The organism is Streptomyces sp. Rer75 (assembly GCF_013414305.1).
Classification (GTDB): domain Bacteria; phylum Actinomycetota; class Actinomycetes; order Streptomycetales; family Streptomycetaceae; genus Streptomyces; species Streptomyces himastatinicus.
Map to the genome: position 1 here is coordinate 6583591 of NZ_CP058693.1, position 115343 is coordinate 6698933.

Below are 115343 nucleotides of genomic sequence, written 5' to 3' on the forward strand. Positions count from 1 at the left end.
AGTTGGTCCCAGGACACGTCCTCGGCCGCGGGGTCGCCGATCAGCTCCAGGGCGGTGGGGAAGCCCTCCAGCTGGCCGACGTCGAGGCCCTCGTCGCTCGGGTGGCCCGGATGGTCACAGGGCGCCTGGGCCCCGTCCGTCGCGACGGCGCGCAGCGCGGTGGCGGTCCGGTCCGCCACCTCGGGGGCCGAGTGATGCATCACGTGCCCGTACATCAGCACCAGACCGAGGGCCGGAAACGCCACGTCGGCGGAGCCGGAGCCCGTCCCGTGCGTGCCCCGGGCCTCTTCCAGCCGGTCCACGCACGCGGTCACCACCGCGTCGATCTCTTCGTCCTCGCCCAGGTAGTAGCCCTGGTAGATGCACTCGTAGTCGTCGATCAGGTCCTGCACCTCATTCATGATCGCTGCGACGCGTTGTCGGTGGGGTGTGGTTCCCTCGGTGGACGAGTGCGAGCCGACCCGCCGGAGAGGATCTGCCCATGTCTCCCCCGACCCCCGTGACCGCCCGCCACGCCGCCGCCTTCCGACGTCTCCACGACGGCCGCACCGGCTTCCTGATGCCGAACGCGTGGGACGCCGGGAGCGCGATCGTGCTGGCCGAGGTGGGGTTCGAGGCGCTCGCGACGACCAGCGCCGGGATCGCCTTCTCGCTGGGCAGGCCCGACCACACCATCCCGGAGGGCGGCAAGGCGGTCTCCCGGGCCGAGATGTTCGACCGCGTCCGCCAGATCACGGCCGCCGTGGACCTGCCCGTCAACGGCGATCTGGAGGACGGGTACGGGGCGGAGCCGGAGACGGTCGCCGAGACCGTCCGGCTGGCCGTCGGCGCGGGCCTCGCGGGCGGGAACGTCGAGGACTTCGCGGACGGCGCCCTGTACGACGAGGAGCTGGCCGTCGCCCGGATCGCCGCCGCCCGCGAGGCCGCGGACGCCGACGGCACCGACTTCGTGCTCACCGCCCGCACCGACGGCCTGATGCTGCGCTCCCCGGCCCCGCTCGCCGACGCGATCCGGCGCGCCAACCGGTACCGGGAGGCGGGCGCGGACTGTCTCTACGTGCCGGGCGTCAACGACCTCGCGACCATCACCACCCTGGTGTCCGAGGTCGAAGGACCGCTCAACGTGGTGATGGGCCTCGGCGCCACCAGCCTCACCGCCGACGCCCTCCGCTCCGCCGGGGTCGCCCGCCTCAGCCTCGGCGGCAGCATCGCGCGCGCCGCGCTGGGCTTCGTACGGGACAGCGCCCGGGAGTTGCTGGAGCGGGGGACGCTGACGTTCGCCGAGGGCCAGATCCCGCAGGGCGAGCTGAACGAGCTGTTCACCCGCGACCGCTCGTAGGCGCCTTACACCGGTTGTGCCTGCTTCTGCTCCTCCGCCCACCGCAGGAAGGCGATCTGCCGGGACATGAGGGTGACCAGCTCGTACGCGGTGTGCGAGGCGGCCACGGAGGTGATGTCGGCGTGGTCGTACGCCGGGGCGACCTCCACCAGGTCGGCGGAGACCAGATGGCAGTCGGCCAGCCCGCGCACGATCTCCAGCAGCTCGCGGGAGGTGAGGCCGCCCGCCTCGGGGGTGCCGGTGCCGGGGGCGTGCGAGGGGTCCAGGACGTCGATGTCCACCGAGATGTAGAGCGGCCGCTTGCCGATCCGCTCCTTGAGCTGCTGCACCACCTCGTCGACCCCGCGCCGCATCACATCGGCCGAGGTGACGATCCCGAAGCCCAGCTTGGTGTCCTCGTCCAGGTCCTCCTTGCTGTACAGCGGGCCGCGGGTGCCGACGTGCGAGAGGGCGGAGGTGTCGACGATGCCCTCCTCGACCGCCCGGCGGAACGGCGTTCCGTGGGTGTATTCGGCCCCGAAGTACGTGTCCCAGGTGTCCAGGTGCGCGTCGAAGTGCAGCAGCGCCACCGGACCGTGCTTGCGGGCCACCGCGCGCAGGACCGGTAGCGCGATGGTGTGATCGCCGCCCAGCGTCATCAGCTGGGCGCCGGTACACAGCAGTTCCTCCGCGCCCGCCTCGATGGCCTCGACGGCCGCGTCGAGGTTGTGCGGATTGGCGGTGATGTCACCGGCGTCCGCGACCTGGACGTAGTGGAACGGGTACGCGTCCTGCGCCGGGTTGTAGGGGCGCAGCAGGCGCGATGCCTCCCGGATCGCGTTCCCGCCGAACCGGGCGCCCGGCCGGTACGACACGCCGGAGTCGAACGGCACCCCGACCACGGCGATATCCGTCGTGCCGACTTGATCCAGCCGCGGGACCCGCCCGAACGTGGCGGGTCCCGCGAAGCGCAGGGTGTGATCGGTGTCCTCGGGCGGAATGGGCATGGCCGGACCGCAGGGGATCGCGCTCATGGTGGAAGGGGCCTTTCACGTGGGGGGATCGCAGTGGTTTCCTGCGTCAACCATTGAATCCCTCGAATGGGTGATTGCCCACCTCGACCTCCCCCTATAGGGAACCCCGCCCCTACCCGAACAGCCGGTACGAACCCGACCCTCACGGACGTCTAACGCCCGGCGTAAGGGGAGAAGTTGAGTCGGACCACAATGATCACCATTCCACCACCGACCCGTTACCGATGGCTTGCTAAGTTTTTGATCACCGCCACCGGAATTGCCGAGGTCATGTGGGGATGGCCCGGGCCGGGGGCGGTCGTGTGAAAGAACGGCCAAAGGGTGCTCTCCACGGCGGTGGGGGGCACCCCTTTGTCCGTGGAATCCGGAGGATGATGGTGGGGTGCGGATTCGAACGAGCACCATCGAGGAACTTCCCCATCTCCAGGACATAGAGCGCGCCGCCGGGCGGTGCTTCCGGGACATCGGGATGGACGAGATCGCCGACGACGAGCCGCTGACCCTGGCGGAGCTGGGGCGCTACCAGCGCGCCGGGCGGGCCTGGGTCGCGGTGGACGACGCGGACCGGGCCATGGCCTACGTGATCACCGACCCCGTCGACGGGAACACGCACATCGAGCAGATCTCGGTGCACCCGGACAGCGCCCGCCGCGGAGTGGGCCGGGCGCTCATCGAGCACGTCGCGGCGCGGGCCGCCGCCGACGGCGTACCCGCGCTGACCCTGACCACCTTCGTGGACGTGGCGTGGAACGCCCCCTACTACGCGGCCCGCTGCGGCTTCCGGACCCTGACGGAGGACGAACTGACGCCCGGCCTGTGGCAGATTCGGCGCAGCGAGGCCGGGCACGGGCTGGACCGATGGCCCCGGGTGTGCATGCGCAGGGACACCCTCTGACGGGCCCTGCCGCACGACGCGACGGGCCTCGCCGCCGACCCGACGGGCCCCGCCGACGCGATGGACCCCGCCACCCCGAGGGACTCCGCGCCCCGGGCGGCCACGTCCACCGAGCTGCTCGGCCTGCCCGCCGACGCCCGCGCGCTGCTCCTCAACGCCGACGACTTCGGCATGTACCCGGCCCGTCAACACCGCCGTCATCGAGTCCATCGAGTCCATCGAGCACGGCATCGCGGCGTCGTGCAGCCTGATGGTGCCGTGCCCTGCGGCGCCGCACGCCATGCAACTGCTGCGCGAGCGGCCGCACATCCCGTTCGGGATCCATCTCACCCTCGTCCGCGACCTGCCCCGCCTCCCTGGGGGCCGCTCTCGCCGAAGGTGCGGGTGCCCTCGCTGCTGACGAGGCGGGCGAGCTGTACGACCACGCCGGGATCCCGGAGCTGCTGGCCCGGGCCCGCCCGGCGGAGGTCGAGCACGAGTTCCGCGCCCAGATCGACGCCGTACGGACGCGGGACTCGCCCTCGCCCATCTGGACTGGCACTGTCAGGCCGACCGCGGCCGCGAGGACATCCGCTGCTGCGCGACCTGCCGCCCGGGCTCGGCGAATGGGCCGTGCACCCGGGGCTGGACGACGCGCACGCCCGGGCGGCCGACCCCGGCGGCTGGCAGGTCCGCAGCACCGACCACGCCTTCCTGACCTCACCGCAGGCCCGCGACCTCCTCCGCGAGGAGGGCCTCGCCGTGGTCGACTACCGGGCGCCGCAACGGAGCTGGACGGCCTGATGAGGCCGCCGCCCCGCACTCCTCGTCCACGGCCCGCCGCAGCGCCCGTATCCGCGCCGTCTCACCGCCCCGCCGCCACACCAGGCCCAGCATCGAGTCCGGCAGCCCCGCCACCGGGAGCGGCGTGATGTCGCGGCGCCCGTGGTACGCGGCGGTCGGCGCGCACAGCAGCATCCCGCCCCGGCCCGCCGCGACCGCCGTCAGCCCCTCCTGGAGGGTGCGCACCCGCGGGCCGCGGGGGATCGGGCGGCCGCCGGGGGTGACAGGCGGGGCCATGAACTCCCGCCAGTAGCGCGGCGCGGGGTCGGACGGGGCGACGAGCGGGCAGTCGGCCAGCTCCTCGGCGTCCACCGCGCCCGGCCCCGGCCCTCGCTCGCGCCCCCGCCCTCGCCCCCGCTTCGCGAGCCGGTGCCCGGCGCGGACCACCAGCGTCTGCGGTTGCCGGGAGAAGACCGGGCCGAGGACCAGATCCGGTTCCTCGACCGGCAGACACACGATCGCCGCGTCCACCTCACCGTCCCGCACCGCGCCGAACGGGTCGGCCATCGGGATCTCCACGGTCTCCGGTTCGCAGCCGGGATGCCGCTCCCGGACGGCCGCCAGCGCCGCCATCACCCGCTCGTCGGCGGCCCCTTGGAAGCCGACGCGCAGCACGCCCGTGACACCGCGCGCCGCGCCCCGGGCCCCCTCGACCGCCCCGGACAGCGCGTCGTACGCGGGCCGCAGGTCGGCCAGGAACCGCTCGCCCAGCGGGGTCAGCCGCACCCGTCGGCTGGTGCGGTCCAGCAGCCGCGCGCCGATCCGCCCCTCCAGCGCGCGCAGCAACTGGCTGACCCTGCTCTGCGACACGTACAGCCGCTCCGCCGCGCGGCCGAAGTGCAACTCCTCGCTGAGCGCGAGAAAACACTCCAGTTCGCGGATCTCCAGCCCGGACACCGGCTTCCCTCCACTGATCCACTCCACTGATCCATAAGTCTCGCTCATAGAAGACTGAAGACTTCGGCGTTGTTCCCGGCCGGGGGCGGCGGTTCATTTGAGTCATGTCGAATTCCACGCCCATTACCACGGAACTCACCGCTCCGGCAGGCGCATCCGGGTCAGCCGCGCCCGCGCACTCGCCGCTCAGAGCCTGGCTCGCCGTCGTCGCCGTGGCGTTCGGCACCTTCTCCGTCGTCACCACCGAGATGCTCCCGGTCGGCCTGCTCACCTCCATCGGCTCCGCGTTGCGCGTCTCGCCCGGTACGGCGGGCCTGGCCATGACCGTGCCGGGGCTGGTCGCCGCGGTCGCCGCGCCCCTCCTGACCGTCACCGTCCGCCGCCTCGACCGGCGGCTGGTGCTGTGCGGCCTGATGGGGCTCCTCGCGGCAGCCAACCTGGCCTCCGCCCTCGCCCCCAACTTCGCCGTGCTGCTGCTGTCCCGGGTGCTGGTCGGGGTGTGCATCGGCGGGGTGTGGTCCCTGGCCGCGGGCCTTGCCGTACGGCTGGTCCCGGAGAAGTCCGCAGGTCCCGCCACCTCGTTGATCTTCAGCGGGATCGCCGTCGCCTCCGTCCTGGGCGTACCGGTCGGGACGCTCATCGGCGACCTGGTCCACTGGCGCGCCGCGTTCGCCGGGATGGGCGCGCTGGCGCTGGCGATCGCCGCGGCCCTCGCCGTCACCCTGCCGCCGCTGCCCGCCACCGAGACGATCCGGCTGCGCGAGGTGCCGGGGCTGTTCCGCAACGCCCGGCTGCGGGTCGGGCTGATCACCACGCTGCTACTGGTCACCGGCCACTTCGGCGCATACACATACGTACGCCCGGTGCTGGAGGACGTCTCCGGCGTACGGGCGGGGCTGATCAGCACCCTGCTGCTGGCGTACGGCGTGGCGGGCATCGCCGGGAACTTCCTGGCGGGCGCCACCGCCCACCGCGACCCGCGCCGCACCCTCATGGTCATCTTCACCGTCCTGGCCACCGCGGTCCTGCTCGTCCCGGTCGCGGGCGGCACCCTCGGCGGGGCGGTCACGCTGCTGGTGCTGTGGGGCCTTTCGTACGGCGGGGTCTCGGTGACCTCGCAGACCTGGGTGCTGCACGCGGCGCCGGACACGCGGGAGGCCGCCTCGGCGCTGTTCGTCTGCGTCTTCAACATCGCGATATCGCTGGGCGCGCTGCTCGGCGGCCGGGCGGCGGACGGGATCGCGCTGGTCGGCGTCATGTGGTTCGGGGGAGCGCTCGCCGTCCTGGCGCTCGCGCATGTGGCGATCTTCGGAAGGCGGTAGCCGCGTGCCGTGAGACCCTGAATTCAGGGGGCTCGTCTTCGGGAGTGGTCCGATGGCAGTGAGCATGCACGTGGTCTGGAGCAAGACCGAGCCGGGGCGCGTCATCTACGAGACGCACTCGATCGAAACGATCACCGACGGCAAGGGCGTCCACGCGACGGTCGACAGCCACACCTACGAGATCTCGGTGCGCAGCCGCGCGGAGGCGGAGTCGATCGCGGACGCGGAGGGATACGAGCTGTTCCGCAAGGGCGAGGCGTGGGAGAGCCTGCCCGAGGAATGAGCGGGAGCAGCACCGCCGGGGGCGGGTGTGAGTTGCGCCCACGGCGACCGCGTACTCAGGCCGCCCGTACATGCTCACGATTGCCGATTGCCGATTGCCGATTGCCGATTGCCGATTGCCGATTGCCGATTGCCGATAGCCGATAGCCGTCCAGCCCGGCCCGTACCCACGGGCCGGGCTGGACGGCACATCGACTGAGCCGCGACTCAGCCGTGGCTGAGGAGGAAGTCCACGTCCCGGGCCTCCGGGGCGTCGCCGCCGACCGTGACCGGCCGGGTGGCCGGTGCGTAACCGCTGGCGACCACCGTGTAGTGCTCACCGGTCAGCCCCTCGAAACCGAAGGTCCCGTCCGCGCCCGTGATGAACTGCCCGACGACGTCGCCCGAGGCATCCAGCAGCGCCACGCGGGCGTCCTCCAGCGGCTGTCCGCCCTGGTCACGTACGGTGCCCCGGACCCGGGCCGCGGGCCGCAGCGCCACGTCGACCCGCAGCGGCTCACCGGCGGTCAGCTCGACCTGGGTGGCGTGCGGACGGTGTCCGTCGGCGCTGAGGGTGAGCGTGTACGCGCCGGAGGCCAGCTCCGGAAGCGCGAACTCACCCTTCTCGTCGGCCGTCGCCGAGCCCGCCACCTCGCCGTCCGCGCCGGTCGCGGTGGCGGTGGCCCCGTCCAGCGGCCCGCCGCCCTCGGCCCGTACGGACCCGGTCAGCCCGCCGCCTCCGGCGAGCCGCAGATCGCAGACGACCGGGACGTCCGACACCAGCAGCGTGGCGGCCTGCGGCCGGTGGCCGGGGGCCGAGCCGATGAGGACGACGCTCGCGCTGCCGGGCGCGGCCACGGTGTAGCCGCCGTCGCGCCCGCTGACCGTACGGCCGAGCTGACGGCCGCCGGTGTCGATCAGGGTGACGGCGGCGTCGGCCAGCGGGGCGCCGTCGGAACCGAGGACCCGGCCGTGGATGACGCTGCCGGTGAGGGCGGGGGCGGCGTCCTCCTTCTCGCCCTTCTGGGCCTTCTCGATGACGCGCTCCTCCGGCACGGTCGAGGTCGATGTCGAGGTCGAGGCCGCCGTCGAGGCGCTCCCGGGCGCGGACGAGACACTGCCCGGGACACCGCTCGGGACGCGCCGCTGCCCCGGCAGGCAGAAGGCGATCACCAGCCCGACGACCGAGGCCGCGCACGCCACCATGAACGACATCTGGAAGCCGTCCTTGCTCGGCAGCGCGACCCCGCCGAAATCCGTCGTCTGGCGGGCCAGGATCACCCCCACCACCGCGCTGGAGGTGGACATGCCGATGGACCGCATCAGGGTGTTCAGACCGTTCGCCGCGCCCGTCTCCCGGGCCGGTACGGCGCTGACGATCAGGGTCGGCATGGCCGAGTACGCGATGCCGATGCCGATGCCGAGCGCGGTGGACAGCACCACGATCTGCCAGATGTGGTCGATCATCACCAGGCCCGCGCCGTACGTCGCACCGATCACGATGAGGCCGCTGATCAGCGAGACCTTGGGGCCGCGGGCCGCGTTGATGCGCGCGGACAGCGGCGAGACCAGCATCATCGCCACGCCCATCGGGGCGAAGTACAGCCCCGCCATGACCATCGACTGGCCGAGGCCGTATCCGGTGGCCTCCGGCAGCTGGAGCAGCTGCGGCAGGATCAGCGACATCGCGTAGAACGAGAAGCCGACCATGATCGAGGCGAGGTTGGTCAGCAGCACCTGGCGGCGTGCGGTGGTCCGCAGGTCGACCAGCGGTTCGGTGGTGCGCAGCTCGAAGAGGCCCCACAGGACCAGGACCACCGCGGCCGCGCCGAACAGCCCGAGCGTCGTGCCGCTCGCCCAGCCCCAGTCGCCGCCCTTGGTGATGGGCAGCAGCAGACAGACGAGCCCGGCCGTCAGCCCGATCGTGCCGAGCAGGTCGAAGCGGCTCGGGGTCCGTACGGCGGACTCGGGGACGACGGCCAGCACTAGCGCGACCGATATCGCGCCCAGCCCGGCGGCCCCGTAGAACAGCACGTGCCAGCTGGTGTGCTGCGCGACGAACGCGGCGGCCGGCAGCCCCAGCGCACCGCCGATGCCGAGCGAGGAGCTCATCAGGGCCATCGCCGAGCCCAGCTTCTGTGGCGGCAGCTCGTCCCGCATGATGCTGATGCCCAGCGGAATGGCGCCCATCGCCCCGCCCTGGATGGCCCGGCCGACCACCATCACCACCAGCTCGGAGGTGACGGCGCAGGTCAGCGAGCCGACGACGAGCAGCATCAGCGCGACCACCAGCATCCGGCGCTTGCCGAACATGTCCCCGAGCCGCCCCATGACGGGAGTCGAGACGGCCCCGGCGAGCAGGGTCGCGGTGACCACCCAGGACGCGTTCGAGCTGGTGGTGTGCAGCAGCTGCGGCAGCTCGCTCACGAGCGGGACGACCAGCGTCTGCATCACCGAGACGGCGATGCCGCAGAACGCGAGCACCGCCACGAAACCGCCACCGACCTCGCGCCGCGGGGGCGACGAGCCGGGGGCCGGCGCGGCGCTCAAGGGCTCCTCGACGCGGGCTGGGGCTGACTGGGCCATGCGGATGCGGCCTCCAAGCGGTACAACAGGGATGAGTGGGAGATGTGCATCCTACACATGATGTGTATCGTGCACACTTCTGTTCCATGGAGCGGGGGCGACGAGGAGGAAGCGTGCTGGAGCGGCTGGAACTGCTGGAACGCGAATTGATGCTGGTCGCCAGGTGTCATGTCCTGACACCCCGAGACCGCAAGGCATCTGCTGGTGAACCCTGCGCGCCCGACCGCCTCGACCGCTCCGCCTACCTGCTCCTCTCCCGCCTGGACGCGGAGGGCGCGATGTCGATCGGCCAGCTCGCCGACGCGTTCCAGCTCGACGTCTCGACCGTCAACCGCCAGACCGGCACCCTGCTGCGCGGCGGCCTGGTCGAGCGCATCCCCGACCCCGACGGCGGCCTCGCCCGCAAGCTCCGCGTCACCGCCCTGGGCGCCGAACGCCTCACCGCCGAACGCGACTGCCGCCGCACCAGCCTGGCCCGGCTGCTCGAAGACTGGACCCCGGAGGACCTGTCCCGCTTCGGCGAGGTCCTGACCCGCTTCAACCGCGAGGTCGAAGCCCACGACGGCCGCCCGTGGCCCCGCGAGGAGACAACGGAATCCCCGGCCCAGGGCAAGCGTTGACCTGAACACGGACCCCACCGAGGCGACGAACCGAGGAGGACGACGCGATGTCCACCCACACCCCCCATCCCCACACCGGCTCGGGCGCGGGCCACCGCGTGGAGGTGGTCCGCGGCACGCAGCACGTCAAGGTCACCATCGACGGCCAGGTCGTCGCCGAGACGGACCGCCCGCTGCTGCTCCACGAGACCGGCCTGCCCGTGCGCTACTACCTCCCGCCGGAGGACGTGGACCTCACCCTGTTCGAGCCCACCGACACCCGCACCACCTGCCCCTTCAAGGGCGAGGCGGCGTACTGGACGTACATCGGCCCGGACAGCGGAGCCGAGCTGCGACCCGACGTCGTGTGGACGTACGCACAGCCGATCGACGCGGTACCGGAGATCAAGAACCACCTGTCGTTCTACGACTCGGTAGCCGAGATCACCGTCTCCTGAGCCTCGGGCGGGGAAGACCCCATCACCCCATCAGGGGCCTTCCCCTCCGCCCCCAGCGGGAACGGCTGACGCGTGCACCTCCACGCGTACTCCTGGCTGGGCGAGAAGGAGCTGTTCGACCACGAGATCCTCCGCCGCCTCCCCGACCGCCCCCTGCCCCCGGTGACGCCGGAGGACGAGGAGCACTACCGCACCCAACTGGACGCCTTCCGCCGCTCCGAGCTGCCGCCCATGGAAACGGCGTACTGGCTCCTCAAGACCCCCGCCCTCATCCGCGCCACCTTCCACGAACCCAAGGACGCCGCCACCTGGCTGGGCCAGCAGCTCACCGAACACGCCCCCGGCTTCCTCTCCCGCCAGGAAGCCGACACCGCCCGCCTGTCCCGCTTGGTAGCCACAGCCACCACCCGCCTGACCCAAGGCGGCGACGTCTCCCTCGGCTTCTACGTAGGCCGCACGTCCTTCCTCTCCCTGGCGGTGGTGACGTGCTCCCCGAACCCCTCGGCCCCGGACCTCCGCTGCCCCGAGGCCCCGTGACCCGGCTCTACTGCTTGCCGATCTTGCCCGTCATGTCGGTGGTCTGCCCTGCCGACGGAACCTCCGGGTCGACCTCGGTGCCGAAGTCGGAGAGCTCGATCAGCGTGCGCACCGTCATCTTCCGCGGGACGGCGGTGGTCTTGTCCGCCCGATCCGTCGGCTTGAGGTTCATGGTGACCTGCTGGCGGCGGATGCGGCCCTGGTCGTCCAGCCAGATGTCCATCGGCACGGTGGGACCGACCTGGCGCTTCAACGCGGCGCCGCCGGGGAGCTTGTCGATGTCCACGGTGACCCGGTAGCGGGTGGTCTGTGCGCCATCGACCGTGGCCTTCCCGACCTCTTCGGTGTTCCGGTCGGTGATGCCCTTGCCGAGCGACGCGGACTGCGCGGGGTCGTTGATCTGATTGCTGCTACCGCTGTTCTGCTCGGCGGCCGCCTTCTTCAGATCGATCTTGATCCACGGCTTGTCACCGGGAACCTGCGCGCGCTGCTTAGGGGGAAGCTTCTGGTAGACCACTTGGTCGACGACGCGCTGCTCGACCTTCTGGCCCCCGGCGCTGATGGTCATCGCGCTGTCCCCGTCCTCGAGGTCGATGACGCCCTCGCCGTCCGCGGCAGCCGTCTTGCCCGCGGCCGACGTCTCCGTCCGCAGGGTCATCCGCGCCGTTTCCTCCTCGGCGGTCTTGGCGTACGCGGTACGGACCGCCGCCGTACCCCCTGCCCCGCCATCCGCCGCCGACGAGGTCTTCCCGCCCTTGCCCTCGGAGTCGCTGTCACTCCCGCACGCGGTCAGCACCCCGCACGCGAGGAGCCCCACGGCACCGATCGCGCCCGCCCGTATCCCGCTGGCTAAGTGAGTCATCTCTCCAACTCCTCTCAACGACTGGGGATACCGAGTGCCCCGGAAGCGCCGGACGAGACCGCCGAAGCGCAACCCTCGCCGGACGCGACGCATCCGGCGAGGGAGACGGGGTGGCGGCTCAGGAGAAGTTCACATCGCTGCACAGGAAGTACGTCTGGTCCATGTGCGAGGCCTGCCAGATCGTGTAGACGACGTGGCGGCCGGTGTAGCCGGAGGTGCTGACGTCGATCGAGTAGTTCTGGCTGGGCGCGTACTTACCCGTCGTGGTGACCAGTTGCAGGTCGCTCCACTTCAGCGGCTGGGTGGTGGGGTCGTACCCCTGCCGGGTGACGTAGACCTTGAAGTAGTCGGCGCCGTGGCTGGCCTGGTCGTACAGCTTGACGGTGAAGTTGCGGCTGATGGTGGTGGTCTTCCAGGCGCCCGGGGTGTCCAGGGAGTCGTAGCGGCCGCCTTCGGTGTGGCCGCCGCTGCACAGCTGTCCGTCGGGGACGGCGGCCGGGAAGTTGCCGGCGGAGCCGTTGCGGTAGAGGCCGTTCCAGTTCCACATGGCGTTGGGGTTGGCCTGCCAGGCCTGCCAGCACATGGGGTCTTTCTGGGCCATCTCCGGGTTCAGGTGGTCGCTGCCCCAGCGCAGCCAGCAGCCGTAGTTGCGGGAGGCGGGGTCGATGACGGATCCGTGAGCGCTGGCGGTGCCGGACCAGGGGATCAGGCCGAGCAGTAGCGCGGACAGCAGTCCGAGGGCGCGAGTCGCCCAGCGTAAGGAATTGCCGCGTTCATGACAAATCCCCTCCATCGTCCGTGGGGGAGTGGGAGAGGTATGGGAGCGCTCCCAAACGCCAGCTTGCCCGACGCCGCCCATGCGAAACGTTCCGTTGCCGACGCACTACGCCGGAAGCGACGCCAGTGAGGCCGTCACCACCACCGGCGCCAACCGCCCCGCCCCGCGCAATCCCTCCGCGACCATCTCCAGCAGCCACACCGCGATATCCGGTGACCACTCCCGCGTACGGCAGTTCAACCGCATCACCTCACGCATCCCCTCGGTGTGCAGCACCCGGTCGAGGTCGAGATCCAATCCCGTCAGGTCGCCTTCCGGCGCGGACGCGGAGACATCCACCGCCCCCTGCGCCATCTCCCGCACCGCTTCACTGACGGCTGCCGCATCCCGCTCGCCCATCCCGCCCGCGTCGGGATGGCAGGAGACGGTGACCACCACCTCGTACCGGGCCTCCGGATCCGCCAGGCCGAACCACGGCGCCAACTCGGTCTGGTGGAAAGCCGTATTGCGTTCGGCCGCCTGCAACGGCAGCAGGGCATGCAGACCAGTGAATGTCACGGTGCCCACGCGAGCCAAGGTCTCGGACAACACCAAAGAAATCGGCCGAACAGGAAGACCCGGACGCGGAGGATCCGTAAGAACCCCAGCCTGCAACCAGGCCAGCTGGTGGACTTTCCCATCCTGCGTCCAATCACCGCCGACCTCCTCATGAGCCCAGGCAGTGGGCTCATGGCGAGCGGTGACCTTTCCGTCCTCGTGAAGCCAACTGGTCAGGGATTGCCAGCCGTAGGAACCGGCCCGGTCGATCGCAAAGCCGAGGACGTCTTCCTCGACCGTGCCTTCGTCGTCCTGCTCAACGACCCGGTCAAACCAGGGATTCCGCTGGAGAATCCCATGCAGACCAATCATCACGGTGGGCGGAAACACGGGCACTCCCCGGAAAATGTGCGGCGCTGGAAGAGTGTCCTTCCAGCGCCACTATCAGCTCTTGATCACGTGCCACAGTACAGCGTCTGCGTATCCGTGGTCTTCTTGTTGTTGTCCGGGTAACCGACGATGTCAACGTCGATGATGCTGCGGAAGGAGTGCTTCGCGACCAGGTTGGTGCACTTCCAGGCAGCCGACGCCCGCTTGGCGCTTCCGCCACCGGAATAGACGGTCTTGGACCCCTTGTTCAGCGTCCGCCACCCCGACCCGCCCTTGACCTGGAGCCACACCGTGACCTTGGCCTTGGTCGCGGGCCCGTTCAGAGGCTTCCACCACCCGTGTGCGTTGATGTTGCCCCGTACCGTGTGCGAAAAGTGCACCCGGTCGCCCTTGGTCTCGAACGCTCCGACGCCGGAGCTGGACCCAGGCCTCCTTCTTGCTGTAAGTGCCCCGGTCCTGCGGAGCGTTATTGCTTTTCGGCCTGCGCCGTGCCACCTGCGCCAACGGCCAGCAGCCCGGCCAATGCGGCGGAAGCCGCCCCCGTACGGATACGCACGTAAAGTTCCCCCTGAAATTCGGGCCGTGTTGCCCTGGCGCACAACCCAAACAGGCGCTCGAACTCCGCGCAATCGCTTAATCCCCAGGCTCCGTATGCCAAGCCTCCGCTTTCTTGCCACGCCCAACGCCCCACCCAGGGTGGGTGCGGCCTGTCGTCAATGCACGGGATTCCGTTTGCGCGTTGGTGCCATCCGGCCGACCCGGGGTAGTCGGCGGGGCATGGGTGAAATTCTGGTCGGCACCTGTTCATGGACGGACCGCGCTCTGCTGTCCAGTGGCTGGTACCCGCCGGGACTGCGCGACGCGGCGGGGAGACTGCGGCATTACGCCGCCAAATTCCCGGTGGTGGAGGTCGACGCCACGTACTACAACCTGCCCAGCACCCGTAACAGCGCCCTCTGGGCCGAACGCACGCCGGACCGCTTGCGCTTCGACATCAAGGCATTCTCCCTGCTCACCGGCCACCCAACAGCCCCGAACGCCCTGCCCGCCGATCTGCGACCCGCCCTGTCCGGGCAGCGATACGGGGCTGACCCCGGACTGCTCGACGAGGTGTGGCAGCGCTTCACCGGAGCGCTCGAACCGCTGAAGTGCGCGGGGCGCCTCGGCACCCTGCTCTTCCAGTTCCCACCCTGGTTCGCACCCGGCGACTCCCGGGCGAAAGCGTTCCTCGACCAGTGCGCGCGACGTACGGCAGGGTGGCACGTAACCGTGGAGTTCCGGCATCCCGGCTGGTGGTCGGACGGCGAGCGGGCCGCGACCGAGGCGGCGCTCTCGGACTGGGGCATGTCCGCCGTAGCCGTGGACATGACGCAGGCGCTGCCCGCCTCCATCCCCCCGGTCACCCCGGTCACCTCACCCCGCCTGGCGGTGGCGCGCTTCCACGGGCGCAACAAGGCATGGGCTCCGGCACCAAGGAGGAGCGGTTCCGCCACACCTACACGCCCGAGGAACTGGAGGAATGGGCCCGACGTCTTCGCTGTATGGCCGACCGGGCCGACGAGGTCCACGCCCTGTTCAACAACTGCTGCGCAGACGCGGCCGTCCGCGCCGCGGAGTCGATGCGGCGCGTGCTCGGCGTGCGCACAGGGCCGGGGTGACCCGCATACGCGTCCTCGGCGCCGCGGACGGTCACGGCATGGCGCCGACCTCTGGGATGTCCCTGGGTCCGCCAGAGGTAAGCCAGCATCTACGTAAGAGTCAATCTACGTAAGATCGCCCCTATTAGGGCCGAGCCGACCCTCTTTCACCGCTGCTCGTGGCGGGTGAGTGGTCGTTGCTGGGGGGATTGCCCGAAGTCTCGCACTCCCGGCCGGTACTGGTGCGGTCGGCAGCCCTCAGATCTTCATGATGGTGACGCGTCCGTTGCACAGCGCCGCGAGGTCTTCGGGATCGGAGGTCAGCACCGTGGCGGGCCCGGGGGCGGCGAGGGCGGTGGCGCTGAGCATGGCGTCGATGGCGTACTTGTGTCCGTGCTGGCCAGTCTCGGCCAGGAGCTCGGCGGCGTGGCGGGCGACAGCCTCGGTGACCGGCTCGACGACGATGCGGGAGAGCGTCCACTCCAAGGCCGGACGGTTGATCCGGGGATGGACCACTTCCACGAGGGTGGCGGCGCTAGTGATCACCCGCATGTCGTCGGCGCGGGCCAGGGCGAGCCATCCGGTGACCGCGCGGTCTCGCAATACGGCCTTGGCCAGTCCCTCGCTGTCGAGGACCAGGGTGCCGCCGGGTACGGCAGCGGAGCGCGTCACGCGGCGTTCGCTCCGTCGTGCGTCTGCTGACTACGGGCTTGCTGGAGCTCGTCTCGGAGTGCCTGGACTTCCTCGTCGGCGATGGGCCCGTGTTCGGCCTCGGCGACCGAGATGAGTTCGTTGAGGTTGTCGCGCTCGATCTGACGGGCTACGGCCGCGGCGACGTAGGCGGACAGGCCGGACGGCCCGCTGCGTGCGCGAGCGGCTTCTGCGATGTCCCGTGGCATCGTGATCGAGTACTTCTGGGTGGGCTCGCTCATGCTCCTTATGCTACCGCGCATGCCCCCATGAATCTCGAGAGCGAGCTTGCTGGCCTTGGTGAAGTCGTACGCTTCCGTGAGCGAGTGGCACTCGAGCGGCGCCGCTTGACGATGGGCTGTTGAAGCAGGTCTGCGGCCTGGAGCGCACCCACGACCCGTCCGCGGAACCGGATAGGCGCTGATGCGGGTCCAGACACAAGAACGCCCGCCACTCAGCACCTTGGCTGATGGCGGGGCGTTGTGACACTTACGCAGAAGTGCCCCCGGCAGGATTCGAACCTGCGCACACGGCTCCGGAGGCCGTTGCTCTATCCCCTGAGCTACGGGGGCTTGCCTGTCGCTGCTCTCTCGCGGCGACGGGTAGAACACTACCAGCTCGCTGAGGGTGGTCATGAACGCTTTTGGGGAGAGGCGGCGGGCGGGACCGGAGGGGGTATACCGCATGTGGAGGGCCGGGCGCAGGGGAGTGGGGGGAAGATCCCTCGCACGGGGTGGAAGTGGGCAAAACGCGGACGCGGGGGCGGGGGCGCGCCTACTCTTCAGGGTGTGCCTGGCTTGTCCGGCCGGGTCCTTGTCGTCGACGACAACAAGGTCATCCGGCAGCTGATCAGGGTCAACCTCGAGCTGGAGGGCTTCGAGGTCGTGACCGCGGCCGATGGTGCCGAGTGCCTGGAGATCGTTCACCAGGTGGCACCCGATGTGATCACTCTCGATGTCGTGATGCCCAGACTGGATGGGCTACAGACGGCGTCCAGGTTGCGTGCTGATGCGCGGACCCGGCAGTTGCCGGTCGCGATGATCAGTGCGTGTACGCAGGTGGAGGTGGACCGGGGGCGGGCGCTGGGGGTGGATGCCTTTCTGGCGAAACCCTTCGAGCCCGCCGAGCTGGTGAAGCTCGTGGGGCGGCTGATGAGTCAAGGGGCCGCTGGGGCGGCCGCGCCCGGTGATGCTGAGCCGGCTGTGGGGCCCACCGGCTAGCCGAGGTTTTGGGTTGGTCGGTGGGCCTCCCGACCTCACACCCTCCGTAAGACGGGCGTGCGGCGGTCCGAGGGGCGAAACCGGTTCGCGGAGGCACCCCCCTCCTCCCATACGCTGGTGCCGTGACACCCGCCCAGCTCTCCCGCACTGTGCTGCACACCGTGCGTCGCGCCGTTGAGGCCGACGAGCTGTGCGTCGATGTGCCGGAGCGGGTGAAGGTGCAGACCCCGCCGCGGCCCGGGTGCGGGGATTACGCCACGAATGTTGCGTTGCAGCTTGCTCGGGGGCGTGGGGAGGGAGCTGCCGCGCGGATCGCCGCGGTGTTGCAGCGGAGGCTTATCGGAACGCCGGGCATCGCGGCCGTCGACATCGCCGGGCCCGGGTTCCTCAACATCACCCTGGATGGGCACGCGCATGAGCAGATGCTCGGGGTCGTGCTTGAGCAGGGGGACGGGTATGGGCTTGGGGACGGGCTTGCGGGGGTGCACGCGCGCTTCGCGCCCGCCGACGAGGTGCGGGCCGCGCTGGTGCTGCATGTGGTCATCGGGCTTGTTGAGGGGTGTGGGGGGTCCGTCGACGTAGAAGTCGGCGGGGAGGTCATTTCTGTAAGGGCTGCGGGGGTCCCGGCATCCGAGCTGCTCACCCGGCTTGGGTCCGACGCTGCTCGGTGGGCTCTGTTGCGGGCTGCTGCGCATGATCTGCCCGATCTGGATCCGGCGCACCTGCTGGCTCAGCGGGAGGGGAATCCGCTGTTCAGGGTGCGCTATGCGCATGCACTGGCTCATCGGGCCGTCGATGGGGTGGAGGGTGCCGACGACGGCGCGCTGCTCGGACTGCTCGGTGACTTTCCCCGTACCGTCGAGGCCGCCGCCCGGCACCGTGCGCCCGATCGGCTTGCGCGTCACCTCGTTGCCACTGCTGATGCCTTCCTTCCCGGAACGCGGCGAAAACGCCTGGCCGAGGCCACCCGCGTCGTGCTCGGCAATGGCCTCCGCCTGCTTGGCATCAGTGCTCCGAACCGCATTTGATCAATGAGAGAGACAGCATGAGCCGTTCCGCCCACCCCGCCGGGCCCCGTCACGCCGATGTCCTGACCGAGGGGCATTACGCCGCGCCGCCCGCCGATCTCAATCAGCTCGATGCTCGGGTCTGGTCCCGCACGGTCAGCCGGAACGCCGACGGTGTCGTCACCGTCGGCGGGATCGATGTCGCGACGCTCGCCGAGCGGTTCGGGACGCCCGCCTACTTCCTCGACGAGGACGACTTCCGCGCCCGCTGCCGGGCCTGGCGGGAGGCGTTCGGGGAGGACGCGGATGTGTTCTACGCCGGGAAGGCGTTCCTGTCCCGCGCCGTCGTGCGCTGGCTCCACGAGGAGGGGCTGAACCTCGACGTCTGCTCCGAGGGGGAGCTGGCCACCGCGCTCGCCGCCGGAATGCCTGCCGAGCGGATCGCCTTGCATGGGAACAACAAGAGCGCGAAGGAGATCCACAGGGCTGTGGAAGCGGGTGTCGGGCGCATCGTGCTCGACTCCTTCCAGGAGATCGTGCGCGTCGCGCACATCGCGCAGGGGCTGGGCAGGCGGCAGAAGGTCCAGATCCGGGTCACGGTCGGCGTCGAGGCGCATACGCACGAGTTCATCGCGACCGCCCACGAGGACCAGAAGTTCGGCATTCCGCTCGCGGGCGGGCAGGCGGCCGAGGCGGTGCGGCGGGCGCTGAAGCTCGACGGGCTGGAGCTGATCGGCGTGCACTCGCACATCGGGTCGCAGATCTTCGACACCTCCGGCTTCGAGGTGGCCGCCCACCGCGTCGTGGGGCTGCTCAAGGAGGTCCGGGACGAGCACGGGGTCGAGCTGCCCGAGATCGACCTCGGCGGCGGCCTCGGCATCGCGTACACGCCGGACGACGACCCGAGCGAGCCGCAGGAGATCGCCACGGCGCTGCGGGACATCGTCCACCGGGAGTGTGACGCAGCGGGGCTCTCGGTGCCGCGGCTGTCCGTCGAGCCGGGGCGGGCGATCGTCGGGCCGACGGCATTCACCCTGTACGAGGTGGGTACGGTCAAGGAACTGCCGGGGCTGCGGACGTACGTCAGTGTCGATGGGGGCATGTCCGACAACATCCGTACGGCGCTCTACGATGCGGAGTACTCGGTGGCGCTGGTCTCCCGTTCGTCCACGGCCGAGCCGATGGTGTCCCGGGTGGTCGGCAAGCACTGCGAGTCGGGCGACATCGTCGTACGGGACGCCTTCCTGCCAGCCGACCTGGCGCCCGGCGACCTGATCGCCGTTCCGGCCACCGGCGCGTACTGCCGCTCGATGGCCAGCAACTACAACCATGCGCTGCGTCCGCCGGTCGTCGCCGTGCGGGATGGTGAGGCGCGGGAAATCGTCCGCCGGGAGACGGAGGAGGATCTCCTGCGGCTCGATGTCGGTTAGCGAGGTCGGGCAGCGACGTCGGTCGGCGGAACCGGCTGGCGGGATCGGTCGGCGGATCGGTCACAAGATCGGTTGCCGAGATCGGTCAGCGAGAAAGAAATCTCGGATACTGGACCCGGGGGCAGGAAACCCCGTCCAGTGCATGAGACTGGTGCACCACCTAGATGGATGAGAAGCGAGGTCGGATGATGCGTACGCGTCCGCTGAAAGTGGCGCTGCTGGGCTGTGGAGTCGTCGGCTCAGAGGTGACGCGCATCATGACGACGCACGCGGACGACCTCGCGGCACGCATCGGCGCCCCGGTCGAGGTGGCCGGGATCGCGGTGCGGCGCCCGGGGCGGGTCCGCGAGGGCGTACCGGCCGAGCTGGTGACCACCGACGCCACGGCCCTGGTCAAGCGCGGGGACATCGACGTGGTGGTCGAGGTCATCGGCGGGATCGAGCCCGCCCGCTCGCTGATCACCACCGCCTTCGAGCACGGCGCGAGCGTGGTGTCGGCCAACAAGGCGCTGGTCGCCAAGGACGGCGCGGCGCTGCACGCCGCCGCCCAGGAGCGCGGGGCGGACCTGTACTACGAGGCGGCGGTCGCGGGCGCGATTCCGCTGGTGCGGCCGCTGCGCGAGTCGCTCGCGGGCGACAACATCAACCGCGTCCTCGGCATCGTCAACGGCACGACGAACTTCATCCTCGACCGGATGGACACCAGCGGAGCCGGGTATTCCGAGGCGCTGGACGAGGCCACCGCGCTCGGGTACGCCGAGGCCGACCCGACCGCCGATGTCGAGGGCTTCGACGCTGCCGCCAAGGCCGCGATCCTGGCCGGGATCGCCTTCCACACCCGGGTCACCCTCGACGATGTGCACCGTGAGGGCATCACCGAGGTGACCGCGGCCGACATCGCCTCCGCCAAGCGCATGGGGTGCACCGTCAAGCTGCTCGCGATCTGCGAGCGGGCCGCCGACGGCCGGTCGGTGACCGCGCGGGTGCACCCGGCGATGATTCCGCTGACCCATCCGCTGGCCTCGGTCCGCGAGGCGTACAACGCGGTCTTCGTGGAGGCCGACGCCGCCGGTCAGCTGATGTTCTACGGACCGGGCGCGGGCGGTTCGCCGACCGCCTCCGCCGTCCTCGGGGACCTGGTCGCGGCGTGCCGCAACAAGCTGGCGGGCACCGCCGGGCCGGGCGAGTCCGCGTACAGCCGACTGCCCGTGAGCCCCATGGGGCAGGTGGTCACGCGCTACCACATCAGCCTCGACGTCGCCGACAAACCGGGTGTTCTCGCTCAGGTCGCGACAGTGTTCGCCGAGCACGGCGTGTCGATCGATACGGTCCGGCAGCAGGGGAAGGACGGCGAGGCGTCCCTCGTCGTCGTGACCCACCGCGCGAGCGATGCCGCGCTCTCTGCGACCGTCGAGACACTGCGCCGGCTCGACACCGTCCGTGATGTCGCGAGCATCATGAGGGTCGAGGGCGAATAGCGGGCCGACACTGGCCCATCGGGCCGACACAGGCCCATCGCAGATCGCAGGCCGATCGCAGGCCGACAGAGGCGGAGCAGAGGCCGAGTAGAGGGTGAGCGGAGAAAAAGGGAAATCATGAACGCAATTGCTGACGCCGGGACTCGAATGTCCGGCACCCGCCAGTGGCACGGATGGCGGGGCATCATCGAGGAGTACCGCGACCGCCTCCCGGTCGGCGAGACGAGCCCCGTCGTCACCCTCCGCGAAGGCGGGACGCCCCTCGTTCCCGCGCAGGTGCTCTCCGAGCGCACCGGCTGCGAGGTCCACCTCAAGGTCGAGGGCGCCAACCCCACCGGGTCCTTCAAGGACCGCGGCATGACGATGGCCATCAGCGCGGCCAAGGAGGCCGGGGCGAAGGCCGTCATCTGCGCCTCCACCGGAAACACCTCGGCCTCGGCGGCGGCGTACGCCGTGCGCGCCGGGATGGTCTGCGCGGTGCTGGTCCCGCAGGGCAAGATCGCGCTGGGCAAGATGGGCCAGGCGCTGGTGCACGGCGCGAAGATCCTCCAGGTCGACGGCAACTTCGACGACTGCCTGACGCTCGCGCGCGGCCTGTCCGAGAAGTACCCGGTGGCGCTGGTCAATTCGGTCAATCCGGCCCGTATCGAAGGGCAGAAGACCGCGGCCTTCGAGATCGTCGACATGCTCGGCGACGCGCCCGACATCCACGTCCTGCCGGTCGGGAACGCGGGCAACATCACCGCCTACTGGAAGGGCTACCAGGAGTACGCGGCCGAGGACGGCCCGGCCTCCCGCACCCCCCGGATGTGGGGCTTCCAGGCGTCGGGCTCGGCGCCCTTCGTGCGTGGTGAGCCGGTCAAGGAGCCGGCCACCATCGCCACCGCGATCCGGATCGGCAACCCGGCCTCCTGGTCCCAGGCCGAGCGGGCGCGGGACGAGTCGGGCGGCTTCATCGACGAGGTGACCGACCGTCAGATCCTCGCCGCCTACCGGCTGCTCGCCTCCCAGGAGGGCGTCTTCGTCGAGCCGGCCTCCGCGGCGAGCGTGGCCGGGCTGCTGAAGGCGGCCGAGCAGGGCAAGGTCGACCCGGGCCAGCGCATCGTGTGCACGGTGACCGGCAACGGCCTGAAGGACCCCGACTGGGCGGTCGCGGGCGCCCCGCAGCCGGTCATCGTGCCGGTGGACGCCGACGCGGCGGCCGTACGGCTCGGACTGGCGTAACGCGCGAGGCGGGCCGGGGCGCTGTCGTCGAGCCCCCGGCCCGGCCCGTGGATGCCCACGTCAGAGGGCGTCTGGGGCCACGCGAGGGCGCGTCCGGGGGCCACGCGAGGGCGCGTCCGGGTCCGCGCCAGGGCGCCTCCGGGTCCGCGCCAGAGGGCCTTCGGGGCCACCTCAGGGGGCGTACGCCCGCTTCCTGCCGCATCGCCCGCCGGGCGATCTCAAGATCCACTGGAGTGGTGGACGAGATGCGCAGGAACGATGAGGGCATGGGGAACCCTCCAGTAGAGTGGACCTGGTCGACGACAGGGAGTGCGACACGCATCGTGCGCCTCCCGTGCGCCCTATGTCGCCACAGAACCTTCCTTCGATAGGCTGTACTGAATCCGCCCCGACGCAGAGCATTCACCTCTGCGCGGCGTCGCCGTACTGTCACGGCCCCCGCGGTGTTCCGTACCTCTTCGAGCAATCTCACGTCACACAAGGAGAGTCATCGAGCGATGGCCGGTCCAGCGTTCCGCGCCGCCGCCGTCCGAGTGCGCGTCCCTGCCTCGAGCGCCAATCTCGGTCCCGGCTATGACGCCTTCGGTCTCGCCCTGGGGCTCTACGACGACGTGGTGGTCCGGGTCGCCGACTCCGGTCTGCACGTCGACATCGCGGGCGAGGGCGCCGAGAGCCTGCCGCGCGACGAGAGCCACCTGCTCGTACGGTCCCTCCGTACCGCCTTCGACCTGCTGGGCGGGCAGCCGCGCGGCCTCGAGGTGGTCTGCGCCAACCGCATTCCGCACGGCCGCGGCCTCGGTTCCTCCTCCGCCGCCATCTGCGCCGGGATCACCGCCGCGCGCGCCGTGACGATAGGCGGCGGCGAAAAACTCGACGACGAGGCGCTGGTGGAGCTGGCCACCGAGATCGAGGGCCACCCCGACAACGTCGCCGCCTGTCTGCTCGGCGGCTTCACCCTCGCCTGGACGGACGCGGGAGCCGCCCGGGCGATCAGAATGGACCCTGCCGATTCCATCGTTCCGGTGGTCTTCGTGCCCGGGAAGCCGGTGCTCACGGAGACCGCCCGCGGACTGCTGCCGCGCACCGTCCCGCATGTGGACGCGGCCGTCAACGCGGGGCGGGCGGCCCTGCTCGTGGAGGCCCTGACCAGGCGGCCCGAGCTGCTGCTGGCGGCAACGGAGGACCGGCTCCACCAGGAATACCGCGCTCCGGCGATGCCCGAGAGCGTGAGCCTGGTGCACCGACTGCGTGCGGACGGCGTCCCCGCGGTCGTCTCCGGCGCGGGCCCCACGGTGCTCGCGCTGGTCGAGGACGGTGCGGCCGACAAGGTCGCACGGCTGGCGGGCGAGGGATGGGCGGCCAACCGGCTGGCTCTCGACGCCGGGGGGGCGAGCGTCCTGCCGCTCAGCTGACCCAGCCGCCCGGGGCGTCCCCCGGGCCCCGCAGAACTCGATTGCCGGTTGGAGAGGGGGAATGTTTGTTGGATCCGGTAGTGTTAACCTCAAGTCTGCACTCGAAGCCTCTTGGATGTACTCGGAGGCGCAGTGCGAAGTGTCCCCATCCGGGACCACCCTTCTTCCGGGAGCCTCCCACACTGCCTGAGCAGCCTGCCTGAGCAGTGTCGTGCACGCACCGGAATCGGCGTGGCGGATCCAAGCGAACCACTCTGCCGCGTCGGAACCATGAATGTTCTCTCCGCCGTACCGGCGGACCACCGCCCCGGCCCGGTCCGTAACGGAAGGACCACAGCCGGACAGCACAACCGGTCGCCGAGCCAGACAGGCCGACGCCCGCTCCAGGGAAGGACCCTTCGTGAGCGACACCACCGATCTGATGGGCGTGAACGCCTCCGGCACCTCCGACAGCGGTGTCGGCAATGCCGCCGCGCCCGCTACGGACGCTTCCGCGCCTGCCACCGGTGCTGCCACTGGCGCTGCCCCGCGGCGACGCCGCTCGGGCACCGGCCTTGACGCCATGGTCTTGGCAGAGCTCCAGCAGCTCGCCTCGAGCCTGGGCATCAAGGGCACCGCGCGGATGCGCAAGAGCCAGCTGATCGAGGTCATCAAGGAGAAGCAGGCCGCATCCGGCGGCGGAGCCCAGGGCTCCGAGGCCGCCCCGTCCGCCGCCGAGGGGGTGACCAAGCCGAAGCGCCGTGCGACCTCCAAGGCCCGTACGGGCGAGGACAGCGCGGACGCGGGTAACCAGAACAAGGCTGACAAGGCCGGGAAGGCCGACAAGGCTGACAAGGCCGACCAGGCCGCGGATGCCGAGAAGTCCGGCAAGGCCGCCAAGGGCGGCAAGGCGGACAAGGCCACCGCGCAAGCGCAGATCGACATCCCGGGTCAGTCCGGGGAGCCGGTAGCCGACGAGCAGCCGGCCGGTGAGCGCCGTCGCCGCCGGGCGACCGCGCCCGCCACCGCCACCGCCGAGTCCGGCGGCACGGCCACCGCGGTCGAGACCCGCACAGAGGCCCGCGCCGAGGCCAAGGGCGATGCCAAGGGCGAGGCCGCGGCGGACACCGCCGAGGGCAAGGGCGCCAAGGGCGGCGACCGTCAGGACCGCCAGGAGCGCGGCCAGAAGGGCGACCGTCGCGAGCGCGGCGGCCAGCGCGACCGGGGCCGCGGCGGCAAGGGCGACGACGGCCAGCAGGGCGGCGGCGGCCGTCAGCAGCGCGGCGACGGGCGCGGCCAGGGCCAGCAGCGCTCCGACGACGGGGACGACGACTTCGAGGGCGGGCGCCGCGGGCGCCGCGGCCGCTACCGCGACCGCCGTGGCCGCCGTGGCCGCGACGACTTCGGCAACGAGCCGCAGGTCTCCGAGGACGACGTCCTGATCCCGGTCGCGGGCATCCTCGACATCCTCGACAACTACGCGTTCATCCGGACCTCCGGCTACCTGCCGGGCCCGAACGACGTGTACGTCTCGCTCGCCCAGGTCCGCAAGAACGGTCTGCGCAAGGGCGATCACGTCACCGGTGCGGTCCGTCAGCCGCGCGAGGGCGAGCGCCGCGAGAAGTTCAACGCGCTGGTGCGGCTCGACTCGGTCAACGGCATGGCGCCCGAAACCGGCCGTGGACGGCCCGAGTTCGGGAAGCTGACGCCGCTTTACCCGCAGGACCGGCTGCGTCTGGAGAGCGAGGCCGGCGGCCTGACGACCCGGATCATCGACCTGGTCGCGCCGATCGGCAAGGGCCAGCGCGGTCTGATCGTGGCCCCGCCGAAGACCGGTAAGACCATGATCATGCAGGCGATCGCCAACGCGATCACCCGCAACAGCCCCGAGTGCCATCTGATGGTCGTCCTCGTCGACGAGCGGCCGGAAGAGGTCACCGACATGCAGCGCTCGGTCAAGGGCGAGGTCATCTCCTCGACCTTCGACCGTCCCGCCGAGGACCACACCACTGTCGCCGAGCTGGCGATCGAGCGGGCCAAGCGGCTGGTGGAGCTGGGCCACGACGTGGTCGTGCTGCTGGACTCGATCACGCGTCTGGGCCGTGCGTACAACCTGGCGGCGCCCGCCTCCGGCCGCATCCTGTCCGGTGGTGTCGACTCGACCGCGCTCTACCCGCCGAAGAAGTTCTTCGGTGCCGCGCGGAACATCGAGGACGGCGGCTCGCTGACCATCCTGGCCACCGCGCTGGTCGAGACCGGCTCGCGGATGGACGAGGTGATCTTCGAGGAGTTCAAGGGCACCGGCAACATGGAGCTCAAGCTCGACCGGAAGCTCGCCGACAAGCGCATCTTCCCGGCGGTCGACGTCGACCCGTCGAGCACCCGTAAGGAAGAGATCCTGCTGGCGCCGGAGGAGCTGAACATCGTCTGGAAGCTGCGCCGGGTGCTGCACGCGCTCGACTCGCAGCAGGCGATCGAGCTGCTGCTCGACAAGATGAAGCAGACGAAGTCGAACGCCGAGTTCCTGATGCAGATCGCCAAGACCACGCCGACCCCCGGCAACAACGGCGACTGATCGCGTACGGACCGCAGAGAGGTCCATCACGCTCCGTCATCCGAGACCTCCCCGCACCGCGGGGAGGTCTCGGTTTTTTTGAGAGGTGAACCACACCAAAAGGGACAGTCACGGAACGGTCTCGATGCCCTTATCGCCCGCGAAAGCGCAGGTGAGAGCGGTAAGGCGGACGAAGGGGACGAACGGCGTCCGGCCTGCCCCAGATGAAAACGAGCCGAACTCCGTATGCAACCCTGGCGCTCGGCCTGTCATCTGTCAGGTCGAATCCGCGACGCCACGCCTGACCGTGACGGCAGGGGGTACCCGGGATACGAGGACTGAGGAGCACATGGCTGACGACCAGCACAGCACGCCGGTGACCCCGGGCCGACATCGAGCCCGCGGAAGCGCCGGTGGACGCCGCCGCAAGCGTCCCAGTACCCGCCGCAGGGCCACGCACATCACCGTCTGGTCGGTCGCGTCCGTTCTGATCCTCGGCGGCGCCGGGGCCGGGTACCTCTACTTCAAGCTCAACGGCAACCTCACCGGTGTCGACGTCGACGCCGCGCTGGGCACCGACCGCCCCAAGAACGTCGACAACGGCTCGATGGACATCCTCGTCCTCGGCTCCGACTCGCGGGCCGGGAAGAACGCCAAGTACGGCACGGACGAGGGCACCTCGCGCTCCGACACCGCGATGATCGTCCACGTCTACAAGGGCCGCAAGAAGGCCAGTGTGGTCAGCATTCCGCGTGACACGCTCATCAAACGTCCCTCGTGCGAGAAGGACGGCAAGGAGAGCCCCGCGGTCCAGGAGGCGATGTTCAACAGCGCCTACGAGGCCGGTGGCCCCGCGTGCACCATCAAGACCGTCGAGGACATGAGCGGCATACGCATGGACCACTTCCTGGAGGTCGACTTCTCCGGCTTCCAGCAGCTGATCGACGACCTCGGCGGCGTCGACATCACCACCACCGAGCCGATCCACGACCCGAAGAGCCACCTCGACCTGGAGCCCGGCCCGCACACCCTCAACGGTGAGCAGTCGCTGGGCCTGGTGCGGACCCGGCACGGCGTGGGCGACGGCAGTGACCTCGGCCGGATCAAGCTCCAGCAGGCGTTCGTCAAGGCGCTGCTCGACCAGATCAAGAGCGTCAACCTCTTCGGCAACCCGAAGAAGCTGTACGACCTGGCGAACACCTCCACCAAGGCGCTCACCACCGACTCCGAGCTGGCCTCGGTCAACAAGCTGTCGGGCTTCGCCAAGAGCCTCCAGGGCATCGGCTCGGGCAACATGAACATGACCACGCTGCCCGTCCAGTACGACCCGCAGGACCCGGCCCGGGTGCTGCCCATGGAGTCCAAGACCAAGCTGATCTGGAAGGCGCTGCGGGCGGACAAGCCGATCCCGAAGGCCGCCACCAAGGGGTCCGCCGGCGACGCGAACGACGCCGGCAACGTGGTCAAGTAGGACCGCGCGGAGGATGTCGGACGGGGTCGGGAATATCCCGGCCCCACCCCCGGTTTTGGGTGATGCGGCCAGTGCTGGCAAACTGGATCGTCGGCCCCGGTTCACGACGTGCAAACCCGCCCGTCGACCCGGAGCCCTCCCGAGAAACCAGGAGAATCCCTTGAAGCGCGACATCCACCCGGAGTACGTCGAGACCCAGGTCAGCTGCACCTGTGGCGCGTCCTTCACCACCCGCAGCACCGTGGGCGGCGGCACCATCCGTGCCGACATCTGCTCCGAGTGCCACCCGTTCTACACGGGCAAGCAGAAGATCCTCGACACCGGTGGCCGTGTGGCGCGGTTCGAGGCCCGCTTCGGCAAGAACGCCGGGTCCAAGAAGTAGCGACCCGCACGGCGCCGGTCCTCGGTCGCCCCCGCGCAGGGGCGACCGGACCGGCGTTTTGCGTCAGCCAGCCCGTCCGCCGGGCCGCCGGTCGGGCCCGTCGGCCGTCCTGTCCGGCCCGTATCCCCGCGTCCACGCAGACCCACCCAGGGAGCCCTCATGTTCGAGGCGGTCGAGGATCTGATCGGCGAACACGCCGCCCTCGAAAAGCGGCTCGCCGACCCCGCGGTCCACGCCGACCAGCGCGAGGCGAAGCGGCTCAACAAGCGCTACGCCGAGCTGACCCCGATCATCGACACGTACCGCGACTGGAAGCAGGCCGGGGACGACATCGAGACGGCGCAGGAGCTGGCCCAGGACGACCCGGACTTCGCCGACGAGGTCAAGGAGCTGGAGCTGCGCCGCGCGGAGCTGACCGACCGGCTGCGGCTGCTGCTGGTCCCGCGCGACCCCAGCGACGACAAGGACGTCATCCTCGAGGTCAAGGCGGGCGAGGGCGGCGAGGAGTCCGCGCTGTTCGCCGGCGACCTGCTGCGGATGTATCTGCGGTACGCCGAGCGGATCGGCTGGAAGACCGAGATCATCGACGCCAACGAGTCCGACCTCGGCGGCTACAAGGACGTCCAGGTGGCCGTGAAGGCCAAGGGCACCATCGAGCCCGGCCAGGGTGTGTGGGCCCGGCTGAAGTACGAGGGCGGGGTGCACCGCGTCCAGCGGGTGCCCGCCACCGAGTCCCAGGGCCGCATCCACACCTCCGCGGCCGGTGTGCTCGTCACGCCCGAGGCTGAGGAGGTCGAGGTCGAGATCGGCCCCAACGACCTGCGGATCGACGTCTACCGCTCCTCCGGCCCCGGCGGCCAGTCGGTCAACACCACCGACTCCGCGGTGCGCATCACCCACCTGCCCACCGGCATCGTCGTCTCCTGCCAGAACGAGAAGAGCCAGCTCCAGAACAAGGAGCAGGCGCTGCGCATCCTGCGCTCGCGGCTGCTGGCCGCCGCGCAGGAGGAGGCCGAGCGGGAGGCGTCGGACGCCCGGCGCAGCCAGGTCCGCACCGTCGACCGCTCCGAGCGCATCCGTACGTACAACTTCCCGGAGAACCGCATTTCGGACCACCGGGTCGGTTTCAAGGCGTACAACCTGGATCAGGTGCTCGACGGGGAGCTGGCGCCCGTCATCCAGGCGTGCGTCGACGCCGACGCGGCGGCGAAGCTCGCGGCGGCCCAGTAGGACCTTCCTCTTCGCAACTACGGACCGGCTGGAGGAATTCAGTGAATGTGCTGCTCGCCGAGGTGGCCCAGGCCACCCAGCGGCTGGCCGACGCGGGCGTGCCCTCCCCGCGCTTCGACGCGGAGGAGCTCGCCGCCTTCGTGCACGGCGTCAAGCGGGGGGAGCTGCACGGCGTGCCCGACGCCGACTTCGACGCCCGCTACTGGGAGGCGGTCGCCCGCCGCGAGGCCCGCGAGCCACTCCAGCACATCACCGGCCGCGCCTTCTTCCGCTACCTGGAGCTCCAGGTGGGCCCCGGCGTCTTCGTCCCCCGCCCGGAGACCGAGTCGGTCGTCGGCTGGGCCATAGACGCGGTCCGGGCCATGGACGTCGTCGAACCCCTCATCGTCGACCTGTGCACCGGCTCCGGAGCCATCGCCCTGGCCCTCGCCCAGGAGGTGCCCCGCTCCCGGGTGCACGCCGTGGAGCTGGACGAGGGCGCCCTTCAGTGGGCCCGCAAGAACGTCGAGGGGTCCCGCGTCGTTCTCCAGCGAGGAGACGCGTTGACGGCCCTGCCCGAGCTGGACGGGCAGGTGGACCTCGTCATCAGCAACCCCCCGTACATCCCGCTGACCGAGTGGGAGTACGTGGCGCCGGAGGCGCGCGACCACGACCCCCAGCTCGCGCTCTTCTCCGGTGAGGACGGCCTCGATGTGATCCGCGGCCTGGAGCGCACGGCCCACCGGCTGCTGCGGCCGGGCGGCGTGGTCGTCATCGAGCACGCAGACACCCAGGGCGGCCAGGTGCCGTGGATCTTCACGGAGGAGCGTGGCTGGGCGGACGCCGCCGACCACCCCGACCTGAACAAACGGCCCCGATTCGCCACCGCGCGGAAGGCCATGCCGTGACCGCGGCACCGCACCACACACTGGCCACGTACGAGGAGGACCGTTAAATGGCACGGCGATACGACTGCGGGGACGCGACCGACCGCAAGACCGGCCTGCGCGAGGCCGCGTCCGCCGTCCGCCGCGGCGAACTGGTCGTGCTGCCCACCGACACCGTCTACGGGATCGGTGCGGACGCCTTCAGCGCGGAGGCGGTCGGCGATCTGCTGGAGGCCAAGGGCCGGGGCCGCAACATGCCGACCCCCGTCCTGGTCGGCTCCCCGAACACCCTGCACGGCCTGGTCACCGACTTCTCTGAGCAGGCCTGGGAGCTGGTCGACGCCTTCTGGCCCGGTGCGCTCACCCTCGTCGCCCGGCACCAGCCGTCGCTGACCTGGGACCTGGGCGAGACCCGGGGCACCGTGGCGGTGCGGATGCCGCTGCACCCGGTCGCGATCGAGCTGCTGACCGACTTCGGCCCGATGGCGGTCTCCAGCGCCAACCTCACCGGACACCCGTCCCCGCAGGACTGCGACGCCGCCCAGGACATGCTGGGCGATTCCGTCTCGGTCTACCTCGACGGCGGCCCCACCCCGGCCGCGGTGCCCTCCTCCATCGTCGACGTCACCGGCAAGGTCCCGGTGCTGCTGCGTGCGGGCGCGCTCTCCGCCGAGCAGCTCCGTGAGGTCGTACCCGACCTCGAGGTGGCGAATTGACAGCCCCTGAGACGGGCCGTGGCATAGCGGAACACCGGGCGAAGCACGCCGAGACCTCGTTCCGCATCCTCCACGTCAGCACCGGCAACGTCTGCCGCTCGCCGATCACCGAGCGGCTGACCCGGCATGCCCTCACCCACCGGCTCGGCACCGCCCGCACCAGCGGGCTGATCGTGGAGAGCGCCGGCACCTGGGGCCACGAGGGCGCGCCGATGGAGGCGCACGCCGCCACCGTCCTGACCGACTTCGGCGCCGACCCGGACGGCTTCATCGGCCGGGAGCTGCTGGACGAGCACGTCATCCGCGCCGACCTCGTGCTGACCGCGACCCGGGACCACCGGGCCCAGGTCATCTCGATGGGTCACTCGGCGGGTCTGCGCACCTTCACGCTCAAGGAGTTCACCCGGCTGGTGCGGGCCATAGACCCCGCGACGCTGCCCGATCCGGAGGAGGCGGGCGGCGTGGTCGAGCGCGCCCGCTCCCTGGTCCAGGCGGCGGCCGCGCTGCGCGGCTGGCTGCTGGCGCCGAACGAGGAGGCGGACGAGGTGCACGACCCGTACGGGGCGCCCATCACCTTCTTCCGCTCCATCGGCGACGAGATCAACCAGGCGCTGGACCCGGTCGTCACCGCGCTCACGGGGGTCCCGGCCCCCGCGTAGCCCCTGGTGGCCCCGGCCGCGGCGCGCGCCTGCGCCGGTGCGGGCCTACATTGGGGGTGACGCCCGACGAAGGTGAGCACGCGATGGCCGTCAGCGCGGTTCCCTGGGGGCCCGACTTCGGCGAGCTGGCCCGGCAGGACCCCGAGCTGGCCGGGATCATCATGAGCGAGCTGGAGCGCGTCCGGGGCAGTCTCCAGCTGATCGCCGCGGAGAACCACACCTCGCGGGCCGTGCTGGCGGCCCTGGCCTCGCCGCTGGCCAACAAGTACGCCGAGGGCTACCCCGGGGCCCGCCACCACGGGGGCTGCGAGCTGGTGGACGTCGCCGAGCGGGTGGCCCAGGGCCGGGCGACGGCGCTGTTCGGCACCGAGCACGCCAATGTGCAGCCGCATTCGGGTTCCTCCGCGGTGCTCGCCGCGTACGCCGCGCTGCTGCGGCCCGGCGACACGGTGCTGGCGATGGCGCTGACGCACGGCGGCCACCTCACCCACGGCTCCCCGGCGAACTTCTCCGGCCGCTGGTTCCACTTCGTCGGCTACGGCGTCGACCCGGCCACCGGGCTGCTCGACTACGACCGGCTGCGCGAGCTGGCGCTCGCCCACCGCCCGAAGGCGATCGTGTGCGGCTCGATCTCGTACCCCCGCCATCCGGACTACGCCGCCTTCCGGGCCATCGCCGACGACGTGGGCGCGTATCTCGTCGCCGACGCCGCGCACCCCATCGGCCTGGTGGCCGGGAAGGCGGCGCCGAGCCCGGTGCCGTACGCGGACGTCGTGTGCGCCACCACGCACAAGGTGCTGCGCGGGCCGCGCGGCGGAATGCTGCTGTGCGGTGCGGAGCTGGCCGAGCGGATCGACCGCGCCGTGTTCCCCTTCACCCAGGGCGGCGCCCAGATGCACACCGTGGCGGCCAAGGCGGTGGCGTTCGGCGAGGCCGCCACGCCCGCGTTCGCCGCGTACGCCCGGCAGGTCGTCGCCAACGCGCGCACCCTGGCCGACGGGCTGGCGGCGGCGGGGCTGACGGTGGCCACCGGAGGCACCGACACCCACATGATCACCGTCGATGTGTCCCCGCTGGGGCTCGACGGCCGGGCGGCGAAGGCCCGTTGCGCGGCCGCCGGGATCATCCTGGACACCTGCGCGCTGGCCTCCGCCACCGAACCCGGCGGCTGCGTGAGGGGATTGCGGCTCGGCACCGCGGCGGTGACGACGCAGGGCATGGAGGAGGGGGAGATGGAGCGGATCGGCGCGCTGCTGACGATCGCCCTGCGCGAGGACGAGGAGGCACCCCGAACGCGCGGAGTGCGCGCGGAAGTCAGGGAACTGGCCGCGGCATTTCCTCCGTATCCGCAGCAGCATCCGCAGTAAATAGTTTGGCCTTGCGCCGCCCTGACGTCCGGTAATATTTTGAGGGCATGGCGAATCAAGTCGAATCCTCATCGGAAATTCTGTCGTACGTGCGCGAGGTATCGCTGCGAGAAGACGACATTCTGCGTGACCTCCGTGAACTCACCGGTGAACTGCCCATGGGGCAGGCCATGCAGGTGATGGCCGAAGAGGGGCAGTTCCTGGCCTTCCTGGTCGGCCTGATCGGGGCCCGGAACGTCCTGGAGATCGGGACGTTCACCGGCTACAGCACCCTGTGCATGGCGCGGGCGATCCCGTCGGACGGACGTCTGGTCACCTGCGATATCACCAGCAAATGGCCCGACATCGCCGCCGAGTACTGGACCAAGGCGGACGTTGCGGACCGCATTGACGTCCGTATCGGTGATGCGGGCGAAACGCTTTCCGGGCTTCTCGCCGAGGGCGGGCCGGGCGCATTCGATTTCGTGTTCATCGACGCCGACAAGGCGAACTACCGCCGCTATTACGAATCGGCACTGGAACTGGTGCGGCCCGGCGGACTCATCGCCGTGGACAACACGCTCTTCTTCGGCCGGGTGATCGACCCCTCCGCTCAGGACGCCGACACCGTCGCCATCCGTGAACTGAACGCCGCCCTGCGCGACGACCACCGGGTGGAGCTCTCGCTCCTTCCGGTGGCCGACGGCATCACCCTGCTGCGCAAGCTCTGAGCCCGCGCCTCGTTCAGGCCCTTGCCGCCAGATGGTCCGCGGCGAGGGCCGGAGCGGTGAGCTGAAGGGTGGGGTGCGGATCGCGCCGCTCGGGCACCAGGTGCAGCCGCTCGATGTCCGGCGCGCCCGGCTCGGAGAGACCGGCCGCACACGCACACGGCTCGGCGGTGAAACCGGCGAACCGGTAGGCGATCTCCATCATGCGGTTGCGGTCCGTGCGCCGGAAGTCCGCCACCAGGTGCGCACCGGCCTGGGCCGCCTCGTCGATCAGCCAGTTGAGGATCGCCGCGCCCGCTCCGAACGAGACCACCCGGCAGGACGTGGCGAGCAGCTTGAGGTGCCAGACGTCGGAACCCGTCGCCAGCAGCATCACCCCGACCGCGCCGTGCGGACCGAAGCGGTCCGCCATGGTGGTCACCAGGACCTCATGGCCGGGGTCGGCCAGCAGACCGCGCAGCGTCGCGTCGGAGTAGTGCACCCCCGTCGCGTTCATCTGGCTGGTGCGCAGCGTGAGCTCTTCGACGCGGGAGAGCTGTTCCCCGGTCGCCCGCTCGATGGTCATCTCCAGCTTCAGGGACCGGAGGAAATCCTCGTCCGGACCGCTGAAGGCGGCCTGTTCGGCTTCCCGCTGGAATCCCGCCTGGTACATCTGGCGGCGCCGCCGGGAATCGACGGTGACCGTCTCGGGGCTGAATTCCGGCAGCTCCGCCAGCGTCAACAGCTGATCCGCCGGATAGCACCGGACGTCCGGCAGATGGAAGGTGACCTCGGCCCGCTCGGCGGGCTGGTCGTCGATGAACGCGATGGTGCCGTGCGCGAACTTCAGTCGTTCGGCGATCGTACGCACCGAATTCGACTTCGGCCCCCACCCGATCTGGGGCAGGACGAAGTACTCGGCGATACCGAGCGCTTCGAGCTTGGCCCAGGCGAGGTCGTAGTCGTTCTTACTGGAGACGGACTGAAGAATGCCGCGGGAATCGAGCGTGACGATCAGATCCCGCACCGCGTCCGGCAGCGTCACCTGATCGTCCTCCAGCAGGGTGCCCTGCCAGAGCGTGTTGTCCAGATCCCAGACCAAGCACTTCACCGTGGCCGGTTTTTCAGACACGGATCATTCCCCCTGATTCGTCATTCCGCCGTGGAAACGGCGTGCTGTGCCAGGATCAACTGGCAGATCTCGTTGCTGCCCTCGATGATTTCCATCAGCTTCGCGTCCCGGTACGCACGCGCCACCACATGCCCGTCCCGGGCCCCCGCCGACGCCATCACCTGGACCGCCGCGGCGGCCCCCGTGGCGGCGTGGCCGGCGCTGACGTGTTTCGCGAGCACGGTGGAGATGACCATGTCGGGAGAGCCCGCGTCCCAGCAGTCGCTGGCGTGCTCACAGGCCCGGGACGCGACCTGCTCGGCCACGAACAGCTCGGCCAGATGGCGCCCGACCAGCTGGTGTTCGCTGAGCGGCTTGCCGGACTGCTTCCGGGTGGCCGCATGCCGCCCCGCCGTGTTCCGGCACGCGCGCAGGATGCCCACGCACCCCCAGGCCACCGAGATGCGGCCGTAGGCGAGCGCGGTGGTGACCAGCAGTGGAAGCGGCGCACCCGGGCTGCCGAGCACACTGGAGGCGGGCAGCCGCACCGAGTCGAACCGCAGGTTGGCGTGGCCGGCCGCCCGGCACCCCATCGGGTCGGCGACCCGTTCCACCGTCACCCCGGGCGCCGAGGCGGGGACCACGACGGCGGCCGCGCCACCGTCGCACTGGCCGAAGACGACCAGCAGGTCCGCGTAGTACGCGCCCGTGACCCACACCTTGTGGCCGTCGAGGACGACCGAGTCACCGTCGAGGGTGATCGTGGTGCTCATCGTCGACAGATCGGAACCGGCGTCGGTCTCGCTGAACCCCACCGCCGCCAGCCGGCCGCTGACCAGCTGGGGCAGCAGCTCGGCGGACTGGTCCGGGTTGGCCAGCCGCTGGATGGTCCAGGCCGCCATGCCCTGGGAGGTCATCACGCTGCGCAGCGAACTGCACCGGCTGCCCACGTGCGCGGTCAGCTCTCCGTTGGCACGGCTGCTGAGGCCCCGCCCGCCGTGGGCGGCGGCCACTTCGGCGCACAGCCATCCCTGGGCGCCGAGCGTGCTGAGCAGGTGGCGGGGGATCTGCCCGTCGAGATCCCAGTGTTCGGGCTGGTCGCCGATCAGTGCGTCGATGGCCTTCAGCTCATCGGCGAGCCCGTCGGCGAGCGGGTCGGTACGCCGCTCAGGCACCGCCGACCGCCGACGACGCGTCACGGAGCCGCAGCACCAGTTCGGTCATCTGCTGCACGGTCCGGAAGTTGTCCAGCTTCAGATCCGCGCCGACGATCGCCACCTGGTAGTTCTGCTCCAGGTGCACGACGAGTTCCATGGCGAACATCGAGGACACGAGTCCGGAGGCGAAGAGGTCCTGGGTCGGCGGCACCGCGGTCTTGGTGCGCTCCTCCAGGAAGCTCAGCAGCGCCTGCTCGATGGATTCCGCGGTCACCGGGGCGGTGGTGGTGGGCTGGTCGGACATCAGGACATCGCCTTTCCGTAGGAGTAGAAGCCGCGGCCGGACTTACGGCCGAGGTCGCCGTCGCGCACCTTCGCCAGCAGCAGATCGCAGGGCTTGCACGCCTCGTCACCGGTGCGTTCGTACAGAACGGCCAGGGAATCGGCGAGGTTGTCGAGGCCGATCAGGTCGCCGGTCCGCAGGGGGCCGGTGGGGTGTCCGAGGCACCCTTCCATCAGCTCGTCCACGGCCTCGACCGTGGCGGTGCCCTCGCCGACGATCCGCGCCGCGGCGTTGATCATCGGGTGCAGCAGCCTGCTGGTCACGAAGCCCGGGGCGTCCTGGACCAGGACGGCGCGCCGGTCCATGGCGCCGAGCAGCGCGACGACCGCGTCCACGGCGGCGTCGCCGGTGCGCGGGCCGCGGCTGACCTCGACCATCTTGATCAGGTACGAGGGGTTCATGAAGTGGGTGCCGAGCAGTTCCTCCGGCCGCGTGACCGCGTCGGCCAGCTCGGCGATCGGGATGCCGGAGGTGTTGGAGATCAGAGGGGTGCCGGGCCGGACCACGGCCGAGATCTCGGCCAGCACCTTGGCCTTCGCCTCGGGCGCCTCGGTGATCGCCTCGATGACGGCGGTGGCATCCGCCACATCGGGAAGGGACACGGTGGTGACCAGCTCGCCGGTGGCACGGCCGGCGGGCAGGGCGCCCATCAACTGGGCGTGGCGCAACTGCTGGGTGATCCTGCCCCGCGCGTCGTCGAGTGTCTTCTCATCGACGTCGACCAGGACAACCGGGATGCCGTGGCCGAGCACCAAGGTGGCGATGCCCGAACCCATCACCCCCGCACCCACGATGGCCACCTGATGGCCGATTGGCTCGTTCATCGCTGCCGGACACACTCCTTCGCGCTCACTGGACCGAGTCGTTGTGGCTTGCTGGCTTCAGGAGGGGATGCTCACGCACGCACGCGTGCCGCTGAGCGGCGTGCTCCCGGGCAGGCCCGGGCCGCCCGCGTGCGGGGGTATGGGTTATCGATGAAACGCGGAACGACGCAACGAAGCGTCGGTTACGGCGAATGGTCAAGCGGATCGCCGTAACGCGAAGGCCGCGCAGGCCGCGTAGGCAAGAGATTAATTCAGGGGTAAACAAAGTCCCCTGGAAAGGCCGTGGTCAACGGCTCTGTAGTCGTCCCCGTTGTGAGTCTGGATCTAGCGCACCCCCGTGTGCTCCCCCTTGATCGCTTGGTCAACTTAGCACGCGCTGAGGGGCGTTGGAAGGGCGGTCTTCACCACTCACCAACTGACTGTGAAGTTCGGGCGAAACCGGACCCTCGTCGCCAAAGCGACATGGGGTGGGCGAAGTGGAAGCGAATGCGGCGCGATCAGGACCAGTCCTGCCGATCAGATAGAGCTTGACGTCCGAACGGATCAGCGAGGTAGTGTTGCGATGCCTTGCGGGATGTTTATCGGGGGCGCCGGAGACCACCCCTTTTCGTTGAAGAGGGGACCGGCGGGTGCGATGTCCACTTTTTTGCGCGGAGCGGGGGAATTCTGCGTGTTGCCAAGCATGCCTGGGCTGCCGGATGCCTACATTGCGGTCATTGGAATGTCCTGCCGATTTTCCGGCGTCGACGATCCCGCGGACTTCTGGCAGTTGCTGAGCAAGGGGACCGGTGCGGTTTCCGGTATGCCCGGTCAGCGCATGAACGTTCAACATTCCCGCCAGGGTGAAGCCGGTGGCAGCGAATCGATTGCCCGAGGCTCCTTCCTGGAGCGGGTGGATCAATTCGACCCCGGTCTCTTCGGGATCTCCCCGCGCGAAGCCGCCGCCATGGACCCGCAGCAGCGGCTCATGCTGGAACTGGCCTGGGAGGCGCTGGAGGATTCCGGAATCCCGCCTTCGGGACCGGCATCGGAGGGCCCTTCGGGAGGGCCTTCGGAGCGGTCTTCGGAGTCAAAAGGCGACGTGACGGGCGTATTCGTCGGCGCCATGTGGGACGACTACGCGACGCTCACGCACCGCCGGGGCGCGTCGGCCGTCGGGCAGCACGCCATGACCGGCCTCGCGCGCAGCATCATCGCCAACCGGGTGTCCTACGCCCTGGGGCTCCGAGGCCCCAGCATCACCGTGGACACGGGGCAGTCGTCCTCGTTGGTCGCCGTGCACCAGGCGGTTCAGGCGCTGCGGGCGGGCGAGTGCTCCGTGGCCCTGGCCGGCGGGGTGAACCTCGTGCTGGCCCCGGAAAGTTCGGACCGTTCGGAAAAGTTCGGCGGGCTTTCTCCTGATGGGGAGTGCCGTACTTTCGACGCCCGGGCGAATGGTTATGTCCGGGGTGAGGGCGGCGGGCTCGTCGTCCTCAAGGAGTTGTCGCGGGCGCGTGCGGACGGGGACCGGATCCTCTGCGTCATCCGGGGAAGTGCGGTGAACAACGACGGCGGCGGAGAAGGGCTTGTCGCGCCGCACCGCATCGCGCAGGAAGAGCTTTTGGGGCTCGCCTGTCAGCGGGCGGGAGTGGATCCCGCCGCAGTGCAATACGTTGAACTTCACGGAACCGGAACGCGACTCGGCGATCAGGTCGAAGCCGCCGCGCTCGGCGCCGTCATGGGGAATGGCCGCCCGGCGGACGATCCGCTGCGGGTCGGATCGGTGAAAACCAATCTGGGCCACCTCGAGGGCGCCGCCGGTATCGCCGGGTTAATCAAGACCATTCTCGCGATCAGGAACAGGCGCATCCCGGCGAGCCTGAATTTCCGGACCCCGCGTCCCGACATTCCGCTGGATGCCCTCCGGCTGCGGGTACAGACATCCCTGGAACCCTGGCCGCATGAGGCCGCCCAACTCCTCGCCGGGGTCTCCGCGTTCGGGATGGGCGGGACGAACGCACATGTGGTGCTGGAAGAAGCCCCGGCCGTTGAGCCCGGCGACGCATCGGTTGAGCCGACGGCCCCGCCCGCCGTGGTGCCGTGGGTGGTGTCGGGCCATGGCGAGGCCGCGTTGCGGGAGCAGGCGGCGCGGCTGCTGGAGCGGGTGGAGGGCGACACGGGGCTGTCGCCGCTGGACGTCGGGTGGTCGCTGGCCTCCGGGCGTGCGGAGCTGGAGCGGCGTGCGGTGCTGTCCGCCACCAGCCGCGATGAGCTGCTGCGGGCGCTCGGCGCGCTGGCGCGGGGCGAGACCGCCCCGGGCCTGGTCGAGGGTGCGGCGGGCAACGGCAAGGTGGCGTTCCTGTTCACCGGGCAGGGCAGCCAGCGCCTCGGGATGGGGCGTGAGCTGTACGACGCCCATCCGGTGTTCGCCGACGCCCTGGACGAGGTGTGCGCCCACCTGGATCCACACCTGGAACGACCCCTGAAGGGTGTGCTGTTCGGCGAGGACCCCTCGGTGCTGGACCAGACGCGGTTCACCCAGCCCGCGCTGTTCGCGGTCGAGGTGGCGCTGTTCCGGCTGGTCGAGGCATGGGGACTGCGGCCCGACTTCCTCTCCGGCCACTCCATCGGTGAGCTGACCGCCGCGCATGTCGCGGGTGTGCTCTCCCTCGCGGACGCGGCGACGTTGGTGGCGGCGCGGGGCCGGTTGATGCAGGCACTGCCCACCGGCGGCGCGATGGTGGCGGTGCAGGCCACGGAGGCCGAGGTGGCGCCGTTGCTCACCGACCGGGTGAGCATCGCCGCCCTCAACGGCCCGACCTCGGTGGTCATCGCGGGCGACGAGGACGTGGCTGTCGCCATCGCCGCGTCCTTCGAGGCGCAGGGTCGTAAGACCAAGCGGCTCGCGGTGAGCCACGCGTTCCACTCGCCCCGGATGGACGGGATGCTGGACGCGTTTCGCGAGGTGGCCGAGGGGCTGACGTACGAGGCCCCGCGCATCCCGATCGTCTCCAACCTCACCGGGGACGTCGTCTCCGCCGAGGAGATCACGACCGCCGACTTCTGGGTGCGGCATGTGCGCGAGGCCGTGCGCTTCTCCGACGGCATCAGCGCTCTCCACGCCGCAGGTGTCGGCGTCTTCGTCGAGGTCGGACCGGGCGGTGCGCTCAGCTCGATGGGCGCCGAGACCGTGTCCGACGCGGCGTTCGTACCGGTGCTGCGGGCAGGGCGCCCCGAGGCGCGGGCCTTCGTCGGGGGAGTGGCCCGGGCGTGGGTTCACGGCGCGCCGGTGGACTGGCGGCAGGCGTTCGAGGGGACGGGTGCGTCCCGCGTCGACCTGCCCACGTACGCCTTCCAGCGCCAGCGGTACTGGATCGGTGAGACCGCCCGGCCCGCCGAGGACACGGCGCCGGAGCGCGGCAGCGCCCTGGCCGAGCGGATCGCCGCCGCGGGCGAGGAGGAACGGCACCGGGAGGTGCGGGCGCTGGTGCTCGCGCAGACCGCGCTGGTCCTGGAGTACGCGTCGGCGGACGCGGTGGACGCGGACCGCACGTTCAAGGACCTGGGCTTCGACTCGCTGACCGCGGTGGAGCTGCGCAACCTGCTGAACAGCGCGACCGGCCTCACGTTGCCGTCCTCGCTGCTCTTCGACTACCCCACCCCCACGGCCCTCGTGCGGCACCTGGTGAGCCTGCTGACGGGAGCACCACAGGACGCCGACGCCGTGGCGCCGGAGCCGTTCGCCGTGGCCGGTGACGATCCGATCGCCATCGTGGGCATGGGCTGCCGACTGCCCGGCGGTGTCGGGTCGCCGGAGGAGCTGTGGCGCCTGGTCACCTCGGGCGGCGACGCGATTTCCGACTTCCCGGCCGACCGCGGCTGGGACCTGGAGGCGCTGTACGACGAGGACCCGGAGCGGTCCGGGACGTCGTACGTACGACAGGGCGGCTTCCTGCACGACGCGGCCGAGTTCGACCCGGCGTTCTTCGGGATCTCCCCGCGCGAGGCCCTCGCCATGGACCCGCAGCAGCGGCTGCTGCTGGAGACGGCGTGGGAGGCGTTCGAGCGGGCCGGGATCGACCCGGCCTCGGTGCGGGGCAGCCGGGCCGGGGTCTTCGCGGGGGCGATGTCCCAGGACTACGGCGCCCCGCTGCACCAGGCCGCCGAGGGGCTGGACGGCTACCTGATCACCGGCAAGGCGGCCAGCGTGATCTCCGGCCGACTGGCCTACTTCCTCGGCCTGGAAGGGCCCGCGGTCACCGTCGACACGGCGTGCTCGTCGTCGCTGGTGGCCCTGCACCAGGCGGCGCAGGCGCTGCGGGCGGGCGAGTGCTCGCTCGCCCTGGCCGGTGGTGTGACCGTGATGGCGACACCGGGGATGTTCACCGAGTTCAGCAGGCAGCGCGGGCTCGCGGCGGACGGGCGCTCCAAGGCGTTCGCGGCGGCCGCGGACGGGACCTCCTGGTCCGAGGGCGCGGGCATGCTGCTGCTGGAACGCCTTTCCGACGCCCACCGCAACGGACACACCGTGCTCGCCGTGATCCGCGGCTCGGCGGTGAACCAGGACGGCGCGTCCAACGGTCTGACGGCGCCCAACGGCCCCTCCCAGCAGCGGGTGATCCGCCAGGCGCTGGCGAACGCGCGGCTGACGGCGGCCGAGGTGGACGCCGTGGAGGCGCACGGCACCGGGACGACGCTGGGCGACCCGATCGAGGCACAGGCCCTGATCGCCACGTACGGCCAGGGCCGGGCCGAGGACCAGCCGCTGTGGCTGGGCTCGCTGAAGTCGAACATCGGGCACACCCAGGCCGCCGCCGGTGTGGCCGGTGTCATCAAGATGGTGCTGGCGATGCGGCACGGCGTGCTGCCGGAGTCGCTGCACGTGGACGAGCCGACGCCGCAGGTGGACTGGTCGGCGGGTGGGGTGGAGCTGCTGACCCGGACGCGGGAGTGGCCGGAGGTCGGCCGTCCGCGTCGTGCGGGGGTGTCCTCGTTCGGCATCAGCGGCACCAACGCCCATCTCATCCTGGAGCAGGCCCCGGAGGCCCGGCCCGCTCCTGACCCGGCCACGCCGTCCGCCGCACCGGCACCCGTGGCGGTGCCGTGGGTGCTGTCCGGGCGCGGCCCGGAGGCGCTGCGGGACCAGGCCGCCCGCCTGCTCGACCGGCTGCGGACCGGCACCGACGAGACGGCACCGGCGCCGGCCGACGTGGGCTGGTCGCTGGCCTCCGGCCGGGCGGCGTTCGAGAACCGCGCGGTGGCCGTCGGCGACCGCGGCACGCTGCTCGCCGGACTGGCGGCCCTCGCGCGCGGCGAGGACGCGCCGGGCCTGGTGACAGGGCCCGCCGAGGGCGTGACCCGCGCCGGTGACCGGGTGGTGTTCGTCTTCCCCGGGCAGGGGTCGCAGTGGACCGGCATGGCCGTGGAACTGCTCGACACCTCCCCGGTGTTCGCGGCGCGGATGGCCGAATGCGGCCGGGCGCTGGCCGAGTTCGTGGACTGGGACCTGGAGGGCGTGCTGCGGCAGGCCCCGGGGGCGCCGACGCTGGAGCGCGTCGATGTCGTCCAGCCCGCGCTGTTCGCGGTGATGGTGTCGCTGGCGGCGCTGTGGCGTTCGTACGGGGTAGAGCCGTCCGCCGTCGTCGGACACTCCCAGGGCGAGATCGCGGCGGCGTGCGCGGTGGGCGCCCTGAGCCTGCGCGACGCGGCGCGGGTGGCGGCCCTGCGGTCCCAGGCGATCGCCGACGAACTGGCCGGGCTCGGCGGCATGGTGTCGCTGGCCCTGACCGCCGAGCAGGCCACGGAGCGCATCGCCGACTGGGCCGGAAGGCTGTCCCTGGCCACGGTCAACGGCCCCACCTCGGTCGTGGTGGCCGGTGACGTCGACGCCCTGGACGAGCTGCTGGCCGCCTGCGAGGCCGACGGGGTGCGGGCGCGCCGTATCGCCGTGGACTACGCCTCGCACTCGACCCACGTCGAGGCCATCGAGGAGAAGCTGGCCCGCGTCCTGGCCGGGATCGCGCCCGAGCCGTCGCCGGTGCCGTTCTACTCGACCGTGACCGGCGGGGTGCTGGACACCACCGGGCTGGACAGCGGCTACTGGTACCGCAACCTGCGGCAGACGGTGCGCTTCGAGGAAACCGTCGGGGCCGTGCTGGAGGCCGGGGACGCGGTCTTCGTCGAGGTGTCCGCGCATCCCGTGCTGGCGGCGGCCGTTCAGGAGAGCGCCGAGGCGCGGGGCGCCGAGCAGTCGGCGGTCGTGGGCTCGCTGCGCCGGGACGAGGGCGGTCCGGAGCGGTTCGCCGCCTCGCTCGCCGAAGCCTGGGTGCGCGGTGTCCGGGTGGACTGGACGCGGGCGTTCGAGGGCGCGGGCGCGCGGCGCGTGGACCTGCCGACGTACGCCTTCCAGCGGCAGCGCTACTGGCTGGAGGCCCCGGCCGCCAACCCCGTGGACGCGACGGAGACCACCGCCGACGATGTCGACGCCCGCTTCTGGGAGGCGGTCGAGAGCCAGGACCTGGCGTCCCTCGGCAGCACCCTCGACATCTCGCCCGAGCAGCCGTTCAGCGAGATACTGCCCGCCCTGTCGACGTGGCGGGCGCGGCAGCGCGAACAGTCGCTCCTCGACGGCCTGCGGTACGACATCACGTGGAAGCCGCTCGCCAAGACGCCGCGCCCCGTGCTCGCGGGCACCTGGCTCGTCGCCGTCCCCTCGGCCCTGGCGGCCGACCCGTGGGCGGCGGCCGTGGTCCGCGCGCTGGACGCCTCGGGGGCCCGTACCGCACTCCTCTCGGTGCGGGCCGACGCGAGCGACCGGGCCGCCCTCGCGCGATCGGTGGCCGATGCGATCGGCGACGCCTCGCCGGTGGCGGGGGTGTTGTCCCTGCTGGCGCTGGACTCCCACGCGGGGCACGACGGCGTACCCGCCGGACTGGCCGGGACCGTCGCGCTGTTCCAGGCGCTGGACGACGCCGGTGTCGTCGCACCGCTGTGGTGCGCCACGCGCGGCGCCGTCGCCATCGGCCCCGCCGAGCGGCTGAGCGGCGTCGACCAGGCGCAGGTGTGGGGCTTCGGCCGGGTCGCGGCCCTGGAACACCCCGAGCGCTGGGGCGGCCTGATCGACCTCCCGGACACCATGGACGACGACCGGGCGCGGCAGCGGCTGTGCGCGGTGCTGACCGGGGAGAGCGGCGAGGACCAGGTCGCGATCCGGCCCGCCGGTGTCTTCGTACGCCGCCTGGTGCGCGCTCGTACGGCCCGCACCGTCGACGGGTGGCGGCCGCGCGGCACCGTGCTGATCACCGGCGGTACGGGTGCGCTCGGCGGGCATGTGGCCCGGTGGCTGGCCCGGCACGGCGCCGAACACCTGGTGCTGGCCGGACGCCGGGGGCCGGACGCCCCGGGCGCCGCCGCACTGGAGGCGGAGCTGACCCGGCTGGGCGCCCGGGTGACGGTGGCCGCGTGCGACGTGGCCGAACGGGGCGAGCTGGCCGGGCTGCTGACGGCGCTGGCGGCCCGTACCGACGACGTGCCGCCGCTGACCGCCGTCGTGCACACGGCCGGAGTGCTGGCCGACGGCGTCATCGCGACCCTCGAACCGGAGCAGATCGCGCGGGTGCTGCGGGCCAAGGTGACCGCGGCGCGCCACCTGGACGAGCTGACCGCCGGTCTCGACCTCGACGCGTTCGTGCTCTTCTCCTCCGTGATGGGCGTGTGGGGCAACGGCGGCCAGGCCGCCTACGCCGCCGCCAACGCCTGCCTCGACGCCCTCGCCCGCGACCGCCACGACCGCGGCCTGCCCGCGCTGTCCGTCGCCTGGGGCACCTGGGCCGGTGGCGGCATGGTCGGCGACGACACCGACGCACGGATGCGCCGCCGCGGCCTGACCGCGATGGCGCCCGAGTCGGCGGTCGAGGCGCTGGGCCGTGCGGTGCGGGCGGACGAGCCGTTCCTCGCCGTCGCCGACGTGGAGTGGGCCCGCTTCGTGCCGGAGTTCACCTCGACCCGGGCGAGCCGGTTGTTCGACGAGCTGCCCGAGGCCGCGAGCGCCGTACGGTCCGGTGGCGCGGAGCCCGCCGAAGCGGCGGCCGGGCCGGAACTCGGCCGACGGCTGGCGGGGCTCGCCCCCGCCGAGCAGGAACGCCTGCTGGTCGACCTGGTACGCACCCACGCCGCCGCCGTGCTGGGACACGCCGGAAGCGACGCCATCGCCGTGGGGCGCGCCTTCAAGGAACTCGGCTTCGACTCGATGCGGGTCATGGAGCTGCGCAACCGGCTGAACACGGCCACCGGTCTGCGGCTCGCCACGGGCGCGGTCTTCGACCACCCCACGGTCACCCTCATGGCCCGCCACCTGCGCGCGGAACTCGTGGGCGACACGGACCCGGCACCCTCGACATCTCCGGTGTTCGGCACGGGCCCGGCTCCGGCGGACGACGAGCCGATCGCCATCGTCGCGATGGGCTGCCGACTGCCCGGCGACGTCCACACCCCCGAAGAGCTGTGGCACCTCCTCGACCAGGAACGCGACGTCATCGCGGGGCTGCCGACGAACCGCGGCTGGGACCTGGACAACCTCTACGACCCGAACCCGGGCCGACCGGGCCGGAGTTACGTCCAGGAGGGCGGCTTCCTCTACGACGCCGCCGAGTTCGACCCGGCGTTCTTCGGGATCTCGCCGCGCGAGGCCCTCGCGATGGACCCGCAGCAGCGGCTGCTGCTGGAGACGTCATGGGAGGCGTTCGAGCGGGCCGGGATCGACCCCGTCCAGCTCAAGGGCAGCATGACCGGTGTCTTCGCCGGTATGACCTACCAGGACTACGCCGCCCGTCTGCACGAGGCCCCCGAAGAGTTCGAAGGCTTCCTGCTCACCGGCAAATCGTCCAGTGTCATCTCCGGCCGCATCGCCTATGCGCTGGGCCTTCAGGGACCCGCCATCACCGTGGACACCGCGTGCTCGTCATCCCTGGTGTCGCTGCATCTGGCGGTGCAGTCGCTGCGGGCGGGCGAATGCTCGCTCGCCCTGGCCGGTGGCGTGGCGGTGATGGCCGCGCCCGGCATGTTCATCGAGTTCAGCAGGCAGCGCGGGCTCGCCGCGGACGGACGCTCCAAGGCGTTCTCGGACGCGGCCGACGGCACCTCCTGGTCCGAGGGCGCGGGCATGCTGCTGCTGGAGCGGCTGTCCGACGCGCGGGCCAACGGCCATCCGGTGCTCGCGGTGGTACGCGGCTCCGCCCTCAACCAGGACGGTGCGTCGAACGGTCTGACGGCGCCGAACGGCCTCTCTCAGCAGCGGGTGATCCGCGCGGCGCTCGCCAACGCGGGCGTGTCGGCCGCGGATGTGGACGTGGTCGAGGCGCACGGCACCGGGACGACGCTCGGCGACCCGATCGAGGCGGAAGCGCTGCTGGCCACGTACGGGCAGGAGCGCGCCGAGGGCCGGCCGCTGTGGCTGGGCTCGCTGAAGTCCAACGTCGGGCACACGCAGGCCGCGGCGGGTGTCGCCGGTGTCATCAAGATGGTGCTGGCACTCCGGCACGGTGTGCTGCCGCGGACCCTGCACGTGGGTGAGCCGTCCACGAAGGTGGACTGGTCGTCGGGTGCGGTGGAGCTGCTGACGGAAGCGCGGGAGTGGCCGGAGGCGGAGGGCCGTCCGCGCCGGGCGGGCGTGTCCGCGTTCGGGGTGAGCGGGACGAACGCGCACGTGATCCTTGAGCAGGCGCCCGAGGTGGAGCCGGTGCAGAAGGCCGACGGTGCGCCGGTGGCGGTGCCGTGGGTGGTGTCGGGTCGCGGCGAGGCCGCCCTGCGGGAGCAGGCGGCGCGGTTGCTGGCCCGGGTGGAGCGCGATGGCGGGCTGTCGCCGGTGGATGTGGGCTGGTCGCTGGCGTCCGGGCGTGCGGCGTTCGAGAACCGCGCGGTGGTGAGCGCGGGTTCGCGGGATGACCTGGTGGCCGGGCTGGGTGCGCTGGCGCGGGGCGAAGAGGCTCCCGGGCTGGTGACGGGCACTGCTGCGGGGGCTGGTGGCCGGGTGGTGTTCGTGTTCCCGGGTCAGGGTTCGCAGTGGTCGGGGATGGCGGTGGAGTTGCTGGATGCTTCGCCGGTGTTCGCCGGGCGGATGGCGGAGTGCGCGGCTGAGCTGGCCCGGTTTGTGGACTGGGACCTGTTGGATGTGGTGCGGCAGGCGCCGGGTGCGCCGTCGTTGGAGCGGGTTGATGTGGTGCAGCCGGTGTCGTGGGCGGTGATGGTGTCTTTGGCGGCGCTGTGGCGTTCGTACGGCATCGAGCCCGCGGCCGTGGTGGGGCATTCGCAGGGTGAGATTGCCGCCGCGTGCGTCTCCGGTGCGCTGTCGTTGAAGGACGGTGCGCGAGTGGTGGCGCTGCGGTCGCAGGCCATCGCGGGTGGTTTGGCGGGGCGTGGCGGGATGGCGTCGGTGGCGCTGCCGCTGGCTGAGGTTGAGGCCCGGTTGGAGCGGTGGGCGGGGCGGCTGGAGGTGGCCGCGCTCAACGGTCCGACGTCGGTCGTGGTGGCCGGTGAGCCGGAGGCGCTGGATGAGCTGGCGGTCGAGTGCGAGGCCGCTGAGGTTCGTATCCGTCGTATCGCGGTGGATTACGCCTCGCACACTTCACACGTCGAGCTGATCGAGGACGAGTTGGCCCGGGTGCTGGCCCAGGTCCGTCCGCAGACCAGCGAGGTGCCCTTCTTCTCCACCGTGACGTGTGAGTGGCTGGACACGACGAAGCTGGACGCCGGGTACTGGTACCGGAACCTGCGGCAGACGGTGCGTTTCCGGTCCGCCATCGAGACGCTGACCGAGCAGGACCACGACACGTTCATCGAGGTCAGCTCGCACCCCGTCCTGGCCATGAGCGTGCAGGAAGTGGCCGACGCGGCGGTGGTGGCGGGCACGCTGCGCCGGGACGACGGCGGCCTGGACCGGTTCCTGACCTCCCTCGCCGAGCTGTGGGTCCAGGGCGTGGACGTCGACTGGACGCGGGCCTTCGCGGACACGGGCGCCTCGCGCGTGGATCTGCCGACGTACGCCTTCCAGCGCCGCCGCTACTGGCTGGACACGAGCGTGGGCGGCGAGGCCGTCGTATCGGGCCTCGGGCTGGAATCGGCCGAGCACCCGCTGCTGGGGGCGGCCGTGGAGCTGCCGGACTCGGCGGGCGTGGTCTTCACCGGGCGGCTGTCGTCGCGTACGCATCCGTGGCTGCTGGACCACCAGGTGCGCGGTGTGGTGCTGCTGCCCGGCACGGGGTTCGTGGAGCTGGCGGTCCGGGCCGGTGACCAGGTCGGCTGCGATGTGGTCGAGGAACTGACGCTCCAGACACCGCTGATCATCCCGGAAGCGGATGGCGTGCGGCTGCGGGTGACGGTGCGCGGGCCGGACGACACGGGTCGGCGCGAGATGACCATCCACTCCCAGCCGGAGGACCCCTCGTACGGCGATGGCGCGTGGACGCTGCACGCCACGGGCGTCCTGGCCGTGGCCGAGAGCGCCTCGCCCGCCGTACGGGCCCTGAGCGTGTGGCCGCCGGAGGGCACGGTGGCCGTGGACACGGCCGATCTGTACGAGGACTTCGCCGCCGCGGGCTACGAGTACGGCCCGGTGTTCCAGGGGCTGCGGGCCGCGTGGCGGCGTGGGGACGAGGTGTTCGTCGAGGCGGTGCTGCCCGAGGAGCAGCGCGCCGAGGCCGCCGGGACGGCGCTGCACCCGGCCCTGCTGGACGCGGCACTGCACGGCCTGCGGCTGGGCGACGCGTTCGGGGACCGGTCCGTGGTGCGGCTGCCGTTCGCGTGCCGTGGCGTCACGGTGCGGGCGGCGGGCGCGTCGCGGGTGCGGGTGGCGCTGGCCCCGGCGGGCGGTGACGCGGTGTCGGTGACCATCGCCGATGGCGCGGGGCAGCCCGTGGCGGGCATCGACTCGCTCGTGCTCCGGCCGGTCGACCCGGCGCAGCTCGACGTCGCCGGCCGGGCCGGGCAGGGTGGTGCGCTGTACCGGGTGGCGTGGGAGCCGTCGCGTCAGGCGTCGGCCCGCCCCGAAGGGCGCGGCGCGTGGGCCGTGGTCGGCACCGGCGAATTCAAGCTGGGCGATGCCGTCGGACCGCACGTCGACGTGGTGGCGTACCCCGACCTGGGGGCGCTGGACGCGGCGGTCGAAGCGGGCGCGGCGGGGGCGCCGGATGCGGTGTTCGTTGCCTGCTTCCCGGACGACGGAGACGGCGATGGCGCGGAGACCGCCCGGGTCGCCGAGGGAGTGCGTACGGCCGTCGACGGTGCGCTCGCGACGATGCGGGCGTGGCTCGCCGATGACCGCTTTGCGGCGGCCCGGCTGGTGTTCCTCACCCGGCACGCCGTGGTGGCCCGTCCCGGGGAGCGGCCGGATCTGCTGAACGCGCCGCTGTGGGGCCTGGTCCGGTCGGCCCAGGCGGAGAACCCCGGCCGGTTCGTCCTCGTCGACGTCGACGACATCGAGGCCTCCGGCCCGGCGCTGCCGTACGCCCTGGCCACCGACGAGCCCCAGGTCGCCGTCCGCAACGGCGAACTGCTGCTCCCGCGCCTCTCGCGGACGTCCCCGCCACCGGCGGAACCGGGCGCCGACGAGCGCGGCCACCTCGGCTTCGCCCCCTCGGGGACGGTCCTGGTCACCGGCGCCACCGGAACGCTCGGCGGAATGCTGGCCCGCCATCTCGTCGCCGAGCACGGCGTACGGCGGCTCCTGCTGACCAGCCGCAGCGGAACCAAGGCCAGCGGTGCCGCCGAACTCCAGGCGGAGCTGGGCGCGTTGGGGGCGGAGGTGACCGTCGCCTCCTGCGACGCCGCCGACCGCGAAGCGCTCGCGTGCGTACTCGCCGAGGTGCCCGCCGAACACCCCCTGACGGCCGTCGTGCACGCGGCCGGAGTGCTGGACGACGGCATCGTCACGTCCATCACCCCGGACCAGGCCGAGAGGGTGCTGCGGCCCAAGGTGGACGCCGCGCTCCACCTCCACGAGCTGACGCGGGACCTGGACCTGTCCGCGTTCATCCTCTTCTCCGGCGCGGCGGGCACGTTCGGCACGGCCGGGCAGAGTGTCTACGCGGCGGCCAACGTCTTCCTCGACGCCCTGGCCCACCACCGCCGGGCCCTCGGCCTGCCCGCCCAGTCGCTTGCCTGGGGGCTGTGGGCCGAACGCAGCGGCATGACGGAACAACTGGGCGAGGGCGCCGTGCAGCGGCTGGCCCGTACCGGCATCGCCCCGATGGAATCCGACCGTGGCCTGGCGCTCTTCGACGCGGCCGGGAGCCTCAGCGACGCGGTGCTGCTGCCGATGCGGCTGGACACGGCCGCGCTGCGCCACCGCGCCGCGGACGGCGGTGGCGGCGAGGGCGACGTACCGGCGCTGCTCCGGGGCCTGGTGCGCGCTCCTTCCGTGCGCAGGGCCACCGCGAGCGGTAGCGCTTACGGGGTCGGAGATGGCGCCGAGGCGGCGGCGGGGAACGCGGCGGAGCTGCGGGAACGACTCGTGGGCCTCGACGAGGACGAGCGGCGACGCGCGCTCCTCGACGTCGTACGGACCCATGCGGCCGCGGTGCTGGGCCACGCCACGGCGGCGGAGGTCCAGCCGGGGCAGCCCTTCAAGGACCTGGGCTTCGACTCGCTGACCGCCGTGGAGCTGCGCAACCGGCTGAACGGCGCCACGGGGCTGCGGCTTCCGGCCACCCTGATCTTCGACTACCCGACACCCAGCGCCCTGACGGTGCACCTGATGGCGGAGTTCGGCCCGGCGGACGCACTCGGGCTCCGTCTCGGGCTCAGTGAACTCGATGCGCTGGAAACCGTCCTCACCACGCTGCCCAAGGACGATTCACACCGCGGAATCATCCGGTCCCGATTGCGGGATCTGCTGGCGCAATGTGACGGCGACGGCCTGAGCGATGGACAACACGAGACCTCTGTAGTGGACCAACTGGATTCGGTAAGCGACGACGATCTTTTCAGTTTCATCGACGAACAGCTCTGATATCCCAACGCTGATCTACCGCAACCGATGACAGCATTGCCGTACCCGCTATGGCTGGACGCTGCTCGGCGTGAATTTCTTTGAACGGGGAGAGGAAAACCACGGGGATGGCAAACGAAGACAAGCTTCGTGCCTATCTGAAGCGCGTCACCGGGGATCTGCACCAGGCCCGGCAGCGCTTGCAGCAGCTGGCGGACGGCAGCGCGGAGCCGATCGCGATCACCGCGATGAGCTGCCGGTACCCGGGCGGTGTGGAGTCTCCTGCGGAGCTGTGGAACCTCGTGGCCTCCGGTGCCGACGCGGTCTCCGGATTTCCCACCAACCGTGGCTGGGACCTTGACGACCTGTTCGACTCCGACCCCGATGCCAAGGGCAAGAGCTATGCCCGCGAGGGCGGTTTCCTGCACGACGCCGATCAATTCGACCCGGCGTTCTTCGGCATCTCCCCGCGCGAAGCCATGACCATGGACCCCCAGCAGCGCCTCCTGCTGGAGACCTCCTGGGAAGCGCTCGAACGAGCCGGAATAGAACCGGATTCGCTGCGCGGCAGCCGGACCGGCGTTTTCGCGGGCGTGATGTACGACGACTATGGCGCTGCCCGCATTTACGGCGGCAGCGCGGACGAGTTCGAGGGCTATCTCGTCAACGGCAGCGCAGGCAGCATCGCCTCGGGCCGGGTGGCGTACACCCTGGGGCTTGAGGGCCCCGCGGTGACGGTGGACACCGCGTGCTCGTCGTCGCTGGTGGCGCTGCACCTGGCGGTGCAGGCGCTGCGCGCGGGCGAGTGCTCGATGGCGCTGGCCGGTGGCGTCACCGTCCTCGCCACGCCGAGCCTGTTCGTGGAGTTCAGCCGTCAGCGCGGCCTGTCGCCCGATGGCCGGTGCCGGTCGTTCTCGGATGACGCGAACGGTACGGGCTGGTCCGAGGGCGCGGGCATGCTGCTGCTGGAGCGGCTGTCGGACGCCCAGGCGAACGGCCACCCGGTGCTGGCGGTGGTGCGTGGGTCCGCGGTGAACCAGGACGGCGCGTCCAACGGTCTGACGGCGCCGAACGGCCCGTCGCAGCAGCGCGTGATCCGGGCCGCGCTCGCCAACGCGCGGATGTCGGAAGCCGATGTGGACGCGGTGGAGGCGCACGGTACGGGGACCACGCTGGGCGACCCGATCGAGGCGCAGGCGCTGCTGGCCACGTACGGGCAGGGGCGTGCCGAGGGTCAGCCGCTGTGGCTGGGGTCGCTCAAGTCCAACATCGGGCATGCGCAGGCCGCGGCGGGTGTGGCCGGTGTCATCAAGATGGTGGAAGCCATGCGGCACGGGGTGTTGCCGCAGACGCTGCATGTGGGTGAGCCGTCGTCCAAGGTGGACTGGGACGCGGGTGCGGTGGAGCTGCTGAGCGAGGCGCGGACGTGGCCGGAGGCCGAAGACCGTCCGCGGCGTGCGGGCGTGTCCGCCTTCGGCGCGAGCGGGACCAACGCGCACGTCATCCTGGAGCAGGCCCCGGCCGTGGAGCCGGAGCAGGCGGCCGGTGTGGTGCCGGTGGCGGTGGCGGTGCCGTGGGTGGTGTCGGGCCGTGGGGCCGAGGCGCTGCGGGGGCAGGCGGCGCGGCTGCTGTCCCGGGTGGAGGGCGATGGCGGGCTGTCGCCGGTGGATGTGGGCTGGTCGCTGGCGTCGGGGCGGGCCGCGCTGGAGGACCGTGCGGTGGTCGTCGCTCCCGACCGCGAGGGTCTGATCGCCGGTTTGGGCGGTCTGGTGCGGGGCGAGCCCGTCCCGGGCCTGGTGGCGGGTTCGGTGGCCGAGGGCAGGGTGGCGTTCCTGTTCACGGGCCAGGGCAGTCAGCGGCTGGGCATGGGGCGTGCGCTGTATGACGCCCATCCGGTGTTCGCGGATGCGCTGGACGAGGTGTGCGCGGAGCTGGACCGGCACCTTGAGCGGCCGTTGAAGGGCGTGCTGTTCGGTGAGGACGCCGCCGCGCTGGACCGGACCGGTTTCACCCAGCCTGCGCTGTTCGCGGTGGAGGTGGCGCTGTTCCGGCTGGTGCAGGCGTGGGGTGTGCGGCCCGACTTCCTGTCGGGGCACTCGATCGGTGAGCTGGCCGCCGCGCATGTGGCGGGTGTGTTGTCGCTCGCGGACGCGTGCGCGCTCGTGGCCGCTCGTGGCCGCCTGATGCAGGAGCTTCCGGCCGGTGGCGCGATGGTCGCGGTGCAGGCGTCGGAGGACGAGGTGGCGCCGCTGCTGACCGAGCGCGTCAGCATCGCCGCGGTGAACGGGCCGACCTCCGTGGTCATCGCGGGCGATGAGGACGCGGCGCTGGAGATTGCGGCGGGCTTTGAGGCGCTGGGTCGTAAGACCAAGCGGCTCGCGGTCAGCCATGCGTTCCACTCGCCGCGCATGGACGGCATGTTGGACGCGTTCCGCGAGGTGGCCGAGGGACTGACGTACGAAGCGCCGCGCATTCCGATCGTGTCCAACCTGACGGGCGAACTGGTCTCCGCCGAGGAGATCACCAGCCCCGACTTCTGGGTGCGCCACGTCCGCGAGGCGGTGCGCTTCCTCGATGGTGTGCGCGCCCTGGAGGCGCAGGGCGTCACCACGTACGTCGAGCTGGGCCCCGACGGTGTGCTCACCGCCATGGCGCAGGAGTGCGTGACCGGCGACGACGCCGCGTTCGTGCCGGTGCTGAGGGCGGACCGCGCCGAGGAGCAGGCGTTCCTCGAGGGCGTGGCCCGGGCATGGACCCTCGGCGTGGCCGTGGACTGGCGGCAGGCGTTCGAGGAGACGGGTGCGTCCCGAGTCGACCTGCCCACGTACGCCTTCCAGCGTCAGCGGTACTGGATAGAGGTCACCCCCGGTGCGAAGGGGGACCTGGGCTCGGTCGGCCTGCTGCCGACCGAACACCCCCTCCTTGGTGCGGCCATGGACCTCCCCGACTCCGACGGTGTGGTCTTCACCGGTCGGCTGTCGCTGCGTACGCATCCGTGGCTGGCCGACCACGTGGTGGCCGGTGCGGTGCTGCTGCCCGGGACGGCGTTCGTGGAGCTGGCGGCCCGCGCCGGTGACCAGGTCGGTTGCGATGTGGTGGAGGAACTGACGCTCCAAGCGCCGCTGGTGGTCGCCGAGCAGGGTGGCGTACGGCTGCGGCTGACCGTCGGGGAACCCGACGAGGCGGGCCGACGGGCGTTGAACGTGTACTCGCGCCGGGAGTCGGCGGCACCCGAGGAGACGTGGACGTGCCACGCCACGGGTGTGCTGGCAGCGGGCGGTGCGCAGCCCGCGGCCGACCTCGCGGTGTGGCCCCCGGCCGGAGCCACCGCGGTGGAGACGGCCGGGCTGTACGACGCGCTGGCCGACGCCGGGCAGGGCTACGGGCCGGTGTTCCAGGGCGTACGGGCGGCGTGGCGGCGCGGCGACGAGGTGTTCGCCGAGGTCGCGCTGGACGAGGAGCAGCAGGAGGAGGCGGCACGCTTCGGCGTGCATCCGGCGCTGCTGGACGCGGCGCTGCACGGGCTGCGGCTGGGCGGATTCTTCTCCGACGACCGGGCGCGGCTGCCGTTCGCGTGGCGCGGGGTGACGCTGCACGCGGTGGGCGCTTCGCTGCTCCGGGTGCGCCTGGCCCCGGCCGGTGGAGACGCGGTGTCGGTGACGGTCGCGGACGGCGCGGGACAGCCCGTCGCGACGGTCGCCGCGCTGGTGACGCGGGTGGTCGACCCCGAACAGCTCAAGCTCGCCGCTGCCGCCGCACAGAGCGCACACCGCGATGCGCTGTTCCGCGTCGAGTGGACCACGGTGCGGCAGGAGGCCCCGGACGAGACCGGGGCAACGGGGACGGTCGGGACGTACGAAGACCTGGCCGCCCTGACGGAAGCGGTCGAGGCGGGTGCGACGGTTCCGGACCTCGTGGTGTGCCGCTTCCCCGCCCCGGCCGCCGTTTCAGGCGGGACGGCCGACGCGGCTCGTGGGGCCGTCCGGGACGCCGCGGCCCTGGCGCAGGAGTGGCTGGCGGACGAGCGGTTCGCCGGATCGCGACTGGCGGTGGTGACATCGGGCGCGGTGGCGGCCGGGGCCGAGGAGACGGTCGAGGATCTGGCGGCGGCCGCGGTGTGGGGGCTGCTGCGGTCGGCGCAGTCGGAGAACCCGGGCCGGTTCGTGCTGGTGGACACCGACGGTGAGGACGTGCCCCCGGCCGTCCTGGCGTGGGTGCTCGGCGCCGCGGACGAGCCGCAGCTTGCGGTGCGCGGCGGTGGGGTGTGCGTACCGCGGATGGCGTCGGTCGTGCCGTCCGGGCGGGAGGCGGCTCCGTCCTGGACCGGCCCCGATGGCGACGGAACGGTGCTGGTCACGGGTGCCACGGGGGCGCTGGGCGGTCTGGTGGCCCGGCATCTGGTGGTGGAGCACGGTGTGCGGCGTCTGCTGCTGGTGAGCCGTCGTGGCCCGGATGCCGAGGGCGCGTCGGAGTTGGTGGCGGAGCTGTCGGGGCTGGGTGCGGATGTGTCGGTGGCCGCGTGCGATGTGGCCGACCGGGAGGCCCTCGCCGGGCTGCTGTCGGGGATTCCGGCTGAGCGTCCGTTGACGGCGGTGGTGCATGCGGCGGGTGTGGTGGATGACGGTCTGGTGTCGGCGTTGTCGCCGGAGCGGGTCGATGGGGTGATGCGTCCGAAGGTGGATGCGGCGTGGAATCTGCATGAGTTGACGCGTGAGCTGGGGCTGTCGGCGTTCGTGTTGTTTTCGTCGGCCGCGGGTGTGTTGGGCAGTGCGGGTCAGGGCAACTACGCGGCGGCGAATGTGTTCCTGGATGCGTTGGCGGCGGTGCGGCGGGCTGAGGGGTTGCCTGCGACGTCGTTGGCGTGGGGGATGTGGGAGCAGCGCAGTGGGATGACGGGTGAGCTGGGTCAGGCGGATCTGGCGCGGATTGCTCGTTCGGGTCTTGCGGCGGTGTCGTCGGATGAGGGGCTGGCGTTGTTCGACGCCGGTGTCGCGGCCGATGAGGCGCTGTTGCTGCCGGTGCGGCTGGACATGGCCGCGCTGCGTGCGCTGGGCGACGAGGCACCGACGATGCTCCGCGGCCTGGTGCGGGGACCGATGCGCCGGGCGCGTGCGGGTGAGGGCGATGGGCTGGGCACCGGTCTGGCGCAGCGGCTGGCCGGGCTGTCGCCGAGCGAGCGCACGCGTGCGCTGACGGAGCTGGTACGGGGGCAGGTGGCGACCGTCCTGGGCCATGGTTCGGCGGGGGCGGTGGAGGAGAGCCGGGCGTTCAAGGACCTCGGCTTCGACTCGCTGACCGCCGTGGAGCTGCGTAACCGGCTCAACGGGGCGACGGGGCTGCGGCTGCCCGCCACCCTGGTCTTCGACCACCCCACGCCCGACGCGCTCGCCCGCCACCTGTACGGCGAGCTGTTCGGCGCCGCGGACACGGCTGTGGTGCCCGTGGCTTCGGCGGTCGCGGCCGACGACGACCCGATCGTGATCGTGGGGATGGGCTGCCGCTACCCGGGCGGTGTGCGGTCCCCCGAGGAGCTGTGGGACCTGGTCGCGGGGGGTGTCGACGCGATCTCGGAGTTCCCGGTGGACCGCGGTTGGGACGCCGATGGGCTGTACGACCCGGACCCGGAGCGCCAGGGCAAGACGTACGCCCGGGAGGGCGGCTTCCTGCACGACGCGGCCGAGTTCGACCCGGAGTTCTTCGGTATCTCGCCGCGCGAGGCCCTGGCGATGGACCCGCAGCAGCGGCTGCTGCTGGAGACGTCGTGGGAGGCGTTCGAGCGGGCCGGGATCGACCCCGTACGGCTCAAGGGCAGCATGACCGGTGTCTTCGCCGGGGTCATGTACAACGACTACGGCGCGCGGCTGCCGATTGCTCCCGAGGGCTTCGAGGGGTACCTCGGCAACGGCAGTGCGGGCAGCGTCGCCTCGGGGCGGATCTCGTACACCTTCGGTCTCGAGGGCCCCGCGGTGACGGTGGACACGGCGTGCTCGTCGTCCCTGGTGACCCTGCACCTGGCCGCCCAGGCGCTGCGCAACGGCGAATGCACCCTCGCGCTGGCCGGTGGTGTGGCCGTGATGTCCACGCCGCTGAAGTTCGTGGAGTTCAGCCGTCAGCGGGCCCTGTCGCCCGACGGCCGCTGCAAGTCCTTCTCGGACGACGCGGACGGCACGGGCTGGTCCGAGGGCGCGGGCATGCTGCTGCTGGAGCGGCTGTCCGACGCGCGGGCCAACGGACACCGGGTGCTTGCGGTGGTGCGGGGCTCGGCGGTGAACCAGGACGGTGCGTCCAATGGTCTGACCGCGCCGAATGGTCCGTCGCAGCAGCGGGTGATCCGGGCCGCGCTCGCCAACGCGGGCGTGGCGGCGACGGACGTGGACGCGGTCGAGGCGCACGGTACGGGGACGAAGCTGGGCGACCCGATCGAGGCGCAGGCGCTGATCGCCACGTACGGGCAAGGGCGCGCCGAGGGGCGTCCGTTGTGGCTGGGCTCGCTGAAGTCCAACATCGGGCACACCCAGTCGGCGGCGGGCGTGGCCGGTGTCATCAAGATGGTGCAGGCCATGCGGCACGGTGTGCTGCCGCGGACCCTGCACGTGGACGAGCCGTCGACCAAGGTGGACTGGTCGGCCGGTGCGGTCGAGGTGCTCGCCGACGCCCAGGAGTGGGCGCAGATCGAGGGCCGTCCGCGCCGGGCGGCTGTGTCCTCGTTCGGGGTGAGCGGGACGAACGCGCACGTGATCCTGGAGCAGGCACCCGAGGTGGAGTCGGGGGAGGCGGCCGGTGTCGAGCCGGTGGCGGTGCCCTGGGTGGTGTCCGGCCGAGGAGCGACGGGACTGCGGGGCCAGGCGGCCGCGCTGCTGGCCCATGTCGAGGCTGGCGGAACGTTGTCGCCGGTGGACGTGGGCTGGTCGCTGGCGACGGGCCGGGCGGCGCTGGAGCACCGCGCCGTGGTGACCGGTGCCGCGCGCGAGGAGCTTGTCGCCGGGCTGGATGCGCTGGCGCGGGGCGAGGAGGCTCCTGGGCTGGTGACGGGCGCCGCCGCAGGCGCTGGTGGCCGGGTGGCGTTCGTCTTCCCGGGCCAGGGTTCGCAGTGGGCGGGGATGGCGCAGGGGCTGCTGGATGGCTCCCCGGTGTTCGCGGAGCGGATCGCGGAGTGTGCGGCCGCGCTGGCCGGGTTCGTGGACTGGGACCTGGAAGGTGTGCTGCGGCAGAAGCCGGACGCGCCCTCGCTGGACCGGGTCGACGTGGTGCAGCCGGTGCTGTTCTCGGTGATGGTGTCGCTGGCCGAGGTGTGGCGTTCGTACGGTGTCGAGCCGTCGGCGGTGGTGGGCCACTCGCAGGGCGAGATCGCCGCCGCGTGCGTGGCCGGTGTGCTGTCGCTGGAGGACGCGGCCCGAGTGGTGGCGTTGCGCAGCCGTGCGCTGCTGGCGATCTCCGGTCGTGGCGGGATGCTGTCGATCGTGGCGTCGCAGGACTGGGTGCGCGAGCGGATCGAGCCGTTCGGCGACCGGATCTCGATCGCCGCGGTGAACGGCCCGAGGACGGTGGTCGTCTCGGGCGACGCGGACGCGCTCCAGGAGCTGGGCGTGGTCCTGGCGAAGGCCGGGGTGATGCGGTGGAACGTCCCCGGGGTGGACTTCTCCGCGCACTCGGCCCACGTCGAGTCGCTGGAAGCCGAGTTGGCGCAGATCGTCGCCGGTGTCGAGCTGCGGGCCTCGCAGGTGCCGTTCTACTCCACGGTGACGGGTGAGCTGCTGGACACGGCTGGGCTGGACGCCGGGTACTGGTACCGGAACCTGCGCCGGCCGGTGCGGTTCCAGCCCGCGGTGGAGGCGCTGGCCGAGCAGGGACACGGCACGTTCATCGAGGTCAGCTCGCATCCGGTGCTGACCGCGAGCGTCCTGGAGACGCTGGAGGAGCTGGAGCCGACGGCCGCCCCGGTGGTGGCGGACACGCTGCGTCGTGATGACGGCGGTCTGGACCGGTTCCTGACCTCGCTGGCTGAGGTGTGGGTTCAGGGTGTGGAGGTGGATTGGGCGCGGGCGTTCGAGGGCGCGGGTGCGTCGGTCGTGGATCTGCCGACGTATGCGTTCCAGCGGCGTCGTTACTGGCTGGAGGCTCCGGTGGACGGCGGGGCTGACCAGGTCGATGAGGTGGACGCGGGCTTCTGGGAGTTGGTTGAGGGTGGTGATGTGGCGGGGGTTGCTTCGGCGTTGGAGGTGTCGTCGGAGGAGTCGTTGAGTGGTGTGTTGTCGGCGTTGTCGTCGTGGCGGCGGGGGCGTCGGGAGCGGGTGCGGTGGGAGGGTTGGCAGTACCGGGTGGTGTGGCAGCCGGTTGCGGTGGAGTCGTCGGCGCGGTTGTCGGGTGCGTGGCTGTTGGTGGTTCCGTCCGGGGGGGAGGGTGTTGCCGCCGTGGCGGAGTCGGTGTCGGGTGCGCTGACGCGGGCTGGCGCGGAAGTGGTGATGCTGGAGGCCGGGGCCGGCGGCCAGGAGTGGGCCGACCGTGTGGCGGAGGTTGCGGATGCGGGGCCGTTGGCGGGGGTGGTGTCGCTGCTCGCGCTGGACGAGTCGCCGCACCCGGTCGGCGGGGGCGTATCGGCAGGGCTAGCAGGGACGTTGGGCCTGTTCCAGGCCCTGAACGGCGCAGGGGTCGAGGCGCGGCTGTGGTGCGCCACGCGTGGCGCGGCGGGTGTGGGCGGCGATGCGCGCGCCGTCGGTGCCGCGCAGTCCGCGGTGTGGGGCTTCGGCCGGGTGGTGGGGCTGGAGCATCCGGAGGTGTGGGGTGGCCTGGTGGATCTGCCGGAGACGGCGGACGACCGGGCGCTGTCCCGACTGGCCGGGGTGCTGGCCGGAGCCGAGGGCGAGGATCAGGTGGCGGTGCGGTCCTCGGGGGTCTTCGGACGGCGGCTGGTACGTGCCGGACGGACCAGTGCCGATGGGGGCTGGCAGGGCAGCGGGACCGTGCTGGTGACCGGCGGTACGGGCGCTCTGGGCGGTCATGTGGCCCGGTGGCTGGCGGGGCGTGGCGTCGAGCATCTGGTGCTGACCAGCCGCCGCGGGTCGGACGCGCCGGGGGCGGCCGAGCTGGAGGCCGAGCTGTCGGCTGCGGGCGTTGGAGTGACGGTCGCGGCGTGTGATGTGGCGGATCGGGGTGAGCTGGCGGCGCTGCTGGGCTCGCTGGGCGAACTGCCGCCGCTGACGGGCGTGGTGCACACGGCCGGGGTGCTGGACGACGGCGTCGTACAGGGGCTGTCACCGGAGCGGCTTGCGGAGGTGTCGCGGCCGAAGGCCGAGGCCGCACGGCATCTGGACGAGCTGACGCGCGAGACGACGGGGCTGTCGTTGTTCGTGATGTTCTCGTCGATGGCGGGCACCGTGGGCGGGCCGGGGCAGGGCAACTACGCGGCGGCGAACGCGTACCTCGACGGGCTCGTCGAGGAGCGCCGGGCCCTCGGCCTGCCGGGCACCTCGGTGGCGTGGGGCCGTTGGGGCGGCGGTGGCCTGGCCACCGGCGAGACCCGCGAGAAGTGGGCCCAGCAGAGTGGCTTCGAGGCGATGGACCCCGAGGACGCCCTCGCCGTGCTGGACCAGGTGCTGGACCGCGACGAGAGCTGCATCGCGGTGGCCGACATGGACTGGGAACTGTGCGCACCCCGCCTCGCGGCGGAACGCCCGGCGCCGCTGATCGGCGGCATCCCCGAGGCGCGCCGCGTCCTGGAGGCGTCGACCGTCGACAGCGTGAGCACCGACCTCGATCCGGGCGGGGCGCTGCGCGCCGAACTCGCCCGCCTCTCGGCGGGTGAACAGGGCCTCCGGTTGCTGGACCTGGTGCGTACGCAGGTCGCGCGGGTACTCAGCCACACCTCCACCGACGCGATCACCCCCGACCGGGCCTTCAAGGAACTCGGCTTCGATTCGCTCACCTCCCTCGAGCTGCGGAAGCGGCTCAACAGTGCGACGGGACTGCGGCTGGCGGCCACGATCGCCTTCGACTATCCGACCCCTCAGGCCCTGACCGACCACCTGCGGAGCGAGTTGAGCGAGGACGGCCCCAAACGCTTCGACGCCGTGCTCGGGGAGCTCGACCGTCTCGCGTCCAACATTTCGGAGATTGTTTCAACGGCCGAGGAATCCACTCATGGTGCCCGAGGCGAGATATCGCTGCGATTGAAGGAGTTGCTGAAGCTGTGCAGCGCTGAGGAAGAGCCCGGCGCCGAGCCCGCCGCGACCGAAAGGTTCGCATCGGCCTCGGACGATGACGTCTTCGACTTCATCAGTAACGAACTCGGCATCTCCTGAGCCACACCCCTTCTCCTCCCCGATCTCTTAAGACTTTTTGAAACCCTGGAGTGGTACGGCGTGACGAACAGCAGCAGCGAGGACAAGCTCCGCTACTTCCTGAGGCGAGTGACCGGCGAGCTTCACGAAGCGCGGCAGCGCCTCCAGGAAGTCGAATCGGGAGAGCACGAGCCGATCGCCATTGTCGGCATGAGCTGCCGCCTGCCCGGCGGCGTGAACACCCCCGAGGAACTGTGGGAGCTGCTGAACTCGGGGCGCGACGCCTTCTCCGAATTCCCCGACGACCGGGGGTGGGACGTCGAGGCGCTGTACGACCCGGAGCTTTCCCGGCCCGGTACGTCGTATGTCCGCGAAGGCGGGTTCCTGCACAACGCCGGTGAATTCGACCCGGCCTTCTTCGGAATCTCGCCGCGCGAGGCGCTGGCGCTCGACCCGCAGCAGCGGCTGCTGCTGGAGACGTCGTGGGAGGCCATCGAGCGGGCGGGCATCGATCCGTCGTCGCTGAAGGGCAGCCGTACCGGTGTGTTCGCCGGTACGAGCGGCCAGGACTACGCCACCCTGCTGCGCCGGGCCCCCAAGCAGTCGGAGGGCTACTTGGCCACCGGCATCGCGGCGAGCGTGGTGTCCGGGCGCCTCTCGTACACCTTCGGGCTCGAAGGCCCCGCGGTGACGGTGGACACGGCGTGCTCGTCGTCCCTGGTGTCGCTGCACCTGGCGGCCCAGGCGCTGCGCGCGGGCGAATGCACCCTCGCCCTGGCCGGTGGCGTCACGGTGATGTCCACGCCCGAAGCGTTCGTGGAGTTCAGCCGCCAGGGCGCGCTGTCCCCGACCGGCCGGTGCCGGTCGTTCTCGGACGACGCGGACGGTACGGGGTGGGCCGAGGGCGCGGCCATGGTGCTGCTGGAGCGGCTGTCGGACGCGCGGGCGAACGGCCATCCGGTGTTGGCGGTGGTGCGGGGTTCGGCGGTGAACCAGGACGGTGCGTCGAACGGTCTGACGGCGCCGAACGGGCCGTCGCAGCAGCGGGTGATCCGGGCCGCGCTCACCAGCGCGGGGCTGACGACCGCGCAGGTGGACGCGGTCGAGGCGCACGGTACGGGCACGACGCTGGGCGACCCGATCGAGGCGCAGGCGCTGATCGCCACGTACGGGCAGGGGCGCCCGGCGGAACGGCCGCTGTGGCTGGGCTCGCTGAAGTCCCACATCGGTCACACGCAGGCGGCCGCGGGCGTGGCCGGTGTGATCAAGATGGTGTTGGCGATGCGGCACGGGGTGCTGCCGGAGTCGCTGTACGTGGGTGAGCCGTCGTCCAAGGTGGACTGGTCGGCGGGTGCGGTGGAGCTGCTGAGCGAGGCGCGGGCGTGGCCGGAGGCCGACGACCGTCCGCGTCGTGCGGGTGTGTCCTCGTTCGGCGTGAGCGGGACGAACGCGCATGTGATCGTGGAGCAGGCCCCGGCCGTGGAGGCCGAGCCGGAGCCGGAGCAGGCGGTCGGTGTGTCGCCTGCGGTGGTGCCGTGGGTGGTCTCGGGTCGTGGCGAGGCCGCTCTGCGGGGCCAGGCCGCGCGTCTGCTGTCCCGGGTGGAGGGTGACGCCGGGCTGTCGCCGGTGGACGTGGGGTGGTCGCTGGCGGCGGGGCGCGCCGCGCTGGAGCACCGTGCCGTGATCACGGGCGGCTCGCGGGATGAGCTGGTGGCCGGGCTGGGGGTTGTGGCGCGGGGTGAGGAGGCCCCGGGCGTGGTGGTCGGCCGGGGTGTGGCCGGTGGTGGTGGCCGGGTGGCGGTGGTGTTCTCGGGTCAGGGTTCGCAGCGGGTGGGGATGGGCCGGGAGTTGTATGGCCGGTTCCCGGTGTTCGCGCGGGCGTTTGACGAGGTGTGCGGGCTGTTGGATGGGGAGTTGGCCGGGCATGTGGAGTGCTCGGTGCGGGATGTGGTGTTCGGTGAGGCCGGGGCGTCGGGTCTGCTGGATGAGACGGTGTTCACGCAGGCGGGTTTGTTTGCCGTAGAGGTGGCGCTGTTCCGGCTGGTGGAGTCCTTTGGCATACGGCCGGACTTCGTGGGCGGGCACTCGGTCGGTGAGATTGTGGCGGCTCATGTGGCGGGTGTGTTGTCGCTGGCGGATGCGTGCCGGTTGGTGGCGGCGCGTGGCCGGTTGATGCAGGCGCTGCCTGCGGGTGGTGCGATGGTGGCGGTGCAGGCCGCCGAGGTCGAGGTCGTCCCGTTGCTGTCCGGTCGTGAGGAGCGGGCGGGTATCGCGGCGGTCAATGGTCCGTCGTCGGTGGTGCTCTCCGGTGACGAGGACGTGGTCCTTGAGATCGCTGGTGAGTTGGCTGAGCTGGGGCGTAAGACCAAGCGGCTGCGGGTGTCGCACGCGTTCCACTCGCCGCGCATGGAGCCGATGCTCGCCGAGTTCCGTTCCGTGGCCGAGGGGCTGACGTACGGCGCGCCGGAGATCCCCGTCGTCTCCAACGTGACCGGGGCACTGGCTTCGGGCGATGACCTGGGCTCGGCGGAGTACTGGGTGCGGCATGTGCACGAGGCCGTGCGGTTCGCCGACGGTGTGCGGGCCCTGGGCGCACAGGGTGTGTCGGTGTGCGTCGAGGTCGGTCCGGGCGGTGCGCTCAGCGCGATGGGTGCCGAGACCCTGCCCGATGCGGCGTTCGTGCCGGTGCTGCGGGCGGACCGTGACGAGGAGCAGGCGTTCGTCGAGGGCGTGGCCCGGGCGTGGGCCCATGGCGCGTCGGCGGACTGGACGCAGGTGTTCGAGGGGACGGGTGCGTCCCGCGTCGACCTGCCCACGTACGCCTTCCAGCGCGAGCGGTACTGGCTGGATGTGCCCGCGGACGCGGCGGGCCCGGGGGCCGCGGCCGGGCTGGGGCTCGGTTCGGCGGAGCATCCGTTGCTGGGTGCGGCGGTGGAGTTGGCGGGCGCGGACGGGCTGCTGCTGACGGGTCGGCTGTCGCTGCGTACGCATCCGTGGCTGGCCGATCACGTGGTGGCGGGCGCCGTGCTGCTGCCCGGGACGGCGTTTGTCGAGCTTGCGGTGCGCGCCGGTGACCAGGTCGGTTGCGATGTGGTGGAGGAGCTGACGCTTCAGGCGCCGCTGGTGATGCCGGAGAGCGGCGGTGTGCTGCTCCAACTGGTGGTGGATGAGCCGGATGAGACCGGGCGGCGTTCGCTGACCGTGTACTCCCGACCGGAGGACACCTCGTCGGACGAGGCGTGGACCTGCCACGCCATGGGTGTGCTGGGCACGGGCGGCGCGCGGCCGACGGGCGATGAGCTGGCGGTATGGCCGCCGGTGGGCGCGGAGCCGGTGGCTTCGGGCGACATGTACGCGGACCTGGTGGCCGCCGGTTACGGCTACGGGCCGGTGTTCCAGGGCGTGCGGGCCGTGTGGCGGCGTGGCGAGGAGGTGTTCGCCGAGGTCGCGCTGGACGAGGAGCAGCAGGAGGAAGCGGCGCGCTTCGGCGTGCATCCGGCGCTGCTGGACGCGGCGCTGCACAGCGTGAAGTTCGGCGACCTCTTCCCCGACGACCGCGCCCGGTTGCCGTTCGCGTGGCGCGGGGTGTCGCTGCACGCGGCGGGTGCCGGTGCGCTGCGGGTACGGCTGGCTCCGGCCGGTACGGACGCGGTCTCGGCGCTGGTCGCGGACAGCACCGGGCAGCCCGTTGCCACCATCGAGTCCCTGGTCATGCGGGAAGTGGACCCCGACCAGATCGCCAACGTGGCCGGGCGGGACGACGAGCTGTTCCGCGTCGAGTGGGCGGCGGTTCCGCCGACGTCGCTGGACGACGTCGAGCGTTCCGTCGACTGGGCGGTGATCGGCCCGGACTCCGTACGCCTCTCCGAGGGAGAGGTATACCCGGACCTCGCCGCGCTGGGTGACGCGGTGGCGGCCGGGGCCACGCTGCCGGGCGCCGTCGTGGTGCCCGTACCGGCGCCGGAGGGGCGCGAGGTGGCCGAGGCGGCCCGGGCGGGCGGCCGTCGGGCGCTGGAGGTCGTGCAGGCGTGGCTGACGGACGAGCGGTTCGCGTCGACCGGTTCGCGTTTGGTGCTGGTGACGTCGGGCGCGGTGGCGGCCGGGGCCGGGGAGACCGTGCGGGACCTGGCGGCGGCTCCGGTGTGGGGGCTGCTGCGGTCGGCGCAGACGGAGAACCCCGGCCGGTTCGTGCTGGTGGACACCGATGGCGTGCGGGCGTCGTGGGAGGCGCTGCCGGGCGCGCTGGCGTGGGCCGTGGGCCAGGACGAACCGCAGCTGGCGCTGCGCGCGGGCGAGGTGCGCGTACCGAGCCTGGCCCGGGTGTCGCACGGCGACGGCGCGCTGACCCCGCCCGCCGGGACGTCCGCCTGGCGACTGGAGATCGAGAACAAGGGCTCGTTCGCCAACCTGGAGCTGCTGGAGTGCCCCGAGGCCGAACAGCCGCTGGCCGCAGGCCAGGTGCGGGTCCAGGTCCGGGCGGCCGGGATGAACTTCAAGGATGTGGTGCTGGCACTGGGCGTGGTGCAGGGCAAGGCCACGATGGGCCACGAGGCCGCGGGCGTGGTCATCGAGGTCGGTGAGGGCGTGACCGACCTGGCCCCCGGCGACCGCGTGATGGGCCTCTTCTCCGGCGCGTTCGGCCCGGTCGCCGTCACCGACCGGCGGATGCTGGCGCCGATGCCCGCGGGCTGGTCCTTCGTCCGGGCGGCCTCCGTGCCCGTCGTCTTCCTGACCGCGTACTACGGCCTGCGCCACCTGGCCGGGCTGCGGTCCGGTGAATCGGTGCTGGTCCACAGCGCAGCCGGCGGAGTCGGCATGGCGGCCGTACAGCTGGCCCGCCACTGGGGCGCGGACGTCTTCGGCACGGCCAGCGAGGGCAAGTGGGACGCGCTGCGCGCCTCCGGCCTCGACGACACGCGCATCGCCTCCTCCCGCACGCTGGACTTCGAGGACCGCTTCCGCGCCGCCACCGACGGCCGTGGCATGGACGTGGTGCTGGACGCCCTCGCGGGCGATTTCGTGGACGCCTCGCTCCGCCTGCTGCCGCGCGGCGGCCGCTTCCTGGAGATGGGCAAGACCGACCAGCGCGACCCGGCCGAGGTCGCCGCGGCCCACCCTGGCGTCGTCTACCAGGCGTTCGACCTGGCCGAAGCCGGGCTGGACCGCACCCAGGAGATGCTGGTCGAACTGCTGGAGCTGTTCGAGCAGGGCGTGCTCACCCCGCTGCCCGCCACGACCTGGGACGTACGGCGGGCACCCGAGGCGTTCCGCTACCTCAGCCAGGCCCGGCACATCGGCAAGGTGCTGCTCACCATCCCCGCCCCGCTGGCCGGAACGGGAACCGGCACCGCCCTGGTGACCGGCGCCACCGGGACCCTGGGCGGCCTGGTGGCGCGGCACCTGGTGGTGGAACACGGTGTGCGGGAATTGCTGCTGGTCAGCCGTCGTGGCCCGGACGCCGAAGGCGCGTCGGAGTTGGTGGCGGAGCTGTCGGAGCTGGGTGCGCGGGCGCGGGTGGTGGCCTGTGACGTGGCCGATCGCGATGCGCTGGCGGAGCTTCTGGCGGGGATTCCGGCCGAGCGTCCGTTGACGGCGGTGGTGCATGCGGCGGGTGTGGTGGATGACGGTCTGGTGTCGGCGTTGTCGCCGGAGCGGGTCGATGGGGTGATGCGTCCGAAGGTGGATGCGGCGTGGAATCTGCATGAGTTGACGCGTGAGCTGGACCTTTCGGCGTTCGTGCTGTTCTCGTCGGCCGCGGGTGTGTTGGGCAGTGCGGGTCAGGGGAATTACGCGGCGGCGAATGTGTTCCTGGATGCGTTGGCGGCGGTGCGGCGGGCTGAGGGTCTGCCTGCGACGTCGTTGGCGTGGGGGATGTGGGAGCAGCGCAGTGGGATGACGGGTGAGCTGGGTCAGGCGGATCTGGCGCGGATTGCTCGTTCGGGTCTTGCGGCGGTGTCGTCGGATGAGGGGCTGGCGTTGTTCGACGCCGGTGTCGCGGCCGATGAGGCGCTGTTGCTGCCGGTGCGGCTGGACATGGCCGCGCTGCGTGCGCTGGGCGACGAGGCACCGACGATGCTCCGCGGCCTCGTACGAGGCACCGTGCGGCGCGGCCGGGCTGCCGCGGCCGCCGGTCGCGGCGCGGCGGGTGCCGGGGGACTGGGCCAGCAACTGGTGGGCCGGTCCGAGGCCGAACAGCTCGCGGAGCTGTCGGAGCTGGTACGCGGGCATGTCGCGATCGTGCTCGGCCATGGCTCGGCGGGGGCGGTGGAGGAGAGCCGGGCGTTCAAGGACCTCGGCTTCGACTCGCTGACCGCCGTGGAGCTGCGCAACCGGCTCAACGCCGCCACCGGGCTGCGGCTGCCCGCCACCCTCATCTTCGACCACCCCACGCCCGCCGCGCTCGCCCGCCAGCTGCGCGACGAACTGCTCGGCGCCCAAGGCGAGTTCGGCGGCGCCGCGATGGCTCCCGCACAGGTCCCGGCCCTGCGGGCGGACGAGCCGATCGCCATCGTCGGCATCGGGTGCCGCTACCCGAGCGAGGCCGACTCCCCGGAGGCGCTGTGGGACCTGCTGGCCTCCGGCGGGGACAGCATCACCGACTTCCCGACCGACCGCGGCTGGGACCTCGACACGCTGTACGACGACGACCCGGACCGCCCCGGGAAGTCGTACGTGCGCACCGGCGGCTTCCTCAAGACCGCCGCCGACTTCGACGCGGGCTTCTTCGGCATCTCCCCGCGTGAGGCGGTGGCGATGGACCCGCAGCAGCGGCTGCTGCTGGAGACGTCGTGGGAGGCCATCGAGCGGGCGGGCATCGATCCCGCCTCCCTCCGGGGATCCCAGGCAGGTGTGTTCGCCGGTGCGGCGGCGCAGGGTTACGCCTTCGGCAGGGAGAACGCCGCCGAGGGCAGCGACGGCTACTACCTGACCGGTACCACGACCTCCGCCATCTCGGGTCGCGTCGCCTACACCCTGGGGCTCGAGGGCCCCGCGGTGACGGTGGACACCGCCTGCTCGTCGTCGCTGGTGGCGCTGCACCTGGCGGTGCAGGCGCTGCGCAACGGCGAGTGCTCGATGGCGCTGGCCGGTGGCGTCGCGGTGATGGCCTCACCGACCATCTTCGTGGAGTTCAGCCGTCAGCGCGGGTTGTCGCCCGACGGCCGGTGCCGGTCGTTCTCGGATGACGCGGACGGTACGGGGTGGGCCGAGGGCGCGGGCATGCTGCTGCTGGAGCGGCTGTCCGACGCGCGGGCCAACGGACACCGGGTGCTTGCGGTGGTGCGGGGCTCGGCGGTGAACCAGGACGGCGCGTCGAACGGCCTGACCGCGCCGAACGGGCCGTCGCAGCAGCGGGTCATTCGGGCCGCGCTGGCGAACGCGGGCGTGGCCGCTGCGGATGTGGACGCGGTCGAGGCGCACGGTACGGGGACGACGCTGGGCGACCCGATCGAGGCGCAGGCGCTGATCGCCACGTACGGGCAGGGGCGCGCCGAGGGGCAGCCGCTGTGGCTGGGGTCGCTGAAGTCCAACATCGGGCATGCGCAGGCCGCGGCGGGCGTGGCCGGTGTCATCAAGATGGTGCAGGCCATGCGGCACGGTGTGCTGCCGCAGACGCTGCATGTGGGGGAGCCCTCGTCGAAGATCGACTGGTCGGCGGGTGCGGTGGAGCTGCTGAGCCAGGCGCGGGAGTGGCCGGAGGCCGAGGGCCGTCCGCGGCGTGCGGGTGTGTCGTCGTTCGGGGTGAGCGGGACGAACGCGCACGTGATCCTGGAGCAGGCGCCCGAGCCGGAGCCGGGCGAGGCGGCTGGTGTGGTGCCGGTGGCGGTGCCCTGGGTGTTCTCCGGCCGTGGCGCCGGTGCGTTGCGTGAGCAGGCGGCGCGGTTGCTGTCCCGCGTGGAGGGCGATGCCGGGCTGTCGCCGGTGGATGTGGGCTGGTCATTGGCATCCGGGCGTGCGGTGTTCGAGACCCGTGCGGTGGTGAGCGCGGGTTCGCGTGACCAACTGGTCGCCGGACTGCGCGCCGTGGCCCGGGGCGAGGAGGCACCGGGCGTGCTGGTCGGCCCGGGTGGGGCCGGTGGTGGCGGCCGGACGGTGTTCGTCTTCCCCGGTCAGGGTTCGCAGTGGGCGGGGATGGCGGTGGAGCTGCTGGATGCTTCGCCGGTGTTCGCGGAGCGGATGGCGGAGTGTGCTGCGGCGCTTTCCGGGTTCGTGGACTGGAGTCTGCTGGATGTGGTGCGGCAGGCGCCGGGTGCGCCGTCGTTGGAGCGGGTTGATGTGGTGCAGCCGGTGTCGTGGGCGGTGATGGTGTCGTTGGCGGCGCTGTGGCGTTCGTACGGCATCGAGCCCGCGGCGGTCGTAGGCCACAGCCAGGGCGAGATCGCTGCGGCCTGCGTGTCCGGTGCGCTGTCGTTGGAGGACGGTGCGCGGGTCGTGGCGTTGCGGTCTCAGGCCATCGCGGGTGGTCTGGCGGGGCGTGGCGGGATGGCGTCGGTGGCGCTGCCGTTGGCCGAGGTGGAGACGAGGTTGACCCGGTGGGCGGGGCGGCTGGAGGTGGCCGCGCTCAACGGCCCGACCTCGGTCGTGGTCGCTGGTGAGCCCGAGGCGCTGGACGAGTTGGCGGCGGAGTGTGAGGCCGCCGAGATCCGCATCCGTCGTATCGCGGTGGACTACGCCTCGCACACCTCGCATGTGGAGCTGATCGAGGACGAGTTGGCCCGGGTGCTGGCGGAGGTCCGTCCGCAGTCGTCGCAGGTGCCGTTCTTCTCGACGGTGTCGGGGGAGTGGCTGGACACGGCTGGGTTGGACGCCGGGTACTGGTACCGGAACCTGCGGCAGACGGTGCGCTTCCAGTCGGCCGTCGAGACGCTGGCCGAGCAGGGGCACGGCACGTTCATCGAGGTCAGCTCGCACCCCGTCCTGACCGCGAGTGTGCAGGACATCGCCGACGCGGCAGTCGTGACGGGCACGCTGCGCCGGGACGACGGCGGTCTGGATCGCTTCCTGACCTCGCTGGCCGAGGTGTGGGTCCAGGGCGTGGACGTCGACTGGACGCGGGCGTTCGCGGACGCGGGCGCCTCGCGCGTGGATCTGCCGACGTACGCCTTCCAGCGGCGCCGCTACTGGATGGAGCCCGCGGTCGACGCGATGGGTGCGTTGCCAGGTCTCGGTCTGGCGGCGGCCGAACATCCGCTGCTGGGTGCGGCGGTGGAGCTGCCGGACGCGGCGGGGCTGGTCTTCACCGGGCGGCTGTCGCTGCGTACGCACCCCTGGCTGGCCGACCACGCCGTGGGCGGCGTGGTGCTGCTGCCCGGCACGGGGTTCGTGGAGCTGGCGGTCCGGGCCGGTGACGAGGTCGGCTGTGACGTGGTGGAGGAACTGACCCTCCAGAGCCCGCTGACCCTCCCCGAGGGCAAGGGCGTCCAACTGCGGGTGACGGTGGCCGAGCCCGATGAGGCGGGCCGCCGGACCTTCAGCGTGCACTCCCGCGCGGAGGACACCTCGCTGGACGAGGCGTGGGCCTGCCACGCCATGGGTGTGCTGGGGTCGGGCGGTGTGCGGCCGGTGGCCGATGAGCTGGCGGTGTGGCCGCCGGCGGGTGCGGTGTCGGTGGCTTCGGGAGAGATGTACGCGGACCTCGACGCTGCTGGTTATGGCTACGGGCCGGTGTTCCAGGGCGTACGGGCCGTGTGGCGGCGCGGGGACGAGGTGTTCGCCGAGGTCGCGTTGGACGAGGAGCAGCAGGAGGAGGCGGCGCGCTTCGGGGTGCATCCGGCGCTGCTGGATGCGGCCTTGCACGGCGTGAAGTTCGGCGACTTCTTCTCGGATGACCGGGCGCGGTTGCCGTTTGAGTGGCGTGGTGTGTCGTTGTACGCGGCTGGGGCGGGTGTGCTGCGGGTGCGGTTGGCTCCGGCCGGTGCGGACGCGGTGTCGGTGACGGCTGCGGATGGTGCTGGTCGGCCGGTGGCGGCGGTCGAGTCCCTGGCGATGCGCGAGGTGGATGTCGAGCAGTTGGCGGGCGCGGTGAGCGGTGGGCCGCGGGATGCGCTGTTCCGTGTCGACTGGACCGCGGTGCCGTCGGGCGAGATGGCGTCTGCGGATGTGGCCGTGGTCGGTCCGGTGGAGGGTGCTGCGTATGGCGATCTGGAGGCGTTGAGCGCGGCTGTCGGGGCTGGGGCGGCGGTGCCGGATGTGGTGCTGGTTCCGTTCGCGGCGTCGGCCGCCGGTGACGCGGTGCGGGCTGCGCATGAGGCGGTGGGGCGTGCTCTGGGGCTGGTACAGGCGTGGTTGGCGGATGAGCGGTTCGCCGGGTCGCGGCTGGCGGTGGTGACGTCGGGTGCGGTGGCCGTCGAGGCCGGGGAGACGGTGCGGGATCTGGCGGCGGCCGCGGTCTGGGGGCTGCTGCGGTCGGCGCAGACGGAGAACCCGGGCCGGTTCCTGCTGGTGGACACCGACGACGACAGCACCCGTGTGCCCGGCGAGCTGCTGGCGTCGGACCTGCCGCAGTTGGCCGTGCGCGACGGGATCGTCCGTACCCCGAAGCTGGTACGGGCCGTGGCGGCGCCCCAGCCGTCTGCGCCGTGGCACGGGGACGGAACGGTGCTGGTCACGGGCGCCACGGGGGTGCTGGGCGGCCTGGTGGCGCGGCATCTGGTGGTCGAGCACGGTGTGCGGCGTCTGCTGCTGGTGAGCCGTCGTGGCCCGGACGCCGAGGGCGCGTCGGAGCTGGTCGCGGAGTTGTCGGGGCTGGGTGCGGATGTGTCGGTGGCCGCGTGCGATGTGGCCGACCGGGAGGCGCTGGCCGGGCTGTTGGCGGGGATCCCGTCCGACCGTCCGTTGACGGGTGTGGTGCATACGGCGGGTGTGCTGGATGACGGGCTGGTCTCGGCGCTGACGCCGGAACGGCTGGAGGGCGTCATGCGCCCGAAGGTGGACGCGGCGTGGAATCTGCATGAGTTGACGCGTGAGCTGGACCTGTCGGCGTTCGTACTGTTCTCGTCGGCTGCCGGTGTGCTCGGCAGTGCCGGGCAGGGCAATTACGCGGCGGCGAATGTGTTCCTGGACGCGCTGGCCGCCGTACGCCGTGCCGAAGGTCTGCCCGCGACCTCGCTCGCGTGGGGGATGTGGGAGCAGCGCAGTGGCATGACCGGCGAGCTGGGTCAGGCGGATCTGGCGCGGATGGCGCGTTCGGGGCTGAGGGCGCTGTCGTCGGATGAGGGGCTGGCGCTGTTCGACGCCGGTGTCGCGGCCGATGACGCGTTGCTGCTGGCGGCGCGGTTCGACACGGCGGCGCTGCGCGCGTCGGAGGCGACCGTCCCGGCCATCCTCCGCGGACTGGTGCGGGGGCCGGTGCGCCGGGCGCGTGCCGGTGAGGGCGCCGGGACGGCGGAGGGCCTGGCGCAGCGGTTGGCCGGGCTGACGCAGAGCGAGCGGACGCGTGCGCTGTCCGAACTCGTACGGGGGCACGTGGCGACCGTCCTGGGCCATGACTCGGCCGGGGCGGTGGAGCAGAGCCGGGCGTTCAAGGACCTCGGTTTCGACTCGCTGACCGCCGTGGACCTGCGGAACCGGCTGAACGCCTCGACCGGGCTGCGGCTGCCCGCCACCCTCGTCTTCGACCACCCCACACCGGCCGCTCTGGTCGTCCATCTGCATGCCGAGTTGTTCGGCTCTGCGGAGACGGCTGTGGTGCCGGTGGCTTCGGCGGTCGCGGCCGATGACGACCCGATCGTGATCGTGGGCATGGGCTGCCGCTTCCCCGGTGGTGTGCGGTCGCCTGAGGAGCTGTGGGACCTGGTCGCGCGGGGCGTCGACGCGGTGTCGGAGTTCCCCGTGGACCGCGGCTGGGACATCGAGGGCCTGTACGACCCGGACCCGGACCGGCAGGGCAAGACGTACGCCCGGGAGGGCGGATTCCTGCACGACGCCGCCGAGTTCGACCCCGCCTTCTTCGGGATGTCACCCCGGGAGGCCCTGGCCACCGACCCCCAGCAGCGGCTGCTGCTGGAGACCGCGTGGGAGGCGTTCGAGCGGGCGGGCGTCGATCCGCAGTCGCTGCGGGGCAGCCGCACCGGTGTGTTCGCCGGGGTGATGTACAACGACTACGGCTCGCGCCTGCGGGTCACGCCCGACGGGTTCGAGGGGTACCTCGGCAACGGCAGTGCGGGCAGCGTGGCCTCCGGCCGCCTCTCCTACGTCTTCGGTCTTGAGGGCCCGGCGGTGACGGTGGACACGGCGTGCTCGTCGTCCCTGGTGTCGCTGCACCTGGCGGCCCAGGCGCTGCGCAACGGCGAATGCTCGCTGGCCCTGGCCGGTGGCGTCACGGTGATGTCCACCCCGGCCGTCTTCGTGGAGTTCAGCCGTCAGCGCGGCCTGTCGACCGACGGCCGGTGCCGGTCGTTCTCGGACGACGCCAACGGTGCCGGATGGTCCGAGGGCGCGGGCATGCTGCTGCTGGAGCGGCTGTCGGATGCTCGCCGTAACGGCCACCGGGTGCTTGCGGTGGTCCGGGGCTCGGCGGTGAACCAGGACGGTGCGTCGAATGGTCTGACCGCGCCGAACGGGCCGTCGCAGCAGCGGGTGATCCGGGCCGCGCTCGCCAACGCGGGTGTGTCGGCCGCGGACGTGGACGCGGTCGAGGCGCACGGTACGGGCACCACGTTGGGCGACCCGATCGAGGCACAGGCGCTGATCGCCACGTACGGGCAGGAACGTGCCGAGGGCCAGCCGCTGTGGCTGGGCTCGCTGAAGTCCAACATCGGGCATGCGCAGGCCGCCGCCGGTGTCGCCGGCGTCATCAAGATGGTGCAGGCCATGCAGCACGGTGTGCTGCCGCGGACCCTGCACGCGGATGAGCCGTCGACCAAGGTGGACTGGTCGGCCGGTGCGGTGGAGCTGCTGAACGAGGCGCGGGAGTGGCCGGACGCTGACGATCGTCCGCGCCGGGCGAGCGTGTCGTCCTTCGGTGTGAGCGGGACGAACGCCCACGTCATTCTGGAGCAGGCCCCGGACGTGGAGCCGACTTCGGATGCGGGCGTGGTCGTGGCTGGTGTCGTGCCGTGGGTGGTGTCGGGGCGTGGCGAGGCCGCTCTGCGGGGCCAGGCGGCTCGGTTGTTCTCCCGGGTGGAGGGTGAGGCTGAGCTGTCGCCGGTGGATGTGGGCTGGTCACTGGCCTCGGGCCGGGCCGCGCTGGAGGACCGCGCGGTGGTCGTGGGCGGTACGGCGGAGGAGCTGGCCGCTGGGCTGGGGATTGTGGCGCGGGGTGAGGAGGCCCCGGGCGTGGTGGTCGGCCGGGGTGTGGCTGGTGGTGGCCGGGTGGCGGTGGTGTTCTCGGGTCAGGGTTCGCAGCGGGTGGGGATGGGCCGGGGGTTGCATGGCCGGTTCCCGGTGTTCGCGCGGGCGTTTGACGAGGTGTGCGGGCTGTTGGATGGGGAGTTGGCCGGGCATGTGGAGTGCTCGGTGCGGGATGTGGTGTTCGGTGAGGCCGGGGTGTCGGGTCTGCTGGATGAGACGGTGTTCACGCAGGCGGGTTTGTTTGCCGTTGAGGTGGCGCTGTTCCGGCTGGTGGAGTCCTTTGGGGTGCGTCCGGACTTCGTGGGCGGGCACTCGGTCGGTGAGATTGTGGCGGCTCATGTGGCGGGTGTGTTGTCGCTGGCGGATGCGTGCCGGTTGGTGGCGGCGCGTGGCCGGTTGATGCAGGCGCTGCCTGCGGGTGGTGCGATGGTGGCGGTGCAGGCCGCCGAGGTCGAGGTCGTCCCGTTGCTGTCCGGTCGTGAGGACCGGGTGGGGATTGCGGCGGTCAATGGTCCGTCGTCGGTGGTGCTCTCCGGTGACGAGGACGTGGTCCTTGAGATCGCTGGTGAGTTGGCTGAGCTGGGGCGTAAGACCAAGCGGCTGCGGGTGTCGCACGCGTTCCACTCGCCGCGCATGGAGCCGATGCTCGCCGAGTTCCGTTCCGTGGCCGAGGGGCTGACGTACGGCGCGCCGCGGGTGCCGGTGATGTCGAACCTGACGGGTTCACCGGCCTCCGCCGGGGAGCTGGGCTCGGCGGACTACTGGGTGCGGCATGTGCGGGAGGCCGTGCGCTTCTCCGACGGCATCAGCACTCTCCACGCCGAAGGTGTCGGTGTCTTCGTGGAGGTCGGTCCGGACGGCGCGCTCAGTTCGATGGGTGCAGAGACCCTGCCCGACGCGGCGTTCGTGCCGGTGCTGCGGGCGGACCGTGCCGAGGAGCGAGCGTTCATCGAGGGCATGGCCCGGGCGTGGACGCGGGGCGTGGACGTGGACTGGGAACAGGCGTTCACCGGCACCGGAGCGTCCTGGATGGATCTGCCTACGTACGCCTTCCAGCGCGAGCGGTACTGGCTGGATGTGCCCGCGGACGCGGCGGGCTCGGGGGCCGCGGCCGGGCTGGGGCTCGGTTCGGCGGAGCATCCGTTGCTGGGTGCGGCGGTGGAGTTGGCGGGCGCGGACGGGCTGCTGCTGACGGGTCGGCTGTCGCTGCGTACGCATCCGTGGCTGGCCGATCACGTGGTGGCGGGCGCGGTGCTGCTGCCCGGGACGGCGTTCGTGGAACTGGCGGTACGGGCCGCCGACCAGGTCGGCTGCGACGCGGTGGAGGAGCTGACGCTTCAGGCGCCGCTGATCGTGCCGGAGAGCGGCGGTGTGCTGCTCCAACTGGTGGTGGATGAGCCGGACGAGGCCGGGCGCCGGGCGCTGTCCGTGTACTCCCGCGACGAGGACGAGGCCGCCAACGGGCAGTGGACCTGCCACGCCATGGGTGTGCTGGGGACGGGCGGCGCGCGGCCGGTGGCCGATGAGCTGGCGGTATGGCCGCCGGTGGACGCGGAACCGGTGTCTGCGGAGGGCATGTATGCGGACCTCGACGCTGCTGGTTATGGCTACGGGCCGGTGTTCCAGGGCGTACGGGCCGTGTGGCGGCGCGGGGACGAGGTGTTCGCCGAGGTCGCGTTGGACGAGGAGCAGCAGGAGGAGGCGGCGCGCTTCGGGGTGCATCCGGCGCTGCTGGATGCCGCGTTGCACGGGGTGCAGCTGGGCGACTTCTTCTCGGATGACCGGGCGCGGTTGCCGTTTGAGTGGCGTGGTGTGTCGTTGTACGCGGCGGGTGCCGGTGTGCTGCGGGTGCGGCTGGCTCCGGCCGGTGCGGACGCGGTGTCGCTGACGGTCGCGGACAGCGCCGGGCAGCCCGTCGCGGCGGTCGAGTCCCTGGTCATGCGCGAGGTGGATGTCGAGCAGCTGGCCGGTGCGGTGAGCGGCGGGTCGCGGGATGCGCTGTTCCGTGTCGACTGGACCGCGGTGCCGTCGGATGCGGTGGCGTCCGTCGATGTGGCCGTGGTCGGTCCGGCGGATGGTGCTGCGTATGGCGACCTGGAGGCGTTGAGCGCGGCTGTCGGGGCTGGGGCGGCGGTGCCGGATGTGGTGCTGGTTCCGTTCGCGGCGTCGGCTGCCGGTGACACGGTGTGGGCTGCGCATGAGGCGGTGGGGCGTGCTCTGGGGCTGGTGCAGGCGTGGTTGGCGGATGAGCGGTTCGCCGGGTCGCGGCTGGCGGTGGTGACGTCGGGCGCTGTGGCGGCCGGGGCCGACGAGTCGGTGCGGGATCTGGCGGCGGCCGCGGTGTGGGGGCTGTTGCGGTCGGCGCAGTCCGAGAACCCGGGCCGATTCCTGCTGGTGGACACCGACGATGAGGAGATGCCGTCCGCTGCCCTGGCGTTGGCGCTGGGTGCGGGCGACGAGCCGCAGCTCGCGGTGCGCGGTGACGTGGTGTACGTACCGCGGCTGGCCTCGGGCGTTGCGTCAGGGCAGGGCGGCGCCCCGTCCTGGACCGGCCCCGATGGCGACGGAACGGTGCTGGTCACCGGGGCCACGGGAGTCCTCGGCGGCCTGGTGGCGCGGCATTTGGTGGTCGAGCACGGTGTGCGGCGTCTGCTGCTGGTGAGCCGTCGTGGTGCGGAGGCTGCGGGCACCGACGCGCTGGTGGCGGAGTTGTCGGGGCTGGGTGCGGATGTGTCGGTGGCCGCGTGCGATGTGGCCGACCGGGCCGCGTTGGCCGGGTTGTTGGCGGGGATTCCGGCCGACCGTCCGCTGACGGCGGTGGTGCATACGGCGGGTGTGTTGGACGACGGGCTGGTCTCGGCGCTGACGCCGGAACGGCTGGAGGGCGTCATGCGCCCGAAGGTGGACGCGGCGTGGAATCTGCATGAGTTGACGCGTGAGCTGGACCTGTCGGCGTTCGTACTGTTCTCGTCGGCTGCCGGTGTGCTCGGCAGTGCCGGGCAGGGCAATTACGCGGCGGCGAATGTGTTCCTGGACGCGCTGGCCGCCGTACGCCGTGCCGAAGGTCTGCCCGCGACCTCGCTCGCGTGGGGGATGTGGGAACAGCGCAGTGGCATGACGGGTGAGCTGGGCCAGGCGGACCTTGCGCGGATCGCCCGCTCCGGGCTGAAGGCGCTGTCGTCGGACGAGGGGCTGGCGCTGTTCGACGCCGGTGTCGCGGCCGATGAGGCGTTGCTGCTGGCGGCGCGGTTCGACACGACGGCGCTGCGCGCGTCGGACGGGACCGTCCCGGCCATCCTGCGCGGACTGGTCCGAGGCCCCGTACGCCGCGCACGGGCCACGGCCGCCTCCGGCGGCCTCGCCCAGCGCCTCGCCGGGCGTTCCGTGGACGAACAGCTCGCGGAACTCCTGGAGTTCGTGCGCGGACACGTCGCGATCGTGCTCGGGCACGGCTCGGCGGGGGCGGTGGAGGAGGGCCGGGCGTTCAAGGACCTCGGCTTCGACTCGCTGACCGCCGTGGAGCTGCGCAACCGGCTCAACGCCGCCACCGGGCTCCGACTGCCCGCCACCCTGGTCTTCGACCACCCCACCCCCAACGCCCTCGCCCAGCACCTCCACGCCGAGCTGTTCGGCGTTGCGGAGACGGCTGTGGCGCCGGTGGCTTCGGTGGTCGCGGCCGACGACGACCCGATCGTGATCGTGGGCATGGGCTGCCGCTTCCCCGGTGGTGTGCGGTCCCCCGAGGAGCTGTGGGACCTGGTCGCGAGCGGCACCGACGCGATCTCGGAGTTCCCGGTGGACCGTGGCTGGGACGTGGCGAACCTGTACGACCCGGACCCGGACCGGCAGGGCAAGACGTACTCCCGGGAGGGCGGCTTCCTGCACGACGCGGCCGAGTTCGACCCGGAGTTCTTCGGGATCTCGCCGCGCGAGGCCCTGGCGATGGACCCGCAGCAGCGGCTGCTGCTGGAGACCTCGTGGGAGGCGTTCGAGCGGGCGGGTGTCGATCCGCAGTCGCTGCGGGGCAGCCGGGCGGGCGTCTTCGCGGGCGTGATGTACAACGACTACGCGTCCCGGATGCAGACGGCCCCCGACGGCTTCGAGGGCTACATCGGCAACGGCAGTGCGGGCAGCGTCGCCTCGGGACGGGTCTCCTACACCTTCGGTCTTGAGGGCCCCGCGGTGACGGTGGACACCGCGTGCTCGTCGTCGCTGGTGACCCTGCACCTCGCGGTACAGGCGCTGCGCAACGGCGAATGCACCCTCGCCCTGGCCGGTGGCGTCACCGTGATGTCCACCCCGACGACCTTCGTGGAGTTCAGCCGTCAGCGGGCCCTGTCGCCCGACGGCCGCTGCAAGGCGTTCTCGGACGACGCGAACGGCACGGGCTGGGCCGAGGGCGCGGGCATGCTGCTGCTGGAGCGGCTGTCCGACGCCCGCCGCAACGGCCACCCCGTCCTCGCGGTGGTGCGGGGCTCGGCGGTGAACCAGGACGGTGCGTCGAACGGACTGACGGCGCCGAATGGTCCGTCGCAGCAGCGGGTGATCCGCGCTGCGCTCGCCAACGCGGGCGTGTCGGCCGCGGATGTGGACGCGGTCGAGGCGCACGGTACGGGGACGACGCTGGGCGACCCGATCGAGGCGCAGGCCCTGATTGCCACGTACGGCCAGGAGCACACCGAGGGCCAGCCGCTGTGGCTGGGCTCGCTGAAGTCCAACATCGGGCATGCGCAGGCCGCCGCCGGTGTCGCCGGTGTCATCAAGATGGTGCAGGCCATGCGCCACGGTGTGCTGCCGCAGACGCTGCACGCGCACGAGTCGTCGACCAAGGTGGACTGGTCGGCGGGTGCGGTGGAGCTGCTGAGCGAGGCGCGGGAGTGGCCCGAAGCCGAGGGGCGTCCGCGTCGTGCGGGTGTGTCGTCGTTCGGCGTGAGCGGGACGAACGCGCACGTCATCCTGGAGCAGGCGCCCGCATCGGAGCCGGTGCAGAAGGCCGACGGCGCACCCCCCGCCGCCCTGCCGTGGGTGTTCTCCGGCCGTGGCGCCGGGGCGTTGCGGGGGCAGGCGGCGCGGCTGCTGTCGCACGTCGAGGGTGACGCGGAGTTGTCGCCGGTGGATGTGGGCTGGTCGCTGGCCTCGGGACGTGCGGTGTTCGAGAACCGCGCGGTCGTGGTGGCCGGAGACCGGGACGGCCTGGCGTCCGGTGTCGCTGCTCTGGCCCGGGGCGAGGAGGTTCCTGGGCTGGTGACGGGCACTGCTGCGGGGGCTGGTGGCCGAGTGGTGTTTGTGTTCCCGGGCCAGGGTTCGCAGTGGGCGGGGATGGCGGTGGAGCTGCTGGATGCTTCGCCGGTGTTCGCGGAGCGGATGGCGGAGTGTGCGGCCGCGCTTTCCGGGTTCGTGGACTGGAGCCTGCTGGATGTGGTGCGGCAGGCGCCGGATGCTCCGTCGTTGGAGCGGGTTGATGTGGTGCAGCCGGTGTCGTGGGCGGTGATGGTGTCGTTGGCGGCGCTGTGGCGTTCGTACGGCATCGAGCCCGCGGCCGTCGTAGGCCACTCGCAAGGCGAGATCGCTGCGGCCTGCGTGTCCGGTGCGCTGTCGTTGGAGGATGGCGCGCGGGTGGTGGCGTTGCGGTCGCAGGCCATCGCCGGTGGTTTGGCGGGTCGTGGCGGGATGGCGTCGGTGGCGCTGCCGTTGGCCGAGGTGGAGACGAGGTTGACCCGGTGGGCGGGGCGGCTGGAAGTGGCCGCGCTCAACGGCCCGACCTCGGTCGTGGTGGCCGGTGAGCCGGAGGCGCTGGACGATCTGGCGGCCGAGTGTGAGGCCGCGGAGGTTCGTATGCGTCGTATCGCGGTGGATTACGCCTCCCACACCTCACACGTCGAGCTGATCGAAGAAGAGCTGGCCCGGGTGCTGGCCCAGGTCCGTCCGCAGACCAGTCAGGTGCCGTTCTTCTCGACGGTGACCAATGAGTGGCTGGACACGACGGAGTTGGACGCCGGGTACTGGTACCGGAACCTGCGGCAGACGGTGCGTTTCCGGTCCGCCATCGAGACCCTGACCGAACAGGGCCACAGCACGTTCATCGAGGTCAGCTCGCACCCCGTCCTGACCATGAGCGTGCAGGACATCGCCGACTCGGCCGTGGTCACCGGCACGCTGCGCCGGGACGACGGCGGCCTGGACCGGTTCCTGACCTCGCTAGCCGAGCTGTGGGTCCAGGGCATGGACGTCGACTGGACGCGCGCGTTCGCCGCCACCAACCCCTCCCGCGCGGACCTGCCCACGTACGCCTTCCAGCGCCGCCGCTACTGGCTCGACGCCCCCGCCGCCGCGGCGAGCAGGGCAGTCACCCTGCCTGCCGACCAGGTCGAGGAGCGCTTCTGGGAGGCGGTCGAGAGCGGCGATCTGGAGTCGGTGGCGTCGACCCTCGACGTCGAGGGCGAGGCACAGCAGTCGTCGCTGGGTGATCTGCTGCCCACCCTGTCGTCGTGGCGCCGGCAGCGTCGTACCCGGTCCACCGTCGACGGTTGGCGTTACCGGGTCGCCTGGAAGCAGGTGCCGGAGGGCGCGTTGACGGACGAGGTGCCCACCGCCGGTACGTGGCTGCTGGTGGTCCCCTCCGGGTACGCGGAGGACCCGTGGGCGACCTCCGCATCCCAGGTGTTGTCCCACGGCGGAGGGGCGGTCGTCCCGCTCGTCTGGGACACGGCCGACGGCGACCGCGCCCGGCTGGCCGCCCAACTCGCCGAGGTCCGCGACCGGCACGGTGACATCAGCGGCGTACTGTCGCTGCTCGCGCTGGACGAGGACCCGCATCCGCTGCACCCCGTGGTGCCGCGTGGCCTGGCGGCCACGTTGCGGCTGGTGCAGGCGCTGGGTGACGCCGAGTGGGACGCACCGCTGTGGCTGGCCACGCGGGGTGCCGTGGCCACGGGCCGTGCGGACGGCAACGGCACCGCCGTCAGCACGGCGCAGGCGCAGATCTGGGGTCTCGGCAGGATCGTCGGTCTGGAACACCCGCAGCGCTGGGGCGGGTTGGTCGACCTGCCGGAGTCGCCCGACGCCCGTACGCTGACGCGGCTGCGCGGCGTACTGGCCGGGGGCGTAAAGGCGGGAGAGCGGTCGGCCGGAGCCGCGGAGGGCACCGAGGACCAGGTCGCGCTGCGCGCCACGGGTGTGTTCGCGCGGCGGCTGGTGCACGCGCCGCTCGGGGACGTACGGGCCGTACGGGACTGGAAGCCGCAGGGCACGGTCCTGATCACCGGCGGGACCGGTGCGCTCGGCGGGCACGTGGCGCGCTGGATGGCGCGGCGCGGCGCCGGGCATCTCGTCCTGACCAGCCGCCGTGGCCTGGAGTCTCCGGGCGCCGGTGAGCTGCGGGACGAGCTGACCGCGATGGGTGCCAGGGTGACGGTGGCCGCGTGCGATGTCGCGGACCGTGCGGCGCTCGCCACGCTGCTGGAGGAGCTGCGGGCGGACGGTTCTCCCGTGCGTTCGGTGGTGCACACGGCAGGTGTGGCGCCGAACGCGAGCCTCGACGCGACGGATGTCGCCACGCTCGCCGAGGCCGCGTCGGGCAAGGTGTCGGGCGCCGTCCACCTCGACGAGCTGTTGGCCGGTGAGGACTTGGACGCCTTCGTGCTGTTCTCCTCGAACGCCGGTGTCTGGGGCGCCGGTGGCCAGGGCGCGTACGGCGCGGCCAACGCACACCTGGACGCGCTGGCGCAGCGCCGCCGCTCCCGGGGGCTGCCCGCGACATCCGTCGCGTGGGGCGCGTGGGCCGGTGCGGGCATGCTGACGGACAGCGGAGCGGAGGAGCACATGACCCGGCTCGGCGTCCTGTCGATGGACCCGGAGCTGGCCATGGAGGCCCTCCAGCTGGCCCTGGACCACGACGAGACGTGCGCCGTGGTCGCCGACGTGGACTGGGCGCGCTTCGCCCCCGCCTTCACCGCCGCTCGGCCGCGGCCGCTGCTGCACGACCTGCCCGAGGTGCGCCAGGCGCTCCAGGAGGCCACGGTGGCGGACACCCTCGACGCCGACGGGGCGGACGGGGCCGACGCGGCCGGGTCGCTGGCCGGGCGGCTTACGGCGATGACCGAGGCCGAGCGCGAGCGCACCCTGCTCGACCTGGTGCGCTCCCACGCCGCCGCCGTGCTGCGCCACGACGGAACCGACACGGTGGGCGATGACCGGGCCTTCAAGGATCTGGGCTTCGACTCGCTCACCGCCGTCGAGCTGCGCAACCGGCTGCAAGGCGCCACCGGGCTGCGGCTTCCCGCGGCGCTCGTCTTCGACCATCCGACACCTGCCGACCTCGCCGCCTACCTACGGGCACAGCTCGTCGGGAGCGCGGTCGGCAGCGGGGAGTCCGCGATCGCGGAACTCGACAGGCTGGAGGCGGCGGTGTTCTCGATCCTCCCGGAGGACGAGGACACCCGGACCACCATCACCTCGCGGCTTCAGCTGCTCCTGTCGCGGCTGGGCGGTTCCGCGGACGACACCCTTCCGGGCGGCGCCGCGCCGGACGAGGGACCGGCCGTGGAAGAACAGCTGGATACGGCGACGGACAACGAGATATTCGACTTCATCAACCGGGAGTTCGGTAAATCATGACGGGGAACGAAGACAAGCTCCGGGAATATCTCAAGTGGGTGACGGCCGACCTGCACAAGACGCGGGCCCGCCTCCAGGAGCAGGAGGCGGCCGAGCGCGAACCCATCGCGATCGTGGCCGTGAACTGCCGTCTTCCCGGAGGCGCCGACTCGCCGGAGGGGCTGTGGCGGCTGCTGTCCAGCGGTACCGACGCCGTATCCGAATTCCCCGACGACCGGGGCTGGGACATCGATGCGCTTTACGACCCCGACCGGGAGTCGGGAAAGCCAGGCACCAGCTATGTGAAGGAAGGCAGCTTCGTTCGCGATGCCGCCGAATTCGACGCGGACCTCTTCGGGATTTCGCCGCGTGAGGCGCTGGCGATGGATCCGCAGCAGCGGCTCATCCTCGAGGCGTCGTGGGAGCTGGTCGAGCGCGCCGGTATCGACCCGTCGTCGCTCAAGGGCAGCCGCACCGGGGTGTTCGTCGGCGGCACGCCCTCCCACTACGGCCCGCCTCCCGAGGCGGTGCCCGAGGACGTGGCCGGTTACGTGGTCACCGGCGGTTCGGGCGCGGTGCTCTCGGGGCGCCTCTCGTACGTCCTCGGCCTGGAAGGGCCCGCGGTGACGGTGGACACCGCCTGCTCGTCGTCGCTGGTCGCGCTGCACGAGGCGGTGCACGCGCTGCGCCGCCGGGAGTGCTCGCTGGCCGTGGCCGGGGGCGTGGCCGTGCTGTCCACTCCGGTGGCGTTCGTGGAGTTCAGCCGTCAGCGCGGGCTCGCCGCGGACGGGCGCTCGAAGGCGTTCTCCGACGCGGCCGACGGCATGGGCTGGGGCGAGGGCGTGGCGGTGCTGCTCCTGGAGCGGCTGTCGGACGCGCGCCGCAACGGCCACGAGGTGCTGGCGGTGGTGCGTGGTTCCGCGGTGAACCAGGACGGTGCGTCCAATGGCCTGACCGCGCCGAACGGCCCGTCCCAGCAGCGGGTGATCCGGGCCGCGCTCGCCAACGCCCAGGTGCTCGCGGCCGACGTGGACGCGGTCGAGGCGCACGGTACGGGCACCACGCTGGGCGACCCGATCGAGGCGGACGCGCTGCTGGCCACGTACGGACAGGGGCGCCCGGCGGACCGGCCGCTGTGGCTGGGGTCGGTGAAGTCCAACATCGGTCACACGCAGGCCGCCGCGGGCGCGGCCGGTGTCATCAAGATGGTCCTGGCGCTGCGCCACGGTGTGCTGCCGAGCACCCTGCACGCGGACGAGCCGTCCACGAAGGTGGACTGGTCGTCGGGCGCGGTGGAGCTGCTGACGGAAGCGCGGGAGTGGCCGGAGACGGAAGGGCGTCCGCGCCGGGCGGGGGTGTCCTCGTTCGGGGTGAGCGGGACCAACGCGCACATCATCCTCGAACAGGCCCCGGAGCCGGACGCGGACGCGGAGGCGGAAGCGGAGGAGGGCGAGGAGTCCGGTGGCGCACCGGCGGCCCCGACCGTCGAACTGCCCGCGGTGCCGTGGGTGGTGTCCGGGCACGGTGCGGCGGCCCTGCGGGAGCAGGCGGCCCGGCTGCTGGCCCGGGTCGAGGGCGACGCCGGGCTGTCGCCGGTGGACGTGGGCTGGTCGCTGGCGTCGGGCCGGGCGGCGCTGGAGCACCGCGCCGTGGTGACCGGTGGCACGCGCGGCGAACTCCTCGACGGGCTGGGCGCGTTGGCGCGCGGCGAGGCGGCACCGGGCGTGGTCAGCCGCCCGGACGAGACCGGCAACGGTGGCCGGGTGGTGTTCGTGTTCCCCGGCCAGGGCTCGCAGTGGGCGGGCATGGCCCGGGGCCTGTGGGAGTCGTCGCCGGTGTTCGCCGCGCGGATGGAGGAGTGCGAACGGCTGCTGAGCGGCCTGGTCGACTGGTCGCTGCGGGACGCGCTCGGCGACGAGGCTGCGTTGGCACGCGTGGACGTGGTGCAGCCGGTGCTGTTCGCGATGATGGTGTCGCTGGCCGAGGTGTGGCGTTCGTACGGGGTCGAGCCGTCGGTGGTGGTGGGCCACTCGCAGGGCGAGGTCGCCGCCGCGTGCGTGGCGGGTGTGCTGTCGCTGGAGGACGCGATCCGCGTGGTGGCGTTGCGCAGCCGTGCGCTGCTGGCGATCGCCGGTCGTGGCGGGATGCTGTCGATCGTGGCGTCGCAGGACTGGGTGCGCGAGCGGATCGAGCCGTTCGGCGACCGGATCTCGATCGCCGCGGTGAACGGCCCCAAGGCGGTCGTGGTCTCGGGTGACGCGGACGCGTTGCAGGAGCTGGGGACCGTGCTGGCGAAGGCGGGGGTGATGCGGTGGAACGTCCCCGGGGTGGACTTCTCCGCGCACTCGGCCCATGTCGAGTCCCTGGAAGGCGAGTTGGCGGAGATCCTGGCCGGCGTCGAGCTGCGGGCCGCCGAGGTGCCGTTCTACTCCACCGTGACGGCCGCTCCGCTCAACACCGCCGAGCTGGACACCGGGTACTGGTACCGGAACCTGCGGCAGCCGGTGCGGTTCGAGGAGACCGTCCGGGCCCTGGCGGACGACGGACACGGAGTGTTCGTCGAGGTGAGCCCCCACCCGATCCTCACGATGGGGGTGCTGGAAACCCTGGAGGACCCGGAGCGGTCCGCCCCCGCGGTGGTGAGCACGCTGCGGCGGGACGACGGCGGGCTGGACCGGATGGTGGCCTCGCTGTCCGAGGCGTGGGTGCACGGCGTGGACGTCGACTGGCCCCGGGTGTTCACGGGCACGGGCGCGTCCCGGGTGGGGCTGCCGACGTACGCCTTCCAGCGGCGCCGCTACTGGCTGGACGCGGCCTACGGTGGCGGCGAGGCCGCCGTATCGGGCCTGGGGGTGGCATCGGCCGAACACCCGCTGCTGGGGGCGGCCGTGGAACTGCCGGACGCGTCGGGTGTGGTGTTCACGGGTCGGCTGTCGACGCGTACGCACGCCTGGCTGGCCGACCACGCGGTGGGTGACGTGGTGCTGCTGCCCGGCACCGGTTTCGTCGAGCTGGCGGTCCGGGCCGGTGACGAGGTCGGCTGCGACGTGGTCGAGGAGCTGACGCTGCACGCCCCGCTGGTGCTGCCCGAGGCCGACGCGGTCTGCCTGCGGGTGACGGTCGGCGGGCTGGACGACTCCGGACGACGCGACGTGAGCATCCATTCGCGGCCGGAGGACGCACCGCACGGCGACGAGTGGACCTGCCACGCCACCGGTGTGCTCGCGGCGGCCGGTGCGGAAGCGCGCGGTCCCGAGTCGGCCGTATGGCCCCCGGAGGGGGCGACCCCGGTCGAGTGCGGTGCGCTGTACGAGGAGTTGGCCGCCACCGGATACCGATACGGCCCGGCCTTCCGCGGGCTGCGGGCGGCGTGGCGGCACGGCGACGAGGTGTTCGCCGAGGTCGCGCTGGACGAGGACCAGCAGGCCGCCGGGACCCGTTTCGGCGTGCACCCCGCGCTGCTCGACGCGGCGCTGCACGCGGTGGGGCTGGGCGCCGTCGGCGCGCAGCCGCCGCAGGACGGCGCCACCACACCGGCGGTCCGGCTGCCGTTCGCGTGGCGCGGCGTGTCCCTGCACGCGGCCGGGGCGACGGCGCTGCGCGTGACGGTGTCGCCCGCGGCGAGCACGGACGCGGTGTCGCTGACGCTGGCGGACACCACGGGCCGTCCGGTGGCCTCGGTGGAATCGCTGGTCATGCGGCCGGTGGACACCGAGCAGCTGGAGAGCGCCCTCCGCACCCGGGGACGGCTCCACGACGCGCTGTTCCGGGTCGACTGGGAGGCGTCCGCCCGCCCGCCGGCGTACGAGCCCGGCGGCTCCGGCCCCTGGGCCATCGTCGGCGACGACGCGCTCGGCATGGCCTCCGCCCTGAGCCCGGACCTTGCCGTGGGCAAGCCGTACGACGATCTGGCGGCTCTCGGCGCCGAGTTCGCCGACGGCGACACGCTGCCGTCGTTCGTGCTGACCGACTGCGGCACCGGGACCGGCGACGGGGGCACGGCAGCGGCCGTGCGGAACGCGCTGCACCGGGCGCTGGACGTCGTCCAGGCGTGGCTGGCGGATGAGCGGTTCGCGTCGGCCGGGTCGCGGTTGGTGCTGGTGACGTCGGGCGCGGTGGCGGCCGGGCCGGGCGAGGACGTGGCCGATCTGGCGGCGGCTCCGGTGTGGGGGCTGTTGCGGTCGGCGCAGACGGAGAACCCTGGCCGGTTCGTCCTGCTGGACACCGACGGTGCGGAGGTCTCCTGGGAGGCGCTGCCGGGCGCGCTGGCGTGGGCGGCGGGGCAGGACGAACCGCAGCTGGCGCTGCGGGCGGGCGAGGTACGCGTACCGCGCCTGGCCCGCGTATCCGCGCCCGCGCCCGTATCTGATTCCGATTCCGTACCCGATGCGCAGTCGGCTGCCGCGTTCGGTACGGGCACCGTGCTGGTGACCGGCGCCACCGGCACCCTGGGCGGGCTGGTCGCCCGCCACCTGGTGGTGGAGCACGGCGTACGGCACCTGCTGCTGGTGAGCCGCAGTGGCCCCGCGGCTCCGGGCGCGGACGCCCTGGCCGCGGAGCTGACAGAACTCGGTGCGCGGCCCCAGGTCGTGGCCTGCGACGTGGCCGACCGAGACGCGCTGGCCGGGCTGCTGGCGGGCATTCCGTCCGAGCGTCCGCTGTCCGCGGTGGTCCACGCAGCGGGCACGCTGGACGACGGCATCGTCTCGTCCCTCACGCCCGAGCGCCTCGACACCGTGCTGCGGCCCAAGCTCGACGCGGCGGTCCACCTGGACGAGCTGACGCGGGAGATGGACCTGTCCGCGTTCGTGCTGTTCTCGTCCGCGTCCGCCACCTTCGGCAGCCTCGGCCAGGCGAACTACGCCGCCGCCAACGCCTTCCTCGACGCACTCGCCCAGCACCGGCGGGCGCAGGGCCTCCCGGCGGTGTCCCTGGGCTGGGGCTTCTGGGCCCAGATCAGCGGCCTGACCGGCGACCTCACCGAAACCGACATCCGGCGCCTGGTACGCGGCGGCATGATCCCGCTGCCCACCGGCCAGGCCCTCGAACTGCTCGACACCGCCCAGCACCTGGACGACGCCGCCCTCCTGCCCATCCGGTTCGACCGCGCCGCGCTCAGCCGCCCTGCGGACCCGGCCGCCATCCCCGTCATGATGCGCGGCCTGGTGCGCCTGCCCGCCCGCCGCACCGTGTCCGCGGGTACGGGTACGGGATCGGGGCCGGGGCCGGAGGGTGTGTCCGCCCTGAAGCGGCAGCTGGCCGGGCTGGACGAACCCGAGCGCAAGCGCACCCTGCTGGAGCTGGTGCGGACCCACGCCGCGAACACGCTCGGCCACGCCACGACGTCCACCGTCGAGCCCGGCCGCGGATTCGTGGACCTCGGTTTCGACTCGCTCATGGCGGTCGAATTCCGTAACCGGCTGATGGCGGCAACCGGGCTGCGCCTGCCCGTCACCCTCATCTTCGACTACCCCACCCCCGCCGCGCTCGCCACCTACGTCCGCGCCGAACTGCCGCTCGACGGGGACGCGGACGAGGCGGCGGACCAGGCCGCGGCCACCGCCGCCGCGGAGCTGGACCGGCTGGAGAACGCGCTGACGGCCATCGCCTCCAACGAGGTCAGGCGCATGGAAATCATGGTGCGCATGAAGTCGTTCCTGGCGAAGCTGGGAGATGCGGGCGGGGCGTCGACACCGCAGGACGACGACGAAGACGGCGATCTCGACCTGGCCTCGGACGACGAACTGTTCAGCGCCCTGGAAAACGAGCTGAGGAAATCCTGAACCGACCACCACGGAATCCGGCCGTTTTCTTTCGCATGTCATTTACGGGGAGCTAATCGCATGTCCAACGAGGAAAAACTCCGCACCTACCTCAAACTGGCGACCACCGACCTCCGCCAGGCCCGCCGCCGCCTCGACGAACTGGAGGCCAAGGAGTCCGAGCCCATCGCGATCGTGGGGATGGGCTGCCGCTTCCCCGGCGGTGTGCGGTCGCCGGAGGAGCTGTGGGACCTGGTCGCGGGCGGCGTCGACGCGGTCTCGGACTTCCCCCTGGACCGTGGCTGGGACGCGGAGGACCTGTACGACCCGGATCCCGACCGGCAGGGCAAGACGTACGCCCGGGAGGGCGGTTTCCTCTACGACGCGGCCGAGTTCGACCCGGACTTCTTCGGAATGTCGCCCCGCGAGGCGCTGGCCACCGACCCGCAGCAGCGGCTGCTGCTGGAGACGTCGTGGGAGGCGATGGAGCGGGCGAGCGTCGACCCGAGGTCGCTGCGGGGCAGCCGGACCGGTGTCTTCGCGGGCGTGATGTACAACGACTACGCCTCCCGCTTGGGAACGGCCCCCGATGGCTTCGAAGGACACATCGGCAACGGCAGTGCGGGCAGCGTCGCCTCCGGGCGGATCTCCTACACCTTCGGCTTCGAAGGCCCCGCCATCACCGTGGACACCGCCTGTTCGTCCTCGCTGGTCGCGCTGCACCTGGCGGTCCGCTCGCTGCGCTCCGGGGAATGCACCCTTGCCCTGGCCGGTGGGGTCACGGTGATGTCCTCGCCCACCATCTACGTGGAGTTCAGCCGTCAGCGGGCCCTGTCGCCGGACGGCCGCTGCAAGTCGTTCTCGGACGCGGCGGACGGCGCCGGATGGGCCGAGGGCGTGGGGATGCTGCTGCTGGAGCGGCTGTCGGACGCGCGGGCCAACGGTCATCCGGTGCTTGCGGTGGTGCGTGGCTCGGCCGTGAACCAGGACGGTGCCAGCAGCGGTCTGACGGTGCCGAACGGCCCGTCGCAGCAGCGCGTGGTCCGGGCCGCACTGGCGAATGCGGGCGTGGCGGCGACGGACGTGGACGCGGTGGAGGCGCACGGTACGGGGACGACGCTGGGCGACCCGATCGAGGCGCAGGCGTTGCTGGCCACGTATGGGCAGGGGCGTGGCGAGGGGCAGCCGCTGTGGTTGGGCTCGCTGAAGTCGAACATCGGGCATGCGCAGGCCGCGGCGGGTGTGGCCGGTGTGATCAAGATGGTGCAGGCCATGCGGCACGGTGTGCTGCCGCAGACCCTGCATGTGGACGAGCCGTCCTCGAAGGTCGACTGGTCGGCGGGTGCGGTGGAGCTGCTGACGGAGGCCCGCGAGTGGCCGGAGGCGGAGGGCCGTCCGCGGCGTGCGGGTGTGTCGTCGTTCGGGGTGAGCGGGACGAACGCGCACGTGATCCTTGAGCAGGCGCCCGAGGCGGAGGCGGTACGGAAGGCCGACGGCGCGCCGGTGGCGGTGCCGTGGGTGGTGTCGGGCCGCGGCGTTGAGGCGTTGCGCGGTCAGGCGGCGCGGTTGCTGGCCCGGGTGGAGGGCGATGCCGGGCTGTCGCCGGTGGATGTGGGCTGGTCGCTGGCGTCCGGGCGTGCGGTGTTGGAGAACCGTGCGGTCGTGGTGGCCGGAGACCGGGACGGTCTGGCGTCCGGTCTCGCTGCCCTGGCCCGGGGTGAGGAGGCTCCCGGGCTGGTGACGGGCGCTGCCGCGGGGGCTGGCGAGCGGGTGGTGTTCGTCTTCCCCGGTCAGGGTTCGCAGTGGGCGGGGATGGCGCAGGGGCTGCTGGATGGCTCCCCGGTGTTCGCGGAGCGGATCGCGGAGTGTGCGGCCGCGCTGGCCGGGTTCGTGGACTGGGACCTGGAAGGTGTGCTGCGGCAGAAGCCGGACGCGCCCTCGCTGGACCGGGTCGACGTGGTGCAGCCGGTGTCGTGGGCGGTGATGGTGTCGTTGGCGGCGCTGTGGCGTTCGTACGGCATTGAGCCCGCGGCCGTGGTGGGGCACTCGCAGGGCGAGATTGCTGCTGCGTGTGTGGCGGGTGCGCTGTCGCTGGAGGATGGCGCGCGAGTGGTGGCGTTGCGGTCGCAGGCCATCGCCGGTGGTCTGGCGGGCCGGGGCGGGATGGCGTCGGTGGCGCTGCCGTTGGACGAGGTGGAGTCTCGGTTGGAGCGATGGGCGGGCCGGTTGGAGGTGGCCGCGCTCAACGGCCCGACCTCGGTCGTGGTCGCCGGTGAGCCGGGGGCGCTGGACGAGCTGGTGGCCGAGTGTGAGGCCGCGGAGGTCCGTATCCGTCGTATCGCGGTGGATTACGCCTCGCACACCTCACACGTCGAGCTGATCGAGGACGAGTTGGCCAAGGTGCTGGCGGAGGTGCGTCCGCAGACCTCGCAGGTGCCCTTCTTCTCGACGGTGACGGGGGACTGGCTGGACACGACGGAGTTGGACGCCGGGTACTGGTACCGGAACCTGCGGCAGACCGTGCGCTTCCAGACCGCCGTCGAGACGCTGGCCGAGCAGGAGTACGAGGCGTTCATCGAGGTCAGCTCGCACCCCGTCCTGACCATGAGCGTGCAGGACATCGCAGACTCGGCCGTGGTCACGGGCACGCTGCGTCGTGATGACGGCGGGCTGGACCGGTTCCTGACCTCGCTGGCTGAGGTGTGGGTTCAGGGTGTGGAGGTGGATTGGGCGCGGGCGTTCGAGAACACCGGCGCATCGCGGGTGGACCTGCCGACGTATGCCTTCCAGCGGCGTCGTTACTGGCTGGAGGCTCCGGTTGAGGGTGGGGCTGGTGCGGTTGATGGGGTGGAGGCTGGTTTTTGGGAGTTGGTTGAGGGTGGTGATGTGGCGGGGGTTGCTTCGGCGTTGGAGGTGTCGTCGGAGGAGTCGTTGAGTGGTGTGTTGTCGGCGTTGTCGTCGTGGCGGCGGGGGCGTCGGGAGCGGGTGCGGTTGGAGGGTTGGCAGTACCGGGTGGTGTGGCAGCCGGTGGCGGTGGAGTCGTCGGCGCGGTTGTCGGGGGCGTGGCTGTTGGTGGTTCCGTCCGGGGTGGAGGGTGTTGCCGCCGTGGCGGAGTCGGTGTCGGGTGCGCTGACGCGGGCTGGCGCTGAGGTCGTCACGCTGGAGGGCGGGGCCGGTGGCGAGGAGTGGGCCGACCGTGTGGCGGAGGTTGCGGATACGGGGCCGTTGGCGGGGGTGGTGTCGCTGCTCGCGTTGGACGAGTCGCCGCACCCGGTCGGCGGGGGCGTATCGGCAGGGCTGGTCGGAACCCTGGGCCTGACCCAGGCCCTGATCGGCGCCGACATCGACGCCCGGCTGTGGTGCGCCACCCGCGGTGCCGCGATGGTGCAACGTACCGAGCAGCTGACGGACGCGGGCCAGACGCAGGTGTGGGGCTTCGGCCGGGCAGTGGCGCTGGAACACCCGGACCTGTGGGGTGGTCTGGTGGATCTGCCGGAAACGCTGGATGCGCGTGCGGGGGAGCGGTTGTGCGCGGTGCTGGCGGGCGTGGGTGCCGAGGATCAGGTGGCGGTGCGGTCCTCGGGGGTCTTCGGACGGCGGCTGGTGCGCGCCGGAGGGGCGGCCAGTGCCGATGGGGGCTGGCAGGGCAGCGGGACCGTGCTGGTGACCGGCGGTACGGGTGCTCTGGGCGGTCATGTGGCCCGGTGGCTGGCGGGGCGTGGCGTCGAGCATCTGGTGCTGACCAGTCGTCGCGGTCTGGACGCGTCGGGGGCGGTCGAGCTTCAGGCCGAGCTGTCGCAGGCCGGTGTCGGGGTGACGGTCGCGGCGTGTGATGTGGCCGATCGGGGTGAGCTGACGGCACTGCTGGGCTCGCTGGGCGAGCTGCCGCCGCTGACGGGCGTAGTGCACACGGCCGGGGTGCTGGACGACGGCGTCGTGGAAGGGCTGTCGCCGGAGAGGCTGGCGGAGGTGATGCGGCCCAAGGCGGAAGCGGCGCGCCACCTGGACGAGCTGACGCGGGACAACACCGAGCTTTCGTTGTTCGTGATGTTCTCGTCGATGGCGGGCACCGTCGGTGCTCCGGGGCAGGGCAACTACGCGGCGGCGAACGCGTACCTCGACGCCCTGGTCCAGCAGCGCCGGGCCCTCGGTCTGCCGGGCACGTCGGTGGCGTGGGGCCGTTGGGGCGGCGGTGGCCTGGCCACCGGCGAGACCCGCGAGAAGTGGACCCAGCAGAGCGGGTTCGAGGCCATGCACCCCGAGGACGCCCTGGTCGTCCTGGAACAGGTGCTGGACCGCGACGAGAGCTGCATCGCGGTGGCCCACATGGACTGGCAGCTCTACGCCCCGCGCCTCGCGGCCGTCCGTCCCGCACAGCTGATCGGGGAGATCCCCGAGGCGCGCCGTGCCCTGGAGGCGGCCGACGGCAACGCGCCCGCCGGGCCCGGGGCGGCGGCGGACTCGGCCACCGCACTGCGGGAGCGGCTGACCGGGCTCTCCCCGGCCGAGCGCCTCCACGTTCTGCTGGAGCTGGTCCGTACCCATGTGGCCAGGGCGCTGGCGCACCCCAACGCCGATGCCATCGCCCCCGAACGGGCCTTCAAGGAGCTGGGCTTCGACTCCCTCACCGCCGTCGAGCTGCGCAACAGGCTGCGGGCCGCCACCGGTCTGTCGCTGCCCGCGACGCTGGTGTTCGACTACCCGAACCCCCTGGCGCTGGCGGAGAACCTCCGGGAGCTGTTCTTCCCGGGCGGCGGCGAGGACGCCGACGCGGAGTCCCAGGACGCGGGGGTGCGCGAGGCACTGGCGACCATTCCGCTGGCCCGGCTCCGCGATGCGGGTCTCATGGACATTCTGCTGCGGCTGGCCGATTACGGAAATGCCGCGGCCTATACAGGAGACGAGGGCGAAAAGGAGACGGTCGACGAGGAGTCGATCGACTCGATGGACGCCGAGAGTTTGCTCCGCATGGCATTCGAAAACGTCGATTCCTGAATCCAGAATCCTGAACGCAGAATCCTGGATCCGGAATCCGGTTCGAACGCCTCACTATTCTTTCCCCTTGAACACGCGTGGAGTTCGCAATGAGCAGTACGTCTCCTGAGAAGATCCTTGAAGCGCTGCGTGTTTCCCTGAAGGAGACAGAACGTCTCCGGAAGGAGAACCAGCAGATCACCGCGGCGGCCCGGGAGCCGATCGCCATCGTCGGCATGGGGTGCCGGTTTCCCGGCGGGGTGAAGACCCCCGCGGAGCTGTGGTCCCTGCTGGCCTCCGGCACCGATGCCGTGTCCGGATTCCCCACGGACCGCGGCTGGGCGGATGACCTGTACGACCCGGACCACACCCGGCACGGCAAGTCCTATGTGCGGGAGGGGGCGTTCGTCGAGGGCGTCACCGATTTCGACGCGGCCTTCTTCGGCATTTCCCCGCGCGAGGCCCTCGCGATGGACCCGCAGCACCGGATGCTGCTGGAAACGGCGTGGGAGGCGCTGGAGCGCGCGGGCTACGACCCCCTTTCGCTCAAGGGGAGCCGTACCGGTGTGTTCGCGGGCACGAACGGCCACGACTACGGCCGCATGCTGCGGGAGATCCCCGAGGAGCTGGAGGGCTACCTGGGCACGGGCAGCTCCGGGGCGGTGCTCTCGGGCCGCATCTCGTACTCCCTCGGCCTGGAGGGACCCGCGGTCACCGTGGACACGGCGTGCTCGTCGTCGCTGGTGACCCTGCACATGGCCGTCCAGGCGCTCCGTAGCGACGAGTGCTCGCTCGCCCTCGCGGGCGGGGTGAGCATCATGACGACCCCCGGCGCGTTCGTGGAGTTCAGCCGTCAGAACGTCCTGTCGCCCGACGGCCGCTGCAAGGCGTTCGCGGACGGCGCGGACGGCACCGGCTGGGGCGAGGGCGCCGGGATGCTGCTGCTGGAGCGGCTGTCGGACGCGCGCCGCAACGGCCACGAGGTGCTGGCGCTGATCCGCGGTTCGGCGGTGAACCAGGACGGTGCGTCCAACGGTCTGACGGCGCCGAACGGCCCGTCGCAGCAGCGGGTGATCCGCCAGGCGCTGGCGAACGCCCGCGTGTCGGCGGCGGACGTGGGTGCGGTGGAGGCGCACGGTACGGGGACGGCGCTGGGCGACCCGATCGAGGCGCAGGCGCTGATCGCCACGTACGGGCAGGGACGCCCGGCGGACCGGCCGCTGTGGCTGGGGTCGCTGAAGTCCAACATCGGGCACACGCAGGCGGCCGCCGGTGTGGCCGGTGTGATCAAGATGGTGCTGGCGCTGCGCCACGGTGTGCTGCCGCGCACCCTGCACGTGGGTGAGCCGTCGACGCAGGTGGACTGGTCGGCGGGCGCGGTCAGGGTGCTCGCCGAGGAGCAGGAGTGGCCGGAGTTCGACGGCCGTCCGCGCCGTGCGGGTGTGTCGTCGTTCGGGGTGAGCGGGACGAACGTCCACGTCATCCTGGAGCGGGCGCCCGAGCCGGAGCCGGTGGAGACGGTGGACACGGCCGGGCCGGTGGCCGTCGTCGAACCGGTGGCGGTGCCGTGGGTGGTGTCGGGCCGTGGCGCCGACGCCCTGCGGGAGCAGGTGGCACGGCTGCTGGCCCGGGTCGAGGAGGACCCGCAGCTGTCACCGGTGGACGTGGGCTGGTCGCTGGCGTCGGGCCGGGCGGTGCTGGAGAACCGCGCGGTGGTGACGGGCGGCTCGCGGGAACAACTGGTCGCCGGGCTGAGCGCGTTGGCGCGCGGTGAGGACGCCCCGGGCGTGGTGGCCGGTCCGGGCGCGGCCGGCGGCGACGGCCGGGTGGTGTTCGTGTTCCCGGGCCAGGGCTCGCACTGGGCGGGCATGGCGGTGGAACTGCTCGATGCCGCACCGGTGTTCGCCGACCGGATGGCGGAGTGCGGCCGGGCGCTGACCGCGTTCGTGGACTGGGACCTGCTGGACGTCGTGCGCCAGGCGCCGGGGGCGCCGCCGCTGGAGCGCGTCGATGTGCTCCAGCCGGTGACGTGGGCGGTGATGGTGTCCCTCGCGGCGCTGTGGCGCTCGTACGGGGTCGAGCCGTCGGCCGTCGTGGGCCACTCGCAGGGCGAGATCGCCGCCGCCTGCGTCTCCGGCGCGCTGGCGCTGGAGGACGGCGCACGGGTGGTGGCGCTGCGGGCGCAGGCCATCGAGCGGAGCCTGTCCGGCCGGGGCGGGATGCTGTCGATCGTGGCGTCGGAGGAGTGGGTGCGCGAGCGGATCGAGCCGTTCGGCGACCGGCTCTCGGTCGCCGCGGTGAACGGCCCGAACGCCGTCGTGGTCTCCGGCGACGCGGACGCGCTGCGGGAGCTGGGGACTGTGCTGGCGAAGGCGGGGGTGATGCGGTGGAACGTCCCCGGGGTGGACTTCTCCGCGCACTCGGCCCATGTCGAGTCGCTGGAAGGCGAGTTGGCGGAGATCCTGGCCGGTGTGGAGCTGCGGGCCTCGCAGGTGCCGTTCTACTCCACGGTGACGGCCGGTCCGCTGGACACCGCCGAGCTGGACGCCGGGTACTGGTACCGGAACCTGCGCCGGCCGGTGCGCTTCCAATCCACCGTGGAGGCGCTGGGCGAGCGCGGGTACGGCACGTTCGTCGAGGTCAGCCCCCACCCCGTCCTGGCCATGGGCATCCTGGAGACGCTGGAGAGCCCCGAGCGGGCCGCCCCCGTGGCGGTGAGCACCCTGCGGCGCGAGGACGGCGGTCTCGACCGGTTCCTGACCTCGCTGGCCGAGCTGTGGGTGCACGGCGTGGACGTGGACTGGAAGCCCGCCTTCGCGGACACCGGGATGTCCCGGGTGGAGCTGCCGACGTACGCCTTCCAGCGCCGCCGCTTCTGGCTGGAGAACACCGCCGCGACCAGCGGCGACGTCACCTCCGTGGGCCTGCTGGCCGCCGAACACCCCCTGCTCGGCGCGGCGGTCGAGTCCGCGGTGCAGGGCGGTCTCATCTACACGACGCGGCTCTCGCTCACGACCCAGCCGTGGCTGGCGGACCACCGCATCGACGACGTGGTGGTGCTTCCCGGCTCGGCGCTGGTGGACATGCTCACCCACGTCGGTGAGCAGGTGTGGACACCGGTGGTCCAGGAGCTGACCGTGTCCGCGCCGCTCGCCGTCCCCGCCACCGGCAGCACGGTCGTCCAGCTCACGGTGGGCGCGCCCGACGACCGGGGCCGCCGCTCCGTACGGCTCCACTCCCGCACCACGACCGGCACCGGCACCGAACAGGACGGCTGGAGCGAACACGCCGCGGGCACCCTCGCCACGTGGGACGACGGGCGAGACGCCGACCGGGCGGCCCCGGACCTCACCGCGTGGCCCCCGCAAGGCGCGGTCGAGACGCCCGTGCCGCAGGTGGCCGGTGTCCGGGCCGCGTGGGCGGCCCAGGGGCGCGTCTACGCCGAGGTCGGGCTGCCGGAGTCCGCGGAGGGCGACGGCAACGCCGACCGGTACGGCGTACACCCGGCCGTGCTGGAGGCGGCGCTGCACCTGATGGCGCGGCTCGGCCTCGTCCTCTCCCCGGCCACCGGCTCCACGGACGGCGGGGAACGGCTGCTGGCGCACACGTGGTCGGCCGTACGGGCGCACGCCACGGGCGCGCGGTCGCTGCGCGTGTGCCTGACCCCGACGGGCGAGGACACGGTGGCGATCAGCGCCGTCGACGACGCGGGAGCCCCGGTGCTCGACATCGGCGCGGTGGGCCTGCGCACGGTGTCGGCGGACGAACTGTCCACCGCGGCACGGTCGTTCACCCACGAGTCGATGTACCAGGTGGACTGGGTCGAGGTCGCGGGCGGCCCGGCGGTCGCACTCGACGACTGGGGCCCGTACGACGAGGTCATGTCCGGCGACGGGGCGATGCCGCCGGTCGTCGTGTACGAGCCCGGCAGCGGCGACCCCGGCAGCCCGTTGCCCGAGCGGGTGCACACCGTCGGGCAGCGGATGCTCGAAGTGCTTCAGGGGTGGCTCGCGGACCCGAGGACCGCGTCGTCCCGGCTCGTCGTGGTGACGGGCGCGGACCCCGCCGGTACGGAATCCGAGCTGGTGGCCGACCCCGTACGGGGGCTGCTGCGCTCCGCCCAGGCGGAGAACCCGGGCCGGTTCGCCCTCCTGGAGGCCGACCGGGTCGACACCGAGACCCTGCGCAGGGGGCTCGCGGCCGGTGCGGAGGAGCCGTGGGTCGCCGTCCGTGACGGCCGCACGTACGTGGCCCGGCTGCGGCGCTCGGAGATCGCCCCAGGCACCGCCGACCTGGGCCTGGCCGGTGGCGTGGCGCTGGTGACCGGCGCCACCGGGGGCCTCGGGCGACTGGTGACCCGTCACCTCGCCGAGGCGCACGGCGTGACCGAAGTGGTGCTGGTGTCCCGCTCCGGGCAGGACGACGCGTGGGCCGCCGAACTGGCGTCGCTGGGCCTCTCCGTACGGATGGTGGCCGCCGACGTGGCCGACCGCGCCGCCATGGCCGACATCGTCGCGTCCCTCGGCGAGCGGCTCACTGCCGTCGTCCACGCGGCGGGCATCGTCGGAGACGGCCTGGTGACCACGCTCGACCCGGAGCAGTGGCATGCGGTGCTGCGGCCCAAGGTCGACGCGGCGTGGCATCTGCACGAGCTGACCGCCGGGCTCGACCTGCGTGCGTTCATCCTCTTCTCGTCGGCCGCCTCCCCGTTCGGCGGCGGCGGACAGGGCAACTACGCGGCGGCCAACGGCTTCCTGGACTCCCTGGCCCGGTACCGGCACGCCCACGGACTGCCCGCGACGTCCCTGGCCTGGGGACTGTGGGGACCCGAGCTGGGCGGCATGGGCGGACGGCTGAGGGACGTCGACCTGGCCCGGGTGGCGCGGGAGGGCATCCTGCCGTTCTCCGCCGAACAGGGCCTGGAGCTGCTCGACATGGGCCTCACCTCCGGGCGGCCCACCCTCGTCCCCATCCGGCTGGACCTGCCCGGGCTGCGCCGCAGCGGATTCATCCCGGCCGTGCTGCGCGACCTGGTGCCGCACACCACCCGGCGCGCCGTCACCCGGGACGACACCGGGGCCGCGGCGACGGACCGGGTCACCCTGGCCCGGCGGCTGACCGGACTGCCCCCGGCGGACCGCCACAAGCACCTGCTCGACCTGGTGCGCGACAGCGCCGCCAAGGTGCTGGGGTACGCCTCGGGCAAGGCCGTCGACCCCCACCAGCCCTTCAGGGAGGTCGGGTTCGACTCGCTGACCGGTATCGAGCTGCGCAACCAGCTCGCCGCCGCCACCGGACTCGCGCTCCCCGCCACCCTCGTCTTCAACTACGCCACGCCCACCGCACTCGCCCGCCACCTGCGTACCGAACTCCTCGGCGCGGCGGACGAGGCAGCGGTCGCCGAGCGGGTCCCGGCGGTGGCCCCGACCGCGGCCGACGACGACCCGATCGTCATCGTCGGCATGGGCTGCCGCCTGCCCGGCGGTGCCTCCTCCCCCGAGGAGCTGTGGCGCCTGCTGGCCTCCGGCGACGAGACGGCCGTCCCGTACCCGGCGGACCGGGGATGGGACATCGACGGCCTCTTCGACCCGGATCCCGAGCGCAGCGGCAAGAGCTATGTGCGCGAAGGGTCCTTCCTCCCGGACGTCGCCGACTTCGACCCCACCTTCTTCGGGATCGCCCCGCGCGAAGCCGTCTCCATGGACCCGCAGCAGCGGCTGCTGCTCGAAACCGCGTGGGAGGCGATCGAGCGGGCGGGCATCGACCCGGTCTCGCTGCGCGGCACCACGACCGGTGTCTTCGCGGGGACGAACGGCCAGGACTACAGCGCCCTGCTCCAGCGTGCCCCCGAGGAGTCCGAGGGCTACCTGGCCACCGGCATCGCGGCCAGCGTCGTATCCGGCCGCCTCTCGTACACCTTCGGCCTGGAGGGCCCCGCGGTCTCGGTGGACACGGCGTGCTCGTCGTCCCTGGTGACCCTGCACCTGGCGGCCCAGGCGCTGCGCAACGGCGAATGCACCCTCGCCCTGGCCGGTGGCGCGACCGTCATGGCCACCCCCGGGCTGCTGGTGGAGTTCAGCCGCCAGCGCGGCCTGGCTCCCGACGGCCGCAGCCGCGCGTTCTCGGACGCCGCGGACGGCATGGCCTTCGGCGAGGGCGCGGGCATGGTGCTGCTGGAGCGGCTGTCCGACGCCCGCCGCAACGGCCACCCGGTGCTTGCGGTGGTGCGTGGTTCCGCGGTCAACCAGGACGGTGCGTCCAACGGTCTGACGGCGCCGAACGGGCCCTCGCAGGAGCGGGTCATCCGGGCCGCGCTCGCCAACGCGCGCATCACGGCGACCGACGTGGACGCGGTGGAGGCGCACGGCACGGGGACGACGCTGGGCGACCCGATCGAGGCGCAGGCGCTGATCGCCACGTATGGGCAGGGGCGGGCCGAAGGACAGCCGCTGTGGCTGGGCGCGCTGAAGTCCACCATCGGCCACACCCAGGCCGCCGCGGGCGTGGCCGGTGTCATCAAGATGGTGCTGGCCCTGCGCCACGGTGTGCTGCCGCGGACCCTGCACGTGGACGAGCCGTCCTCGAAGGTGGACTGGGACGCGGGCGCGGTGGAGCTGCTGACGGAGGCCCGGGAGTGGCCCGTGGTCGAGGGGCGTCCGCGGCGTGCGGGTGTGTCGTCGTTCGGCGTGAGCGGGACGAACGCGCACATCATCCTGGAGCAGGCTCCCGAACCGGAGCCGGTGCAGAAGGCCGACGGCGCGCCCGTGGCGGTGCCGTGGGTGGTGTCGGGCCGTGGCGCCGAGGCGCTGCGCGGCCAGGCGGCGCGGCTGCTGGCCCATGTCGAGGCCGACGCGGAGTTGTCGCCGGTGGACGTGGGCTGGTCGTTGGCGTCCGGGCGTGCGGTGTTCGAGAACCGTGCGGTGGTGAGCGCGGGGTCGCGTGAGCAGCTGGTCGCCGGGCTGGGCGCACTGGCCCGGGGCGAGGAGGCTCCTGGGCTGGTGACGGGTGCTGCCGCCGGGGCGGATGACCGGGTGGTGTTCGTCTTCCCGGGCCAGGGTTCGCAGTGGTCGGGGATGGCGGTGGAGTTGCTGGATGCTTCGCCGGTGTTCGCGGAGCGGATGGCGGAGTGTGCTGCGGCGCTTTCCGGGTTCGTGGACTGGAGTCTGCTGGATGTGGTGCGGCAGGCGCCGGGTGCGCCGTCGTTGGAGCGGGTTGATGTGGTGCAGCCGGTGTCGTGGGCGGTGATGGTGTCTTTGGCGGCGCTGTGGCGTTCGTACGGCATCGAGCCCGCGGCCGTGGTGGGGCATTCGCAGGGTGAGATTGCCGCCGCGTGCGTCTCCGGTGCGCTGTCGTTGGAGGATGGTGCGCGGGTGGTGGCGTTGCGGTCGCAGGCCATCGCCGGTGGTTTGGCAGGTCGTGGCGGGATGGCGTCGGTCGCGCTGCCGTTGGCCGAGGTGGAGACGAGGCTGACGCGGTGGGCGGGTCGGCTGGAGGTGGCCGCGCTCAACGGTCCGACCTCGGTCGTGGTGGCTGGTGAGCCGGAGGCGCTGGACGGGCTGGTGGCCGAGTGCGAGGCCGCGGAAGTTCGTATCCGTCGTATCGCCGTGGACTACGCCTCCCACACCTCACACGTCGAGCTGATCGAAGAAGAGCTGGCCCGGGTGCTGGCGTCCGTGCGACCGCAGACCAGCGAGGTGCCGTTCTTCTCGACGGTGACCAATGAGTGGCTGGACACGACGAAGCTGGACGCCGGGTACTGGTACCGGAACCTGCGGCAGACGGTGCGCTTCCAGTCCGCCGTCGAGACGCTGGCCGAGCAGGAGTACGGGGCGTTCGTCGAGGTCAGCTCGCACCCGGTGCTGACCGTGAGCGTGCAGGAGGTGCTGGAGGGCGCCGCGCGCACGGCCACCCCGGTGGTGGCGGGCACGCTGCGCCGGGACGACGGCGGCCTCGACCGGTTCCTGACCTCGCTGGCCGAGCTGTGGGTCCAGGGCGTGGACGTCGACTGGACGCGGGCGTTCGCGGACACGGGCGCCTCCCGGGTGGACCTGCCCACGTACGCCTTCCAGCGCCGCCGCTACTGGCTGAAGTTCGACGCCGCCGCCACCGGGGACATGGCCTCGGCGGGCCTGCTCCCGGCCGAACACCCCCTCCTGGGCGCGGCGGTGGAGCTGCCGGACACGGACGGGATCGTGTTCACCGGTCGGCTGTCCGCGCAGGGACACTCCTGGCTCGCCGCGGCGGAGGAGCACACCACCGCGCTGCTGCCCGGAACGGCCTTCGTGGAGCTGGCCGTACGGGCCGGGGACGAGGTCGGGTGCGAGGTGCTGGAGGAGCTGACCCTCCGTACCCCGCTGGTGCTGCCAGCTCGGGGCGGCGTCCAGCTCAGGGTGAGCGTGGCGGAGCCGGACGCGGCGGGCCGCCGTACCTTCGGCGTTCACGCACGGCCCGAGGACGAGGCGTCCGACGCCCCGTGGACCTGCCACGCCACGGGTGTGCTGGCCGCCGCGGGCGACGGTGCGGCGGCGGACTGGGACCTGGTGGCCTGGCCGCCCGCGGGGGCGGTCGCGGTGGACACCGACGCGCTGGACGGCCTGTGGAAGGGCGTCGACGGCGAGGTGTTCGCCGAAGTGGGCCTGGCCGAGGAGGAGCAGGCGGAGGCGGCTCGCTACGGCCTGCACCCCGCGCTGTTCGACGCCGCCCTGGACGCGGCGCGTCACGTCGTGGGCACCGGCGAGGACGGCACCGGGCCGCTGTGGCTCCCGTCCTCCTGGCGCGGGGTCGCGCTGCACGCGTCCGGCGCCTCGGTGCTGCGGGTGCGGATCAGCGGTGCCGGGGAGCCGGACACGTTCTCGGTGGCGCTGGCCGACGCGACCGGTGCGGCCGTGGCATCGGTGGACGAACTCACCCTGACGCGGCTGGACCCCGAGGCACTGCCCGGCGGCTCCGAGGCGCTGCCCGGTGGCGCCGGGGCCGCCGAGCACGCGGCCGTCCGTACGGTGACGCGCGGCCGCCCGGCCCGGCGGACCGCCGCCGCGTCGGCCGGTGCCACGGATGAACCGGCGCTGGTGCGGCGGCTGGCCGGGCTCGGGCACGCCGAGCAGATCGGGGTGCTCTCCGACCTGGTGCGCGCCGAGACGGCCGCGGTCCTCGGGCACGCCGAGCCCGGGACCGTGGACCTGCACCGCGGCTTCTTCGAGCAGGGGTTCAACTCGCTGATGTCGGTGGACCTGCGCAACCGGCTCAGTGCGGCGACCGGGCTGCGGCTGCCGACCGCGTTCCTCTTCGAGCACACCAAGCCGACCGCCGCGGTCGCCCATCTCCAGCGGGAGCTGAGCCGGCCCGGCGAGTCCGAGGCGTCCGGGGCCGGTGGCATCGAGGCGATGTTCCGGCAGGCGTACGCCACCGGGAAGTTCACCGCGGGCAACGACCTGATCATGGCGGCCTCGAACTTCCGGGACGCCTTCGACGCCGCCTCGGCGGCCGAGCACCTGCCCGAGCCGGTCCGGATGGCCGTGGGAGACGCGCGGCCGGGGCTGTTCTGCCTCCCGGCCGTGGTGGCGACGGCGGGCCCGCAGCAGTACACGCGCTTCGCGGAACACTTCCGGGGCCACAGGGACGTGACGGTACTGCCCCAGCCGGGCTTCCTGCACGGGGAGAACGTCCCGGCCGACATGCACGCCCTGGCCGAGCTGCACGCGCAGTCGCTGCGGCGCGCCGCCGGGGACGAGCCGTTCGTGCTCCTGGGGCACTCGGCGGGCGGGCACATCGCGCACGCCGTCACCGAGCACCTGGAGAGCCTCGGCACCCCGCCCGCCGCCCTGGTGCTGCTGGACGTGCCCTGGCCGGAGGACGACGAGACCAACCTCGAGGTCGCGGTGTCGGCGCTGGGCGTGGTGTTCGACCGCGAGGAGAAATTGGGCGGCGGCATCATGAACGACACCCGGCTGACGGCCATGGGCGGCTATCACCGCATTCTGGGCCAGTGGCAGCCCGAGCCCATCAAAACCCCCACGCTGCTGGTGCGCGCAACGGAGCCGGTACCGGCCCCCTCCGGGGCTCCGGAAGACGCTCGCATGCTCAATGTCGAGTGGAAACTGACTCATACGGCACGGGAAGTGCCGGGCGACCACTTCACCATTGTGGAACAGCACGCGGAGAACACTGCGAGCGTTGTCGACAAGTGGCTCGAAGAAATAGGCTGAGCCGACGAATTACGAACTGGAGTCACACCTTTGAAGAAGCACATAGCGTTCTTCGTCGCTCCCTATCAGGGACATGTGAATCCCCTTCTCCCGATGGTTGCCGACCTGGTCGGCAGGGGGCATCGGATCACCTGTGTCACGGCGTCCCCATTCGTCGAGCCGCTGGGGGCGGCCGGTGCCAGGACCGTGGAGTACGCCTCGGTCTGGCCCGCGAACCGGAGCGTTCCGGCCGACATGACGGCCGAGGATATGGCGAAGGGACCGCTTCAGATCCTCCGCGAGAACATCGCGGTCGCGAACGCCGCGGAGCGGGAACTCGCCGCCGATCTGCCCGATCTGGTGGTGTACGACACGCTCCTGAACTTCGCCGGGCGGGCGCTCGCCGAGAAATGGCAGCGGCGGGCCGCGCAGTTCATTCCGCTGCTCGCCTCGAACGAGCACTTCTCGGTCCTTCAGGCGGTGGCGGAGGAATTCCCGCCGGTCGACCCGCAGCATCCGGCGCTGCTGGAATTCGGTGCGCAACTGGGTGAGTTCCGGGCCGGTCACGGGCTGTCCGCGCCCGGTCCCGAGGATTTCCTCGCCGCGTCCGAAGGGCTCAATCTGGTGTGTGTGGGGCGGGATTTCCAGCCCGCCGCGGACACCTTCGACGACAGCTATGTGTTCGTCGGCCCGAGCCTGGCCGACCCCGCCGAGCGGGCCCCGTGGAGCCCGCCGGACAGCGGCGCGCCGGTGCTGCTGGTCGCGCTGGGCACGCTGTTCAACGAACGCCCGGACTTCTACCGGGCGTGCCGTGAGGCGTTCGCCGACCAGCCCTGGCACGTGGTGATGGCGGTCGGCGACCACGTCGACCCCGCGGACCTCGGTCCGCTGCCGCCCAACGTCGAGGTGCACCGGCGGGTGCCGCAGCTCGCGGTGCTGGAGCACGCCCGGGTCTTCGTGACCCACGGCGGCATCCGCAGCGCGATGGAGTCGCTGTCCGCCGGCACGCCCATGGTGGCGGTGGCGCAGTCGGTGGAGCTGGACTTCACCGCGCGCCGGATCGCCGAGCTGGGGCTCGGGGTGCGGATCGCCCGCCAGGACGTCACACCGGAGGCGCTGCGCGCGGCGGTGCGCACCGCGGCCGAGGACCCCGAGATCCAGCGGCGGGTGGCCGCCATGTCGGAGAGCGTCCGTGCGGGCGGCGGGGCGGCCCGCGCCGCCGACGCGATCGAAGCGTACGCGGAGCGGGTCTGATATGGCGGCGGACTACTGGGCCGGGAAGACCGTCCTGGTCACCGGGGGACTGGGGTTCATCGGCTCGCACATGGTCGAGGAGCTGGTCGGCCGGGGCGCGCACGTGCTGTGCGTGTACCGCCGGGAGAAGCCGGAGGTGCTGGCCGAGCTTCCGGCCTCGCCCTCGCTGACGGCGCTGCGGATCGACGTCCTCGACTACGACGCGCTGCTGGCCGTCGCCGCGGCGGTGCCGCGCGTCGACGCGGTCATCAACTGCGCCACGCTCGACGGCAATATGCAGTTCCTGCTCGAGGAATCGGGCCGGATGCTCGACGAGAACATGCGCATCGTCTCCAATGTGCTCAACCTGGCCCGCCACTGCCGGATTCCGGACGTGGTGCTGATCAGCTCGGCCGAGATCTACTCGTACGACGGCACGGAACCCATGCGCGAAGAGGACGACCACCGTCGCCACATGGAGTTCTCGCCGAATGGCTACCGGATGTCGAAGATGTTCACGGAGGTGCTGGCGGACCTGTACCGCAAGCAGTTCGGAATGAACATCTACACGCCGCGCCTCACCAATGTGTACGGCCCGCGCGACGATTTCGACACCACGACCAACCACGTCATCCCGAACATGCTGATGAAGCTGGCAGCCGGGCAGGACATCGAGATCTGGGGCGACGGCAGCCAGCTGCGCACCTTCATCCACGTACAGGACGTCGTCCGCGCGATCCTGTGCATGGTGCGGTCGGGCACCTGCGAAACCCTCAACATCGGCACGTCCGAGTCGGTTTCCATCCGCGACTTGGCCTATCTGGTGGCCGAGGCCGCCGGACATACGAAGAACCGGGTCCGATTCGATCCGGACAAGCCCGTGGGCGCGGCCAGACGGGCACTCGATCTGGACAATTTCCACCGCGTTGTCGATTTCACGCCGCGCTCCCTGAAAGACGGCCTCCTCGACACCGTCCAGTGGCACCGGAAGAAGGCACAGAGGGTCCGATGAAGGTTTCCTTGCAGACATTCGGGACGCGCGGCGACGTCCATCCCTTCGTGGCACTGGGGATCGGGCTGCGCGAGCGCGGGCACGACGTCACCGTGGCCACGGCGCTGGATTTCAAGGCCATGGTGGAACAGGCCGGGCTGGAATTCCGCGAGATCCCCGGCCGGACCACCGACCACTTCTCCAACCCGGCGGTCATCAAGTCGATCCGCAAGAGCTCGTCCTCGATCCGCACCGCCATGGCCATGGAGCGCCCCGGCAAGGACGAGTTCGTGGACGCCGTGGAGAAGATGCAGGAGGCCGCCGAGGGCGCCGACTTCACGCTGACCTCGCTGATCACCCGCGCCTGCGGATTCGCCGGTCTCGACAAGCCGTGGGGCACGGTGTCCTGGTGGCCGATCACCGCCACCCGGGAGTTCCGCGCGTACAAGACCCCCGACCTGCCGCTCGGCCCGCTGTACACGAAGTTCACCCACGCCATGTCCGCCCAGATGGAGTGGGCGGCCTGGCACCGGCCCGCGGTCAACGGATTCCGCGCCCGACGCGGGCTGCCGCCGCTGAAGAAGTCGCCGATGGGCGGGCTCGGCACCGAGCAGCCCGTGCTGTACCCGTACAGCCCGAGCTTCATGCCGCCGCCGGGCGACTGGCCCGCCAACACCCATGTCACCGGCTACTGGATCTGGGAACGCCCCGAGGAGGAGCCCCCGGCCGACCTGGTCGACTTCCTCGACAGCGGCACCAAGCCGCTGCTGCTGGCCCTCGGCAGCGCCTGGCCGGTGTACGGCGAGCGGACCTTCCACCTGGTGCGCGACGCCGTACGCCACGCCGGGCGGCGGCTGATCGTGGTGGGCGGGCCCGAAGGGACCGCCTCCGACGAGGTGTTCCGGGTGCCGGAGGTGGACTACGGCTGGCTCTTCCCGAAGGTGGCCGCGGTCATCCACGGCGGCGCCTTCGGCACCACGGCCGACGCGCTGCGCGCCGGAGTGCCGCAGCTGACCGTGCCGTGCTGGGCCGACGGCCCGTACTGGGCGGACCGGCTGGCCGAACTCGGCGTGGCCGCGCCCCCGGTGCCGTTCCAGAAGATGACCGCCGCACAGCTGCGGCAGGCCGTGCACACCGTGGTGAACGACCCCCGGCCCGCCGAACAGGCGGCCCGCATCGGCGAGCGCGTACGCCGCGACCGGGGCGTGGAGACGGCCTGCGACCTCATCGAATCCTGGGCCGACCAGGCCCGCTGACCCCGGACACCCTTCCCCCGACAAGGCCTTGGAGGCTGAACCACCCATGACCACATACGTCTGGGACTACCTGCCGGAATACCGCGACGAACGCAAGGACATCCTCGACGCGGTCGAGACCGTCTTCAGCTCGGGGAGCCTGATACTCGGCGCGAGCGTCAGCGGCTTCGAGTCGGAGTTCGCCGACTACCACGGCGTGCGCCACTGCACCGGAGTGGACAACGGCACCAACGCCGTCAAGCTCGCCCTGGAGGCGCTGGGCGTCGGCCCCGGGGACGAGGTGATCACCGTCTCCAACACCGCCGCGCCCACCGTCGTGGCCATCCACGGCACCGGCGCCACCCCCGTCTTCGTGGACATCAGGGCCGAGGACTACCTGATGGACACCGACCAGGTCGCCGCCGCGATCACCCCGCGCACCAAGGCGCTGCTGCCGGTGCACCTGTACGGCCAGTGCGTGGACATGGCGCCCCTGGAGGCGCTGGCCGCCGAGCACGGGCTCGCCCTGGTGGAGGACTGCGCCCAGGCGCACGGCGCCCGCCACCACGGCCGGATCGCCGGGTCCATGGGCGACACCGCCGCGTTCTCCTTCTACCCGACCAAGGTGCTGGGCGCGTACGGCGACGGCGGCGCCGTCGTCACCAACAGCGACGAGGCCGACGCGGCGCTGCGGCGGCTGCGCTACTACGGCATGGAGAAGAGGTACTACGTCGTCCAGACGCCCGGCCACAACAGCCGCCTGGACGAGGTGCAGGCCGAGATCCTGCGCCGCAAGCTCACCCGCCTCGACGACTACATCGCCGGGCGCCGCGCCGTGGCCCGCCGCTACGAGGAGGGCCTGGCCGATCTGACCGGGCCGGGCGGTCTGCACCTGCCCGCCACCAACCCCGGCAACGAGCACGTCTACTACGTGTACGTGGTGCGCCACCCGCAGCGCGACCGCATCATCGAGCGGCTCAAGAGCGAGTACGACATCTCCCTGAACATCAGCTACCCGTGGCCGGTGCACACCATGGCCGGGTTCGAACACCTCGGCTACGCCAAGGGGTCGCTGCCGGTCACCGAGGCGCTGGCCGACGAGATCTTCTCGCTGCCCATGTACCCGTCCCTTCCCCTGGACCTCCAGAACACCGTGATCGGTGCTCTGCGCGACGTCCTGACCACGCTCTAGGAGGCACACGATGAAGGCACTGGTGTTGTCCGGAGGCATGGGGCTGCGGCTGCGGCCGTTCAGCCACTCCATGCCCAAACAGCTCATCCCGGTGGCCAACAAGCCGGTCCTGGTCCATGTGGTCGAGGGCCTGCGGGCCCTGGGGATCACCGAGGTCGGCGTGGTGGTCGGCGACCGGGCCGAGATGATCGAAGGCGTCCTCGGCGACGGCTCCGACCTCGACGTGAAGATCACCTACATCCCGCAGGAGGCGCCGCACGGGCTCGCCCACTGCGTGGCGATCGCCCGCGACTTCCTCGGCGACGACGACTTCGTGATGTACCTGGGCGACCAGATGCTGCCCGACGGCGTCACCGAACTGGCCCGGGACTTCCGTACCGAACGCCCCGACGCCCAGGTCGTGGTGCACCAGGTGGCCGACCCGCGGGCCTTCGGGGTCGCCGAGGTGGAAGCGGACGGCCGGGTGGTCCGCCTGGTCGAGAAGCCCGAGTCGCCGGTCAGCGACCTGGCGGTGGTGGGCGTGTACTTCTTCACCCCCGCCATCCACGAGGCCGTCGCCGCCATCGGCGCCAGCAACCGCGGCGAGCTGGAGATCACCGACGCCATCCAGTGGCTGGTGTCCTCCGGCGCGGACGTCCGGGCCCGGGTCTACCGCGGCTTCTGGAAGGACGCCGGCCGGGTGGACGACGTCCTGGAGTGCAACCGGGAACTCCTCGACCGGCTCAAGCCCTCGGTGCGCGGCGAGGTCGACGACGCCAGCGAGCTGATCGGCGCGGTCGTGGTCGAGGAGGGCGCGCGGATCGTCCGCAGCCGCGTCGTCGGACCCGCGGTCATCGGCGCCGGGGCCCTGGTCGAGGACAGCGACATCGGCCCGCACACCGCGATCGGCCGGGACTGTGTGCTGAGCGGGACCGGCGTCGGATACACCATCGTCCAGGACGGCGCGACCGTGACGAACGTCGGCTCGGTGCACGCCTCGGTCATCGGCCGGGACGCCAGCGTCACCTCGGCCCCGGCCGACGGCGCCCACCGGCTCGTCGTCGGCGACCACGCCCGGATCGAGGTGACCGCGTGAGGATCCTGGTGACCGGGGGCGCCGGATTCATCGGCTCGGCCTACGTCCGCACCCTCCTCGACGGCGGCTACGCCGGGTACGAGGACGCCTCGGTGACGGTGCTGGACAAGCTCACCTACGCGGGCAACCGCACCAATTTGCCCGCACACCACGACCGGCTGGACTTCGTCCGGGGCGACATCTGCGACGCGGGGCTGCTGCGCGAGCTGCTGCCCGGCCACGACGCGGTGGTGAACTTCGCCGCCGAATCACACGTGGACCGCTCCATCGAGGACCCGTCGGCGTTCGTGCGCACCAATGTGCTCGGCACCCAGACGCTGCTGGAGGGCTGCCTGCTGAGCGGCGTGGAACGGGTCGTGCACATCTCCACCGACGAGGTGTACGGCTCGATCGAGCGCGGCGCGTGGACCGAGGAGTGGCCGCTCGCGCCCAACTCCCCGTACGCCGCGTCCAAGGCGTCCGGCGACCTCATCGCCCGCTCGTACTGGCGCACCCACGGCCTGGACGTGTCCATCACCCGCTGCTCCAACAACTACGGGCCCCACCAGCACCCGGAGAAGCTGATCCCGCTGTTCGTCACCAGCCTGCTCAGCGGCGACACCGTGCCGCTGTACGGCGACGGCTCCAACGTCCGCGAATGGGTCCACGTCCAGGACCACTGCGCGGGCATCCAGCTGGTTCTGAGCGGAGGCAGAGCCGGCGAGGTCTACCACATCGGTGGCGGGAACGAGCGGACCAACCGGCAGATCACCGACGCGCTGCTGGAGCTGTGCGGCGCGTCCGGGGACCTGGTGCGCCAGGTGGCCGACCGCAAGGGCCACGACCTGCGCTACGCGCTGGACGACGGCAAGATACGGGCCGAGCTGGGCTACGCCCCGGCCGTGGACTTCGACCGGGGCCTGGCCGAGGTGGTCGCCTGGTACGGGGACAACCCGGCCTGGTGGAAGCCGCTCAAGGAGTCCCGGGGAGCGGCCGTATGACCGCGGCCACCGCGCTGCGCGCCGCGGACCTGCGCCCCGTCGAGGACCCGGAGCTGCCCGCCCGGCTGGCCCGCTCCGCCCGGGAGCGGGACGGGACACCGCTGCCCACCGCCGAGTTCGACACCTGGCTGGAGGGGCGCCGCCGGGCGCACCCCTTCCGGGTGGAGCGGGTGCCGTTCGCCGAGGCGGACGGCTGGGCCTTCGACCCGGCCACCGGCAACCTGGGACACCACAGCGGGCGGTTCTTCACCGTCGAGGGGCTGGACGTGCGCAGGGGCGACGGCCCGGTACGGCAGTGGCAGCAGCCCATCATCCGCCAGCCGGAGATCGGTGTCCTCGGCATCCTGGTCAAGGACATCGGCGGGGTGCCGCACTTCCTGATGCAGGCCAAGATGGAGCCCGGCAACCCCAATCTGCTCCAGCTCTCGCCCACCGTGCAGGCCACCCGCAGCAACTACACCCGGGTCCACAAGGGCGCGCCGGTGCGCTACCTGGAGTACTTCGCCGGGGCGCGGCGCGGCCGGGTCATCGCCGATGTGCTCCAGTCCGAGCACGGCTCGTGGTTCTACCGCAAGAGCAACCGCAACATGGTGGTGGAGACCGACGAGGACGTCACCGCGGAGGACGACTTCTGCTGGCTCACGCTCGGGCAGATCCATGAACTGCTGGCGCGGGACAACGTGGTCAACATGGACGCGCGCACGGTGCTGTCGTGCCTGACGCCCTTCCTGCCCGGCGCGCGCGAGGACGGCGGGGAACTGGCGCACACGCCGACCCCCGAGCTGCTGAGCTGGTTCACCGGGCAGCGCAGCGACCGGGAGATCGAGGTGTCCCGGATGCCGCTGGCCGAGATGGCGGACTGGCGGCGGGACTGCGAGGAGATCGCCCGGCCGGACCGCCGGTACTTCCAGGTGGTGACGGTGTCGGTGCGGGCCGGGAGCCGGGAGGTGGGCGGCTGGTGCCAGCCGCTGTTCGCGCCCCGCGGCCCGGGAGTGGTGGCCTTCGTGGTCCGCGACATCGGCGGGGTGCGGCACGTGCTGATGCGGGCGCGGCCGGAGCCGGGTTTCCGCGACGTCGTGGAGCTGGGCCCGACCGTGCAGTGCACCCCGGACAACTACCGGCCGGACCTGCGGCCGCCGCTGCTGGACGAGGTGCTGTCGGCCGAGCCGTCCCGGATCCTGTACGACGCCGTGCACTCGGAGGAAGGGGGACGGTTCCTGAACGCGGTCAGCCGCCATCTGATCGTGGCCGCGGACGAGAGGTTCCCCGTCCAACCGCCCGCGGACTGCGCCTGGTTCACGGTGGAGCAGCTGGCCGGTCTCGTACGGCACGGGCACTTCGTGAGCGTGCAGGCCCGCACCCTGCTGGCCTGCCTGAACACGCTGTGCTGAGCGGAAGCGCGGGCGGCCGGTGCCCGGGCGTCGCCGCGCCCGGGCACCGCGCCACGTCACCGCGGGTGCGGGTCGTCGGGGTGCAGCGTGCCGTCGGTCTCGGTGTAGCGCTCCCCGGTGCGCGGGCAGACGAAGTGGCCGTCCCCGGCGTCCTCCAGGGGCGCTCCGGCCCGCCCCACCCACTTCACCCGGCGGGCGGGGACACCGGCGACCAGGGCGAAGTCGGGGACGTCGCGGGTGACGACCGAGCCCGCGGCGACCATGGCCCAGCGGCCTATGGTCACCGGCGCCACGCACACGGCCCGGGCGCCGATGGACGCGCCGCGCCGGACGGTGACCCCGACCGGGGTCCAGTCGTCGGCGTCCTTCGGCTTGCCCTCGGGGGTGATGGCGCGGGGGTAGGAGTCGTTGGTGAGGACGGCGGCGGGGCCGATGAAGACCCCGTCCTCCACCCGGGCCGGTTCGTAGACCAGGGCGTGGTTCTGCACCTTGCAGCCGTCGCCGAGGGAGGCGCCGGGGCCGATGTACACGCCGCGGCCGATGGTGCAGCCGCCGCCGACCGAGGCGCCCTCGCGGATATGCGTCAGGCCCCACACCGTTGTGCTCTCACCCACCCCGGCGTTCTTGTGCACGTCCGCGGTCGGGTCGATATGCGCAACCACTGCTTCTCCTCACCGGAAAACTGCCGAGTCCGTCCGAATGGGCAGGAGGCGATGGTAACTTGACACCCTGTCGGGGTACGATTTAGCTGGTACTCGACCAGTACTGAACTGGGGTACTGAAAGCGCCGGACCGCGTCCGGCCAACGGGGTGAAGCTGCAGTATCGAAACGGGGTTCCTCGACCGGCCGACCGGTCTTTCGCATGCGACGAATCCAGCGGATTCCTGGCGCGTGCTGCCGCCGTATGCCTCCTTTTGTCCAAAAGCACGGTCCATGTACGCGCGTGGTGAGCAAGAAGGGAAGCCGGAATGCGAGTAGACGGTGTCTACATCAGCTCGGTCGGTGTGCATCTTCCGGAATGGGTGAGCGTTGACGATGCCGAGGGCATCGGTGACGAGCAGCGGGCGGAGTTCAAGGCCGGCGGGCTGACCGGCACCCATGTCGCGGGGGACACCCCGGCCGTGGACATGGCCGTCGCCGCAGCTCGCAGCGCCATCGAGCGGTCCACCGCGACCACCGAGACCATCGACGGGCACATTCACGGCAGCGTCTACTACCAGGTTCCCGAAGGCGCCTACGCCCCCGGATACATCCTGCGCGAGCTGGGCAGCGGAAACATCGCGTCCTTCGACATCCAGCAGGGCTGCAACGGCATGCTGGGCGCGCTCCAGGTGGCCATCGGCCAGCTGACCGGTGCCGCGAAGAGCGAGCATGTCCTCATCACCACCGCGTCGAACTTCAGCAGTCCGCTGTTCAACCGGTGGAAGGATTTCGGCACCAACTCCATCTACTCCGACGGGGCCGCCGCCGCGGTCGTCAACGGCACCGGTGGATTCGCCCAGGTCCGGTCCCTGAACTCCGGGACCCTGCATGAGCTGGAGGCATGGCACCGGGGTCAGGAGTCCCTTCTGCCGCCCCGCGGCGGCGAAACGAACCACTTCAACCTGGGCGAGCGCTCCCAGTATTTCGTCGACAATGTGATGGAGCTGCCGCGGCTCTTCGAGAGCTTTTTCAAGTTCGACCTGGGCATCATCAACGACTCCCTGGTCGACGCGGGTCTGACCGCCTCCGACATCACCAAAGTGGTCACCATCAACGTGGACAACCGCATGATCGAGCAGGCGCTCATGCGGCCCCTCGGCATCCCCTCCGACCGGCTGTGCGCGGAGTACGGGGCGAAGGTCGGCCACTCGGGCGGCGCCGACATGTTCATCACCCTCGAACACCTGGCGCGCACCGGCGGTCTGGAGCCGGGCGACAACGTCCTGCTGACCTCCCAGGGCCCGGGGTGGATCTGCTCCTCCGCCGTGCTGACCGTCGTCGAGCAGCCCTCGTGGAGCGACGCCCAGTGACACTCGACCGGGACAACGTCATCGCCACCGTCAAGGACATCGTGATCACCGAGGCCAGGGCCGCCGTCGAGCCGTCCGCCGTGCCCGACGACGAACCGCTGGCGGGCCCCCTGCTGAACGTCAGCTCCATGGCGCTGCTGGGTATCCTCACCCGGATCGAGGATGAGTTCGGCTCCGCCGTCCCCGACGACCTGTTCGCCGGGCGCAGCCTCAAGACCGTGCGGGACCTCGTGGAGCTGGTGTCCCTCCCCGCCGAGGAGGCCCCGAAGTGACCGCCGGAGCAGACACCGGAGCGAGCACCGGAACGGGCACCGCCGAGACCGTACGGGCCGACCTGCTGGACTGCCTTCAGGTCAACCTCGCCCTGCTCGCCGACCGGCACCACGGCCCCGGCACCCATCTGCGCCTCGGCGCCCGGCTGCGGTTCGCGCCGCGCCCCGGGCCGGACGGCCTGCCCACCGTCGAACCGACGCTGGACGACCATCTCGCCGATGCCTCGGAGCTGCTGGGCCTGACCGTCGCCACCCGCGTCAGCGGCGTGGACCGTCCGGTGATCGCCGCCGCAGGCGGGCCCGTCTACGTGGTGGCCGACGCCCACTACCTGCCGTGGGTGCCCTACTTCGGGCACAAGCACGTCGAGCACAGCTTCCTGGTGGAGCCGGGCGCGGACGGCGACACGGTCGAGGTGACCGACGGCTACCACAACGACACCCAGTGGGGGAAGGCCAGGCCCGGGTCGCACACCTACGGCCGCGACGAACTGGCCGCGATCCTCGCCGCGGACCCGCAGGGCGTCGAGCTGCTGCACCTCGTCCCGCGCCCGCTCGGCCCCGCGCCCCGCCCGGCCGCCGACCTCGACGCCGACCGCGCGGCGGAGTATCTGCGCGCCTACGCCGAACACCCCGACCGCACCGCGGCGCTGGAGCGGTTCACCCTGGAGACATGGCTGCTGGCCCGCGCCCGCAAGCTGTACGCCCAGTACGCCGCGGGCGGGCCCGAGGCCGCGGTGGACCCGGCGGCGGCCGAGCACCTGGCCCGCTGGGACGGCGTCGTGGAGCACGCGTACCTCACCTTCCGGCGGGTCGCGCGCGGCCGCGCCGAACCGCCCGAGCTGCTCGCCCGCGCCGCCGAGGTGCTGCGCGCCGACGCCACCGCGCTCACCGGCGGCGGCCCGGCCGCCGAGCCCGAGGGTGGCGCCGCCACCGGGGACGGCGAGCTGCGTCCCACCGTGCGCGCCGTCGTCGCCGACGTCCTCGCCCTCGACGAACACCTCGTGCCCGACACCGAACTGACGGGCCTCGCGGAGTTCAGCAGCCTGCGCATGGTCGAGATCGTGGAGGGCCTGGAGGCCGCGTTCGACGTGGAGTTCGGGCCGGACGACCTCGTACCGGAGAAGTTGCACCGCATCGACGACCTGTGCGGCCTGGTGCACCGCGCCCTCGCCGCCCGCTG

The 115343-nt window shown here is 72.0% G+C and carries 54 protein-coding genes, 1 tRNA gene and 1 pseudogene (2 of these 56 only partly in view); 40 read left to right on the plus strand and 16 right to left on the minus strand.

The features are described 5' to 3' along the window. On the minus strand, nt 1-401 hold the 5' portion of the coding sequence (locus HYQ63_RS28615) for a hypothetical protein (RefSeq protein WP_179936742.1). The gene continues 142 nt to the left of window position 1, outside the view; only the first 401 of its 543 coding nucleotides appear in the window; its start codon is at nt 399-401; its stop codon lies off the left edge, out of view. A gap of 80 nt (nt 402-481) precedes the next feature. Here HYQ63_RS28615 and HYQ63_RS28620 point away from each other — a divergent pair, with 80 nt between their 5' ends. After that, nucleotides 482-1339 carry an isocitrate lyase/phosphoenolpyruvate mutase family protein gene (locus tag HYQ63_RS28620; RefSeq protein ID WP_179936743.1) on the plus strand — a complete coding sequence of 286 codons (858 nt, stop codon included), beginning with the start codon at nt 482-484 and terminating at the stop codon, nt 1337-1339. A gap of 5 nt (nt 1340-1344) precedes the next feature. On the opposite strand, the gene speB is transcribed toward HYQ63_RS28620, so the two are convergent. Continuing rightward, nucleotides 1345-2325, minus strand: a complete 981-nt coding sequence (gene speB / locus HYQ63_RS28625; protein WP_179940615.1) for an agmatinase — start codon at nt 2323-2325, stop codon at nt 1345-1347. Between the two features lie 409 nt (nt 2326-2734). Between speB and HYQ63_RS28630 the strand changes: the two genes are divergently transcribed. Both HYQ63_RS28630 and HYQ63_RS45680 read left to right on the plus strand, forming a co-directional pair. Beyond that, nucleotides 2735-3247, plus strand: a complete 513-nt coding sequence (locus HYQ63_RS28630; RefSeq protein ID WP_179936744.1) for a GNAT family N-acetyltransferase — start codon at nt 2735-2737, stop codon at nt 3245-3247. 229 nt (nt 3248-3476) lie between these two features. Further along, on the plus strand, nt 3477-3647 hold the full coding sequence (locus tag HYQ63_RS45680) for a ChbG/HpnK family deacetylase (RefSeq protein WP_306664881.1): 171 nt from the start codon (nt 3477-3479) through the stop codon (nt 3645-3647). A gap of 299 nt (nt 3648-3946) precedes the next feature. Here the strand turns inward: HYQ63_RS45680 and HYQ63_RS28640 are convergent, their stop codons facing one another. Continuing rightward, a complete protein-coding gene (locus HYQ63_RS28640; protein WP_179936745.1) occupies nt 3947-5014 on the minus strand; it encodes a LysR family transcriptional regulator in 1068 nt (355 codons plus the stop codon). A gap of 56 nt (nt 5015-5070) precedes the next feature. Here HYQ63_RS28640 and HYQ63_RS28645 point away from each other — a divergent pair, with 56 nt between their 5' ends. Together HYQ63_RS28645 and HYQ63_RS28650 are read left to right on the plus strand one after the other, a co-directional pair. Beyond that, on the plus strand, nt 5071-6288 hold the full coding sequence (locus tag HYQ63_RS28645; RefSeq protein ID WP_179936746.1) for an MFS transporter: 1218 nt from the start codon (nt 5071-5073) through the stop codon (nt 6286-6288). A 52-nt stretch (nt 6289-6340) separates the two neighbouring features. Beyond that, nucleotides 6341-6571, plus strand: coding sequence for a hypothetical protein (locus HYQ63_RS28650; RefSeq protein ID WP_009715083.1), 231 nt, complete (start codon nt 6341-6343; stop codon nt 6569-6571). A gap of 206 nt (nt 6572-6777) precedes the next feature. Here the strand turns inward: HYQ63_RS28650 and HYQ63_RS28655 are convergent, their stop codons facing one another. Continuing rightward, nucleotides 6778-9135: an MFS transporter gene (locus HYQ63_RS28655; protein ID WP_257232224.1), complete on the minus strand. Its 2358-nt coding sequence runs from the start codon at nt 9133-9135 to the stop codon at nt 6778-6780. A gap of 149 nt (nt 9136-9284) precedes the next feature. Between HYQ63_RS28655 and HYQ63_RS28660 the strand changes: the two genes are divergently transcribed. From HYQ63_RS28660 to HYQ63_RS28670, 3 genes are all read left to right on the plus strand, one after another. Continuing rightward, entirely contained in the window at nt 9285-9755 is a 471-nt protein-coding gene (locus HYQ63_RS28660) for a MarR family winged helix-turn-helix transcriptional regulator (protein ID WP_218929665.1), read from the plus strand. A gap of 47 nt (nt 9756-9802) precedes the next feature. After that, nucleotides 9803-10192, plus strand: a complete 390-nt coding sequence (locus tag HYQ63_RS28665) for a DUF427 domain-containing protein (protein ID WP_179936749.1) — start codon at nt 9803-9805, stop codon at nt 10190-10192. 72 nt (nt 10193-10264) lie between these two features. Then, the gene (locus HYQ63_RS28670; protein ID WP_179936750.1) at nt 10265-10729 is read left to right on the plus strand and encodes a hypothetical protein; all 465 of its coding nucleotides are present in this window, start codon (nt 10265-10267) and stop codon (nt 10727-10729) included. 7 nt (nt 10730-10736) lie between these two features. Here the strand turns inward: HYQ63_RS28670 and HYQ63_RS28675 are convergent, their stop codons facing one another. The 4 genes from HYQ63_RS28675 to HYQ63_RS28690 all read right to left on the minus strand — a co-directional run bounded on the left by HYQ63_RS28675 (nt 10737) and on the right by HYQ63_RS28690 (nt 13676). Then, nucleotides 10737-11591 (minus strand): hypothetical protein, encoded by an 855-nt coding sequence (locus HYQ63_RS28675; protein ID WP_179936751.1) that lies wholly within the window; start codon nt 11589-11591, stop codon nt 10737-10739. A 118-nt stretch (nt 11592-11709) separates the two neighbouring features. Beyond that, a complete protein-coding gene (locus HYQ63_RS28680) occupies nt 11710-12384 on the minus strand; it encodes a lytic polysaccharide monooxygenase (RefSeq protein ID WP_179936752.1) in 675 nt (224 codons plus the stop codon). A 90-nt stretch (nt 12385-12474) separates the two neighbouring features. Further along, a complete protein-coding gene (locus tag HYQ63_RS28685) occupies nt 12475-13296 on the minus strand; it encodes a hypothetical protein (RefSeq protein ID WP_179936753.1) in 822 nt (273 codons plus the stop codon). A gap of 65 nt (nt 13297-13361) precedes the next feature. Beyond that, complete coding sequence (locus HYQ63_RS28690; protein WP_179936754.1) at nt 13362-13676, minus strand: hypothetical protein; 315 nt, start codon at nt 13674-13676, stop codon at nt 13362-13364. Between the two features lie 397 nt (nt 13677-14073). Here HYQ63_RS28690 and HYQ63_RS28695 point away from each other — a divergent pair. Then, a pseudogene (locus HYQ63_RS28695) lies at nt 14074-14954 on the plus strand (DUF72 domain-containing protein). 237 nt (nt 14955-15191) lie between these two features. Here the strand turns inward: HYQ63_RS28695 and HYQ63_RS28700 are convergent. The 3 genes from HYQ63_RS28700 to HYQ63_RS28710 all read right to left on the minus strand — a co-directional run bounded on the left by HYQ63_RS28700 (nt 15192) and on the right by HYQ63_RS28710 (nt 16195). Then, nucleotides 15192-15605, minus strand: a complete 414-nt coding sequence (locus HYQ63_RS28700) for a type II toxin-antitoxin system VapC family toxin (protein ID WP_179936755.1) — start codon at nt 15603-15605, stop codon at nt 15192-15194. Beyond that, nucleotides 15602-15865, minus strand: a complete 264-nt coding sequence (locus HYQ63_RS28705; RefSeq protein WP_179936756.1) for a CopG family transcriptional regulator — start codon at nt 15863-15865, stop codon at nt 15602-15604. The genes HYQ63_RS28700 and HYQ63_RS28705 overlap by 4 nt, the downstream gene beginning before the upstream one ends. 258 nt (nt 15866-16123) lie before the next feature. Beyond that, nucleotides 16124-16195, minus strand: a tRNA-Arg gene (locus HYQ63_RS28710). 216 nt (nt 16196-16411) lie between these two features. Here HYQ63_RS28710 and HYQ63_RS28715 point away from each other — a divergent pair. The 15 genes from HYQ63_RS28715 to HYQ63_RS28785 all read left to right on the plus strand — a co-directional run bounded on the left by HYQ63_RS28715 (nt 16412) and on the right by HYQ63_RS28785 (nt 33328). Further along, on the plus strand, nt 16412-16843 hold the full coding sequence (locus HYQ63_RS28715; protein ID WP_257232225.1) for a response regulator: 432 nt from the start codon (nt 16412-16414) through the stop codon (nt 16841-16843). Between the two features lie 122 nt (nt 16844-16965). Next, nucleotides 16966-17871 (plus strand): arginine--tRNA ligase, encoded by a 906-nt coding sequence (locus HYQ63_RS28720; RefSeq protein WP_179936757.1) that lies wholly within the window; start codon nt 16966-16968, stop codon nt 17869-17871. 17 nt (nt 17872-17888) lie between these two features. Next, complete coding sequence (gene lysA / locus HYQ63_RS28725) at nt 17889-19280, plus strand: diaminopimelate decarboxylase (protein WP_179936758.1); 1392 nt, start codon at nt 17889-17891, stop codon at nt 19278-19280. A 185-nt stretch (nt 19281-19465) separates the two neighbouring features. Next, the gene (locus HYQ63_RS28730) at nt 19466-20758 is read left to right on the plus strand and encodes a homoserine dehydrogenase (protein WP_179936759.1); all 1293 of its coding nucleotides are present in this window, start codon (nt 19466-19468) and stop codon (nt 20756-20758) included. 147 nt (nt 20759-20905) lie between these two features. Further along, entirely contained in the window at nt 20906-21982 is a 1077-nt protein-coding gene (thrC, locus tag HYQ63_RS28735; RefSeq protein ID WP_179940617.1) for a threonine synthase, read from the plus strand. Between the two features lie 497 nt (nt 21983-22479). Beyond that, nucleotides 22480-23394 carry a homoserine kinase gene (gene thrB, locus HYQ63_RS28740; RefSeq protein WP_009715062.1) on the plus strand — a complete coding sequence of 305 codons (915 nt, stop codon included), beginning with the start codon at nt 22480-22482 and terminating at the stop codon, nt 23392-23394. 400 nt (nt 23395-23794) lie between these two features. Continuing rightward, nucleotides 23795-25948, plus strand: a complete 2154-nt coding sequence (rho, locus tag HYQ63_RS28745) for a transcription termination factor Rho (RefSeq protein WP_179936760.1) — start codon at nt 23795-23797, stop codon at nt 25946-25948. A gap of 328 nt (nt 25949-26276) precedes the next feature. Further along, nucleotides 26277-27398 (plus strand): LCP family protein, encoded by a 1122-nt coding sequence (locus HYQ63_RS28750; RefSeq protein WP_179936761.1) that lies wholly within the window; start codon nt 26277-26279, stop codon nt 27396-27398. A gap of 160 nt (nt 27399-27558) precedes the next feature. Continuing rightward, entirely contained in the window at nt 27559-27780 is a 222-nt protein-coding gene (rpmE, locus tag HYQ63_RS28755; RefSeq protein ID WP_009715059.1) for a 50S ribosomal protein L31, read from the plus strand. 159 nt (nt 27781-27939) lie between these two features. Beyond that, the gene (gene prfA, locus HYQ63_RS28760; protein ID WP_123099803.1) at nt 27940-29010 is read left to right on the plus strand and encodes a peptide chain release factor 1; all 1071 of its coding nucleotides are present in this window, start codon (nt 27940-27942) and stop codon (nt 29008-29010) included. Between the two features lie 41 nt (nt 29011-29051). Beyond that, nucleotides 29052-29897 (plus strand): peptide chain release factor N(5)-glutamine methyltransferase, encoded by an 846-nt coding sequence (prmC, locus tag HYQ63_RS28765; protein ID WP_055547728.1) that lies wholly within the window; start codon nt 29052-29054, stop codon nt 29895-29897. 47 nt (nt 29898-29944) lie between these two features. Continuing rightward, nucleotides 29945-30592 carry an L-threonylcarbamoyladenylate synthase gene (locus tag HYQ63_RS28770; protein WP_179936762.1) on the plus strand — a complete coding sequence of 216 codons (648 nt, stop codon included), beginning with the start codon at nt 29945-29947 and terminating at the stop codon, nt 30590-30592. Continuing rightward, the gene (locus tag HYQ63_RS28775; RefSeq protein ID WP_123099801.1) at nt 30589-31251 is read left to right on the plus strand and encodes a protein-tyrosine-phosphatase; all 663 of its coding nucleotides are present in this window, start codon (nt 30589-30591) and stop codon (nt 31249-31251) included. The genes HYQ63_RS28770 and HYQ63_RS28775 overlap by 4 nt, the downstream gene beginning before the upstream one ends. 83 nt (nt 31252-31334) lie before the next feature. Next, nucleotides 31335-32618, plus strand: a complete 1284-nt coding sequence (gene glyA, locus HYQ63_RS28780; protein WP_179936763.1) for a serine hydroxymethyltransferase — start codon at nt 31335-31337, stop codon at nt 32616-32618. Nucleotides 32619-32665: 47 nt separating this feature from the next. Further along, the gene (locus HYQ63_RS28785; protein ID WP_179936764.1) at nt 32666-33328 is read left to right on the plus strand and encodes an O-methyltransferase; all 663 of its coding nucleotides are present in this window, start codon (nt 32666-32668) and stop codon (nt 33326-33328) included. Nucleotides 33329-33341: 13 nt separating this feature from the next. Here HYQ63_RS28785 and HYQ63_RS28790 read toward each other — a convergent pair whose 3' ends face one another. The 4 genes from HYQ63_RS28790 to HYQ63_RS28805 are packed head-to-tail and all read right to left on the minus strand — an operon-like array spanning nt 33342 to nt 36739. Beyond that, nucleotides 33342-34436 (minus strand): HAD family hydrolase, encoded by a 1095-nt coding sequence (locus HYQ63_RS28790; RefSeq protein WP_179936765.1) that lies wholly within the window; start codon nt 34434-34436, stop codon nt 33342-33344. A 20-nt stretch (nt 34437-34456) separates the two neighbouring features. Continuing rightward, a complete protein-coding gene (locus HYQ63_RS28795) occupies nt 34457-35542 on the minus strand; it encodes an acyl-CoA dehydrogenase family protein (RefSeq protein ID WP_179940619.1) in 1086 nt (361 codons plus the stop codon). A gap of 40 nt (nt 35543-35582) precedes the next feature. Next, complete coding sequence (locus HYQ63_RS28800; RefSeq protein WP_179936766.1) at nt 35583-35876, minus strand: acyl carrier protein; 294 nt, start codon at nt 35874-35876, stop codon at nt 35583-35585. After that, on the minus strand, nt 35876-36739 hold the full coding sequence (locus HYQ63_RS28805; RefSeq protein WP_179936767.1) for a 3-hydroxyacyl-CoA dehydrogenase family protein: 864 nt from the start codon (nt 36737-36739) through the stop codon (nt 35876-35878). Before HYQ63_RS28805 ends, HYQ63_RS28800 begins: the two co-directional genes overlap by 1 nt. 682 nt (nt 36740-37421) lie before the next feature. Between HYQ63_RS28805 and HYQ63_RS28810 the strand changes: the two genes are divergently transcribed. The 13 genes from HYQ63_RS28810 to HYQ63_RS28870 all read left to right on the plus strand — a co-directional run bounded on the left by HYQ63_RS28810 (nt 37422) and on the right by HYQ63_RS28870 (nt 111878). Beyond that, on the plus strand, nt 37422-50720 hold the full coding sequence (locus tag HYQ63_RS28810) for a type I polyketide synthase (protein WP_257232226.1): 13299 nt from the start codon (nt 37422-37424) through the stop codon (nt 50718-50720). Nucleotides 50721-50827: 107 nt separating this feature from the next. Further along, complete coding sequence (locus HYQ63_RS28815; protein WP_179936769.1) at nt 50828-60997, plus strand: type I polyketide synthase; 10170 nt, start codon at nt 50828-50830, stop codon at nt 60995-60997. Between the two features lie 60 nt (nt 60998-61057). Beyond that, the gene (locus HYQ63_RS44940; RefSeq protein WP_179936770.1) at nt 61058-82882 is read left to right on the plus strand and encodes a type I polyketide synthase; all 21825 of its coding nucleotides are present in this window, start codon (nt 61058-61060) and stop codon (nt 82880-82882) included. Then, nucleotides 82879-88644 (plus strand): type I polyketide synthase, encoded by a 5766-nt coding sequence (locus tag HYQ63_RS28825; protein WP_179936771.1) that lies wholly within the window; start codon nt 82879-82881, stop codon nt 88642-88644. Before HYQ63_RS44940 ends, HYQ63_RS28825 begins: the two co-directional genes overlap by 4 nt. A 60-nt stretch (nt 88645-88704) precedes the next feature. Beyond that, complete coding sequence (locus HYQ63_RS28830; RefSeq protein WP_179936772.1) at nt 88705-93618, plus strand: type I polyketide synthase; 4914 nt, start codon at nt 88705-88707, stop codon at nt 93616-93618. Between the two features lie 89 nt (nt 93619-93707). Continuing rightward, nucleotides 93708-103802: a type I polyketide synthase gene (locus HYQ63_RS28835; RefSeq protein WP_179936773.1), complete on the plus strand. Its 10095-nt coding sequence runs from the start codon at nt 93708-93710 to the stop codon at nt 103800-103802. 30 nt (nt 103803-103832) lie between these two features. Continuing rightward, complete coding sequence (locus HYQ63_RS28840) at nt 103833-105035, plus strand: macrolide family glycosyltransferase (RefSeq protein WP_179936774.1); 1203 nt, start codon at nt 103833-103835, stop codon at nt 105033-105035. 1 nt (nt 105036) lies between these two features. Beyond that, nucleotides 105037-106026, plus strand: coding sequence for an NAD(P)-dependent oxidoreductase (locus HYQ63_RS28845; RefSeq protein WP_179936775.1), 990 nt, complete (start codon nt 105037-105039; stop codon nt 106024-106026). An 8-nt stretch (nt 106027-106034) separates the two neighbouring features. Further along, nucleotides 106035-107261: a glycosyltransferase gene (locus tag HYQ63_RS28850; RefSeq protein ID WP_257232227.1), complete on the plus strand. Its 1227-nt coding sequence runs from the start codon at nt 106035-106037 to the stop codon at nt 107259-107261. A gap of 46 nt (nt 107262-107307) precedes the next feature. Beyond that, nucleotides 107308-108432: a DegT/DnrJ/EryC1/StrS aminotransferase family protein gene (locus HYQ63_RS28855; protein ID WP_179936777.1), complete on the plus strand. Its 1125-nt coding sequence runs from the start codon at nt 107308-107310 to the stop codon at nt 108430-108432. Between the two features lie 10 nt (nt 108433-108442). After that, nucleotides 108443-109507, plus strand: coding sequence for a glucose-1-phosphate thymidylyltransferase (locus tag HYQ63_RS28860; protein WP_179936778.1), 1065 nt, complete (start codon nt 108443-108445; stop codon nt 109505-109507). Beyond that, the gene (rfbB, locus tag HYQ63_RS28865; RefSeq protein ID WP_179936779.1) at nt 109504-110487 is read left to right on the plus strand and encodes a dTDP-glucose 4,6-dehydratase; all 984 of its coding nucleotides are present in this window, start codon (nt 109504-109506) and stop codon (nt 110485-110487) included. Before HYQ63_RS28860 ends, rfbB begins: the two co-directional genes overlap by 4 nt. Next, entirely contained in the window at nt 110484-111878 is a 1395-nt protein-coding gene (locus HYQ63_RS28870) for an NDP-hexose 2,3-dehydratase family protein (protein ID WP_179936780.1), read from the plus strand. The genes rfbB and HYQ63_RS28870 overlap by 4 nt, the downstream gene beginning before the upstream one ends. Nucleotides 111879-111934: 56 nt before the next feature. On the opposite strand, the gene HYQ63_RS45685 is transcribed toward HYQ63_RS28870, so the two are convergent. Further along, a complete protein-coding gene (locus HYQ63_RS45685) occupies nt 111935-112540 on the minus strand; it encodes an acyltransferase (protein WP_179936781.1) in 606 nt (201 codons plus the stop codon). 307 nt (nt 112541-112847) lie between these two features. Between HYQ63_RS45685 and HYQ63_RS28880 the strand changes: the two genes are divergently transcribed. The 3 genes in view from HYQ63_RS28880 to HYQ63_RS28890 are tightly spaced (each overlapping or abutting the next) and all read left to right on the plus strand, a layout consistent with a single transcriptional unit that may run on beyond the window. Then, the gene (locus tag HYQ63_RS28880) at nt 112848-113891 is read left to right on the plus strand and encodes a 3-oxoacyl-ACP synthase III family protein (protein WP_179936782.1); all 1044 of its coding nucleotides are present in this window, start codon (nt 112848-112850) and stop codon (nt 113889-113891) included. Next, complete coding sequence (locus HYQ63_RS28885; protein ID WP_179936783.1) at nt 113888-114163, plus strand: acyl carrier protein; 276 nt, start codon at nt 113888-113890, stop codon at nt 114161-114163. Before HYQ63_RS28880 ends, HYQ63_RS28885 begins: the two co-directional genes overlap by 4 nt. After that, on the plus strand, nt 114160-115343 hold the 5' portion of the coding sequence (locus HYQ63_RS28890) for an acyl carrier protein (protein WP_218929585.1). The gene runs 1 nt beyond the window's last position; only the first 1184 of its 1185 coding nucleotides appear in the window; the start codon lies at nt 114160-114162; the stop codon is cut by the window's right edge — 2 of its three bases fall inside, at nt 115342-115343. The genes HYQ63_RS28885 and HYQ63_RS28890 overlap by 4 nt, the downstream gene beginning before the upstream one ends.

Bases quoted from the DNA above. Each gene is read 5' to 3' on its own strand.
- HYQ63_RS28620 (WP_179936743.1), top strand. From the start codon at position 482: ATGTCTCCCCCGACCCCCGTGACCGCCCGCCACGCCGCCGCCTTCCGA.
- speB (WP_179940615.1), bottom strand. From the start codon at position 2,325: ATGCCCATTCCGCCCGAGGACACCGATCACACCCTGCGCTTCGCGGGA.
- HYQ63_RS28640 (WP_179936745.1), bottom strand. From the start codon at position 5,014: ATGAGCGAGACTTATGGATCAGTGGAGTGGATCAGTGGAGGGAAGCCG.
- HYQ63_RS28645 (WP_179936746.1), top strand. From the start codon at position 5,071: ATGTCGAATTCCACGCCCATTACCACGGAACTCACCGCTCCGGCAGGC.
- HYQ63_RS28650 (WP_009715083.1), top strand. From the start codon at position 6,341: ATGGCAGTGAGCATGCACGTGGTCTGGAGCAAGACCGAGCCGGGGCGC.
- HYQ63_RS28655 (WP_257232224.1), bottom strand. From the start codon at position 9,135: ATGGCCCAGTCAGCCCCAGCCCGCGTCGAGGAGCCCTTGAGCGCCGCG.
- HYQ63_RS28660 (WP_218929665.1), top strand. From the start codon at position 9,285: ATGCTGGTCGCCAGGTGTCATGTCCTGACACCCCGAGACCGCAAGGCA.
- HYQ63_RS28665 (WP_179936749.1), top strand. From the start codon at position 9,803: ATGTCCACCCACACCCCCCATCCCCACACCGGCTCGGGCGCGGGCCAC.
- HYQ63_RS28675 (WP_179936751.1), bottom strand. From the start codon at position 11,591: ATGACTCACTTAGCCAGCGGGATACGGGCGGGCGCGATCGGTGCCGTG.
- HYQ63_RS28680 (WP_179936752.1), bottom strand. From the start codon at position 12,384: ATGGAGGGGATTTGTCATGAACGCGGCAATTCCTTACGCTGGGCGACT.
- HYQ63_RS28705 (WP_179936756.1), bottom strand. From the start codon at position 15,865: ATGAGCGAGCCCACCCAGAAGTACTCGATCACGATGCCACGGGACATC.
- lysA (WP_179936758.1), top strand. From the start codon at position 17,889: ATGAGCCGTTCCGCCCACCCCGCCGGGCCCCGTCACGCCGATGTCCTG.
- HYQ63_RS28730 (WP_179936759.1), top strand. From the start codon at position 19,466: ATGATGCGTACGCGTCCGCTGAAAGTGGCGCTGCTGGGCTGTGGAGTC.
- thrC (WP_179940617.1), top strand. From the start codon at position 20,906: ATGTCCGGCACCCGCCAGTGGCACGGATGGCGGGGCATCATCGAGGAG.
- thrB (WP_009715062.1), top strand. From the start codon at position 22,480: ATGGCCGGTCCAGCGTTCCGCGCCGCCGCCGTCCGAGTGCGCGTCCCT.
- HYQ63_RS28750 (WP_179936761.1), top strand. From the start codon at position 26,277: ATGGCTGACGACCAGCACAGCACGCCGGTGACCCCGGGCCGACATCGA.
- prfA (WP_123099803.1), top strand. From the start codon at position 27,940: ATGTTCGAGGCGGTCGAGGATCTGATCGGCGAACACGCCGCCCTCGAA.
- HYQ63_RS28770 (WP_179936762.1), top strand. From the start codon at position 29,945: ATGGCACGGCGATACGACTGCGGGGACGCGACCGACCGCAAGACCGGC.
- glyA (WP_179936763.1), top strand. From the start codon at position 31,335: ATGGCCGTCAGCGCGGTTCCCTGGGGGCCCGACTTCGGCGAGCTGGCC.
- HYQ63_RS28785 (WP_179936764.1), top strand. From the start codon at position 32,666: ATGGCGAATCAAGTCGAATCCTCATCGGAAATTCTGTCGTACGTGCGC.
- HYQ63_RS28800 (WP_179936766.1), bottom strand. From the start codon at position 35,876: ATGTCCGACCAGCCCACCACCACCGCCCCGGTGACCGCGGAATCCATC.
- HYQ63_RS28805 (WP_179936767.1), bottom strand. From the start codon at position 36,739: ATGAACGAGCCAATCGGCCATCAGGTGGCCATCGTGGGTGCGGGGGTG.
- HYQ63_RS28810 (WP_257232226.1), top strand. From the start codon at position 37,422: ATGCCTGGGCTGCCGGATGCCTACATTGCGGTCATTGGAATGTCCTGC.
- HYQ63_RS28815 (WP_179936769.1), top strand. From the start codon at position 50,828: ATGGCAAACGAAGACAAGCTTCGTGCCTATCTGAAGCGCGTCACCGGG.
- HYQ63_RS28825 (WP_179936771.1), top strand. From the start codon at position 82,879: ATGACGGGGAACGAAGACAAGCTCCGGGAATATCTCAAGTGGGTGACG.
- HYQ63_RS28830 (WP_179936772.1), top strand. From the start codon at position 88,705: ATGTCCAACGAGGAAAAACTCCGCACCTACCTCAAACTGGCGACCACC.
- HYQ63_RS28835 (WP_179936773.1), top strand. From the start codon at position 93,708: ATGAGCAGTACGTCTCCTGAGAAGATCCTTGAAGCGCTGCGTGTTTCC.
- HYQ63_RS28845 (WP_179936775.1), top strand. From the start codon at position 105,037: ATGGCGGCGGACTACTGGGCCGGGAAGACCGTCCTGGTCACCGGGGGA.
- HYQ63_RS28855 (WP_179936777.1), top strand. From the start codon at position 107,308: ATGACCACATACGTCTGGGACTACCTGCCGGAATACCGCGACGAACGC.
- HYQ63_RS28860 (WP_179936778.1), top strand. From the start codon at position 108,443: ATGAAGGCACTGGTGTTGTCCGGAGGCATGGGGCTGCGGCTGCGGCCG.
- HYQ63_RS28870 (WP_179936780.1), top strand. From the start codon at position 110,484: ATGACCGCGGCCACCGCGCTGCGCGCCGCGGACCTGCGCCCCGTCGAG.
- HYQ63_RS28880 (WP_179936782.1), top strand. From the start codon at position 112,848: ATGCGAGTAGACGGTGTCTACATCAGCTCGGTCGGTGTGCATCTTCCG.